The sequence below is a fragment of the Acidobacteriota bacterium genome, from assembly GCA_035471785.1.
Lineage (GTDB): Bacteria > Acidobacteriota > UBA6911 > RPQK01 > DATIPO01 > JANQFM01.
Genome location: DATIPQ010000116.1, coordinates 1 through 90,150 on the forward strand (window position 1 = coordinate 1; position 90,150 = coordinate 90,150).

Consider the following 90,150-nt stretch of genomic DNA (forward strand, 5'->3'; position numbering starts at 1 on the left):
TGTTGTATCCCAGCGAACGCCACGTCATCGAGGACCAGGACAGCCGCCTTCGATTACCGCAGGCGGGTGGAGGCCTTCTTCCGCCTCCGCCTCATCGGGAAAAAGCGCAACGGAAGCCGATGATCTCGCTGCGGGGGGCGGGGACGGCCAGCAAGCGGCGCTGGTAGGTCACCATCTCTCTCGCCAGCTCATTGAAGGCGCCTCCTCGAACCACCCGGTGGGCGACTCCCCGGAAGTTGGCGATGCTGGAGGTCCATTCGGCCACATTGCCGCCCATGTCGTAGACTTGGTAGGGAGAGACGTCGCCGGGACGGTTGCCCACCGGCTCGGGACGCTCAAGGTTGCCCCAGGCGGCGGTGTCCTTGTCGGGGCCCTTGTCGCCCCAGGGGAAGTAGAGGCCCTCGGGTCCCCGCGCCGCTTTTTCCCATTCCTCTTCGCTGGGGAGCCGGGCTCCACGCCAGGCGCAGAAAGCCTCAGCGTCTTCCACCGAGACCCACACCACGGGGAAGGTCAGCGCCCACTCGGGGGGACTACTCGTCCCTTCCCAATGCTTGAGAAAGTCCTGGGGGTCCTGGGGACGGTAGCCGGTCTGCTGCAGGAACTCCAGGAACTGCTCGTTAGTGGTCTCGAAGGGATCGATCCAAAAAGCTTCCGTCACCTTTTCCTGTTGGGGCATGACCAGTCGTTCACGCAGGCGATCCTCCATGCCCGGATAGCGAAGACGCGACTGGCGCAGGTAGAAGAGGAACTGTTCCTGGCTGCTTCCGAAGAGGAAGGGGCCGGCTTCCACGGGCATCATTTCTTCGCTGGGGTCCAATGGCTGCTTGGGAGCTTGGGCTGCTTCGTCCTGCGCCGGGGCCGGCTGGGACGGCGGCGACCCTGCCGAAGAGGCGTCGCCGCACCCTGCGATGACGAGGGTCACAAGCCCGTAGAAAGACCAAGTCCACATCTGCATCCTCACCAAACTTGTCGCTTTTCCCATACTCCACCTCATCTTAGCGCGTAGTGGCCTCAAGCCGCTCTTCCATCTGCTCGGCGATGCGCCGGTAGCGCGCGGCCTCGCCGGGCTTGCGGTTGTTGTCGTAGCCCTGGGCCAGGATGTCGGCCTTGCGGGCCGCTTCGCGGGCGGTCCAGCGCTCCAGTTGGGGAGTCAGTTGGCCGCTTTGCAGGCGCTCTCTCATGGCCTGCAGGCGGAAACGGTCCATCCCCCACATGCTGCGCGAGAGCTGGTCGTCATGGCCGCCGTACTTGACCGTCAGCGGTTCCTCCAGGAGGCGGACGGGATAGCGGCAGGCGATGCGCAGCCACAGCTCGTAGTCCTCGCAGACGGGAAAATCCTGGCGGAACTCGCCCACCTTTTCAAGCACCTGGCGGTGGAGGATGACGGCGCTGGGCGAGATTACGCACAAGGGCAGGCAACGCTGGTAGATCCATCCGTCGTACTTGCGGTGGATTTTCCTGGGATTGACGCGGCGTCCCTTGCGGTACCAGATTTCCTCGCTCTGCAGCACGCGGGTTTCTGGAAAGCGGTGCAGGAAATCGAGCTGCTGGCGCAGCTTTTCGGGATGCCATCGGTCGTCGCTGTCCAGAAAGGCGATCCAAGGACGCGAAGCCTGCTTCAGGCCGGCGTTGCGGGCCGCGCTGACGCCGTGGTTGGCTTGGCGCAGACAGCGGATGCGCGCGTCCTTGAGGGAATCGGCCCAGTCGGCGCTGCCGTCCTCCGATCCGTCGTCCACCACCAGCAACTCCCAGTCCTGGTAGGTCTGGCGGCGCACCGAAGCAACCGCCTCGGTCAAAAAGGCTCGCCGGTTGTAGGTGGGGATGATGACGCTCACCATGGCTACTGAAAATGCTGCCGATATTGATCGCAAAGCCGGCTGTGAGTGCTGCACAGAGGTTGGAAGGTCTCCTGGGCCTCTTGGCGGCGGCCCAGGCGCAGCAGGGCGAAGGCGAGATTGAGACGGGCCTGTCCATATTCGGGGCGGAGCTGCAAGGCCTCCCGGTATGAGTCGACGGCCTCCTGTCGGCGTCCGCTGTTGTCGAGGGCGATGCCGCGGAAGTTGGCCACCAGGGCGTCAGGCGGACGGGCCTCGAGATAGCGGTCGAAATGGCTCAAAGCTTCCTCGAACTGCTGCATCTCGGCCAGATTGACCGCCAGCAGCTTGACGGCCAGCCAGTCCTGAGGACGCTCCTGCAAGATATCGCGGTAGACCTGGGCGGCCTGGGCTGGACGCCCCATGCGGCGAAGCAGCGTCCCCATCTGGTGGCGGGCGCTGGGAAAGTAGGGATTCCTTTCCAGCAACTCGCGCAGGGTCTCAAGCGCCTCCTCCAGGCGCCCCAGCGAGGCCAGCGCGCGGGCCCGGTTGAGATCGATGGAATCGTAGCCGGGATTGAGGCGTCGGGCTTGGTCGAGCGCTTCCAGAGCCATCTCCGGACGCCCCGTCTTGAGGGCGTTGACCCCGATGGAGTAGTGGACGATGAAGAGGTCGGGATGCTGGCCGGCCACTTGCTGAAAGATCTCCACCGCCCGCTCGGGATGTCCGGCCTCGGCTGCGTCCATGGCCTTCACCACTTGACGGTAGACGGGCAACATGTCCTTGGGATCGTCCAGCTCGCTGCGGGCCGCCTCCGATATCGGCACGGGACGGCTGAGGGCGGCGTAGCCCAGCGCTTGCAGGCGCTCGACCGTTTCGGGATCGACTGGGGCCTGGGCGGACTCCTCGCCTGCGGCGGCCTGCAGCGTCCCCAGGCGGCTGCGCAGCTTGCTCAGCAACTGCTGGCCCAAGGCGCTCTCCTGCTGGAAGAGGTTGGACTGCTCGGCCGGATCGTCCTGGATGTCGTAGAGCTCAGGCCGGGGCGCGTCGATCAGCTTGTAGCGGCCCTCCCGCAGGGCATAGAGGGGCGCCCATCCGAAGGTGTTGAGGGGATAGAGCGTCTCGGCGTAGGCGGAAGTGCGGCGCTCGTCCTTGTCCAGCATGGCGCCCAGCCGTCCCCGGCCTTCCATCTCCCCCTGCTCGCGCCTGGGGACGCGCAGAATCTGCAATGCGGTGGGAGCGATGTCGACGCTCTCCACCACCGTTTCCACACGGCGTCCCCGCACCTGGTAGGACTGTGGCAGCTTGAAGATGAGGGGAATGCGGGTGGTGGTTTCGTAAAGCAGCAATCCGTGGTTGGGCTCGCCGTGCTCTCCCAGCGATTCGCCATGATCGCTGGTGACGACGATCAGGCTGTGGCCGTACTCGCCCCGCTTTTTGAGAGCCGAGATGAGCCGTCCGATCTGGGCGTCCACGTAAGCCACTTCACCCGCGTAAAGGTCAGAGGCGAAGCGGCTGCGGAAGGGTTCAGGGGGAGCGTAGTCGTGGTGCGGATCGAAATAGTGCACCCACAAGAAGTAGGGCTGGCCGGTTGCTTTCGAGCTCAGCCACCGCAGCACTTCGTCGGTGGTTTCTTGGGCCTTGCGCTGTACGTTTCCAGGACTGGTCTCGCCTCCCTCCCGGGGAGCGAAGTCGGCTGCGTAGAGGTCGAAACCGCGGTCCAGCCCCCACACCCGGTCCAGCACCAGGGCGCTGACAAAGGCCGCTGTCTGGTAGCCGCGTCCCTTCAGTATGGCGGCCAGGGTGGGGACGCGGGAATTCAGGGGGCCCGAAGTGAAATCCCTCACCCCGTGAGTGGGGGGATAGGTCCCGGTCAGGATGGAGGCGTGAGAAGGCGGCGTCAGCGGCACCTGGCAGTAGGCCGTTTCAAACCAGGCTCCCTCATCGGCCAGGGCGTCCAGGGCGGGCGTGGGGACCTTGTCGGAAGCCTTGCCCCAATAATCGGCCCGCCAGGTGTCGATGGTGATCAGCACGACTGGAGGCGCTTGCGGCGAGTCCTGCGCCGCCGGCATGGCCCGGAGGACAGTGCCCGGCGCCGACCCAGGCAGCGCCATGCACCCCACGCCGAGCAAGGTCAGGCACAGCCTTGAAATGGCCCCGAAACAGCCCATCGCTTCATTATACGTGGCCCCCGCCCCCCGGGTTGCGTCCGCTCCCGAGTCGGGCCCGCGCCTACCCGGAACCGGTTTCGTCGATGACCCACTGCAGGTAGTCGGAAAGTCCGCCCTCGACGCTCAAGGACACGCCTTCGGGGACGTCGTAGGGATGCAGCTCCTGAAGGCGGTCCAGCAGCCTGTGAAGGCGGTTGTCGGCCGTCTTGATGATCATCAGCCATTCTTCGTCATTGTGGATTTCGCCTTCCCACTGGTAAACTGAAAGCACCTTGGGAACAATGTTGACGCAGGCGGCCAGCCTTTCTTCAACCAGCCGCCCGGCCACTTGGCGGGCTTTATCGGCCCCGTCGATGGTTGAAAGAACGATTCGCACTCGGGTCATATCCGGGCTCCTTGGAGGTTGTTCATGGCTCTGAGCAAACGCGCCCGCCGCCACCTCTCCTGGATCGTCATGATCCTGGTCGGACTGGGATCAGCCGTCTTCATGGTTTTTGCCGACGGCGGACTGCTGAGCCTCCGCGAGACCCAGTCCGATATGGAGTCCCTGCAGCAGGAAAACCAGGACTTGCAGCGGCGCCGTCAAGAATACCTGGACCGCATCGAGGCCCTCAAGAACGATCCCAAAGAGAAAGAGCGGGTGATCAGGGGCCAGAAGTACGCCAAGCCCAACGAGATCATCATCAACATACCCGAGAAGGAACAGCAGCACGATCCTCCGCCTGAGCCGTAGGCCGCATTTCGCGCGGGTTGTCGTGGCCGATGGATGCGGCTGCGCAGCAGACAACCCATGAGAATGCCGGCTAGCCGGGCTGGACTTGCCGACGCCGTCAATCGAAGGAACGAGCAGCCCGGGCCGGCTGGTTAATGCTCAGTCCCCGGTCGAGAAAGTCGATGAAGAGGCTCTTGTCGCGGGTCAGTCCGGGGAATTCCGCCAGCACTTCGTCCTGGGGACTCATGATGGCGTAGTAGGGGAGCGCAATGGTGCCGAAGCGCTCCCGCTCGAACTGCTGGTTGCGGTCATGTTGGGGCTTGCCGCCGTCGGTGTAAAGGCGCACCAACACCATCTCCTGAAAGCGTTCCTGCACGGCCCGCAGCGGAAAGACGTTGGCTTCCATCCAACGGCAGTTGGTGCAGGTATAGCCGGTGAAGTCGATGAAGATGGGTTTGTTCTCGAGCTTGGCGGTCTGCAAGGCCTGTTGGTAGTCGCTCAGCCACACTTCCCGGTGGGCCGCCTCTGCTCCCGGCGCCGAACTGAAGGCAATCTGACTGGCCCCGCCATAGTCGCGGGGCGGCAGGAAGGAATCCAACTCACCCAGCGAGAAGCCGAACAAGCCCCGCAGAAGGTAAAACGAAATGGAAAGGAAGAAAATGGCCGAGAGCACACGGAAGGCCCCCACGCTCTGCTCGCTCTCCATTTCGTGGGGAAAGCGGAACCAACCCAGCAGGTAGGCCACCGTGACCAGCGCAATGGCCAGCCAGACGGTGATGAAGACGGGACGGGTCAGCACCTCGAGCTGCCAGACCAGGTCGATGTTGCTGAGGAATTTCAGGGCCGCCGCCAGCTCCACGAATCCCATCACGATCTTCATCGAGTTCATCCAGTTGCCGCTCTTGGGCAGGGCCTGAAGGAAATTGGGGAAGATCGCCAGCAGAAAGAAGGGCGAGGCGAAAGCCACGGCGAAAGCGGCGATGCCCAGCAAAGACCACAGCCAGTCTCCCCGCAGGGCCGCCACCATGACCGTCCCTACGAAGGGAACGGTGCAAGTGAAGGAAGTCAGGGCAAAGGTCAAGGCCATGAATCCGATGCCCAGATAGGTCGACGTGCCCGCCTTCTTGTCCAGACGGTTGATGAGTCCCGATGGCATCTTGATCTCCACCACGCCGAACAGGTTGAGCGCAAAAAACAGGAAAACGGCGGCGATGAAGAGGTTGATGGTGGGCGAAGTGGCGATTTGTTGAATGCCGCCGGCCCCCAGAAGCATCGTCAAGCCGAATCCCAGCCCGGTGAAGGTGAAGATGATGCCCACCGCGTACATGGCGCCTTCCTTGATGGCCTGCCCGCGCGTCTGCGCCTCCCGCTTGGTGAAGTAGGAGACTGTGATGGGGATCATGGGGAAAACGCAGGGCGTCAGAAGCGCGAGGAATCCCATTCCCAGCGAGAAAGCGATGTAGGCGAAGAAGCCCTCGGGTATCTGGCGTCCCGCCAGAGGACGTCGGGCCTCCTCGGACCGGGCGTCGGACGCTGCCTGCGCAGCCGCTCCGGCACCCTGCTGCTGAGGCGGCAGGCTGAGGCTGATCCCGGCGGCCGAGACCGGTACGCTGGTTTCATAGGTTTCCGTCTGCGGAGGCAGGCACTGGGTATCGCTGCACACCATGTAGCGAATGGCCACCGCCAGGCGGTGAGCCCCTTCCGGCATGTCCTCGGAGGCCTGGAAGGGAATCACGAAACTGCCGCCGTCGATGAACTCGGCGTCCATGTCGAAGTTGGGATCGTAAACGGTGCGGATGGGGGGCTGCTCAATGGCCCCGGTCTCTTGAAAACCTTGACTGTCGGCCAGGCTGATGGTGGTGGGAATCGGGCCGCCCTCAGGCTGGGTCATGGAATAGAGATGCCAGCCTTCGGCCACGTCGGTGTGCAGATGGACTCGGGAAATGCCTCCCGGGCGCACCGGCTCTTCCTGGTAAGCCAGCTCGAAGCGAATCTTGTCGGCCCGCTCGCCGGGCAGGCGCAAATCGAGTCCCAGCGGCTCAACACCCCGAGGCTCTTGTCCCGAAGCCTCTGGTGAGGCTCCGGCGGCCCCGATCTGGAAGGTCAGCGAAGCCCTCTTGGTCTGGGGCGGAAGGCACTGGCGGTCGCTGCACACCATGTAACGCACTTCGACCGTCAGCTCGGCCTCTCCCGGCGAGGCTGAAGGGCTGACTCTCACGGGGATGATGAATTCGCTCTCGCCCTCGATGTACTCGGTGTCGATTTCGAAGTTGGGATCGAAGACTTTGCGCACCGGAGGCTGAATCACCTCGCCGGCCAGTTGAAAGACGGAACTCTCAGCCAGGCGGACGGTGGTGGGGATTGGACCGCCTTCAGGCTGGGTCATGGAGTAGAGATGCCACCCCTCGACCACCTGGGTCTGCAGCAGCGCTTCGAACTCCTGCCCCGGAGTCAGGGTGCCCGCTTCGGCAGCCAGGGAAAAGCGGACCCGGTCCTCCAGTCCGGCTTGAGCCCCTGAGGCCCATGGCATCAGGTTCCCCAACATGGCAGCCCACAGGACTGCCGGGAAAACGGCCCGGAAGCTTGTCAATGCGCGTCCCATCTGATCACCTTCAAGTAAAATTATGGCGTGCGCTCGATTCGCCCAAGCGCTGTCATTCCCCCTCGACACCTGTATAGGACGAATAGTAGAGATTGAAGTTTCCCTCGACAAGTCGGATTGCGGACAGTCTTCGCGCTATAATGAACGCATGCCGATATTCGAATATGTGTGCAAAGAGTGCGGTCAGCGCTTCGAAAAAATCGTGCTGGGCGGTCAGACGTCTGTTGAATGCCCCCAGTGCAGCGGAGCCGAAACCGAGAAGATGATTTCCAGCTTCGCCGTCTCTGCCGGCAACGGCAAGTCGGCCGCCGCCGAGCCCGGACCTTGCGCCTGCGGCGCTCCTCAAAAAGGCATGTGCCAGTCGTAGCCGGGGCAGTCGAGAGGCGATCACTTCTTTGTGCCATATTAAACTTTCCCGCACTTTCAAGCGTCTATAGTACAGAGGTTCTGTTGTGGAGCCTGTCAATCAACTGCCGGGGGAGGCCAGTGAAGGAGGAGATGCTATGGCACAGCCGGTTTTCAGCCTGAGTCGCCATACTCGTCACGAAGTCTTCGAGGCCATCATCCGCAGCCTCAACGCCATGCCCGAGAACATGCGCAAGGTCTTCGTGCTCAGCCACTACCATGACTGTCCCGCCGAGGAAATCGCGGCCAAGCTGCGATTAGGTGCCGAGGACGTGGCTCAGCTCTTAGGCGAGGCCAACATCCGCTTTTTCGAGGGTGTGCGCAGTCTGCGCCTTCAATAGGTCAGCCCCGGTCTTTTCCGCGTGGAAGTGTTTTTTCGGTTCTGGGACAAGGCTTTCCCGGAAGCGAACACCGTCCCCCGCCGAAGGGCCTTGCAAGCCGCCTTTCACCGCTCAGAGTTTTGGCACGCCCCTTGCTCTACTAATAGGCGAATAGCAAATCAGTCCAAAACGGACCTCCCTGGCGAGCGGGGGGAGCAACACGGTGTTGCTCCCCCTTTCTCTTTTGTCCGAACTTCGCAATTCGCCGTTCGCACTTACCTCGCTACTCCTCTTCCACCACATAAGAGCAATACTGGTCCTTTTGCAGGATATGGTGGCGCCGCCACACCTTGGCTCCCAGCAGTTCCTGCAGAAAGCGCTCTTCGAAGATGCAGACCTGGGGGAAGCGTTTGGCGACTTTGGCCACGGCGCAGTTCATCTCGCGGATCAGGTAGCGCTTCGGCCCCAGGCGTTCCCAGCGCGCCATGTACCCGTGCCCGCTCAGCCACTGGCAAACTTCGTGGACCCGTGTCTCCAGGGTATTGCCCCGCACGCGGTTGCGCGCCTCCTCCAGCAGGCGCCGGTTACGGCCCTCGAAGAGTTCGTTGATCTGTTCCTTTCCCACCAGGTTGCGGGTGGAGATGAGCAGGTCGACCGTCAGGCTCGAGTAGTCGCGCTCAAATTCCTCGTGTCCGGCTTCGGTCAGGAAATAGAGCTGGGCGGGACGTCCCGTCTTCTGCTTCTCGCGGCGGCGGAAAATCAGGTCGCGGCCCTCCAGGACCGCCAGTTGACGGCGAACCGCCATGGAGGAGAGATCGAGTTCCTGGCACAGGTCCTTGACGGTCAGTCCCCCACCCGACTCCTTGAGGACGTTGAGTACTCTGCCGCTGGCCGAACCCGTGCCTTGCTGCATACTGCTTATTATAGAGACTGGCGCAAAGAGCGGCCAACGAGGTCAGCCGGGAGAGGAGTCACAAGCCCCCCTTCGAGGTTTGCGATTCTTGAAACTTTTCGGGGTCTGGCGCGTCCCATCAATGTAAGGGCTAGAAGACGGCAAATTCCGAAGATCTTGACTTAGTCTTCGGTAGCGGCGGAAAAGGTAGGCCGAAACCGGCACGGTCTTGTCCGCTCGGCGCCCCAGGGCACCTTCACACCGATTGGGGCGGAACCTGTCGAAAAAGTCCTTTACATCTGAAGCGGATGACGTATAATACTGAGTTTTTTGACCGCTCCGCGATCAAGACTCCTGAGTGAGTTGAGCATAGACAGAGACAGAAGAGGCATAGAGACGAAAATGAAGGCTTATGCGCTTGAAAGCGACGGGTTGTACCCGCAGACAAAGAAACCGGACAGCTCCCTGCGCAACTTGGCGTTGGGTATTCTGCTCCAGGCCTTGCGCGACATCGTAGCTCCCAAAAAGGCCTCCAACAAGGAGTGGGAAGTGTGGCGCCAGGACGCCCTGGAGTGGTTTTTCTCCGAGGAAATGCATCCGGGCAGCTTCAACTGGGTCTGCGAGGTCCTGGAGATGAAGCCCAAGGACCTGCGCCAGTGGCTGCACCTCTACAAGAAAAGCGGCCAGGAGCGCAAGAAGGAAATGGCCAAGAAGCTGATCCGCTTCCAGATCCGCCACTAGCCGCTTACCCGTTTCGGCATTCCGAACCGCCGGGGGGCGAGGCCCCCCGGCTTTTTTTTGCCCCGTCAGCCAGCCGCGACTCTGGCGCCGGGGCCGCATCTAATAGGTTCGGCCAACAAGTCAGTCAGCGGCGCCCTGGGGATCTGGATGTTCTTCAAATACTTCGTATTCGCCATTTTCGCCTTCTACCTGGTGCTGCTGACGGCACTGCTGGGGCGCAAGTTTCTGGGCGGACGGGGCAAGTCGCGGGGAGACAAGATCTTCGGCAGCAAGCACGCCAAGAAGCGAAGCGGCGCTTTCCTGGAGATCATCGATCTCCACAAGTCCTTCGATTATCCCGTCTTGCAGGGAATCGAGCTTTCCATCAAGGAAGGAGAAACGCTGGGGGTGCTGGGCATGAGCGGCACCGGCAAGAGCGTGCTGCTCAAGCTGGTGTCCGGACTGCTCAAGCCCGACAAGGGCTACATCGTCTACCACGGGCGCGACATCACCCGCATGAACGAGGCTGACCTGCTGGAATACCGTAAGCGGGTCACCTACGTCTTCCAGATGGGGGCCGTCTTCGATTTTCTCAACGTGCGCGAGAACATCGCCTATCCTTTGCGCGAACAAGGGATCACCGACGAGGACTTCATCCGCCAGAGGGTCGACTACCTGCTCGATGCGGTCGAGCTGGAGGGGCAGGGCGATCTGCACGTCTCGGAGTTAAGCCTGGGATCGAAGAAACAAGTCGCCATCGCCCGCGCCATCGCCGAGGAGCCGGAGGCGATCCTCTATGACGAGCCCACCACCGGGGTCGACCCCCTCATCGGCAAGTCGCTGAGCCGGCTCATCCGCAAGCTCAACAAGCAGGAAAACCTGACTTCCATCGTGGTCACCCACGACATGCGCTGCCTGCGCATTGTTTCAGACCGCATCATCCTGCTCAAGGACGGCGGCATCCATTTCGAAGGCACGCCCGACGCTTTCTACACCTCAGACGACCCCTTTGTGCAGGCCTTTATCGCAGGCAAACGTCTGGACGAAAAAATCGCCGAAACTGCCTGATTGATGTGGTCTAGGGCCATCAGGTGGCCAGCAAGTTCACACAAGTGTCAAGTTTCGGTGACCGGGGCGAAGGTTCTATTGCTCTCGGCGGTATGCGGCTGCTCGCTGCGTCTAGGTGGCGGAGCGCCGTTGCAGGATCTTGACGGCGCCGGGACAGCCCGGGTTGGCGGGAAGGGCGGCCAAGGGGCCCTGGTAGGTTTCCAGCCGGGGAAGTTCAGCGGTGACCACGACGACGTGCGAGCCGTATTCCAGCGCCCGCTCCAGTTCGATGTCTGCCCGCACCCGGACATCCTTCAACTCCTCCAAGAAGACCAGGTTGACCTTCTTGACGGTCCGCAGGCAATCCAGCTTCTCTCTCAGGCGGGCTTCTTCCATTCTCTCGAGTTCGATGTTGGCCAGAGGCTCAATGCTGAAGCCGTCGTTCAAGCGCCACTCATCAAAGGTCGGCGAGGACGTTTGCTCATCACGAGAGGAGGTTGCAGCAGCGGCAGAAAGCAGGGGAGAGGACCAGGAGGATGCTCCCAGCGCCCAGGAGTTGCCCAGCCAGGAGTTCCATCCGCCGGCCACCTGCTGGACGCTTTCCAATCCGGATGCCAGCGAGTGGAAGGTGCCGCCGCATCCGCAGATGCTGACGTGTTGGCTGATCAGTCCCAGCCCTAGAAGGTAGCTGAGCGCGAGGGCGGCGATGGCTGCTGTTTTGCTTTTTCCTCTCATCTGGGCTCTCTCCTCATTCCTTCTATAAGACGCATAAGGAGCCCGAATGGTTGGCTTTATCTTGTAAAGGCCTTGTAAAAATCCTAGCCGGCGGAGGGACCTACATCAGGCTCTTCATGACTTCGTCGAGCACTTCAGGACCGGGCCGCAGCTCTTCTTCCCCCAACTGAGCCAGAGGCCTGTCGCCCAGGTTGAGGAGGTCGAAGAAGTTGTCGGCCTGGGGATCGACGTAGATAAGGCCGGTCAGCAGTTCGCCCTTGCCGCGGGTGTCCTCCAGGATGCGCATGGCCGATCGGCGGTCGGAAGGATCATGGCCGCGTTCCAGCTTGCGCAGGCGGATGACCGATCCGTCGGGCATTTCCACGTCCTTGGACTCGCCCTCTTCGTATTCGACTTCTTCGATGGGCTCGAAGTGGGGGACGAAGTCGATCTGGTGCAGCAGTTCCTCGTGCTCCTTGGCCCAGGGATAGCTCTTGGTGGAGTCCTCCCGGTTGTTGAAGGTGACGCAGGGGCTGACCACGTCGATGACGGCGGTGCCTTGATGGGAGAGCGCGCCCTGGATCAAGGGCACCAGTTGCTTGGGGTCCCCCGAGAAGGAGCGGGCCACGTAAGAGCAGCCCATCTCGATGGCCAGCGTACAGCAGTCGATGGGCGGGAGATCGTTGATGGCGCCCGTCTTGAGCGCGGCTCCTTTGTCTGCCGTGGCCGAGAACTGACCCTTGGTCAACCCGTATACGCCGTTGTTCTCGATGATGTAGATCATGGGGACGTTGCGGCGCAGCAGGTGGCAGAACTGCCCCAGTCCGATGGAAGCCGTGTCGCCGTCGCCGCTGACTCCGATGGTGACCAGCGAGCGGTTGCCCAGCACGGCCCCTGTGGCCACCGAAGGCATGCGTCCGTGGACGGCGTTGAATCCGTGAGCAGTGCTGAGGAAGTAGGCCGGCGTCTTGCTGGAACAGCCGATGCCGCTCATCTTGGCCACGCGGTGAGGCTCGATGGCGCTTTCATAGAAGGCCTTGACGATCTGGCTGGTAATGGCGTCATGGCCGCAGCCCTTGCAAAGGGTCGAGGGCAGCCCTTTGTACTCGGTCATGGGCAGGCCCAGGCGGTTGACTTTTTGGGATGGGGGCTTGCGCGTCATTTCGGCGTATCCTCGTCAGTTGCCAACGGACTTTTCCCGCTCCAGGATGGCGTCGCTGATGAAGCGGGCATCGATGGGCAGTCCGTTGAAGTGCACGATCTTGTGGACCTTGGGCGAATTCTCTCCCACTTCCAAGCGGATGATGTCGGCCATTTGTCCGTCCCGGTTCTGCTCGACCACGTAGATGTCGCGATAGCGCTCCACGAAGTCTCTCAGATCGTCGCACAGGGGCAGGGCACGAATGCGGTAGTAGGCCGTTTCGACGCCCGCCTCCTGGCGCAACTGATCGCGGCACTCGGGCATGGCGACGTCGGTCGATCCGTAGGCGATGATTCCGATCTGGGCGCCTTCCGGCTCTTCCAACAGCGGTTGGGGGACGTATTTGCGGGCCGTGCGGTGCTTGCGGGCCAGGCGCTCCAGTTGATTGATGTAGTCCTCGGGACGCTCCGAGTAGCGGGCCTGCTCGTTGCGCCCGCTGCCCCGGGTGAAGAAGGCGCCCCGGGGATTGTCGTTTCCGGGCAGGGTGCGGTAGGCAATGCCGTCCCCGTCCACGTCCCTGTAGCGGGCGAACTGCTCCACCTTGTCCAGGTCTTCAGCCGTCAGCACCTTGCCGCGGTCATAAGGCTTGTCGGGATAGTCGAAGGGATCGGCCATCCAGTTGTTCATGCCCAGGTCGAGGTCGGAGGCCACGAAGACGGGCTGCTGGAAGCGCTCGGCCAAGTCGAAGGAACGTCCGGCGAAATCGAAGCACTCGGCCATGGAAGCCGGGAAGAGCACCAGGTGCTTGGTATCGCCGTGCGAAAGGTAGTAGAGCGAAGAGACGTCGCCCTGCGAGGTGCGGGTGGGCAAACCGGTGGAAGGCCCCACGCGCTGCACGTCGAAGATCACGCAGGGCACCTCGGCGAAGTAAGCCAGTCCCACGAACTCGCTCATCAGCGAAATGCCGGGTCCCGAGGTGGAGGTCATGGAGCGGGCGCCCGCCCATCCGGCGCCGATGGCCATTCCCACCGCCGCCAGTTCGTCCTCGGCCTGAATGACGGCGAAGGTGGCCTTGCCGTCCTTGTCCAGACGATATTTGTTGAGGTAGTCGATCAGCGTCTCGCACAAGCTGCTGGAGGGAGTGATGGGATACCAGGTCATCACCGTGGCTCCGGCGAACAGGCAGCCCAGCGCTGCGGCGGCGTTGCCGTCAATGATGATCTTGCCCTGGGTGGCGTTCATGCTCTTGACCTGGTAGGGATCGCGCTTCTCCAGGTTGTCGCGTACGTATTCAGCCCCCAGGCGCGCCGCCTTGACGTTGAAATCGACGGCCTTGGGCTTGCCCTCGAACCACTTGCCGATAGCGGCTTCGACCTGCTCCATGTCGATGCCGAAAAGCTCGGCGGCGCTGCCCACGTAGACCATGTTGGCCACCAGCTTCTTGAGCTTGACGTTGCTGATGACCTGGCCTGCCAGGTCGGTGAAGGGGACGGGGTAGAAGGTCAAGTCGTCGCGGATCTTGGCGAGCTTGAGGGGCTCGTCGTAGATCACGACCTGATTCGGTTCGAGGTTCTCGACGTCCTCGCGCGCGGTCTGCGGGTTCATGGCGATGAGGATGTCGATTTCCTTCTTGCGGCCCACGTAGCCGTCCTTGGAGACCCGGATGGTGAACCACGTCGGCAGTCCCTGAATGTTGGAAGGGAAGAGGTTCTTGCCGCTGACGGGAATCCCCATCTGGAAGATGGAGCGCATCAGCACGTTGTTGGAGGACTGGCTTCCCGACCCGTTCGGGGTTGCGACCTGGATGCTGAAGTCGTTGACGATGGTCTGGCGACGCTCCCGCTGACTTTCCTCGGCCACGGGCTGGCTCGGCGTAGTGCTCACGAATGGCTCCTTGCGTGAAGTCTTGAAGGCCGGTTCGGACACGGACCTTGAAGGCATTCGAAGGCTATTCTGACATTCAGCCACATCTTAACAAACACGGGTGCGCCGCTGTAGCGAAGCCCTCCATAGCTTCAGCGACGGAGGGCCGCCTCACTTTTTGCAACCCTTAGCCCGTCAGGCGTCCTTGAGGCGTGCGATCGACTTGGCCTGGGTGAAAAGGAGCAGGTAGTCGGGTCCTCCCGCCTTGGAGTCGGTTCCGCTCATGTTGAAGCCCCCGAAGGGATGAATCCCCACCAGCGCGCCCGTGCAACCCCGGTTGAGGTAGAGGTTGCCGACGTGGAACTCGCGCTTGGCCCGTTGCAGCTTCTCCGGATTCTTGCTGTAGACTGCACCGGTCAGCCCGAAAACGGTGTTGTTGGCGATCTCCAGGGCATGGTCGTAATCGCGGGCCCGGATAACGGACAGCACGGGACCAAAAATCTCCTCCTGGGCCAGACGCGCCTTGGGATCGATGTCGGCGAAAATGGTGGGACGGATAAAGTATCCCTTGGGATCTCCCTTGTCTCCGCCCGCCAACAGGCGGCCTTCCTGCTTGCCGATCTCGATGTATTCGGAAATCTTCTTGAAGGCCTGGGAGTTGACGACCGGACCGAAATTGACGTCGGGGTCCTGCGGGTCGCCCTCCTTGATGATCTCCTTGGTCTTGCGCGTCAGCTTTTCCAGAAAGAGGTCGTAGATGGAATCGGCCACGATGGCCCGCGAGCAGGCCGAACATTTTTGGCCCTGGTAGCCGTAGGACGACCGCACCACGCCTTCCACCGCCGCATCGAGATCGGCCTCCTCGTCGACCACGATGGAGTCCTTGCCGCCCATTTCCGCCACTACCCGTTTGATCCAGATCTGGTCGGGACGGGGCTTGGCGGCCAACTCGTTGATGCGCAGCCCCACTTCTTTCGATCCCGTGAAGGAAATGAAGCGGACGCGGGGATGCACCACCAACGGCTCGCCCACCTCGGGGCCGCGGCCGGTGAGAAGATTGAAGACGCCGTCAGGCAGACCCGCCGCCTGGGCGATTTCCATCAACTTGGAGGCGATCACGGCCGAGTCGTGGGCCGGCTTGCAGATCACCGTGTTGCCGGCCACGATGCCGGCGAAGGTCATTCCCGTAAGGATGGCCAGAGGAAAGTTCCAGGGAGAGATGACGGCCCCCACGCCCAGCGGGATATAGACCAGTTCGTTCTCCTCGGGCGGATAGTCGACCAGCGGCTGGGGCTTGGCCAGGTCCAGCATCTGATGGGAATAGTAATTGAGGAAGTCCACCGCCTCGGCCACGTCGGCGTCGGCCTCGACCCAGCTCTTGCCCACTTCCAGCACCATCCAGGAGGCCAGTTCGTAGCGCCTCTCGGTCATGATGTCGGCCATCTTGAAGACGATCTCGGTGCGCTCTTGGGCGCTGGTCCGGCTCCAGCTTTGAAAGGCCTTCTCGGCGGCCCGGACGGCCTCTTCCACCAGTTCGCTGCCGCCCTCCTGCATCACCCCGATCACCTCCGCGGTGTTGGCGGGATTGCACGACTTGAACTTGTTTTCGCTGCGAATGCGCCGTCCGCCGATGATGATGTCGTATTCGCGTCCCAGTTGGCCGCGCACCTTGGCCAGGGCGGCCTCCATTTGGGCGCGCTTGTCGGGACGGCTGAAATCCGTAAAGGATAGATTCTTGAATTCTTTGACTTGCATGCCTCGCTCCTTAACTCCTTCCAAGGGCGCTCAGCCTATCATATTGGCCAATGGACGATAATAGGCGCATGAGCCGCCGCCACATCACTTTCATTTTAGTCCGCACTCAGTTCGCGTCCAACCTGGGAACCTCGGTCAGGGCCATGAAGAATATGGGTTTTGAAAAGCTGGTGTTGATCGAACCGGAATGCGAGGTGGGGGTAGAGGCCCGGGCCCGGGCCATGAAGGGAGACACCATCCTCGACCAGGCCCGTTTCTATCCTTCCTTGCAGGATGCTCAAAGGGAGATTCCGCTGCTGGCGGGACTGACGGCACGCTATGCCAGGGGACAGCGCCGGGAGGATTCCCGCCTGCGCGGCTTCGCGCACCGCCTCCTGCCCGGCCTTTCCGAGGTTCCCCTGGGGCTGGTCTTCGGCCCCGAGGACAACGGCCTGCGGCGAGAGGAACTGAATCTTTGCCAGTACCGGGTGAGCATTCCGGGAGGTTCCGACTTCCCCGTCATGAACCTGTCTCAGGCGGTGGCCGTGGTGGCCTACGAGCTTCATCTGGCCTTGTCCGGCGTGGAAGGGGATGAAAGGGCCCAACCTGAGGAAGGCGCGGCCTCGGCTCAAGAAATAGGCGTGTTGATGAAGGCGTTGGAAGAGAAGCTGGGCGGCCGCAGGCTGCCTCACTACTGGTCGCGTCGGCGCCTGATGCACCGCCTGAGGGGACTGGCGGCCCGCACGGCGCTGCAGAGCGAAGACGTCAACATGCTGCTCTCGCTTCTGAAGGAGCCGGATCGGGAGCGCTCCGAATGACGTCCATGAAGGAAGACACCGAGAAGACGGCGTTACCGATGCCCGGCTTGCCGTAACCGGGAGGGGCCGGCAGCCCGTACTTTTCGTGAATGTCGCGCCAGGCGCGGGTGAGGCGGACGTGGTACTCCAGCGGCGCTCCTCCGGGGTTGGCGCGTCCCAGCACGCTGGTGGGTTCCGGGCACCAGGTGGTGAAGCGGGGAGCGATGCCCCTGGACATGAAGAACTCCAGTCCCTGGCTGGTCGACTCGATGGCCTCCTCCACTTCCCGGAACCCGTGAGGACGCGACATTTCAATGCCCGCCACGAAGTTGGGGATGACGTTGGAGGTTCCGAAGACCTGACCCGCGTCCAAGATGCGCCGGATCCACTGGTCGCGTCCGATGTAGTCGGCTTTGCCCGCGCACAGCGTCTCGAAGAGGCGGCGGTCCCAGACTTCGTAGTTGGGATGGTAGATCTGCACCCCCGCCTCCTTGAAGCGCTGCACGCCTTCCTTGGGCTGAGCCTGCACCACCACTTTGCTGATCCAGCGTCCCGGGAAGCGCTTTTCGATGGCCTTCGGATACTGCAGGTAAAACCCCACCTCGTCCTTTCCCTGCAGGGAATGGGTGATGCTGCCTCCGGTGACGGTGTAGGCGCGGGAATCGGAATCGGTGTCGGCGATGATGGAGAGGGCCTCCAAGACCTCCTCCACGCTCTTCACGCCGGTGTATGAACGTCCGCTCTTCTTCTGCTGGCGGTAGTTCTCGTTGATGTCGCAGAACTGGCATTCCACCTTGCGTCCGAAGTACTGGCACTTGCGGAAGACGGTCAGGTAGAGCAGGTACCCCCACTCGATGGTGGGACAGATGTCGGTCACCGGCTTGCCCGAGGAAAGCTCGCGCCGGTAGTACTCGGGATAGCTCTGAAACTCCACCCCGCACACCTCGCGTCCCTCCAGGGAAAGGATGAGGCGTCCCTCGCCGTCCAGTTCCACGCAATAAGGAGAGCGGGGATTGATGCGCACCGACACGATGGTGCGGCGGAAGTCCCTGGCGCCTCCCCGCAGGCAGATTTCCTCAGGCACGCGGAAGTTCTCGCGGTTTTCCATCTCGGCGATGGGCACCATGTCGAAGGAGAAGATAAAGTAGGCCTTGGGCTTGTATCCGGAAGCGATGCGCAGGGCGTCCTCGGAAAAGCGCACCCCTCCCCGCAACAAGTCTTCCTTGTAGATCGCCTCGGGGGGAAGGTCGGGGAAGCGTTGCAGCAGCGATTCGACCAGTTCCGATCTTTCAGCCATGACGGAAGTCTATCAGAATCGGGCGCCGCCGCGCCTCAGGTCATTTCCTGACGCAGCTTGCGCAGCACCTGCTTGGCCACGTCGCGGAACGTCTCCTGCACGCCCTTGCCGTGTACCGCCACCGCCTGGTAAACGGGCTCGCTGCCGATGCGCAGTTCCTTGGCCAGGAAGTCGACGTCGAAAATGTCTTCCAGATCGCGCTTGTTGATCTGCAAGGCGTAGGGAATCTTGACCGGGTCGAGCTTGTTCTCTTCAAGGTTGACCCGCAGGTCGCGGATGGCTTCGTGGTTGGCGTCCAGGCGCTCTTTCTGAGAATCGGCCACGAAAACCACCGCGTCGGCCCCCTTGAGGATAAGGCGCCGGCTGGCTTCGTAGAAGACTTGTCCGGGAACGGTGTAGAGATGAAAACGGGCGTTGAAACCGGCTATTTTGCCCACTTCCAGGGGCAGGAAGTCGAAAAAGAGCGTGCGGTCGAGTTCGGTATTAAGCGTGACCAGCTTGCCTCGCAGGGAAGGATTGACCGATTTGTAGAGTTCGGTGATGTTGGTGGTCTTGCCCGACAGACCGGGACCGTAATAGACGATCTTGCAATTGATTTCCCGGTTGGCGTAGTTGATGAAAGTCAAGCTTTCTCTCCTTCCGCTGCCCTCATTGGTTGCCGCACTTTCGGAGGATGTCCTCCAAGATGAGAGAGGCCTGCCCCAAACTTCTCCAGTCCCGCTCCTCTTTGACATCGGCCGGGACGATGACCAGAATCAGTGCCAGGTTACTCACCGGGGTGATGACAATGCTGTGATCCCGGCCACGATGGTAAATGCGATGAAACTCGTTTTCTCCGATCAAGGTGGCCAGTCCGAAGGTGGCGGCCAGGTTGCTGGCGGCCAACGAGGCCAAGGCCTGGATATCGAGTCCGTCCAGTTGCCCCGTATGGGCCACGTCCTGCCCGTTGCGGTTGATCAGGCAGACCGATCTGGCGCGTGTGCGGTTGAGGACGTTGGAGAGGATCAGGACGATTTTCTGATACTCGTTGGCCTCGATTTTGAAATTCGGTACTTCCATAACCTCTTTCATTTTTGCCCCGCTGGGCCGCACGCTTCCTTGACTGCCTGCGAGCGGCATCTATAATAGTATCCTTTTACCGGACCTGCTTTGGCAGGTTTTTTTGTCCCTCTCCGAGAGGCAGGGGGAAGCAAGGATATCAGCGAGGAGCTATGGCTGCTAAGAGCAAGAAGAAGGCGGGAAATCCCCTCACCGCACTAGAAGAATCAGTGAAATTGGTCTACGACGGCAAGTACGAAAAAGCCCGAGCGGCCTTGCAGAAGCTGATCGACGACGGTCAGGTCGAGCAGCAGGCGATTGCAACCGCCCGCACCTATCTGCGCATCTGCCAGAACCAGTTAAGCTCCAAAGGCGAGCCTGAAGGGGACACGGCGGAGGCGCTCTACGACTGGGCTGTGGTGCTGCACAACTCGGGAGAGCGGGAGCAGGCCCTCAAGTACTTCGAGAAGGCCCTCAAGAAGGCCAAGGACGACAAGGACCATATCTACTACGGCATGGCCGCGGCCGAAGCCGCTTCCAAGAATGCCGACAAGGCTGTCGAGTACCTTGCCAAGGCTGCTGGAGCTCGCCCCGAAAGGACTTTCCAGGCCACCAACGATCCCGATTTTCGCGAGATCTCGTCCAATCAGGGCTTTAAAGACCTGATCAAAGAGCATTCTCAACTCAAGGAGTCGGCCTAAACGCCGCTAGCAGGCGCAGCGGCCCAGCATCATGCCGCCCTCCCACCCTCCTCTGCAGCGCAGTGCCGTGGTCCTGGCCGCCGGCCAAGGCACACGCTTCAAGAGCCGCCGCAGCAAAGTGCTGCACGAACTGTGCGGAAAGCCCATTCTGCTGCACATTCTTGACAAGCTGAGGCGGCTGGAGATGCGTCGGGTTGTGGTGGTGGTGGGTCATGACGCCGATGCCGTGCGGGCCAGGTCCGGAGACTACGGCGTCGAATTCGCCCTCCAGGAGGAGCAGAGGGGAACCGGCCACGCTTTGCAGACGGCGGCTCCGCTGCTGCCCGACGAGGGCAGTGTGCTGGTGCTGTCCGGCGACGTGCCGCTGATCACCCTGGAAACGCTGGGCAAGTTGTTGGAAGCCGTCGAGGCCGAAGGAGCCGACGAGTCCTTGCTGACCGCCCTGCTGGCAGATCCCTCGGGCTATGGACGCATCCTGCGCGACGGGGCGGGCGAGCCGGTGGCCATTCGGGAAGAGAAGGACGCTACCGATTCGCAGCGCCAGATCAAAGAGATCAACGCGGGCTTTTACTGTTTCAAGGCCTCGGCCCTCAAGCCGGCCCTCTCCAAGCTGGAAAGCGCCAATGCGGCCGGGGAGTACTACCTGACCGATCTGCTCGACATCCTCCGCTCTCAGGGAAAGCGCATCATAACCATCTCTACCTCCGACCCCTCCGAAGCCTGGGGGATCAACGACCGGCGTCAACTGGCTCAGACCGAGCGTCTGCTGCGGGAACGGATCAACCGCTTCTGGATGGAGGAGGGCGTCACCATGCTCGATCCTTCCCGCGTGCTGATCGACGCCGAGGTCGAGCTGGCTTGCGACGTGACTCTCTATCCCGGCGTCATCCTGCAAGGACGCACGCGCATCGGCCCGGGAACCGAAGTGCGCGCCAATTGCCACCTGCGCGACGCCCGCGTGGGCCAGGACTGCCTGCTCGATCAGGGCAGCATCATCCGCGACTCGGAGGTCGGCAACGAAACCCGCATCGGACCCTTTGCCCATCTTCGGAGTCAGGCCCAGGTGGGCAATCGCGTGCGCATCGGGAACTTCGTCGAGGTCAAGAAGTCGGTGCTGGAGGAGGGAGCCAAGGCGGCTCACCTGACCTATCTGGGCGACGCCCGCCTGGGACGCGACGTCAACATCGGGGCGGGCACCATCACCTGCAATTACGACGGCAAACGCAAGAACCGTACCGTCATCGAAGACGGTGCCTTCATCGGCTCCAACAGCCAGCTTGTGGCTCCCGTCACCATCGGACGCGGAGCCTACGTTGCCGCCGGGTCCACCATCACCGAGGACGTCCCGGCCGGAGCCCTGGCGGTGGCCCGCTCGCGTCAGGTCGTCAAGCCCGACTGGTCCCCGGACGAAGACTGAGGTCTTCGCAACCCCCAACTTCCAAGGACCAACTCCCAAGTCCGCACTGTCCGCACTCGGGAATTGGTGTTTGGGCGTTGGGGGTTGCGTAGCTGCACCGTGCCTGCAACTTCGGTTAGACTAGGGACTTATGAAGCATGCCTCGCGCACCGTTTTCCTTTCCCTGCTCGCCCTCTTCATCGTTCTGCCCTCACACGCCAGCGACAAGGCCGTGGAGGTTGACTGGGCCACGCTCCAGGAACTCGACTACCACACCGGAGAAATGAGCGACAAGCTGACCAAGCTCAACGGCAAGACGGTGCGGATTCCCGGCTTCATGGTTCCTTTGGACGATGACGACGAGGCGGTCAACGAGTTTCTTCTGGTGCCCTATGTAGGAGCCTGCATCCACACGCCGCCGCCGCCGCCCAACCAGCTCGTGCACGTCAAGATGCAGGGGCGCAAGAGGGCCGAGGTGCTGTGGTGGGTGCCCATTTGGGTGGAAGGCAAGCTCGACATCGCTTCCATGATGAGCGCCTACGGAGAGGTCGGGTTTCAGGTGCAAGGCTTCAGCGCCGAGCCTTATTCCGACTGACTGCTGCACTTCCTGTTCCCCCCTTCGCCTTCTGCCGCCATGCAATACGCCGTCCAAGTCGAGAACGTCCGCTTCGCCTACAAGCCGCCTCAGGACATCCTGCGCATCCGCGACTTCCGCGTCCTCAGCGGCGAGAAGCTCTTTATTTTCGGTCCTTCGGGCAGCGGAAAGACGACCCTGCTGGGTTTGCTGGCCGGAGTCCTGAAGGCGGATGAGGGAGAGGTCAGGGTGCTGCAGCGCGATCTCGGCGCTCTTTCCAGCCACCAGCGCGACGCCTTCCGGGGCGGCCACATCGGCTACATCTTCCAGATGTTCAACCTCATCCCCTACCTCAACGTGCGCGAGAACATCACTTTGCCCTGCCGCATGAGCCGGCAGCGGGCCGCCCGCATGCAAGGCAGCTCGCTGGACGAGGCGGCTCGCGGCATTGCCCGGGCCCTGGGCATCGAACCGCTGCTGGAAGAGCCCGTGACCGAACTCAGCGTAGGACAGCAGCAACGGGTGGCCGCCGCCCGCTCCCTGGTGGGGCGTCCTGAGATCGTTATCGCCGACGAGCCCACCTCGTCGCTCGATGCCGACCACCGCGAACGCTTTCTGCAATTGCTCTTCGGATGCTGCCAGGAAGCCGGATCGACGCTGATTTTCGTCAGCCACGACGGCTCGCTGCGTCCTCTCTTCGATCGGGCCGTCTCGCTTCCCGAAATCAACCAGGTCACCCTCCCTTCGTCGACCCCGCAAGAGGAGGCGAACTGAAACGATGCTCCTCCTGACCTTGGCCTACAAGTCGCTGGGAAACCGCAAGCTGACCACCTTTCTCACCCTGGGCTCAGTGGCCCTGAGCGTGGCACTGCTCATCGGCGTGGAGAAGGTGCGAACCGGAGTGCGCGAAAGCTTTTCCAACACCATCTCACAAACCGACCTGATCGTAGGCGCCCGGGGAGGCGCCATCCAGACCATTCTCTACACCGTCTTCGGGATGGGATCGGCCAGCAACAACATCTCCTGGGAGACTTACCAGCATTTCAAGAACCATCCCGCCGTGGGTTGGACCATTCCTTACTCGCTGGGCGACAACCACCGGGGATTCAGGGTGGTGGGCACCGATGAGAATTTCTACAACCACTACCGCTATCGGGGAGACCGCCGAGTTCGCTTTCGTGAAGGCCGTCCGGCGCAAGAGGTCTTCGAGGTGGCGGTCGGATTGGCCGTGGCCGGCGAGCTGGGCTACTCGATGGGGGACAAAGTGGCCGTCAATCACGGCATCACGCCCGGTTTCCTGGGTCACGACGACAAGCCTTTCACGGTAGTGGGCATCCTGGAGCAGACCAACACCCCCATCGACCGTTCCCTCTACGTCACCCTGGAGGGCATCAGCGCCGTCCACATCGACTGGCAGGACGGCGCCCCTCCGCGTCCCGGCGAAGCCATCCCCGCCGAGCACATCCACGATCACGACCTGGAAGCCGAGCAGATCACGGCCTTCTTCCTGGGGACCCGGTCGCGCATCGACACCCTGCGCCTGCAGAGGGAAATCAATACTTATGAGGGGGAGGCGGTGATGGCCGTCATCCCCGCCGTGGCCCTCAACGAGCTGTGGCGCGGCATCGGCTACGCCGAGGACGGACTGCAGGTGATCACCATCTTCGTGGTGGTGGTGGGCTTGCTGGGAATGCTGGTGTCGATCTACACCACTCTCAACGAGCGCCGCCGCGAGATGGCCATCCTGCGGGCCGTGGGTTCGGGTCCCGCACGCATCGTCGGTCTGCTGGTACTGGAATCAGGACTGCTGGCCAGCGCCGGCTCCCTGGCGGGGACGGCCCTGGCCTATCTGCTGCTGACCGTCTTTCAGCCCGTGGTGGAGCGCCGCTTCGGCCTCTACGTCCCCGTCGAGGCCCTCTCGCCGCTGGAATACGCCTACATCGGAGCGGTGCTGGCCGCCGGCTTCCTGATCGGACTGGTCCCCGCCTTCAAGGCCTACCGCAACACCCTCTCCGACGGCCTCAGCATGCGCCTTTAGCTGACGCAACTGGCAACTCCCAATAACCAACTCACAAGCCTCGGCGAATGTGTCATCTGGCGGCGGTCCGGGCGGCGATGCGCTGGTTGAAGGGGGAGGAGTCGAGGAATTCCCATTCCACCCGGCGGGGCAGGCTGCGCTTCAGCCAGCGCTCGACATGAAAGTCCCAGAAACGGCCCGTGCCTCCGCTGCGGTTTTGGGGGTCCTGGGCCCGGAAGTCGACTCGGGCCCGGCCAATCAACTGGAGAATGCTGCTTTCTTCAAAGTCGACAAAAGCCAGTCCGGCTTTGGGGTGTTCCACCAGGTTGCCCAGGGTATTGAAGAGGCTGTTGCCCGAATAATCGGGTACGCGCAAGCGGCCGTCCCCCATCACCTCCACGAAGCCGCGCGGCCCGCCGCGGTGCGAGACGTCCAGTCCTCCGCCGGGATAGGCACTGGCCACGAAGAAGGTGTCGGAGCGGGCGATCAGTTCCTTGCTCGGCTCCCCCAGACGGCTCCCTGTCCGCCAGTTGGTGGGTGGGGCTGCCGGCTCTCCCAGCTTGAAACGGCGCCGCTCGATGTACTTGGGACAGTTGGGATAGGCTTCCTCCACCTCCATCTCCAACTTTCTGGCTGAAAGGCGCTTCAGGCGTCCGTTGGCGCGCAGGCGCCGGCGGGTGGAAAGGTCGATGATGAGCAGCCCCATGCGGGGGTCGCTCTCGAGGTTGGCGAAGAATGCATCGTCTCGCGCCAGCGGTCCCGCGCTCAGGTCGATCCGTACTTGGCCAGGGGCGGGAGCGCTGATGAAGCCGGCCGGTCCAAGCAGCAGCGATGCCCAGGGATAACCCGCCTCATCCAGCGTGGCCGCGGCGGCCAGCGACTGCTGCTCGATAAAGCCCAGCGCGCCCGCCATGATCTGATCCGAGATGACGCCCCCGTTGCGCTCGGCCTGGGCACCCTCTCCGGTCAACTGCTGAACCTTGCGTTCACCCTTGTGGTAGGGATTTTTGATCTGCATCTTGTCACTCCTTGATGATCCTCTCTGGAGCGGGGACCAGCGCCGGCAAGGACGCTCCTTCGCGGCGTTCTTGCACGCGGTCTACCGAACGTTCGGTTTAAACACCGCCAAAAAAGAGATGCCCCCTTTCACTCCTCGGATTCTGAACCGGTGAGGAGCTTGGGCAGGATCTCGATCACCTCCTGGAAGGGGCGCCGGTCCCCGGTTGCCCGGGCCAGAACCAGCGCACCCTCGATTCGGATGACGGCCTGCTCGGAAAGGTTTCGGGCTTGCGCCGAGGAGAGGCCGGCCTCCAGCGCCACCTCGGTCATGGCCTGGATCCAGCCGCGAGCAGCCGTGGCGGTCAGGCGGCGTAAGGGGGCCAGATTTTCCAGTGAGAGGGTATCGAGAAGGCAGGATCGGCGCCCTTGCCGGTAAAAGGCGTCCAAGCGCCGCGCCATCTCGCGCACCCTCTCGGCCGGCTCGCCCGAGCCTCTCAGAGGCTCCAGCAAATCGCGGCCGAAGCGCTCCTGGGCGTGGCGCAGGACCGCTTGGGCCATCTCTTCTTTGCCCCCTGGAAAGCGATGGTAGAGGCTGGCCCGCTTGAGTCCGGTGGCTTGGCTGATGAGGCTCAGGCTGGCGCCTTCGAATCCATGTTCTTGAAAGACCCGTGTCAGTCGCTCCAGCAGGTCTTTTTCTTGGACTTTCTGCACTGTCATGCGTGTTCTTCCGCCTCCTTAGAGCCTATACCAGACGTTGGGAAGGCGCACCGCCCAGCTTGCGTCCCGGGCCTAAGAGTTGGCTGCCAGACTTCAGGATAGCCTATGCTGAGTGCGTGAAGGATGTGGAAGCGGTCATCGTCAACTGGAACAGCGGAGAATTGCTGGGACAAGCCGTCCACAGCCTGCGGCAGCAGGGTTGTCGAGTAATCCGCATCGTGGACAACGCTTCTGTCCCCGCTCCAGCGCTCGAGCATGCCGAGGTCGAATGGGTGCGCCTGACTGAGAACCGTGGTTTCGCGGCGGGCGCCAACGCCGGGATCGAACCGGCCCGAAGCCGCTTTGTGCTGCTGCTCAATCCCGACGTGCGCGTTGTGCAGGGCAGCGTCGAGCGCTTGCTCGAACAGGCCCGCACCCATCCCCGGGCGGCCATTCTCTGCGGCCCCCTTTTGGGAGAGGACGGCACCCCCCAGACCGCTTTCCAATTGCGCCGCCTGCCGACAGTCTGGACGGTTCTCAGCGACGTTCTTTTTGTGGACGAAGTGAGTGGCCTGATCGGCCGCCCGGCACCCCCTCCCTCCGGCCTCACCCGGATCGAGCAGCCGGCTGCCGCCTATTGGCTCATGCGCCGCCGCGCCTGGCAGGAGCTGGGCGGCTTCGACGAGGACTTCGCCCCCGCCTGGTTCGAGGACGTCGACTTCTGCAAGCGCCTGGGGCAGGCCGGCTGGGAGATTCTCTTCCTGCCTCAGGCCCCCGCCCGCCACCGGGGAGGCTACTCTTTGCAAAGAGTGGGACGGGCGCGGTTCCTGCGCACTTTCTACTCCAACCTGCTGCTCTATTTGAGCAAACACCATCCCCGCGCCCTGCCCTGGCTCAAGCCGGCCGTCAAGCTGGGATTGACCTTGCGACTGCTCGGGCTGCGCGTTTGGGGTTGACGGTTGCCGCCTCCTGCCCTCCGGCACGCTACAATGAAGCGCATCGCGACGGGGAGCCCATGAAAATCGTCTGCAGTATCGTCGCCTTCAACAGCGCGTCCGACTTGCCGCCCTGTCTGGAGGCGGTGGCCAACCAGACCGTCGCAGTTGAAACAGTGGTGCTTGACAACGCCTCCCACGATGGGAGTGCCGAGATCGCCCGCCGCTTCGGCGTGGAAACCCTGTTCAGCGGACGCAATTTGGGATTCTCGGAGGGCCACAACCGCATCCTGATTGGACGCCCTTTCGACTATGCCTGGGTTTTGAATCCCGACTGCCGCCCTCACAGCGACTACCTGGAGCGCCTGCTGCAGGCCATGCAGGAAAGCGGCGCAGACATGGCCCAGGGCAAGCTGCTGCGCATGGATGAGCGGGGCCAGCCGGTCGAGAGTGCCCCGGGCCCTGTCCTCGACAGTGCCGGCATGTACTTCACTCCTGCTCAGAGGCATTTCGACCGCGGCAGCGGCCAAGCCGATCGGGGACAGTACGACAAGCGCCAGGAGGTCTTCGGCGTGACGGCGGCAGCCGCTCTCTACTCGCGCCGCCTGCTGGACGCGGTCCGCTTTGAGGACGAGTACTTCGATGCCGACTTCTTCGCCTACCGCGAGGACGCTGACCTGTGCTGGAGGGCCCGTCTGCTGGGCTTCCGCGCCCTTTACGAACCGGCGGCGCGCGCCCTCCACCGGCGCCACGTGCTGCCCCGGCGCCGCCGCCGCATCGAGGACGCTCTCAACCTCCATTCCCTCAAGAACCGCTTCCTGATGCGCATCAAGAACATGGACGCCCCCGTGGCCCGCCGCTGCTTTCCCTGGATGCAGATGCGCGACGCCGGCATCCGCGCCTACGTACTCTTTGGCGAGCGCTCCTCGCGGGAGGCCTACCGGGAAGTGCGGCGCCTGAGGGGGCGCATGCTGGACAAGCGGACGGTCCTGGAGGAGAAAGGAAGCTGGGCCGACCTCTCCCCCTGGTTCGACTTCCGCCCTCAAGCCTTCGATCTGTAGCGAGCGACCTCATACCGCCGGGAGCAATTGGGCCTTCACAGCGGTCGCCTGAAACTTGACCCGTGTGTGAACTTGTTGGCCGCCTGGTGGCCCTAGCCTCTCCTCCCGAACGGCGGTCCGGCAGGTTGTTTGCCGCGCATTGCCGGTGGTAAAGTCTTTGCAGCCATGAACTTGCCCAACATCCTCACCACCACGCGCATCGTTCTCGTGCCTTTGCTGGTCACGGTCCTGCTCACCTCGCAGGCGCCGGGACGGGAGTTGTTCGGGCTCATCGTATTCATCGCCGCCGCCCTGACCGATTTCTTCGACGGTTATCTGGCCCGCCGCCGCAAGCAGATCACTTCGGTGGGGATACTGCTCGATCCCATCGCCGACAAACTGCTCATCTCTTCCGCTTTTATCTCGCTGGTGGAGATCGGGCTGGTGCAGGCCTGGATGGTGGTGGTCATCGTAGGTCGCGAGTTCGCGGTCACTGGATTGCGCAGTGTGGCCGCGCTCAAGGGAGTGGCTGTTTCCGCCAAGCGGCTGGGCAAGTACAAGATGGTGTCCCAGGTCTTCTGCGTCGGATTCCTGATCGGCGGAAGGCTGGTTACCAGCGAAGTTTACTTCATCGAGATCGGACGCGTCCTGCTGTGGATCGTCGTGCTCCTCTCGCTGGCCTCGATGATCCAGTACTTCAAGCACTTCTGGGGCGTCATCGAGACCAAGGAGCGCTCCCAGGAGGAGTCGGAAGCCGACAACGTGGTGCGCCTGGGACGCAAGAAGATCAGCTAAACCGGTTCCCTTCCGATCAATGCCGCCCATTTGCCTCACCTTGAGCGTCCCCGATGCTGCCCAACTGCAACGGCGCATCGAGAAACACGCCGGAGCCGTCCGCTGGATCGAGGTTCGCCTCGACGCTTTAGACCGGCCTCGATTACCCCGCTTGCCCCAGAAGACCTCCAGCGGATTCATCGCCACCTGCCGCCCCCGGCGCGAAGGAGGAGGCTGGAAGGGAAGCGAACGCGAGCGTTTGCAGCTCTTGCAGCAGGCGGCCCGCCGCGGCTTTGCCTGGATCGACCTGGAACACGACGTCGAGCAGGGGCTCGATCTGCCCTCCGGAGTGTCCTTGCTTCGATCGCTGCACGACTTCGAGGGAATGCCCGATTCGCTGGACAGCGTGTTTCAGTCCCTGCGCGGGCGGGGGCATGCCGTCAAGATGGCGCTGACCGTCAACCGTTCCGATCAGCTCGTGCGCCTGCTGGACTGGATGAGCGGACTGCCCCGGCAAGAGCGCCGGGTGGTCCTGGGAATGGGCCGGATCGGACAGCCCTCGCGCCTCCTGGGCGCCTTCTTGGGCAATCTCTGGACCTACCTGGCCGAAGAGGACGACAATCCCGCGGCGCCCGCCCAGTTCAGCCTGCGCCAGGCCCGCCTCTACCGCCTGCAGTCATGGACCCGAACGCCCTCCTTCTATGGCGTCATGGGCCGTCCCGTGGCCCACTCCCTCTCGCCTCTGCTGCACAACCGCCTGTTGGCCCGCTACAACCTCGAGGGAGTCTATCTGCCCGTCCATCTGGACGATCTGGAGCCCTGGATGGGTTGGCTCCAGCGCACCTCGCTTTCCTTTCAAGGTTTCAGCGTGACACTGCCTTTTAAGCGGGAGATCATGGACTACCTGGCCCAAAACGACTCTCCCATCGGCTCCGTCAACACGCTCAGCCGCATTCCCTCAGGCGGGTGGAGAGGTTCCAACACCGACTACCAGGGATTCATCGGGCCCCTGCGGGCGCGCGGCTCTCTGCGGGGCGGACGGGCCCTGGTGCTGGGAAACGGAGGCGTGGCCCGCACCGTTGTCCGCGCCCTGCTCGATGAAGGTATGGAGGTGACCGTGGTGGGACGCGACCAGGCCCGCGCCCAGGCCCTGGCCCAGCAAATGGGCTGCGGCCACGCCACCTTCAAGGACTTGCCCATCAGCGCCCAGGTCTGCGTCAATACCACTCCCGTCGGGCAACATCCCCACACCGAGTCCTCTCCCTTGCAGGCTTCCCAAGTCGATTTCGAGGTGGTTTACGACCTCATTTACAATCCGCGCCGGACGCGCCTGCTGCGGGAAGCCGAATCCAGGGGCTGCCAGATCATCTCGGGACTTGAAATGTTCATCGAACAGGCAGCCCTCCAGTTCCGCATGTGGACGGGAATCGATCCCGACAGGCGCTTTATGAAGGATGTCCTGGACCGGGATGCGCCCCCAGGAGACGCTTGACACGAAAACGTCGAAGCTGCTAATTTAGCCGCAGCCGGGCGGTGTGAGCCGCCACGCGGCGACCGGGGGCCTAGGATGGTTTCAGTGAAAAAGCGTTTGGTCTGGACGAGTTGCCTCTTGGCCTGCGTCTGGCCGGCCTACTTGTCCGCCCAACAGGATCCCGTACACGTTTTTCCCTTCATCGCGGACGGTGCCGGGGTGCGCGCCGAAGTCGCCCTCACCAATCCCGGATCTGAAGCTCAGCAAGGAACCATCTTCTTCTGGGACGACGACGGTCGTCCCCTGCCCCTGGCCGTTGAGGGGGAAGAGGTGACCCGATGGGACTTCCAGGTTGCCGCGGCGGGAGCCTTCAAGCTTTCGACGGACGGCTCGGGAGACTTGAAGAGCGGTTATGTCACCATTACGACCGTCGATCCGCGCAGCACTCTCAGCGGCACCATTTTCTATTCCATCGCCGGCTCGCAGCTTTCCGTTCCGGCCTCGCCTCTCAGCACCGAGTACCATGTATTCGCGGAACGAAGCGAGGACGCCAATTCGGGTCTGGCCTTCGCCAATCCCTTGGACCAGCCCTCGACACTTTATCTCTCCCTCCACGATTCCCAGGGCATTCCCCAGGCCGCTCGCGAACTGAGGCTGGAGGCGGGAGCCAAGAGGGCCCGCTTCATCGATGAGATTTTCGTCGGCTATTTCGATTCGCCCGGCCAACAGTTCGAAGGCACCGTGCAGGCCATCTCCGAAGAGCCCTTTGCCATGATGGGCCTGCGCCAGCGCCAGGACGGCTCGCTGGCTACCTTGAGCGGGGCGCCGACCGCCTTCAACAGCGGCAGCGCCCAGTTGTTGCTGAGCATAGACGCCGGCATCGATCCCTCCCAGTCCGAGTTCAGCGGCGACCAACTGGCCTCGGCTACAGTGGCCCAACTCCTGGGTGCCGAAGGCCCCGCCGTCACCCAGTTCGTCCATCTCGAAAACCTCAGCGGACAGGAGCCGGTGACGGTCACCGTCCGCTACTTCAATGACCGCTGCGCCGAGGTGCTGAGCTTTTTAAAGGTGCTCGACTGCGGCCAGAGCTGGACCTTTTCGCCCTTCCAGGACGTGATCGAGGGCATCGACCTGGGAGAACGCTTCTTCGGCCCTCCCGGCGCCGAGTCCTCGGGCCTGACCGCCCTCGACTTCGGCGACGGACGCTTTACCCTTTCGGTGACGGTTTCGGGCGCGGGAGACGGGGATTCGGATGAAGCCCTGACTGTGCTGCCCGACGAGCTGGCGGCGCTCTCCTGCTCGCTCCCCTCGGCACGGCAGCAAGAAGGGGATCCGGCCGACCCGCCTCCCTCCCTCACCCTGTGCAACGCTCGCCCACGCTCATTCAACGTCCTCTCGGGATACCTGAGCGGCGATGAAGAAGGGCAGTGCCGGGGACCGATGCTGCGGGCCGACGCCCAGGACCTCTTCGCCAGCCAGTTTACGCGCATGCTGATGCCTCAATCGGGCCTCGACGAGGCATGTCTGCATGTCTCGCAGCCGGCCTCCTGCCTGCTTCCGGCCCGTCTGCAACAAGTCGAAGCGGCCTCTTGCGGAGAGGGCTCTGCAGCGGGACCAGCCTGGCAAATCGGCCTGTCAGGACGTCCCCATCAACTGCTGCCCCTTCAGTAGTCGATGCCCACTTCTCCATCTTCATCTCCCAAGACTTGGCATCCTGATTTAGCATGTGCTCATGGATGAAAGGGAGGGACTAGGGGCACTGAGCCGGTTTTCTTCGCAGAGTCCTCGCCATCCGCGTCTCTGCCGCAAGGCCGCAGAGATGAGCGGAGACGGGCGGATCGTGGCTCTCAGCGGCCCGCGTGACCTGACCGCCCTGAAGGCCGCTTTGCACGAATCCTGGGCCGCTGGATTCGCCACGCCCTGGCTGCGTCCTCTCTCCCTGAAGGGCATGACGGCTCTGGAGATGTCGCTTCAAGGCACGGCTTTTCCGCGGCTGGAGAAACGCCTGGCTCCCTTGCGCCAAGAGGGACTCGACCTTTCCTTGCAGCCGGGACGCCTGGGACCCCAGCCGCCGGGCTTGCTGGTCATGGACATGGACTCGACGCTGGTCGAGCAGGAAGGCATCGACGAATTGGCCCGCCAAGTGGGCGTCTACGAAAAGGTCGCTGCGGTGACCGAGAGAGCCATGCGCGGCGAGATGGACTTCGACGAATCGCTGCGCCAAAGGGTGGACTGCCTGCGGGGAGCCTCGGAGCAGATCTTGGGCCGCGTCCGCTCCCGCATCCGCCTGACGCCGGGAGCGCGGCGCCTTGTCCAGGAGATGCGTCGGCGCGGCACCCGCCTGGGACTTCTCTCGGGCGGGTTCCGCCAACTGGGCAGCGGCCTGGCCGCTGAACTGGGCTTTGATCACTTCCACGCCAATGTCCTCGAAGTCGAGGGAGGAAGGCTGACCGGTCGGGTTCAAGGTCCGATCGTCAACGCCCGGCGCAAGGCTCAATTGCTGCAAGAGCTGTCCGCCCTGCACGGGCTGGCCCCCTCCCAAACCGCGGCGGTGGGCGATGGAGCCAACGATTTGCCCATGCTTCTCGACAGCGGCCTGGGCATCGCCTTCTGCGCCAAGCCCGAGGTGAGGCGTCAAGCTCTTCACAGCATTGATCAGCGGCGCCTCGATGCCGCCCTTTACTTGATGGGCCTTTCCGACGATGAAATTTCCATGAATCCGGACTGATTTCGAATCGCCCGCTGCCTGAGCACGTCTAAGAGACAGGGAGTTGACAGGAGGAGTTTTCCAAATGCAGGACTTGAAGCGACTGAACCGGGCCCTCCGGTTGGCGCTTTGCTTTCTTCCGGCCTTGCTCTTTCTCTTCATTGTGCCTTCAGGCGGCTTGGCCGCTCCTGGAGCGCTCGATACCAGCTTGAGTCAGAGCGGAACTTGGCCGGGTCCCGCAGAGCCGCTGCCTTTTCAGACCCACAGCCAGGTGCTGGAGTTCTTGCGTCAGGCCGAGGTGGTTTCGGCCCGCGAGATCGAATCGGGCACCAACAAGACGCAACGGCTGAAGCTCAAGGACGGGGAGCTGGAATCCCACGCCGTCTTCCGCACGGTGGACATAAACGTCCGCCAGGCCACCCAGATCAATGGACGCTTCCATATGGGCTACCGGGACAGCTACATCTTCGAGGTGGCGGCCTACCGGCTCAGCCGCATGCTGGGCATTGACCAGGTGCCTCCCACCGTGCTGCGCGAGTACCGCTCCCAGAGGGGATCGTTTCAACTGTGGATCTACGGAGCCATAAGCGAAACTCAGCGCCGCCGGGAAAACCGCCAGCCGCCCGATGACAGGCGCTGGACCCAGCAGATCCAGACCAAGCTGCTCTTCGACCGCCTGATCGACAACTTCGACCGCAACCTGGGCAATCAGTTGATCGACCGCAACTGGAAGCTTTGGCTGATCGACCACACCCGCAGCTTCGGGACCGCCAGCGAGCTGCGCACGCCTCAGGCCGTCTACTGGTGTTCCCGCACCGTCTACCAGGCCCTCAAGAACCTCGACCGCCAGGAAGTGGAGGAGGAACTTGCGGACGTGCTGCAGAGCGATGAGCTGCGAGCCCTTTTCGCGCGCTGGGACAAGATGCTGGAACACCTGGATAGCCAGATTGAAAAGCGGGGCGAGGAGGCCGTCCTCTTTTAAGCCGGCCCCGGCGCCTTCAGGTGGAGACTTGCAGGGCCGCTTTGAGGTGTTCCCTGAGCTGATGATGGAGGCGTCCGTTGCTGGCCAGGATCTGACGTCCGTAGACCGAGAAGCTGTCGTCGTTGATGGCGCTGACCTGGCCTCCCGCTTCGCTCACGATGAGCTGTCCCGCGGCCACGTCCCAGGCCCGCAGGCCCTTTTCCCAAAAGGCGTCCAGGCGCCCTGCCGCCACGTAGCACAGGTCCAGGGCCGCCGATCCGTCGCGGCGTACGGCGCGGGACTGGAAAAGCATGCGGCGGAACATCTCCAGGCCGGCGTTCATGAGGTCTTCTTCGTAAGGGAATCCCGTGCACAACAGGGCGTCCTTGAGTTCCTGGGTGCGTGAAACTTCGAGCTCGGCCCCGTTGAGCTGAGATCCTTGGCCCCGTCGAGCTGTGTAGAGTTCGTCCGTGACCGGATCGAAGACAACGCCCAGTTCGACCTGCCCCTCCAGCTCGAAGGCGATGGAGACGCAGAAGAAGCGGTAGCCGTGGGCATAGTTGGTGGTGCCGTCCAGAGGATCGATGATCCAGCGCCGCCGCTCGTCGCCCTGGCGGCGGCCCCGCTCCTCGGCCAGCACGTCGTCGTCGGGAAAGGACTTTCCGATCTCTTCCACGATCTGCTTCTCGGCGGCCAGATCCATTTCGGTGACCAGGTCGATGGGGCCCTTCTTGGAGACTTTGAAATCGCCGCGCAGGTTGTCGTAGAGCAGTTTTCCGGCTTTGCGGGCCGCTTCCTGGGCGACCTGCATGCGCTCGTGCAGAGAGTCGTTCATGTTGTCTTTCCGGGTTTTTCTTTCCGGGGTCGGCTCAGGCTGCAGTCAACAGCACCACGGCCATCACGGCGATTCCTTCTCGGCGGCCGACGGCGCCGGCTCCCTCCATGGTGGTGGCTTTCACCCCGACCTGCTCGGGCTTGATGTGCAGCGTTCGGCAGAGGTTGGCCTCGATAGCCTCGACGTGAGGTTTGATCTTGGGCTCTTCCGCGATCACCGTCAAGTCGAGATTGGCCACTTTCCATCCCTTGCCCCGTACCAGCCGCTGCACTTTTTCAAGCAGTATGAGGCTGGAGATGTCTTTGTAGGCCGGATCATCGTCAGGGAAATAGCTGCCGATATCGCGCATCCCGGCCGCCCCCAGCAGTGCGTCGCAGACGGCATGCAGCAGCGCGTCCGCATCGGAGTGTCCCTTGAGTCCGGCGCGGTGAGGGATCTCCACGCCGCCCAGAAGGAGGCGACGTCCCTCCTGGAAGGGATGAAAATCGAATCCTTGGCCGATACGAAACACTTACAGATCCTCCCTCCAGGTGATCTTGACGTTGGCGGCTTCGCCCTCAACCGTGCGCACGGGACGTCCCAAGCGCTCCACCAGCGAGGCCTCGTCGGTGCCGACGAAGCCGTCCTGGGCTGCTCTACGCACGGCTTCCTCCAGGATCGGGCGCCGGAATCCCTGCGGGGTCTGAACGCGTCGCAGGCGGGAGCGCTCCAGGGTGCGCACCACCTGCCCCTCCTCGACTTCCTTGACGGTGTCGCTCAGGGGCAATACGGGAATGCATCCGCCGTGAAGGCGGGCCGACTCGATGACCCGCTCGATGAGGGCGGAGGAGCAGAAAGGCCGGGCGGCATCGTGCACCAGCACTAAGTCGGCGTCCTCGGGAAGGGCCTCGAGTCCGCGCCTCACCGAGTCCTGACGCTGCTCGCCTCCTGGCCGCACCAGGATCCGCTCTCCTCCCTGCAGGTTTTTGACCTCGCCTTCCGCCTGGTCTACATGATCAGGGGGCACGACCACCACGGCGCATCCGCAATAGGTCAAGAACGTCTCCAGGGAATGAAGATAGAGGGGGCGTCCCCGCAGCTCCAGAAACTGTTTGGGAACCTCGGACCCAAAGCGTCGGCCCGACCCGGCGGCCGCCAACACCAATCCGGTCATTGCAGGTTGCTCACCTTCTGCTGGCGGGAATCGTCGCGCTGCGGGGTCTGACGGCCGTCGCCCGATGACTGGTGCTTGCCGAAGATCATCTTGCCCGCCGTGGTCTGCAACACGCTGGTGACCTGAATGTCGATGGTCTTGCCGATCTTGCGGCGTGCGTTGTCGACCACCACCATGGTGCCGTCATCAAGGTAGGCCACGCCCTGGTTGTACTCTTTGCCTTCCTTGAGGATGAAGACCCGCATGGTTTCGCCGGGCAGCACCACGGGCTTGAGGGCGTTGGCCAATTCGTTGATGTTCAGCACCTGCACGCCCCGCAATTGGGCCACCTTGTTGAGGTTGAAGTCGTTGGTGACGATCTTGGCGCCGGTCTCCTTGGCCAGTTCGATCAGCTTCATGTCGACTTCGCGGACGCTGGGATAGTCATGATCGACGATCTTGACCTTGACTCCCGGTTTCTTCTGGATCTTCTGCAGGATGTCCAAGCCCCGCCGTCCTCTGTTGCGCTTAACCGAATCGGACGAGTCAGCCACCATTTGCAGCTCTCTGAGCACGAACTCGGGCAGCAAGAGTTCTCCCTCGATGAAGCCGGTCTCCAGCACGTCGGCCACCCGTCCGTCGATGATCACGCTGGTGTCGAGGACTTTCGGCGATCGCCGCTGACCGCGGTCGACCAGTCCGAAGATGTCGAGGTTGAGCGAGTCGCCCTTGGTGACGCCCGCCAGCATGCCGACGTAGGTCATGGCGGCCAATGTCAGAATCTGCAGAAAGGTGGCCGTGTTGGCGGGGAGAAAAGTCATGTTGTCGATGATGAGGCTGATCAGGGTGGCGCCGGTGATGCCCAGAAGCGCGCCCAGGCCCGCTCCGATCAAGGACTTGAGCGAACTTGAGCGGATCGCCATCTCGAAAGTGACGATGGCGACGGAGATCAAAAAGCCCGTCAGAAGGGCGTTAAGTCCGCTGAGTCCAAAGGGCCGTAGAAAATAGGTGGCCAGCGTGAACGCCAGCGTAAACAGGCCTCTTATCATCCAAATTCGCATACTTATCTCTGCGACGCTCCATTGTAGCATGCTCTCCGCAAAGGCTTAGGAATCAGTCCATTCCAAGAAGTCCAGAATGGACCTGACGCCCTCCAGGGCGATTCCCTTGACGGGCTCCGAAAGGGGCACATTGGAAGCCGGTAACACTACTGTGGAGAATCCCATGGCTTTGGCCTCTCGGACCCGGACGTGAGCCGAGGACACCGCGCGCACTTCGCCGGCCAGGCCCAGTTCCCCGAAGACTGCACTCTTAGCCTCTAAAGGCCGGTTGCGGAAGCTCGAGATCACGGCCGCCGCCACCGCCAGGTCGCAGGCCGGCTCGTTTAAGACCAGTCCACCGGCCACGTTGAGAAAGACGTCTGAACCCAAGAGGTGCATTCCGACACGTCTTTCCAACATGGCCAGCAGCAGGGAGAGGCGGTTGCGGTCCAATCCGTTGGCCTCTCGCCGGGCCGTGCTGTAGTTGCTCTGGCTGACCAGCGCCTGCACCTCGACCAGCACCGGGCGCGAACCCTCCATGGCGGCGAAGACCGCCGATCCGGGCACGTGAGGCGCCCGTTCAGTGAGGAAGAGTTCTGAGGGATTCTCCACTTCACGCAGGCCCAGCCCCGTCATTTCGAAGACTCCCAGTTCGTTGGCGGGCCCGAAGCGGTTCTTGACGGCTCTGACGATACGGTGATTGTGCTGCTGCTCGCCCTCGAAATAAAGCACCGTGTCGACGATGTGCTCCAAGGCCTTGGGTCCGGCCAAAGCGCCGTCCTTGGTGATGTGGCCTACCAGGAAGGTCGGCACCTGCTGCTCCTTGGCGAAGCGCAGCAACGCCGCCGCGCACTCGCGCACCTGAGAGATGCTGCCCGGAATCGAGTCCAGCTTCTCGCTGAACACGGTCTGAATGGAATCGACGATGAGCACGTTGGGACGCAGCCGGCGTGCCTCCTCGAAGATGGCTTCTAATGCGGTCTGGCCGATGAAGTACAAGTGTTTTCCCTGGATCTCCAGGCGGTCGCCGCGCATCTTGATCTGCTGAGCCGACTCTTCTCCCGCCACATAGAGCGTTTGCAGGCCGCGCCTGGAGAGTTGCTCGGCCGCTTGCAGCACCAGAGTCGATTTGCCCACTCCCGGCTCGCCTCCCAGCAGCACCACGGAGCCGGGCACGATGCCTCCGCCCAAGACCCGGTCGAATTCCCCGATCCCGCTTTCGATCCGCCACCTGGCGTCCCTCTCGATGTCGGGATAAGCGACGGCGGGAGAAGCCGCCGCCCTGCCCGAAATAGAGCGGCTGCTCTCTTCGGCCAGAGTATTCCACTCCTGGCAGCCGGGGCAGCGTCCCAACCACTTGGGGCTGCGGGTGCCGCAGCTTTGACAGACGAAAACCGTGAGGCTCTTGGCCATGGAAAGATTGTAGGATACCCCTCCGGCAAGAAATCTTCCCAAGCAACTCGTCTTGGTCTAGACTGGCGGCACCCGCACCGCGAGTCGGTCCGGCCACGCCACGAGAGTGCCTGTCCAGCAATCTCCTAATTCCATAACAGTTAGGCTTATTTGCCGTCTAGTATGAATATTGGCTCTCTTGCGTATAATAGAGAACTGGCCGATGCCTGAACGAACCGCCTGTGAAGAGGAGGCTACCTTATGTTCCGCTCCGCATCGGTTCTGTTTTGGCTGATCGTGCTCGTGCTGGCGAGTAACTCTGGAGAAAGGCTACTGGATCTGCCTGTTGGCGAGACTTGCGTCTGGCTGGAGGAGTCCAAGCCCCCGCCTCAGGAACCCCCTGAGTGCCAAGTCATCCCGCGTCCTCCCGACTGCCCGCCGCCCCCGCCGGCTCCTTAGGAGAGAAGCGCTGTCCAACAAGGGGCCGGGCACGCGCGCCCGGCCCCTTGATTTGCACCCCGATCAGGAACCGCAGCGCCCGATCTCACCTCCGCCGTACTGCTACGATAGCGAATATCCATTGACGACTTTGCGTACGTTCTATGGTAACATCCGTGCCCATGTGGGTGGACTGGGACCTCATCGACATCTTGATCGGGCTCATTCATGTGATCATTCCCTGCTGGTTGCTGTGGTCCGGCTACCGGCAAAAGGTCCTGTCCCGCATGCCTCTCTTCTACGTTTTTGTCGCCGTATGCCTGATTCAGGAAGCGGTCCTGCGCTTGTATGAGAGATTGGGCGAAGGCGATTTCCAGTGGTTTGTCACTTATAGCTGGCTCTACTACACTTCGGAGTACGTGATCTGGATTTTGCAGATCTGCATCCTCATCTGGTTCTACCGCATGTTCCGCGGACACAGGGACGGGATGCTCTGGTTGGTCCTGGGGACCTTCGCGATGTTGATGAACATCTTCTATGCGCTCCCCCATGACCTGAGCAGAATCGGCAGCCTGTGGGTGGTGCTCAAGGCCTGGTTGCTCAACACCCAGGCGGTGCTGCTGGCCTTGGTGCTCTACCATGTCAGCGTCAATCGGCGCATGCGCATCGGCCTGACCCACCTCTACATTCTCATCGGCCTGAGCATGAAGACCACGCTGGAGTACATTCCTTGGGGCCTTTACGTCAGCCAGATCTTTCCTTATCACAAGCTGGTCATGTGGTTGACGGTGTTGCCGGTCTTCACCTGGATCTTCTGGTTTTGGACGCTGAGAAGCTATTCGCCTTCGGTAGCCGTGCCTGAGATGTCCGTGGACGAGCGGATGCGCCGAAGCGAGAAATTTGAAAAGGCGGTGAAGTCATTATTACGCAAGTCCTCCTCGTAATCGGTCTCGTCGGCACCTTTTTGGCTGTCATCAGTTTGGCGGCCTTGGTAGGGTTCGCCCGTCTGATCGCCGCCCGGGCGCCCCATCGGGAGCAGGGGCAGGAAGCCTCCTACACCGATGTGATCCTGCAGGAGATGAGTTCTCCCGCTCACAAGGCCTTGCAGAGCGATCCCGAGTACCGGCAGCAGCTCTTCAGCCGCTACGTCCCCTTGCTCGAGCAGGAAATGGCCTCCCTCATGAGTCACCGGCTCAGCCTGAGGGCCATGTTCTGGTATGGGGTCTTCCGCTTTTACTTCTGGCTGCTGACGATGCGCAACCTGCCGCGCTGGACAGGACTCGAAAGCGAGGGCATCCGCATCCTGGCCTCCTCCCTGGCCAGCGTCCGCAAGGGCGTCCACGACAACTCGCGCTGATTGGGCCTCGATTCACCGCAGCGGCTCAGGAGCGCAAGGTCATGTCCCGCTGTCCGAAGTGTCATACAGAACCCTCCGTGTGGCGAAACCTCTTCAGTCTTGGAAAGCTTCGCTGCCAGAACTGCCACATCCAGCTCCGGCGCGTGCGAAAGATCTCAACCGCTATAATCTTCGTGGTCGCCGGTGTGCTCGGCGTGAACGGCCGAGTCCTGCCTGAGTCCCTTGGGAAACGTCTTGGGATGGGCCTTCTACGATGGATGGGCCGTGGAGCTGGCTGACCAGCAGCGGCTTGGGCTTTGGAGGGATTCCAAATGGCTGATACCTTCGTCACGGACTTGAGCCACTTCCTCGACGAGTTAGGGCGTGCTCAAGCTTGCGGGCCCCAGTCGGTCTTGCGGCGATTCGTTTCGTTGTGGTACGTTGTACTACATGAAGACTGGAGCCGTTACCATCCGCCTCGATCCGGGCCTTGAAGACATGCTTGATCGCGTCTGCCGTGACACCGGCCGCTCGCGGAGCGAGATGGTCCGTGAGGCGCTGCGCCGCCAGTTGAAGCTTGAACTCCTGGAGGAAGCCCGGCGGCAACTGATCCCCTTCGCTGAAGCTCAGGGTATCTACACCGACGAGGACGTCTTCAAACTGGTCTCGTGACGCGCATTTGCTTGGATTCCAACGTGCTGGTCGCTGCCTTCGTTGCTCGGGGCCTCTGCGCTGACCTGCTGAGACTTGTGCTTTCCGAATACGAGTTGGTTGTTCCTGAGAGGGTTGCGCAAGAGGTCCGCCGAGTCCTGACCGAGAAGCTAAGGGCGAGTCCAGAGGCGCTCTCCGCGGTTGAGGCCGTCTTTGAGCGGTGCGACATCGTTCCGCGGGGCGATGCGCCTTCTCCGATCGCGGTGCGGGATCCGGACGACGAAAGGGTCTTGGCCGATGCCATTTCGGCTGGTGCGGAGGTCCTCGTGAGCGGGGACCAGGATCTCTTGTGTGTAGCCGAAGCGTCGCCGATCCGCATCCTCTCGCCCAGGGCCTTTATGATCCTTGCCCGCGGCGGTACACTCTAGTGCGGTGCGTCAGAAGTTTTGAGCCACCCTGTGGCGTTATCCCACGCTTTCAGCGTTCAGACCTTTGCCGTCTGAAACCCAGGGTGGCGCCGCCGTCTCGCTAACGCTCGCCGGGGCTGACCCTGGGCTGACGAATCGCTCGCCTTCAGCGAGCCCGGACTTGACTTCTAACACAGTCGCTTGGGCTGGCGAATCGCTCGCCTTCAGCGAGCCCGGACTTGACTTCTAACACGCTGGGCCGGCGAATCTGTCCCTGTCAGGGACAAAAAACGGCGGCCCCGGCTCAGAACTTATGACCGGCGGCACTAGCAGCCGCGTAATTGCTTCCCGGGGCCGCGCGCACACGCAGGCCGTGGACCGCTTCCAGGAGGACATAGTGCGACCCCTTCGGTCTTCCATCAGTAGCGTTCCGGACACCAGGATCTTTCCAAAGGTTTTGCTGCAAGTCGAGACGAGGAGTCCTTGCTAATCCGCGCGCAGGGTGGTGAGGGGATTGATGCGGGAGGCCCGGTGGGCGGGGAGGGAGGCGGCCAGGAGGGCGACGGCGAGGAGGAGCAGGGGGACGCCTAGCCAGGTGAGGAAGTCGTGGGCCGGGGGGCCGAAGAGGTGGGTGCGCAGGTAGAGGGCGGCCAGAATGGCGGCGGGGAGGCCGAGGAGGAGGCCCAGGGCGGTCTGGCGGGCAGCCGAGAAGAGGACGGCCCGCTGGATGCGTCCGCGTCCGGCGCCCAGGGCCATGCGCACGCCGATTTCGCGTCGGCGCTGCGAAACCAGGTAAGACTCCACGCCGTAGAGTCCGACGGCAGCCAGGGTCAGGGCCAACACGGCAAAGAGGGTCACGGCGGCGGCCGAAGTTCGGTATTGGGCGGTTTCGTTGTCGACCACCTCCTGCAAGGTCGAAACCTGCTGCAGGGCCAGCGACGGGTCCACTTCAAGCACGCGGCGGCGCAGGTCTTGGACCAGTTGTGCCGAGAGCGGGCCCGTGTGCAGCAGCAGGCTGAAAGAGGGCTGGTAGCGCTGCGACAAAGGCCAGTAGACCTGATGTTGAGTTTCGCCTTGCAGGCTGTAGTAGCGGGCGTTACGGGCCACCCCGACGACGGTGGCGGGAGGTTCGTTGCGCTCGTAGTAGAGGCTCTGCCCCAGGGCCTCAGCGTCCGGCCATACGTGCTTGGCGAAAGCTTCGTTGACGATCACGACCGCCGGGCTCTCAGGAGTGTCGCGGGCGGTGAAAGAGCGTCCCCTTACCGCGATGCCCATCGTCTCGAAGTATCGGTACGCCACTGCGTTGGTGCCGGGGGCCATGGGGTCGGCTGAGAGCTTCCCGCTGTTCCCCGGTGATTCTTGGCGGCGCGGATCCTGGGGCACCACGTCCTCGGTCCATACGCCTCTGAAGGGCACCATCACGGTGGCCGTGGCCGCTTTGACGGCGGGATGCCGATTGAGCCGTTCCAAGACTTGATCGACGAAGGCGCGGCCCTGCTGCGGACTGTAGCCGTGAAAGCGCAGGTTGACCTGCAGCAGGAGGCGGTCGGCGCTCTCGAATCCCAAATCGACGCTGCGGGCGGCGTAGAGAGAGCGCGCCAGCAGCACCGCCGAGCAGACCAGCACCAGCGAGAGCGCCACCTGAGCGACCACCAGTCCCTGGCGCAGGCGTCCTCGGCTGTCTAATCCCTGCTGTCCGCGCAGGGTGGAAAAGGGGTCCAGACGCGAGGTTTGCAGGGCCGGAGCCAATCCGGCGGCCAGTGCAGTGGCCGCGGCCAGCGCCATCGAGGCGCCCAGCACGGTCAAGCCAGGTCCGCTGAAGGACGGGATGGGGTAAGGCAGCAAGGTCCGGGTGAGGCCCGAAGCCAAATCGGCGATGAGGACGCCCAAAAGTCCTCCTCCCAAAGCCAGCAGCAGGCTTTCCGTGAGCGAGAGGCGCAGGACTCTCCAGCGCCCTGCTCCCAGAGCCAGGCGGATGCCCACATCGCGGGTGCGCGCGGAGGAGCGGGCCAGCAGCAGTACGGCAATGTTGACGCAGGCGATAAGCAGCAGCAGCCCCACGGCCGCGGCCATCAGGCGCGAAAGCGAGACGATCGAGTCGTGGGTGCCGGGGATGTAGCGGTAGGACTCGAACAGGCGCGCCCCCATCTCCTCGTTCCAATCGGGGTAGTTCTCGGCCAGATAAGCCGCCATGGCATCCAGGTTTGCCTGAGCCGCCTGGGCCGTGACGCCGTCCTTGAGGCGCCCGATCACGTTAAGCCAGTTCCAGGAATGATGGGGGACTCGCTGCAGCGTCCAATCGCCGCCTGCCGGAGCCAGAAGGGGTTGCATCATGAGGGGAACCCACAGGTCGGGAGGGGGTTCCAGGGGACTGGCTCCTGCAAAGCCGGCAGGAGCCGCGCCTACTGCCGTGAAGGGATGTCCGTTGAGCGTCAATGAGGCCGGCAAGGCTTCGGGGCGTCCTCCCAACAAGCGCTGGAAGAGGCTGTGGGAAATGACCGCCACGGGATGCGTTCCCGGGGTCTGCCCCTCTTCAGGCAGGAACCAGCGCCCGGCCTGCGGACGCGCTCCCAGCACCTGAAAGTACTCTCGCGAGACCATCATCCCCTGAGCCGGAAAGAACTCATCCCCGAAGCCCACCGTCAGCGCCAGTCCCGAGGAATCGAATCCCGTCAGCGACTCAAAGGCCTCGCAGTGATCGCGGTAATGGGCGAAGTCGGGGTAGGAGAGAGACGTCCGCACCTCGCCTCGCTGGGTGCGTACGATCCGCACCAGCCGCTCCGGCTCGTGCAGGTGGGCCGGCGTTTTGAAGAAAAGCTCATGCACCACTGAAAAAACCGCCGCATTGGCTCCGATGCCCAGGGCCAGAGTGAGGATGGCGACGGCGGTGAATGCCGGAGTGCGCCCCAGGGCGCGCAGGGCATAGCGGAAGTCTTGGAAGATACGGCTCATGGCGGTGCTCTGCCTCCATGTGCTGCTGGACGGTCGAGATCGGGCGCCCAGCCTTTCCAGCAGCATCTGCGATTGGACGGCCACGGCCGTCAGCAAGAGGTCGAGGAGAAGGCGCGTCCACAATCGGAGGCTGCGGATCAAGGACGGAAGGGCGTTTCCGCCCGCGTTGCGGCTGGCGGCGTACTCGGCGCGGAAGACCTCCAGCAACTCCCTTTGGGCTTCCTGGCGGAAGCGCTTGGGGAGGATCTTGAGCAGCTTTCGATATCGCTTTTCGGCACTTACCATCCCACTTAACATATGAGGCTCCAGCCGGCTCCTCCTAGGGCTGCAAGAGGCGCTCGACACGGGCTTGCTCGACCAAATCCGACATGCGGCGGGCCTCCTCTCGGGCGACCCGGCGGCCCAGGTCGGTGATGCCGTAGTACTGGCGCCGGGCATCCTTGCCCGAGGGAGAGGCGCAAGGCTCGATCAGGCCTTGTTCCCGCAACTCCTTGAGGGTGCGGTAAAGGGTCCCCGGGCCGACGATGGCGCGGTGACTGAGCCGCTCATTGGCGTCCTGCATGATGGCATAGCCGTGCCGTTCGCCCTGGCCCAGCCCCAGCAGAATGGCGAATATCAGGGGCCGCAGGGGAAGGAACTCTTCAACCGATTTGTCCGACGACATGGCTTGACCTGCCTCCTCGATTTGCCTTCATCATCGAATATATCCATCCACGAAGACAATGTCAACACTCGAAGCGCCGCTTTCGGCTTCCCGAAACCAGAGAGCGGGACGAGCGTGTATATTGTCATCTCCCCCAACCGAGGAAGGAGTTTTCGGCGCATGAGAAACGACGGGAGCAGGACTCATAGGTTCGTGTTTGCAGGTGTGGTCTCAAGGACCGCCGTGGCTGGACTTGGGCTGATCGCGCTGACCGCGGCGCTTTGGGCGGCCGGTGAGGACGACGAGGCGTGGCCGCAGTTCCGAGGGCCGGAAGGGAATGGGCTGGCGGTGACCGAGAGCGAGTCGCTGCCCTCGGATTGGAACAAGGAAGAGAACGTGCTCTGGGACGTCGAGGTGCCGGGACGCGGTTGGTCTTCTCCCATCGTCTGGGGCGAGCGGATTTTTCTCACCTCGGCCATCAGCGAGGGCGACTTCAAAGAGCCTTCTCCGGGCATCTACGGAAACGACTACATTGCCGAACTGAGGGCCCAGGGTCTGCCCATGGAAGAGATCCTGCGGCGAGTCCGCGAGCGCGACAACGAGATTCCGGAGGAATCCAAGAAGGTGCAGTGGATGCTCTACTGCCTGGACGCCTCCGACGGCAGCAGGCTGTGGAGCAAGCAGGTTCACGAGGGACTCCCCCAGGGCGGACGCCACCGCAAGAACACCTACGCCTCCGAGACCCCGGTCACCGACGGCGAACGCGTCTACGTCTACTTCGGCAACGTGGGGTTGTGGGCCTACAGTCTGGAAGGCGAGAAGCTGTGGGAGGTCCATTGGGAACCCGGGCAGATCTACCTCGACTTCGGCACTTCGGCATCGCCGGTGCTGCACGACGGCAGGGTCTACATTCTCCACGACACCCAGGACGGGGGATTCCTGGCGGCGGTGGAGGCCGAGACCGGCAAGGTGGCCTGGCAGGTCGAACGCACGATCGAGCATCCCATGATCCGCTCGGGATGGTCGACGCCTTTCATCTGGGAGAACAGCCGGCGCACCGAGATCGTGACGCTGGGGACGCAGGTGATCATCAGCTACGACCTGAAGGGCAATGAACTGTGGCGCATGAAAGGCAGCAGCGTGGTGGCCGCGCCCACCCCCATCGCCGACGGCGACCTGCTCTTCGTGGGCTCGGGTTCGCCCAGCGAGAACATCCGTCCGCTCTTCGCCATCCGGGCCGGGGCCTCGGGCGACATCACGCTCCAGGGTGAAGAGACCAGCAGCGAGTTCGTGGCCTGGGCCGACCCCCGCGGCGGATCCTACATCACCTCGCCCATCGCCTATAAGGGACGCGTCTTCGTCCTTTACGACAAGGGATTCTTCGCCGCCTACGACCAGAAGAGCGGAGAGCAGATCTACAAGGCCCGCATCGGACGCGGAGGCAACACCTTCTCGGCTTCCCCCTGGGCTTACGACGGCAAGATCTTTTGCCTCAGCGAGGGAGGGAAAACTTTCGTCATCGATGCCGCAGCCGATGAGTTCAGCATCCTGAAAGAGAATGACCTGGAAGAAATGAGCCTGGCGACTCCTGCCATTGCTCACGAGAGTCTCTTTTTGCGGACCAACAAGCGGCTTTACCGCTTGAGGGACCAGTAGCGGGCTCTTCGCCTCCCCAGCACTGATGGGATCGCCGCAAGGATGCGCCTCCCCGTGTGCTGAGGGCGTGTCGATAGTGCTGCCGGTCATAAGTTCTGAGCCAGGGCCTTGCCAAGTTCGAGGTGCGATATGCGAAGTTCGAAAGAACCCCGAAGGTGTGCAATTCGCCAGCCCAGGGCCAGCCCCGGCGAACGCAAGCGAGACGGCGGCGCCACCCTGGGTTCCAGACGGCAAAGGTGCGAACGCTGAAAAGCGTGGAATAACGCGACAGGGTGGCTCAAAGCTTCTGGCGCACTGCACTAGTCCCGCCGTTCCAGGATGACGACGGCTACAGCGTTGTGTTCGGAGTGGGTGATGGTGACGTGAGCGGAGTTGGCGCCCGAGGCCTGGTAGATCTCCTTGGCTTTGCCGTGGAGGACGATTTGGGGCTTGCCGCGGTCGTCGGGAAGAGTTTCGACGTCGGTCCAGCGGATGCCCACGCTCCAGCCCGTCCCCAGCGCCTTGAGGACGGCTTCCTTGGCGGCGAAGCGTCCGGCGAAGTTCTGATTCTGGGTCTTGCGCTCGCCGCAGTAGCGGATCTCGTTCTCAGTGAAGACTTTTTCCCTGAGAGGAGCGCTGTTGGCCATAGCTTTGCGCATGCGCTCGACTTCAACGATGTCGACTCCGATTCCGATGATCATAGGCCGCAACCTGTGTGCTAATCTCGCCCCTGATGTTCAGGCAGAGGGTCAGCCGAGGTGTTCCGTTTCACGTTTTCTCCGAGCTGGAGGCGATAGCCGGACTGGTGCATGCGTTTTCCACCCGTCATAGCGACGCCCCTCATGAAGATGCAGAGCGCCCCGCCCGAGTCGCAGGTGAAAAGTCCTCCTTGTGGAAAGCGTTGGGGATCGAGGCTCCGGCGGGAGTCCGCTGCATTCACTCCGCCCGTATTGTAGAAGCCGCCGAGTGCCACCCGGGAAAGCGGGCCGATGGCATCCTGACCGCTCCGGGACAGGTGGCCGCCGTCCGCACGGCGGACTGCCTGGGAGTGATCATCGTCGATCCGCGGAGGCGCCGTTGCGCGGTGCTGCACGCCGGCTGGCGGGGTACGCTGGGTCGCATCGCGGCTCGAGGAGCCGAGCGGCTCAGGCAGGCTACCGGCAGCCATCCCTCGGGATTCACGGCCGCCCTCGGCCCCTCCATCAGGGCCTGCTGCTACGAAGTCGGCGGTGAAGTGCGTGAAGCCTTCGCCGGCCAGGGCCATCCGGTGGAGCGCATCTTCACGGGACGCCGCCTCGACCTGGTGGAATGCAACCGCCTGCAACTGCGCCAGGCGGGCGTCGGCACCATCCTGGACAGCCGGCAGTGCACGTCCTGCCGTCCCGACCTCTACTACTCCTGGCGCCGCAACCGCGATGCCAGCCGCCTGGTTACCGTGGCCGGTTTTCTTGAGGGTGGCGGGTAGCCTGGGACAACCGTTATTCCACCCTTTCAGGGTTTGTTTTTACGATGATTATAGACCCAGGGTTACGCCCTCGCTGCGCTTCGCTTGCAGCGGGCTTCACCCTGGGCTGACGAATCGCTCGCCTTCAGCGAGCCCGGACTGGGCTTTCAACATGTAGCCTTGCCTGCCCTTAGTAGCCCTAGTGCGGTGCATCAGAAGTTTTGAGCCACCCTGTCGCGTTATCCCACGCTTTCAGCGTTCAGACCTTTGCCGTCTGAAACCCAGGGTGGCGCCGCCGTCTCGCTAGCGCTCGCCGCGGCTGACCCTGGGCTGACGAATCGCTCGCCTTCAGCGAGCCCGGACTTGACTTCCAACACAGTCGCTGGGCTGGCGAATCTGTCCCTGTCAGGGACAAGAACGGAGGGCCCTGGCTCAGAACTTATGACCGGCAGCACTAGGCGGAGGAGGGGCGTCACTTGTCCTCGTCCTTCTCCCAGGCCGGCAGGCCCTTCTCCATCCACTCGGGCATGGGGGCGCCTTTCAGGTGGTGGTCGAAGAACTCGGCCATGCGGCGCGTCCAGTGCTCTTGGTTGACGCGTTTGCGCAGGCCGTGATCTTCCTTGTTGTAGTTGAACATGTAGGCTTCTTTGCCCAGCCGGCGCATGGCCATGATCAGCTCGATGCCCTGGTACCAGGGCACCGCCCCGTCGTCGTCGTTATGCAGGATGAGCAGGGGGGTGTCGATGCGGTCGGCGAAGAACAGAGGCGAGTTGTTGATGTAGCGCATGGGGACGTCCCACAAGGTGTCTCCCAGGCGGCTCTGGGTGCGCTCGTACTGGAACTGACGCACCATGCCCGATCCCCAGCGGATGCCGCCGTAGGCGCTGGTCATGTTGGACACCGGCGCTCCCGCCTCGGCGGCCGCGAAGATATCGGTCTGGGTGATCATGTAGGCGATTTGGTATCCGCCCCAGGAGTGCCCCTGAATGCCGATGGCATCGCGGTCGACCCAGCCCTCCCCCAGCAGCATATGGATGCCCGGGAGCACGCACTTGAGGGCGTCCTTGCCCGGGTATCCGGTGCCGTACTCGATATCCGGCATCCACAGCACATAGCCGTTGCTGACGTAGTAGGAGGGATTGATGGAGGTGCCGGGACCGGGATGGCGGAAGGAGTGCAGCCGCGGGTGCAGGGTCTCGTAAATGTAGACCATGAGCGGGTACTCCTGGGCGGGATCGAAGTCCTCGGGCTTGATGAGGATGCCCTTGAGCGGCTGGCCGTCCGAGGAGTAGAAGTCGCGCAGTTCGGCGCTTCCCCATTTGAAGGCGTCCATCTGGGAGCCCAGATCAGTGATGCGGCGGGGCGGGGCGTCGAAATCGAGGGTGGCCGTCCACAGGTCGGGATACTCGTCGAAGGAGGTGCGGGTGAAAAGCAGGCGGTCGCTCTCTTCGGCCTTCTCGGGGAGGGAGTAGTTGTACTCGCCGAAGGTCAGCTCCTGAGGCGGCGAGTCGCCTCTGACGCTGTCGCGGAAGTATCCGCTGGAGATGGTGTCCTGGTTGGTGCCCTCGAGCAGCAGGGGTTGATCGAGGGGAATGGTGTCAAGGTCGTCGTCCAACCGACGGTAGCGGAAGGCGATCTTCTTCTCCCGCCCCACGCCTTCGGTGATGCGGCGGGCGCCGCTTCCGTCCGGCATCAGTTCCCAGATGTCGTACTGGTCGTAGACCAGCAGGGAGTGGTCGTCGTCGGTCCATCCGGCCGCTCCGTAGGGACCGGGCGGATTGGGGCGGTCCCAGTCCAACCGGTGAAAAGCCACCCCCAGGTCGGCGGTCAGGTTGCGGGTTTCTCCCGAGGCCAGGTCGCGGACGAAGTAATCGCCGTCGTCATACCAGGCCACGTACTTGCCGTGGGGCGACAGCCCGCCCATGGAGGAAACTTTCTCGGCCACCTTGCTGCGCTCTCCGCTGCGGGGATCGACCACGTAGAGATCGCGGAAGAAGCCTTCATAGGCCATCAGTTGGCGATAGGGAAGGTTGCTGCTGCCGAAGAGCCGGTGTCCGAAATCGGCGAATTCGACGTCGGCGAGTTCCTCGTCGGCAATCTTGAGGAAGCTTCCGCTCTCGATGTCGTAGACCGATTCCCAGGTCTCGTTGCGGTATTGGGAGGCCAGCCGCTTCTGCTGGGGCTGAGGATAGGGATCGTTCCAGTGCCAGAGATCGAATTTGGCCTCTTCTTCCTCGTCTTCGGCCTCCTCGTCCTCGTCACCTTCGGCCGGCTCGCCCTCTTCTTCGCCGGACGCTTCCTCCTCCATCTCGGCTTCCTCCTCCTGATCCAGATCGGCTTTGGCGACGCCTACAAGAAGCAGCTTACCGTCGCGGCTGAAGGAAAGGCCTTCCTTGTCGCTGACCGCCATGCCTTCGGGAAAACCGGGAGTGGTGTCGTGAGCCACCCAGAGCTGGGCTTCAGACGATTCCAGATCCCAGCCGTAGAGTTTGAAGACGGGCTCTTCCCAGTGGTTGGTGTCGCGGTCAGAGACGAAGGCCAGGCGGGTCTGTTCTTCATCCATGGTCCAGCGCTTGTAGTTGCCTTCGCCGGTCAGCAGGGCCAGCGGCTCATCGCTGCCGGGACGGATGGCGTAGAGGCCGTCGTTCTCGTAGTCCTTCTTGCTGGCGGTGGTCCACATCAGCCACTGGCCGTTGTCGGTGAACCGGTACTGGGTGGCCCACTCGAAGGTCGTTTCGCTGCCGTCCTCGAGCCGGCGCAGCGCCAGGCGGGTGCCCTCTTTCTTTTTCTTGCGCCGTTGGGCGGCGTGATCCTTCTTCTCTTCGCCCTCTTCTTCGGCTTTCGTCTCTTCTTCGGATTGCTTCTCGCCCTCGGGCTTCTTCTCTTCGGGTTCGGCTTTGGACTCCGCTTCGGGCTTCTCCTCGCCTTCCGCTTCTTTGTCCTTGTCTTTATCCTCGTCTTTTTTCTTTTTTTCTTTCTCCATCAGGTAGGCGACCCAGCCGCCGGCTTCTTCCGGCATTTTGAAGCTCTTGACCTTCTCCACCGTCTCCACCTGGCCGTCGCTGAGTCTGAGCAGTCCCAGGGTGGCGGTGGGCTTGTCGTCGTCCTTGGCCTTTTCTTTCTTGGCCTTCTTGTGCTCCTCCATGGAGGGCTGGATGAGGAAGGCCACGAACTTGGAATCGGCGCTGAAGGCGGCCTCAGGATTGGCGCTGCGGCCGAAGTCGTTGCGGGCGTGATAGCCGATGCCATGGCGGTACTCGGTGTCGCTCTCGAGGTCTTTGACCACCAGTTCGGCGTCGCCTTCGCCCGGCATTTCGCTGTAGAGGACCCACTGCCCGTCGCGCGACAGGCTATCGCCGGTGATGCGCTTCCAGGCGTCGTAGTCGTCGTGGCTGAGGGGGCGTTTGGTTTGGGCGTCGGTTCCTTCCTCGGCCCCCAGCGCCGAACCTGCGGCCAGGGCCGCCAAGGCCAGAAAGACGGTAAGGAGAAGTGTGCGTGAGAGAGACATGCGGCGGATCATTCGATTCCTCCCGAAGGTTCCTTGTGAGTAGCGACCAGTTTAGCGTGACAGCGGGTAACCTTCCAGCAGAAGGTCTTGGCCCAGGCGTCGCGTCCGTATCTTCTTGAGACGATAGGACTCGGCCATTCGGTTGACGTTCATGGGACCGATGCCCGGCCGGGCGTCCCCTCCCAGGATCTGCGGACCGTAGAAAAGAAGCAGTTTGTCGGCCAGGTCGAGTTTGAGCAGCGAAGCGGCCACCAGTCCTCCTCCTTCCACCAGCAGGCTCTGCAGTCCGCGGCGGCCGGCTTCGGCCAGGATGGCCTGCCAGTCCAGACCCTGAGGGGAGCGGGGGACGGGCAGGCAGCGTACGTGGGGGGGATAGGAGGCTGTGGGCTGCACGTCTTCGGCATGAAAGAGCAGCACCGGGTCGCCGGACTGGAAGAGGCGGGCTTGCGGCGGCGTCGCCAGGCGGGTGTCGAGCAGGCACTTGGTGATGCGGTTGCGCCGCCGCCAGCGCACGTCCAGCGAAGGATCGTCGTCGGTGACCGTGCGCGATCCGACCAGAATGCCGTCCGCCGCGTAGCGCAGGAAGTGGGTGTAGTCGCGGGCTTTCTCTCCCGTGATCCAGCGCGAGTCGCCGCTGCCGGTGGCGATGCGTCCGTCCAGGGTCATGGCCAGCTTGAGGATGACGAAGGGGAGTCCGCTGCGGACGGCCTTGAAGAAGGTCTCGTTGAGCTTGGCCGCCTCCTCGGAAAGGGGCCCCAGGTGAACCTCGACTCCCGCCTCCCGCAGCCGCTGAATGCCCCGTCCGCCCACCAGCGGATTGGGGTCGGCGACGGCGGCATAGACGCGGGCCACTCCTTTTTCGATGATCAAGTCGCTGCAGGGAGGCGTGCGTCCCTGGTGGCAGCAAGGCTCCAGCGTCACGTAGAGGTCGGCGCCGCGGGCCTGCTCGCCGGCCTGGCGCAAGGCCTGCACCTCGGCGTGGTGCTGCTTCTCGAAGAGGTGATATCCCTCCCCCACCACCTTGCCGTCCTTGACCGCCACGGCGCCCACCATGGGATTGGGGCTGGTGCGTCCAATGCCCCGGCGGGCCAGCCGCAGGGCCCGGCGCATGTGCTTTCGCTGAGGATCAGGTCGCTTCGACATGTACAGATTCCATCGACCCGCTCGGGGGTTGGTGGTTGGAGATTGGAAGTTGCGCGCAGCCCTAGGCAGAAGCCGGTTCGGCCGGTCCGGCGTTCTCTTCGCGGCCCCCCACGACCCGGACTCTCATCCAGTTGATGCGGCGGGGGTCGGCGTCGGTCACGGTGATTTCCAGAGTGGAGTTGATGTCGACCCGCTCGCCCTTTTGCGGCACGCGGCCCAATTGGCTCACCACCAGGCCCGAGACGGTCGTGACGTCGAGGTGTCCCAGGTCGAGGTTGAGGGCGTCTTCCAGGTCCTCGATCTCCACTCCGCCCCGCACCAGGTAGTCATTGTTCTCGGTCAGTTCGATATCGGTCTCGCGTTGCTCGTCCTCGTCGTGGATCTCTCCCACCAACTCCTCGACCAGATCTTCGGTGGTCACCAGTCCGGTCACCGCGCCGTACTCGTTGATGACGATGGCCATGTTGCCGTTGGCCTGCTGCAGCTCCTTGAGCAGGTCCGAGACCTTCTTGGTTTCGGGGACGAACTTGGCTTCGTCGATGATGGGCGCGATGGGAGAATCGTCCTTCAAGGTGTCCCAGTGGGCCAAGAACTTGCGGATGTAGATGAGGCCTACGATCTGATCCATCCCCTCGCGGTAGACGGGCAGCCGGGAGTGCTTGCTGGAGACGAACATCTCACGCAACTGGCCCACCGTGGCCGACTCTTCAACGCACACCATTTCAGTGCGGGGAGTCATGATTTCGTGAACCAGGGTGTTGCCGAACTCCAGCGCCGACTGGATCAATTCGCTGTCGCCCTTCTCGATGATGCCTTCTTCGGTGCCCACTCCGATGTAGGCCTGAATGGCCTCTTCGGCGGTTTCCTCTTCGGGCTCCTCGGGCACTGGACGCCGGTCCTGGTTCTCCTTGCTGCGCTTGAGCGGCAGCCACAGCGGCGCGCTCAGCCAGCGCAGCGGAATATAGATGGGGGCCAGCAGCTTGAGGGTGAGCAGCAGTACGCCCTCGGGATTGCGCTGAGTCATCAGCTTGGGCAGAAGCTGGTAGAAAACCCCTGTCACCAGGACCATGCTGCCCAGAGCCCACCAGACCGGGTAGGCCAGTCCCAGTTGGGAGAAGATGATGTACGTCAGAAGGCTCAGCCCCACCAGCAGGGCGTGGCCCGCCACCTCCAGGGGCACCAGGAAGGCGCCTCGGTCCCGGGCGATTTGTGCCAGCAAACGGGGAGGAGATTCCAGCTTCTCGCTCATGGTGCGCAAAGCGACACGGGTCAGCCGCCATCCGGCGTTGACGATCAGCGAGACGAAAAAGAGCGCGCCCAGCAAGAGCAGGGCGCCCGCGATATCCACCTGAAGCCAAGTGCTGCTGCTACTCAAATAAGGTCGAACTCCTTTCTGAGGCGGACTTCCAACTGCTCCATCTCTCCATTGTCCCTTTCATGATCGTAGCCCATGAGATGGAGCAGCCCATGAAGGCAAAGCCTGCGCACTTCCCGCTGCAGGTCGTTTCCCGGCATGCGGCGGCGGGCTGTCTCCAGGGAGATGACCACATCGCCCAGGTAAGGCTCTTCAGCCCCCTCCCAGGGTTCGCGCCGGTCGGGGAAGGAGAGAACGTCGGTAGGCCCCTCTTTTCCCCGGTGGCGCTGATTGTAGTCGGCCATCACCCGGTCGCTCACCAGGACCAGCGAGAAGCCGCCCGCAACATGCAGCCGCTGCGCCAGTTGGCCGGCGAAAGCTTGCAGTTCACGCTGGTCGATGCTCAGGCCGCGCTGCTTATTGAACACGTGGACTGGCCAGCGGAGGCTGCTTGCCGGAGTCTTTGCTGAACTCATATCCAGGATACTCGATTCTCTGATGATGCATCCTCAAGATGACACGCTCGTAGGCCGAGGCTACCCGGCTCAGCTCGCGCACGGTGATGTCGCATTCGTCGAACTGCCCGTCCTCGATGTCTGAGCGGATGATGCGGCGGATCATGCCGCGCACCTGTCCGCCTGAGGGGTCCTGCAAGGTGCGGGCGGCGGCTTCCACCTGGTCGGCCGTCATCAGGATGGCGGCCTCTTTGCTCTGGGGTTTGGGTCCGGGATAACGAAAGGTCTCTTCCGTCACCTGAGTCTCGTCTCCGCCCGCTTCTTCCACAGCCTTGCGGTAGAAAAACGACATCAGGCGGGTGCCGTGATGCTGGGGGATGAGGTCGCGCACCTCGCCGGCCAGTTTGATTTCATCAGCCAGGGCCAGCCCTTCCTTGACGTGGTTTGCCAGGATCAGGCTCGACATCGAGGGCGTCAGCGACTCGTGCTTGTTGCCGCAGTAGATCTGGTTCTCGACGTAGTACTCGGGCTTGGAGAGCTTGCCGATGTCGTGATAGTAGGCGCCCACCCGGGTGAGGAGGGAATTGGCGTCCACGGCTTCAGCCGCTTCTTCGGCCAATGTGCCGACGATGATGCTGTGGTGATAGGTCCCCGGCGCCTCCACGGCCAGGCGCCGCAGAATGGGGGTGTTCAGATTCGACAGCTCCAGCAGGCGGATGTCGGTGGTGATGCCGAACAGTTGCTCCAGCAGGGGCAGCAGCAGGGAAGCCGCCGTGGCCGCCAGCAGTCCTCCCGCCAGGCCCAGTCCGGCGGCCCACAGCAAGGTGGTGCCGTCGAGTGTCCCGACGTAGAGCTGCAGGGCCACGGCCGTCAGGGCGTTGACGCATCCGATGACGAATCCCGCCTTCACCAGCGCCGCCCGCTGGCGGTAGTTGTGAAGGACGTAGGCCGCGGCCAGGCATCCGGCCAGCGAATAGACGAAAGTGCGCGGGTCGCCCGTCATCAACGCCACCAGCACCGAGAAGATCATGGAGTAGATAAGGGTGATGTTGACGCTCACCAGCAACACCAGCAGGAAAGCTCCCAGCGCGAAAGGCACCAGCAGGTGCAGCATGACCGGATCTTGCAGTTGGGGCAGGCGGATTCCCGCCGCAACCAGGTCGGCCACTCCCAGCATCACCTTGGTGAGCAGGGCTGTTCCGGCCATCACTAGGTTGACCAGCAAGAAGTAGCCGACTTGCGGCTTGAGGCGGCGTTCCGGCATCTCCAGATAGCGCCACAGGGCCATCTGGAAAAAGGCCACCAGAATGAAGATCCCGATCACTCGAGCCGCTTGTCTGAGCGGGTCCTTGCTTTGTTGCAAAGCCGATAAGAGCATTCCGGCCTGGGGCGTGACCTCGTCGCCGGCCCGCACGATGGCGCGGCCCTTCTTGACCTGCATGAGGACGGGAGCCACCTCCATCTGGGCCGCTGTTTCGGCCAGGCGGGTGGCGGTCTCGTTGAAGATCAGGTTGGGCACCAGCCAGGAGCGCAGCAAGTCGAGCAACTCGCCGCGCTGCCGCGGATCGAGTCCTTTCAGACCGGATTGCTGCTGCCCAAGGGCCTTCCGCGCCTCTTGCAGGTCTTGCACCTGGGCCAGGTCCTTGAGGGGGCGGGTCTGGCTGGTGACCGAGTTCATGAGCAGAATGCCGCGGTCCTGATAGCGCTGCAGAAGGTCGCGCGTCAGTACCACCCCAGGGTAAGCCAGGGCCTCTTTAAGCAGGGCGGCCATGGCTTGCTGCAGGTCCGGATCAAAGCCGTGGGTCATCAGCACTTCGATGGCTGCGCCCTGGTCGAAGGCCGGAAGCTCGCGCTTGAGCCGTTGAAGAAGCAGGCGCTTTTGGGCGGGGACGGAGGAACGTTCCTCCTCTGCTTTGCGCAGAATCTCGCGGCCGCGCTGAAAGCCGTTTCGCAGTTCCTCAGCCAGACGCTCGTTGACTCGAAGGTCCAGGTCGAAGACGACGGAAACGTTGCGGGCCGCCCTTTGGCGCTTTTCAGCCGTGGCCAAGGTGTCCTCGACGGTGAAGTCATGGAGGGCCTTGATGGTGCGGTCGGCGATGTCCCCGGCTTGATAGTCGGGCAGCCGCTGAAATTCGAAGCCGGCCAGCAGGAAGGTCAAGAAGGCGGCGGTGGCCAGTCCCAGCGCCAGATCGCGGGCTGAGAGCGGACGGAATCGGATCCGCAGGCGCCGCAGCCATCCTTCCTTGCTTCCGGCCCTCTTGCGGGCGCTGCTTGATTGGGGAGTCTTCTTAGACATGCGAGTGGTTGCCGTTCATTTTAGCACAGGCGGGGGAATGCCCCGGCCGTGAAATGCGTCCTTGCGGTGTGGGGAAAGACTACTCTTCGTAACGCTTGAAGAGCAGCGAGGCGTTGGTGCCTCCGAATCCGAAGGAGTTGGAGAGAGCGTAGCGGACTTCGGCTTTGCGGGCCTCGTTGGCCACGTAGTCGAGGTCGCACTCGGGGTCGGGAATCTCTTGGTTGACGGTGGGCGGCAGCGTCTGGTCGCGGATGGCCAGTACGGTGATGCCTCCCTCCAGTCCGCCGGCGGCCCCCAGCAGGTGTCCCGTCATCGATTTGGTGGAGCTGACGGGCACGTCATAAGCTCTGGCGCCCAGCAGATCTTTGATGGCCCGTGTCTCGATGCGGTCATTGGGCGGCGTGCTGGTGCCGTGGGCATTGATGTAGTCGACTACCGAGGGGTCCAGCCCGGCGTCTTCCAGCGCATTGCTCATGACGCGGAGGGCGCCTGATCCGTCCTCGGGCGGAGCGGTTATGTGGTGGGCGTCGCCGCTCATACCGTAGCCCACGATCTCGGCCAGAATGCGGGCTCCCCGGGCTTGGGCGTGCTCCAGGGCCTCCAGTATGAGGATGCCGGAGCCCTCGCCCACCACGAAGCCGTCGCGTCCGCCGTCGAAGGGACGGCTGGCCTTTTCGGGTTCTTCGTTGCGGGTGGAAAGCGCCTTCATGGCGGCGAAGCCTCCCACGCCCATGGGCGTGATGGCGGCTTCGGCTCCCCCCGCGATCATGACGTCGGCGGCTCCCCTCTGGATCAGCTTGAAGGAATCGCCCACGGCATGAGAGGAGGCCGAGCAGGCAGTGGCGGTGGCCGAATTGGGTCCGCGGGCTCCGAAAATGATGGAAACCTGTCCGGCGGCCAGATTGATGATGGCGGCCGGGATGAAGAAGGGCGATATGCGCCGGGGGCCCATCTTGATGAACTTCTCGTGCTCTTTCTCGATGGTGCCGAATCCGCCGATGCCGGAGGCGATGTAGGTCCCCACGCGGTCGGCGTTCTCGTCGCTGATCTCCAACCCCGCACACTTGAGAGCCTGGCTGGAAGCGGCTACCGCGTAGAGGATGAAGGGGTCCATCTTCTTGACGTTCTTGCGGTCGACGTAGAGGAGAGGGTCGAAGCCCTTGACCTCGGCGGCGATGCGGGTGGGAAAGTCGGAAGCGTCGAAATGGCTGATGGTCGCCACTCCGCTGCGGCCTTGCAACAGGCCCTGCCAGGTCGACTCGGTATCCACACCTACGGCTGATACCAGTCCGACCCCCGTTACCACTACACGTCTGCTCAAAGTGCTACACCTCGGCTAATGCCTGCCTCCAGGGGCTGGATTCCCCGCTCCCGCTGCCCGGCGAGAGCGCGGCAGGGAGGGGGAAGAGCCCCTTCACGGAACGGCAATATAGATGCCGAAACGTCCAAAACGTTTCCCCGGCCCGCTTTTTTGGGCCGAGTCCCGATTGGGCGTCAGGCCCGAGCTAATCTTTCTGGTGTTCCTTAATGTAGTCGACGGCGTCCTTGACGGTTTGGATCTTCTCGGCGTCCTCGTCGGGGATTTCGATGTCGAAGTCCTCTTCGAACTTCATCACCAACTCGACCGTGTCCAGCGAGTCCGCGCCCAAGTCATCCACGAAGCTGGCTTCGGGCTTGACGTCGCCGTCGGAGACGCCTAACTGCTCGACAATGATCTCTTTGACTTTATCTTCAACAGAAGCCATGGTTCCTCCACCTTCTACATGTACAATCCGCCGTTAATGTTTAGCACATGGCCCGTGATATATCCAGCCGCGTCAGAGACTAGAAATCTCACTCCCGAGGAGACGTCCTCCACGGTGCCGATCCGCCCCAGCGGGATCTGTTTCTTCAATTCCTGGGCGGCCTTTTCGTTGACCTCCGCCGTCATGTCAGTTGCGATGAAGCCGGGCGCCACGGCGTTGACGGTGATGCCGCGGGAGGCTACTTCGCGCGCCAGCGCCTTGGTGAAGCCGATGACTCCAGCCTTGCTGGACACGTAGTTGGCCTGGCCCGGATTGCCCATCTGACCCACCACCGAAGTGATGTTGACGATGCGTCCGGCCCGCTTGCGCAGCATGGCGGCCAGCACTTCCCGGGTCACCGCAAAGGCGCCGGTCAGATTGGTGGCCAAAACTGCATCCCAGTCGGCGTCCTTCATCCTCAGCATCAGTCCGTCACGGGTGATCCCGGCGTTGTTGACCAGGATATCGACGGCGCCGTGCTCCTTGAGAACCGTTGAAAGTGCGCTTTTTACCTGTTCACGGTCACTGACGTCAAGCGCAACTCCCGCGGCCCGGCCTCCCTGAGAGGCGATTTCCTCGGCCAGCGCGTCCACGTCGGCTTGCTTGCGGCTGGCTGCCAGGACCATGGCGCCATCGGCCGCCAAGTCCTGCGCAATGCGGCGTCCGATACCGCGGGAAGCGCCAGTCACCAGCGCGATCCGTCCTCCCAAATCACTCATAGCTTTGCACCTGCTCCCATCCTGAGACATTGGACAACACGGCCTCGGTGCCGATGCGCCGCATCATTCCCGTCAGCACCTTGCCGGGCCCCACTTCGGTCACCCGGGTGACGCCTTGGGCATTGAGCGTCTCCATCGAGTCGGTCCAGCGCACCGCTGAGGAGACCTGTTCGACCAGCCCCCGGCGGGCTTCCCGGCCGCTGCGCACGATGCGGGCCTGCACGTTGTTGATGAGGGGGATCTCCAGGTCGTCCATGGGCGTCTCCTGCAGCACCCGTGCCAGCCGTTCCTGTGCCGGCTTCATGAGGCGGCAGTGAAAGGGCGCGCTGACGGGCAGTTTCAAAGCCCGGCGTGCCCCCCGCTCGGCGGCCAGGGAACAGGCGCGATCTACGGCCTCGCTGTGGCCGGCGATGACGATCTGATCGGGGGTGTTGAGGTTGGCCGGCTCCACCACCTGGCCTTGAGCCGCCTCCCGGCACACTTCCCGCAGCGCCTCCAGTTCCAGGTTGAGGACGGCGGCCATGGCACCCACGCCCACCGGAACGGCCTCCTGCATGAACTGTCCACGTCGCCGCACCACCCCTACGGCATCGGCGAAGGAGAGCGAACCGGCGGCCACCAGCGCGCTGTACTCGCCCAGGCTGTGGCCGGCCACGATGTCGGGACGATGTCCGCGTTCGTGCAGCATGCGCAGCAGGGCTACCGATACAGTGAGAATGGCGGGCTGGGCGTTCTCGGTCAGACGCAACTGGTCCTCGGGTCCCTCAAAGCAGAGGCGGCTGAGCGCCATGCCCAGGGCCTCGTCGGCCTCTTGGAAGGTCCGGCGGGCAGTAGCGTCCTCCTGGAACACATCTCGGCCCATGCCCGGCGACTGCGAGCCCTGGCCCGGAAATAAGAAAGCAAGCATGGGCCTCGTTTAGATCTCCTCGACTTCGATGACCTGACGGCCCTTGTAGTAGCCGCACTCCATGCAAACCCGGTGAGGGAGGGTGGGCTGGCCGCAGTTGCTGCACACCGACAGGCTGGGCGGCGTGAGAAAGTCGTGGGCCCGCCTCTTGCCGCGGCGGGAACGGGAATGTCGTCGTTTAGGATTCGCCATCTCTTTATCCTTTGCTAACCATCAGCGCCCTCCAGCTCGGCGCCGCTGGCGGCGCCGTCAAGGCCGAGGCATTTACTTCATGCGTTCCTTGAGTTTGGCCAGAACGGCCAGGCGGGGATCCAGCGACTCCTGGCTGCACTCGCAACTCTCCTCGTTCCAGTTGGCCCCGCATTGGGGGCACAACCCCTTGCAGTCAGGACGGCAGATCGGCTTCATGGGCACCTCCAGCAAGAGCTGTTCGTTGACCAATCCGGCCAGGTCGATCTTGTCGCCTCGGTAGAACCCCGTCTCCAAGTCTTCGTACTCCAACTCGAACTCTTCGCCCTCTTCCGCCAATTCCGGATCTGGACAGTACTCCACCTGGAAGGATTTGTCGACTTCCAGAGGAACCGGCTCCAGGCAACGGCAGCAGGGAAGATTCAGTCGGCCCTCGACGCGGCCCTTGATGCGGGCGATGTCGTCGAGCAGGCGGACCGTGGCTTCTACAACAGCCGGCTGGCTCAGGGTGCACTCCGAGGGATCGAGATCGAGGTCCGGCCCCGTGAGTTCGCGCCGCAAATGCAGCGGCTTGCCCGTCTCCCTGATTTCAGCCAGTTCGATCCACATGCCAATTCTTGATTCCCTCTCCGCGCGGGTCCGCAAATGGGCCGCAAGTTAAACGGCTAAGGATATAGAGCAGGCATTTCTGTGTCAAGCGCCTGTTGCGGCCGGAGAATCGGGGTGAGGGGTTGGCCGAGCCGAGGTTCCTGAGGGATTTGCCCCAGCGGGAGTCTTGCTGCTCCGCGGCATTTCGCCCCAATCGCCCGCCGTACCGCCAGGACACGCCTTTCCAGGCTCAGCGAGCCTTTGCGGGCGGCTTCGAGAAAAGTCTGAAAGTCCCCCAAAAAACCGCTTTAGCGGCAGTGAAATTCGGCCTTACCGATTACCTTTAGCCGAAAACAATTGACCCGTCATCTAACTGCGGCGGATCACCCAGGAATGAGCGAAAGCGCTGCGGTTGGACTTGGTTTGGCCAAACGATTGGACGCCGAAACCTGCACAAATACGCATTTTTCAAGTTTTGGCCCGCTTGTTGCTACAGGGGGAGGCGTCTTCCAAGCGCGTATCCAAAAAGTACACGCAAGATTTAAGTAGCAAACATACTGGACAAATCGGCTGAAGGGATGACTCGATCAGAGCTGTAATCCAGTCTCTAGCGAAACAACGATAAGGTTGGAACAAAATGAATATACGAGCTGGTCAACCGATTGTCTGCTTACTGACCTGGTGGGTGCTGCTGACGGTTCTCGGCCTGCATGCCCTCGCTCAGCAGGCGCCTGAAAGGCAAGGCAGCGAAGCCGCTGAAGAGTCTGAGCCGGTTCCTGGAGCCCCCGTCTACCGGGGCGGATTCGAAAGCGAAGGCATCGCGGTCGACTTCACCATGCGCAATCTGGTGGCCTCAAAGGCCGCCCAAGGCGTGTTCCAGGAAGGCGATCCGGTGGAAGTCAGCTTCCAGATCCGCGACACCGCCACCTCAACGCCGCTCTCGTCCGTTTATCCAGCCGCCTGGATGGATCGGAGGGCCGCCGGGGAGACGGTCGATGACGAGGCCTGCCGCACCAAGATCGAAGCCTTCATCAGCGGCAGCCTGCTGACTCCTCCCGAATTGGACATGAACGTCTACCACGTGCTGGCCATGAACAACGACGGGACCATTTCAGTGGTGGATCCTCTCTTCGGATTCGGCACCACCAAGCTGTTGAGCATGATCTTCCTGCCGGGTCCGGCCAAGGACTGGGCCTTGACCGAAGATCAGACGCGTCTCTTCGTGTCCGTTCCCAACACCAGTCAGGTGGCGCTGGCCTCCACCGCCAATTGGAAGGTGGAGCGCCTGATCGACGTCGGCTCGCAGCCGGGGCGCATCGTCTTGCAGCCGGACGAGCGTTATCTATGGGTAGGCTACAGCAGCGGACGCAAGGGCGGCATCAACATCATCGACACCGAGACGCTCGAGGTGGTGGCCGACATCCCGGCGGGAGTCGGAGCCAAGCAGATCGTCTTCGACCGCGACAGCCGCCACGCCTTCATCACGGCTCGTGATGAGGGGCTGCTGACGGTGATCGACGTGCGCCAGTTGAAGAAGGCCACCGACCTGGAACTGGGCGGCAAGGCGGTTTCGATGGCCTATTCGCCGGTGGCCGAGGCGCTCTTCGTGAGCCTGACCGACCGCGGTCAGGTGGTTTCGGTGGGAGCCCGCGACTTCAAGATTCGGGCCCGCATGCAGGCTGATCCCGGTTTGGGGCAGATCCTGGCAGGACCCGGGGGACGGCTGGTCTTTACCGTCAATCCCTTGGCCAACACCTTGCATGTCATCGACAGCGCCTCCAACCGCATCGTGCAGACGGGGGACATGCTGGCCGGGCCGGAGCAGTTGGCGGTTACCGACGAGCTGCTTTACGTGCGTCACCGCGACAGCGAACTGGTCTTCATGATTCCGCTGGCCGAACTGGGACGGGAAGGCGAGTTGGTACCGGCCATTGACTTTCCTGGAGGGCAAAGGCCGTTCGGCAGCTTGGCCAATCCCACTCCCGCCCCCAGCATCGTGCAAGCGCCGGGCGCCTCGGCGGTGCTGGTGGCCAATCCCGCCGACAAGATGATCTACTTCTACATGGAGGGCATGGCTGCTCCCATGGGAAGTTTCAAGAACTACGGACGCAGCCCCCGCGCGGTCATGGTGGTCGACCGCAGCCTGCAGGAACGCCGTCCGGGAGTCTACAAGACTTCGGCCATGCTGCGCCGTCCGGGAACCTACGACGTGGCCTTCTTTCTCGATTCGCCCCGCATCTTCCACTGCTTCCAGGTCAAGGTGGATGAGAACCCCGAGCTTGATGAGCGGCGGCGCGAGGAGCGTGGTGTCGACATCGAGCCGCTGCTGGTGGCCAAGGCCTACCGGGTGGGCGAAGAAGTCGATCTGCGCTTCCGCATCACTGATTCGATTACCGGCCAAGCCAGAGAAGGCCTGACCGACCTGCAAGTGCTCAGCTTCCTGGCGCCCGGAACATGGCAGAACCGCGTTTTGGCCCAAGAAGCCGGTGACGGCGTTTACCGCGCCAGGCTGACGCCGCCCCAGGCCGGAGCCTACTACGTCTTTCTGTCCAGCCCGCAACTGGGCCTGACCTACAAGGAATCTCCTTTCGCCATCGTCTCGGTGGTGGAGGAAGCCGTCCAGGCCCCGCCGGCGGACCTGGCCAATCGATAGAGAAAACGAATCCAAATCCGCTCCGGCTCAAGCGAGCCGGGAGTCGAGGGGGAATTGGCTATGACTATCTTGAAACGAACCCTGCCGGTCCTGTTGGCCCTGATGACGGCGGCTCTGCCGCTGGCGGCACAGGACAAGCACTGTCACCAGGCTTCCGCGCCCAAAGCGGTAGCGGGAGGTACGGCCCAGCAGGTCTCGGGACTCGACATTCCCGATCTGCGCATCTACGACCAGGACGGCAAATCGCGCCGCTTCTACAGCGAATTGGTGGAAGGCAAGGTGGTGGTGATGAACTTCATGTTCACGACCTGCACCACCATCTGTCCGCCCATGGGCGCCAACTTCGGCAAGCTGCAGCAGCGCCTGGGAGCGCGGCTGGGACACGACGTCTTCCTGCTCTCGGTGTCGGTCGATCCGGCAGTGGACACGCCCCAGCGCATGAAGGCCTGGGGAGCCCAATTCGGACGCCGGCCCGGCTGGACGCTGGTCACCGGTCCCAAGTCGCGCATCGACGAGATTCTCAAGGCCCTCAAGGTCTTCACTCCCGACAAGAACGACCACGCTTCCACCGTGCTGCTGGGCAACGACCCGGCCGGGCGCTGGACGCGCGCCAACGGACTGGCCGCCCCCGAGCAACTGATTGCCATCATCGACGAACTGGCCGCTGAAACGGCCCAGGTGGAGGCGGGACAATGAGATACAGCCGCAAGATTCTGCTCGCGACGCTTGCGCTGCTGTGCCTGTCCCTGTCCCCGGTCATGGCCGCGGGAGAAGGCGACAGCGGCAGCCAGGCCGCGCGCAACTACTTCACCGACGTCGTCCTGATCAACCAGCACGGCGAGCCCATGCGCCTTTACAGCGATCTGCTGCAAGGAAAGGTGGTCATCATCAGCACCTTCTTTACGGCCTGCGACGGGGTCTGCCCGGTGAGCCAGTCCAACCTCAAGAAGATTCAGGACTGGCTGGGCGACCGCATGGGCAGCGAGGTTCATTTCCTCTCGCTGAGCGTGGATCCGCTCAACGACACGACCGAGAAGCTGGCCGAGTTCGCTGCCCGCTACAAGGCGCGTCCGGGTTGGCACTTTCTCAGCGGCGATCCCGAGAACGTCCGCTTCGCCCTGCGCAAAGTGGGGCAGTTCGTGGACGACCGGGAATCGCACCAGTCGATTTTCATTATCGGGAACGAGCCTACCCGGCTGTGGAAGAAGGCCTTCGGGCTGAGCAAGCCGGAAGACTTGATACCGATCGTGGATAGCGTTCTCAACGACAAGCCCGGTTTCTAGGAATGTCTGCGAGAGCCGGCCTTGAGAGATGTCTATATGCCGCCGGTGCGAGACCGGCGGATAGCTCCGCGAGGAGTTTGTTGAACAGCAGAGCGGGCATCAAGCCCCGACTCGCATCGGAGGATAAGAGGATGTCTAAGTCAAAGATCAACGGCCCCTGGCCGCACGCATTCAGATTCGTCATCGGGGTCCTGGTTGTGATGGCGTTAGCGGGTCCCATCTGGGCCCAAATCGCCGAACCCGGCGGACCCGTAGCCGAAGAGCCCAACGCGGGAACCTGTCAGCGCATCCTGACGGCCAAAGTGGTGGCTCTCGATCAACCTTACTTTTGGAACCGTCTGGGAGCGGTGCAGCCGCACGGCATGATGTACGCTCTCCGGCGCGACGTGGAGCCTTTGCCGGGCTATTCCGGACTGCAAGCCGGGAGGGTGCGCCTGCGCCCCGACAAGCGGCCCCGGCCCCTGGTTCTGCGCATGAACGTGGGCGACTGCCTGACAGTCGAGTTCACCAACTTGCTGGATACGCCCGCGCCCAGCGACAACAAGCCGCTCACAACCCACGCTTCCATCCGCGCCATCGGAATGCAGCTCGTGGACTCGATCGATTCCGACGGCTCATGGGTGGGCAAAAACCCCAACAACAGCATGGTTCCCCCCAACGGAACGGCCCACTACACCTGGCATGCCCAGCGTGAGGGAACTCATCTGCTCTACAACGGCGGAGCCATGGTGGGAGGCGAAGGCGACGGCGGATCGATCGGCAACGGACTCTTCGGCGCCATCAACGTCGAACCCCGCAAGGCCGAGTGGTACCGCAGTCAACTGACCGCCCAGGAAATGGCCTGGGCATCGGTCGGACTGAGCGCCACGGGTCATCCCATTCTCAACTACAATGCCGTCTATCCGGCGGGACACCGCTTTGCGGGCGCGCCCATCATCAGGATGACGCAGGCTTCCCTGGGATCGCCCCTGGAGATCATTCATTCCGATCTGACGGCCATCATCACGGGACCCAACCGCGGCAATTTCCCGGCTGGGACCTATCCGCCCAATCCCGTCTATCCGCAGCGTCATCTGCCTTTCCGCGAGTTCACCATCATCTTCCACGATGAGTTGGGCGCCGTTCAGGCCTTTCCGGAGATCTTCGACAAGGACATCAACCCGGTGCTGGCCCACACCACCCATTCCACCCGCGACGCCTTCGCCATCAACTACGGCACCGGCGGCATCGGATCCGAGATCTACGCCAACCGCATCGGCGTAGGCCCCATGCGCGACTGCGTGGAGTGCAAGTACGAGGAGTTCTTCCTCAGTTCCTGGACGGTGGGCGACCCCGCCCAGGTGGTCGACATTCCGGCCAATGCCACCTGCCCCAGCTTCGTCCCGGGAACGCCGGGATGCCAGCCTCGGGCCACCAAGGTGCTCTATCCCGACGACCCCTCCAACGTCTATCACTCCTACCTCAATGAGCACGTCAAGTTCCGAAACGTGCTGGCGGGATCGGATGACCACCACATCTTCCACCTGCACGCGCACCAGTGGCTGCACACGCCCGACAGCGACAAGTCCACCTACCTCGACTCGCAAGCCATCGGGCAGGGCACATCGTTCACCTACGAGATCACCAATGGAGGCAGCGGCAACATCAACCGCACCGCCGGCGACTCCATCTTCCACTGCCACTTCTATCCCCACTTCGCTCAGGGAATGTGGTCGATGTGGCGCGTCCACGACGTCTTCGAGACGGGAACGCCTCTCGACGTCCTGGGACGTCCTCTGTCTGGCGCCAGGGCCTTGCCGGACGCCGAAATCCTGGAAGGGACCCCCATTCCGGCGCTGGTTCCGCTGCCCGGCTATGTGATGGCTCCCATGCCTCAGCGCAAAGCCAGCATCAGCAACGGCCAGATCGTGCTGGGACCGGGAGACGGCAATCCCGGCTATCCCTTCTTCATTCCCGGCGAAGCCGGACACCGTCCGCCCACCCCGCCGCTGGACGTGCTCGACGACGGCGGACTGCCCCGCCACGTCATCACCGACGGCGATTTCTGGGAGGTCCACACCCGTCTCGACTTCACCAAGATTCTGGAGGAGGCCGACGCTTATGCGCTGCCTTCCAGCGGAACCCAGGTTGAGGAAGCGGCCATGAGGTATCACGCCAGCAACCATCCCAGCATCTACCCCACCGGCGTATCCGGCACCTTCGTGACCAACGGCAAGAAGCCTATCGCGGGAGCGCCCTACGCCGACCCCTGCCCCACGTTGGCCCAGGACGTGTCCGACGCGGCCTTCAAAACCTACAAGGCGGCCAACATCGAGATGGACGTCATCCTCAACAAGAAGGGATGGCACTTCCCGCAGCAGCGCTTCATCTCGCTGTGGGAGGACGTCGACTCCTATCTCAACGGCAACAAGCCCCCCGAGCCCCTCTTCTTCAGGGCTCACAGCGGCGACTGCGTGGTTTACCATCACACCAACCTGGTGCCCAACATCTATGAGTTGGACGACTTCCAGGTGCGCACGCCCACCGACATACTGGGACAGCACATCCACCTGGTGAAATTCGACGTCACCGCCTCGGACGGAGGCGCCAACGGATGGAACTATGAGGACGGGACGCTTTCTCCCGACGAGGTGCGCGAGCGCATCCACGCCATCAACCTGCGCGGCGGACTGCGAGCCAGCAAGGGAAGCAACCTGCGCCAGATTCTGACGGCCCAGCCCCATCCCTTCTTCGGATCGGGCCACAACGGCAAATGGCTGGGGGCTCAGACCACCATCCAGCGCTGGTGGGCCGACCCGGTTCTGGACAACGACAACAACGACCGCACCCTGCGCACCGTCTTCACCCACGACCACTTCGGTCCTTCGACCCACCAGCAAGTCGGCCTCTACGCCGGATTGGTGGTGGAGCCGGCCGGCACCGACTGGTTCCACAGCGAAACGGGAGTGCCGCTTTACACCCGCACCGACGGCGGACCTACCACCTGGCAGGCTGCCATCGAGAATCCCGACGATCCTGAAGCCAGCTTCCGCGAGTTCATGTTCGAGTTCTCGGACTTCCAGTTGGCTTACTGGCCCAACGAGAAGGAGCCGCTGCTGCCTTATCCGCATCGGGCCCGCCAGCCCGGCGAAGGATTCGACGATCCCGACAACGCCGTCAATCCGCCGGCCCGCAAGCAGATCGGACTGCCCTTCCTCTACGAGCGTCCCCGCGAATGCCCGGGAGGAGTCAAGCCTCCTTGTCCCGAGCTGATCTCGGCCGACGATCCGGGCACCTTCTCGGTCAACTACCGCAACGAGCCGGTGGCCTTGCGCGTCCGCGACCCGCAAAGCAACACTCAGGCCCCGGGCCTACAGGGAGACCTCTCCTACGCCTACGCCTCCATGCACAGAGCTGACCAGGATCTCAACACTCAGCCTAACTTCTATGACAGGCTGACCAAGGACCAGCGTCCCACCGACCCCTTCACTCCCCTGCTGCGGGCCTTTGAAGAGGACCCGGTGATCGTCAAGATCCTGGTGGGCGGACAGGAAGAAGAGCACAACTTCTCGGTCCACGGACTGAAGTGGCTCTTCGAACCCGCCGACGACAACTCGGGCTTCCGCAACTCGCAGATGATGGGCATCTCAGAGCAGTTCAACCTCGAGATCCCGGCTCTGCCGGCCGGCACCGGCCAAGGCCGCGAACGTTTCACCGATTTTCTCTACAAGACGAGTTCTTCAGTGGACGGACAGTGGAACGGCGTCTGGGGCATCATCCGCGGCTATCGCGGAACCGCCGCCGCCGGCGAGGCCACTCCCCTCAAGCCGCTCAACGCCAACCCCAACGGCCGGGCCCCCTCCGACTACAACTTCCTGAGTCCGGACATGCCTTGCCCGGCCGGAGTCCCGGTGCGCAACTACAAGCTGGTTGCCGTTCAGGCGGCCACCGCTCTTCCGGGCGGAAAGCTGGTCTACAACAGCCGAAATACGGTAGTTGACCCCGGCACTCTCGGAGCCAAGCAGGGACCGTTGGTGGATCCCACCGCGATCCTCTTCCTGAGAGCCTCGGACTACAACTTCAACACCAAGAAGATCAAGTCCGGAGTCCCCATCGAACCGCTGATCCTGCGCGCCAACGCGGGAGACTGCATCACGGTGGAATTGCTCAACGAGATGCCTGCCGGCGCGGCGGCGCCCGACCTGGACGGCTTCAACGCCATGCCCAACATCATCGAGCGCTTCAACGCCAATCAGGTCAATCCCTCCAACGAGGTGGGCCTGCATCCTCAACTGGTCTTTTTCGATCCGGCCAACAGCGACGGTCAGAACGTCGGATTCAACGACATTCAGACGGTGGCTCCGACCGGCACCATCACCTATCGCTGGTTTGCGGGGGAGGTGCGATTCGTCAGCGGCCAGGTCGTGACCATTCCCATCGAGTTCGGCGCCACCAACCTGATGTCGTCCGATCCCATCAAGCACTCCAACAAGGGCGCAATCGGAGCTCTCATCATCGAGCCCCAGGGATCGAGGTGGATCGACGACTACCGCATGAGCCAGGTGAGCACCTTGCCTCACCCCGACATGCGTCCCACCCGCGCCGCGGCGACGGTATTTCCGCCCAACGGAAAGCCCTTCCGCGAGTTCGTGACCCTCTTCCAGACCGACCTCAACCTGCGCTACGACCAGGACAACTCGGCCGTCAAGCACCTGGCGGTCAACGAGGACGCCGGCGAGCGCGGGCAGAAGGCCATCAACTACCGCACCGAACCGCTCTGGTTCCGTCTGGGCTACAAGCCCGAAACTCCTCCCACCATCACCCGCACCAAGGACTACACCCGGGTGCTGAGCAACAGCTTGGTGGGCGGCGATCCCGAGACCCCGGTCTTCATCGCCGAACCCGGAAGCGACGTCCGCTTCCGCGTCCTCAGCCCGGGCGGGCACACCCAGAACGGCGCCTTCGAACTTCGCGGGCACATCTGGGAAGAGGAGCCCTACGTCAACGGATCCCATCAGTTGGGCGCCAACCCGCTCTCCGAGTGGCAAGGCAGCATCCACGGCCTCGGACCCAGCAGCCACTACGACGTGCTGGTCAAGAACGGGGCCGGAGGCGCGTTCGAAGTTACGGGAGACTACCTCTTCCGCGACTACGTCTCCTGGATGTTCCACAACGGGTCCTGGGGAATCCTGCGGGTCGATACGGGCGGGATCATCGATCACGCCAAGGAACTGGTCGATGCCAACATCATCTCCAGTTCGGCCACGGCCCCCAGCCTGCCCTAGTGCGGCTGCCCCTTCAGGCCATCAGGCGCCCGAGCCTCTGCCGCGGCAGAGGCTCGGGCCTCTTTTCCGCTAGAGCGACTCCTTTCCGCTAGAACTCCAGGCAGTGGAAGTCCCATCCGCTATTGCAGGTGATGTGGCAGCCGTCTGCGAACCCATAGCCGTTGCAGCTCAAGGCTCCTCCACAAAACCTTAAGTCCTCGCATCCGAAGTTGGAGAAGGACGTGGCGGTGGCGTCCATGGTGTTCACGGCCAGGACAGCCGTCACTCCGACGGCCAGCATCAGGCTCAAGGCTATGACGGCAATGATTCTTCGAAACATGATGGATCTCCTTTGATTGATTTAGCGGTTCTCTGCCCCCCAGCTCGCACTTAACGCCTTCGAGTTTTCATTCGGGCCGGCTTCTGAGAGCCAGGCAGCCAATTGCCGCGGGCTTGCGGCGGGCCGCAGGCGTCCGTTCACTTGGAGGAAAAGCGAACCGTTGAGTGTTCGCACAGAACGGCGCTCCTCCAGATGAGTCCACCCAGCCTGTAATTCTTGGTCAGCGACCGTCACCGCGAAGGGCAATCCGAAGTTCTCGCGCAAGTTGCGGACGTCGTGTTCCTGGAAGGCGCTTGAAAGAACGATCACCACCCCCAGGCGGGGATGGCTTCTCTCCCATTCCCTAAGCTGTTCGATAAGCTGATGGGCTCCGCAGGTGGTGTTGATCTTGGAAAAAAGGGCCACGATGCTTGGGGCCGGGAAGTCCTTGGCGGAATTCAAGGACGCAAGCGTCTGCGACCCGCTTAGCAACGTGGCTAACTCCTGGCGGGCCTCCTGCAGCGGAGAAGTTGGCTGTGAACGGAACAGCAGCATGACCGCCAGCAGGGCGAAAATCACAATATTGGCCGCCAGCAGCATGCGGATAAGCGATTTCATGACAGCGGCTCCTCGCTCTTGGAGTCCGGCGCCAACTCCAACAGCACATGATGGGGTTCTTGTGGGAATGGCGGATTGCGCAGAGCCAAGACCAGAAAAACAGGCTCATGCCGGGCCCCGCCCCGAACATCCAGCCCGTTCAAGTCCAGGAGCTGGAGATTGTCATCCTGCCAGCGATAGCGTGCCTTTTCGCGGCCCTCGAAGTCGAGGCGAAGGATCTCCACGAAGGGAAGGTGCAGCAACACGAAAAGTTCCTTGCCGTCCAGCACCAAGTCGGCTGTGTAACGGGGTGCCAGCAAGGAGCGGCCTTGCCCGCCCGTCAAAGGCCAACGAGCGGCAGCCCGCACTTCCCGAAAGAGCGGATGCTTGATCTGGCGGGCGGCTATTTCCCGGCCCGAACCAGTATCGAATACGCGTAACACCGGCTCGCGTTGCCCCAGCGCCCAGAGCCGGCCGAAGCCGGAGGCCAAAAAGACGTTATCCAGCAAGCCCCGCCAGGCCTCCTGCGAACTGCGCTGTCCCAAGCCGGCTATCTTGCGTCCGCTTGCGTCGAGATGAATCAGCAGGGGCTGGTCCGGACGCGCTCGCGTCCAGCGGGGATTGACCCAAATCGAGCCGTCGGGCAGGACCGTGAAGTCGAAGAGGTTGTAATAGGTGTGGAAGGAGAAGAGCCGCTCCCCCGAGCTCCCAAAGGAATCGATCCGTCCGCTCACGTCCACGTACACCATGCCGCCCTGAATCTCCAGATTGAGAGGATAATCGTCGAGGCGGGGAGTGAAGGGCCGCCAGCCGGAGAGGTCGGGCCGGAAACTGACAACTTGCCGGCGCTCCTGCTCGGCTGCGTGAATGTCTTGAGATGGGCCATAAGCCGGAGCCCCGGCCAGTCGGAGCGAGGCGCCCCCTTCGTTTCCCAGGTCCGGAAAGCTGCCCACAACCCGTAACGGAAGGGCGTGGGATAACTCGACATTCCGCAGCGCTTCCAGCTCGATCGTCAGTTCCTTGGCGAAGCTGATTTCAGGGTGATCCCCGGATTCCGGTGACGGCGGCGCCTGCAATGAACAGGCACCAGCCGAGGCCATGGTCAGCCACACCAACAGGCGCGCCGCCTTGCCGGGCCTCACGCTTCGTGCAACAGCGAGATGCATTTGTAAAAATAGTTATTAGGCTACCGGGACAAGTTGTCTGCTTTTTGCAGTGGTGCTAAGCAGTATACATTTTTAGCAAACATCTCGTCAAGACGAATGAGCCAAGTCGGTTCATTTAAACCAGAGACTTGACAATTGGAATCGACAGACAGCCTTGGCCTCCACAACCTCTGGGGCGGAGCCGCCGCATCCTCGCGGCGACCGCTTGAGTGGACATGAGTGCCTGGTGGCCTTTTTGCTATCTTCTAATGTCATGCGATCCATCCGCGCTCTCGGCCTTTCTCTGGCGGCTGTTCTCCTCTTGTTGTTGGCGGGGGCTCTGGCTCAGCTCGGCCCCGACGCCCAGCGTGGACGGGAGATCTACAAGCGGGGGACGGCTCCAGACAGCGAGGAGATCATCGCCGTCATCTCGGGCAGCGGGACGCGCATTCCGGCCGCCGCCATGCCCTGCGAAAGCTGCCATGGCATCGAGGGGGTAAGCTCCGTCCAGGGATCGCTTTCGCCCAGCGACATCTCCTGGCCGGCCTTGACCCGCCCCATGCAAAGCGAAAAGCGCAGCCGTCCCGCCTACGACGAGGCCAAACTGCGCCGCAGCATCACCTTGGGATACGACTCGGCGGGCAATGAACTGTCGGCTTCAATGCCCCGCTACCTTTTCACCCGCAAAGATCTGGACGACCTGGTGGAATACATGAAGACGCTGGGCACCGGGCAAGAGCCGGGACTCAGCCACGAAGCCATCGCCTTGGCCACGCTGTTGCCGGCCCAAGGCCGTCTGGCCGAGCAGGGCACGGCGGTCGAGGCCGCCCTGCGGGCCGGGCTGCAAGAGATCAACCAGGGCGGGGGCGTTGCGGGACGCCGGCTTAAGCTGCAGGTGGTCGAGGCCCCTCTCGACCCTTCCCAGCGGCTGGAAGCGATGCGCGCCTTGCTGCAAGATGGCTCGGTGTTCGCCCTGGTTTCGCCCTTCTTCATCGGGGCCGAGGAACTGATGAGCGGCTTGGCCGAGGAATTCGGCGTCCCCGTCATCGCTCCCATGACCCTGCGGCCCCGGTTGGGGGATCCGGTCAATCCCTACGTCTTCTACCTGCAGGCGGGACTGCAGGACCAATGCCGGGCCATGATCCGCTTCGCTTCCAGCGCCGCTGGCTCGAACCAGCCCCAGGTCTCGGTGCTGGTCTCTTCCGACGGGCGTTTCGACCGGGCGGCCCAGGCGGTGGAGGCCCAGGCGGCGGCCCTGGGATGGCCCGCGCCGCGCCGCGCGGTGTGTCCGCCCCAGGGCTGCCACCAGGCGATCTTCGAAAGCTTGAGGAAGGCTGAGAGCGACATCCTGGTCGTGCTGCTGCCCGCTCCTCAGGTCAGGCCGACCTTGCGCCAGGCTGATCAGGCGGGGTGGCGTCCGCGGGTGTTCTTGCCCTCGCTGCTTTTCTCGGCCGCTCTCTTCGGGGCTCCCGGGGACTTCACGGGACGTCTTTTTGTCTCCTATCCCGTCCTGCCTCCTGATCTGCCCCCAAAAGGCCGCGACAGAATGCGGCAGATGGCCCTCTCCGAGGACTTGGCGGAGGACTATCGGTTGTTGCAGGCCGGCGTCCTGGGCGCTGTGGAGGTGCTGGCCGAGGGGCTGAGGAGAGCGGGCAGAGAGGTCGGCCAACGCCGTCTAGTGCTTCAGCTTCAAACGCTGCAGGGCTACGCCACCGGATTTACACGGCCTGTCACCTACAGTCCTTACCGGCGTGTCGGGATTCTGGGCGCCCATGTTGTTCCGGTAGACCTGGCGGGTTCCCGGCTGGAGCTACCCGGGGTGTGGGTGGAGTTGAATTAGGGGCTGGCGGGCTGGAGCGCCAGCCGGGCCAGTTCGCCGAGTTGAGGCATTGCCTGAAGGGCCGCGGGGATGCGGCTTGCGCCTACCTCAGGCCAACTTGGCGAACTCTTCCAGGAAGTGGGCGGCGGCGCGCAGGCCTCCGTAGAAATTGTCGAGGTTGAGGTGTTCGTTGGGGGCGTGAGCGTTTTCGTCGGGCAGTCCGATCCCCAGCAACACGGTGGGGACGTTGAGGGCCTCGGCGAAGGTGGCCACCACCGGAATCGATCCGCCCTCGCGCTGGAAGACCGGACGCTTGCCGAATCCCTGCTCGATGGCGTTGGCGGCGGCTTTCAGGGCCGGGTGATCGAGGGGGGCTACCCAGGGCTGGCCGCCGTGCAGACGGGTGACTTTGACGTTCACATAGTCGGGAGCCAGCGACAGCACGTGCTTCTCGAAGAGGTCTTCGATCTTGTGCGGGTCCTGATCGGGAGCCAGACGCATGGAGACCTTGGCCATGGCTTTCTCGGGCAGGACGGTCTTGGCCCCTTCTCCCGTGAATCCGCTCAGCAGTCCGTTGACCTCCAGGGTAGGACGCGCCCACACCTGCTCCAGCGGCGTGAAGCCCTTTTCTCCCGCCAGCCCTTTCAGTCCCAGCGACTTCTTGAATTCCTCTTTGTCGAAGGGCAGCGAGGCGAACTCGTCGCGTTCGGCCTGAGTCAGCTCGCGCACGTCGTCGTAGAAGCCGGGGATGGTGATGCGGTCATCTTCGTCCTTGAGAGCCGCGATGATTTGGGCCAGCACGAAAGCCGGGTTGGGGACCGGTCCACCGAAGGACCCCGAGTGCAGGTCGGTGTTGGCTCCCTGTACGTCGACCTGGCAGTAAGCCAGTCCCCGCAGCCCGTAGCAGATGGAGGGCACGCCCTTGGCGAACATGGCGGTGTCGGAGATGAGCACGCAGTCGGCCTTGAGCTTTTCAGCGTTCTTCTCGATGAAGGGATCGAGGTGGCTGCTGCCGATTTCCTCCTCGCCCTCGATCAGGAACTTGACGTTGACCGGCAGTTGCTTGCCCAGCTTGTGGTAGGCTTCGCAGCTCTTGAAATGGATGATCACCTGCCCCTTGTCGTCGGCCGATCCGCGGGCGTAGAGGTTGCCGTCGCGCACGGTGGGCTCGAAGGGGCCGCTCTTCCACAGCTCGATGGGGTCCACCGGCTGCACGTCGTAGTGGCCGTAGACCAGCACGGTGGGTTTGGAGGGATCGGCGATCTTCTCGCCGTAGACCAGGGGATGGCCGGGAGTCTTGATGACCTCCACTTGCTCCATGCCGGCTGCGGTCAACTGGTCGGCCACGAAGCGCGCCGCCCGGGCCACATCGTCCTTGTGGGCTGGGTCAGTGGAGACGCTGGGGATCTTCAGGAACTGGCCCAGTTCTTCCAGGTAGCGTTCACGGTTTTTGTCGATGTAGTTAATGACGTCCTGCATGATGGTGTTCCTTATGCACGGTGGGTGCGGCCGAGCCGCCTCGCTGTGCTATTTCACGCTTTCAGCGTTTCTCTTTGTTTGTATCCCGAACCCAGGGTGCCGCTCGGTCGCTGCGCTCCATCGCTCTACCCTGGGTAGCCGATGGCTCGCCTGCAGCGAGCCGGACTCGACTTTTCCCTTTGATCTGCCTGGGACACGGTCTGGCCGCATCACTCAGTGTGCGCCGAAGACGCGCTCGAAGACGGCGTCGACGTGCTTGATCTTATCTTCCAGGCTGAAAGCCTGTTCGATGTCGGCTTCCGAGAGATGGGAGCGGATGTCGGAGTCGTTGAGGATGAGGGTCTTGAAGTCGGCGCCCTCGTCCCAAACCTTCATGGCGTTGCGCTGGACCCATCCGTAGGCCACCTCGCGCAAGACCCCGCGCCGGGCCAGTTCGAGGAGCAGTCTCCCCGAATAAACCAGGCCTCCCGTCAATTCGATATTCTCTCGCATCCGCCCTTCGTCCACAACCAATCCCTCCAGGACACGGCGCAGCCGGATGGTGAGGAAATGGGCCAGAGTGGTGCTGTCGGGCAGGATAACCCGTTCGGCCGAAGAGTGGGAGATGTCGCGCTCGTGCCACAGGGGCACGTTGTCCAGCGCCACTTGGGCATTGGCGCGCAGGACGCGCGAGAGTCCGCTGATGTTTTCGCAGTTGATGGGATTGCGCTTGTGGGGCATGGACGAGCTGCCTTTCTGGCTCTTGGCGAAGGGCTCGCGGGCCTCCCGCACCTCGGTGCGCTGCAAGTGGCGGACTTCGACGGCCATCTTGTCGTAGCTGGCTCCCAGAATGGCCAGGGTGCAGAGGTATTCAGCGTGACGGTCGCGCTGAAGGGTCTGGGTGGAGGCGGCGGCGAATCCGATGCCGAGCTTGGCGCAGACGGCCTCTTCCACCTCCGGCGGAAGGTGGGAGAAGGACCCCACCGGGCCGCTGATCTTACCCACTTCAAGCGTCTTGCGGGCCCGGCGGAAGCGCTCCCGGTTGCGTTCCATCTCCGAGAACCACACCGCCAGCTTGAGTCCCAGCGTGGTGGGCTCGGCGTGGACGCCGTGAGTGCGTCCCATCATCGGGAGGTGTTTGTAGCGTTGGGCCTGTTGGCGCAACACCTGCAAGAGCTGCAGGATCTCCTCTTCGATCAGTTCCGAAGCTTCCCGCACCCGCAGAGCTTGAGCCGTATCGACCACGTCGGTGGAGGTCAGCCCCAGGTGGATGAAGCGCGATTCCGGGCCTACGTGCTCGGCCAGCGCGGTCGTGAAGGCGATGACGTCATGGCGGGTCTCACGTTCGATTTCGTGGATGCGCTCCACCTCGAAGCGGGCCTTCTGGCGGATCACCTCCACGGCCTCCGAGGGAATCTCGTCCCGCTCGGCCAGGACTTCGCAGACGGCGATCTCGACGTCCAGCCACTTTTGAAACTTGTTGCGTTCGCTCCAGACCCGCGCCATCTCAGGCCGGGTGTATCGATCGATCATAAAGGCAATATGTCGCGTCCTTCCTCACGGGTCAAGTCTCGCGCCTTGCCGCCGCGCTCTCTACCTTGAAGTCAGCCGGCCTCGCTGGAGGCCAGCCCAAGCTGGTCCGGGCCTGTACTGAAGGTCTTCCCCTGTCCTGGCACTATGATTTAGAGCGCGAGGCTTGCTCCATCAGCTTCTGATAGACCTCGCGGGTCTGACGCAGGGCCGACTCGCGATCTCCGGAATTGTCGATGACGAAATCGGCGAAGTCGCGCTTGTGCTGGACCGGCATCTGGCTGCGGACCCGCCGCAACGCCTCTTGACGGGTGAGCTGGTCACGCTGCATGAGCCGCTTGACCTGCTGCTCTTGAGGGCAGAAGACCACTACCAGAGCGTCATAACGGCGGTAGGATCCTGTTTCGATCATGAGAGCGGCATCCACGACCGCCAGGGCGGGACGCTCTTCCGGCGGACGCCTCCCCAGGTCCTCCAGCCACTGCTTCTGAAAGCGAAACACCTCCGGATGCACGATGGCGTTGAGCCTCTCCCGTGCTTGGCGGTCGGAGAAAACGATGGCCGCCAGCTTGGCCCGGTCAAGCTGGCCGCGGCGGTCGAAGACCCGGAATCCGAAGGCCCGGGCTATGCGTTTCAGCGCCGGACTGCCGGGCTGGACGGCCTTGCGGGCTAAATCGTCGGCGTCCACCGTGGCCGCTCCCAAACGTTGCAGCTCGCGGCGCACCAAAGATTTTCCGCAGGCGATGCCGCCTGTGAGTCCAACCGTCAGCATGCTTCTCCTGGGGCCGCGGGGTGCAGCCGATGCGTTTCTCACACCGATTCACCCCGGGCCGAGGTCAGGCCCCCGTGTGGCGGTGGCCGAATGAAGTCGCTCAGTCTTAAAACTTGAAGGTCCGCCATTCGCTCCAGCAGCGGGGCTGCGTCTTGGGCGAAACGCGGATCTTGACGGGGTTCCAATCCTTTAAAGTGACCCAGATCTCACTCGGAAAGGGTCCCAACAACTGGTGGTTGCCTTCCACCTCGTGAGTGCCGGCGATGTGGTGATCGCCCGTTCCGATGTCGTATTCCACGAGGTACTCGGTATCCAAGTCGCCGCTCCAGTCGAAGAGCAGCGAACCGGTGTGGGTTTCCCACTTCAGCCTCTCGTCCTCCCCTGGAGTGTAGATGATCGGGCAGGACTCGGCCTTGGCCGAAGTATGCACTTGGGGCCGGGAGGCGAAAATTTCCCCCGCCAACTCGCCCGAGCGCTCCCGCCACTCTTGCAGGCGTCCAGCCAAGGCCTTGACCTTCGCCGGACGCGCCGAAGCCAGGTTCCGGCCCTCGCTGGGATCGTCCTCCAAGTCGTAAAGCTCAGGACCGTCCTCACCCTCGATGTATTTGAAACGGCCGTCGCGCAGGCCGTAGACCCACAGATGCTCCCGCTCCTTAGTGGTCTGGTTGCCGGCGATGACCGACTGAAAAAAGAGCGTCCGCTCATGGGGCGGGGGCGAAAGCAGGTCGTGTCCCTGCACGAAGCTGGGAATCTCCCATCCCATCTGCCTGAGCAGAGTGGGGAAGATGTCGACTTGGCTGGCCAGGCGCCGGTCTCGTTTGCCTTGGGGCAGTTGCCCGGGCCAAGCCACGACCAGCGGAATGTGGATGAACTCCTCGTAGAGGCGGGCGTGCAGCGAAGTGGAGGCGTGCCCCACGAATCCGTGGTCGAGCAGTTCCTCGCCGTGGTCGGCGGTGAGTATGATGAGGGTGTCCTCCAGCCATCCCTTCTCCTCCAGCAGGCTGAGGGCGCGTCCAAAGAGTTCGTCCATGCGGTTCATCTCGGCGTCGTAAAGTCTGCCCAACAGCGGACGGTCGCCCTCCTGGAACTCAGTCGATCCCCGGGGCACGATGGCTCCCGTCATGGCAGCTTTCAGTCCGGGACGCTTCATCAGTTCTTGGCGGGGTGCCGGGAGACGCTCGTCGTCAGGATTGTAAGGCTGGTGGACGATGGTGGAGTGGTACCAGAGAAAGAAAGGCTCCTGGCTCTCGCGCCGGCTCAGCCAGTTGATCAGCTCCTGGCCCTCGCGGCTGCCGAAAAAGCGCCGGTCGACTTTGCCCACTCCCAGATTGGCGTAGTAGGGAGCGAAGGTGAAGAAATTCAGGTTGGGCGCTTCGAAACCCTTGCTCTGGAAGATTTTGCTCAGCGTGAGCAGGTCAGATGACCCCATGCGGTCGCGGTTGTTGACTCCGTGAACGGGAGGCGCCAGTCCGCTGAGGATGGAGACCAGTCCCGGAGCCGTCCAGGCCGAGGTGCTGTAAGCGCGCTCGAAGACGGTGCCCTTTTGGGCCCAGGCGTCGATGTTGGGGGTCGGCGAAGGCTGATTGCCGTAGACCCCGAATCGGTCGGCCCGGCAGGAATCGATCGTGAACAAGAGCACGTGCTTAGGCCGCCGCGAAGGGTTGTCCGCGGAGTCCTCTTGAAAGGTCGCAGCGTGCGCGGCTGAGCTGAACGGGCTGATCGTCCACATGAGGAGCACTCCCGCCCACATCCATCTCCGAAGTCTTCTCATCATCCTAATGTTCTTACGCTCTTTGGGCGCACGCCGTTCTCGATTTGCGGGGCGTTCTCGGCTCGAGGCCAGGTTGGATCGAAGGACGTTCGGCCGAGAATCGCGATGACCAGCCGCCGACCCAAGGATGATAACATCCACACTCATCGATCATGGCGAACGGGTATTTGGCGGTTTATGAGCGGTTCCCCGAGTTCCTCAAGCGGCGCATCAATCCCATGGAATATGCGCTGCGCGACTTTGTGCGCCAAGCCGCTCAAAGCCACCCGGGAGAGACCGTCCTCGACGCCGGTGCGGGTGAAAGCCGCTTCCGCTCCTTCTTCGGACGTCACCGCTACTGGGCCTTCGATCTCGCGGTAGGCGAGCAGGACTGGGACTACAGTCGGCTCGATGCTTGCGTCGACCTCTCCCGCCTGCCCCTGAAAAGCGGATCGGTGGGAGCCGTCCTCAACACCCAGGTGTTAGAGCATGTGCCTGATCCCCAAGCCGTCATCAGCGAGTTTCAGCGGGTGCTGCGTCCCGGCGGGACGCTCTATCTGTCAGCGCCCCAAGGCTGGCATGAACACCAACAGCCCTACGACTTCTTCCGCTTCACCCAGTTCTCGCTGCGCCAGATGATGGAGCGCGCCGGCTTCCAGGGCGTCGAAATCGAGCCCATGGGCGGCTACTTCCACTACTTGGGCCAGCGCTTCACCTACATTCCCAAGATCCTCTTCCAGCACCGCCGCGGACTCCCCAGGGTCCTGCTGTCCCCCCTTGAACTGTTGTCGCTGGGCCTCTTCTGCTTCCTAGTGCCGGTGCTCTGCTCCTACTTGGACGTCTTGGACCGCAAGAAAGAATTCACCCTCCTCTACCGCTGCCGGGCAAGCAAATAGGCGGGCCGGGAGATGGCGCCGCGGCTCCGGTTGGCCGATTTCGACCGTCGGCACTAGACAGTCACATTTGTTCCATGCTACGTTATACCGCGTCACGGTATAACGCTTGAGGGAGTAGCCAGAGGAAACCCTGGAGACAAGGAAGCCGTACAAGGAACACAGAGATGACTGATTTGCACCAGAAGGAACGCCGAGAGGACGTGGAATCGTTGCTGCCGCTGACGGTCCCGGTCTATCAGATTCTACTTTCGCTTGTGGATAACGACCTGCATGGCTATGCCATGATTCAGGACATCCGCGAACGGACTGAAGGCGAGGTCGATTTGACCGCCAGCACCCTTTACGCCGCTCTCAAGCGGCTCTTGCGCGACGGCCTTGTCAAGGAGATCGATGCTCCTCGAGAGGTCCGGGCCGAGGACTCGCGGCGGCGCTACTACCGCGTCACCGGGCAGGGACAAGACGTTCTGCGTGCGGAAGCGCGCAGGCTGGAGCGGGCCCTGCGGCTGGCTCGTGAAAAGGCGGTGTTGGCTTCCGACTGAACCGTGATTTGAAGGCGGCTCGAGGGAATGCGGCCTTCTCTGTGAGGAGGCCCCAAGCCCCTCGATCCCGAAACGGCCATAAATGTCCAGACCACTGACCGAACGTTTTTATGCACTTCTGTTGCGAAGCCGCTTGGCTTCGCACTATCCGGCTGCTTTGCGTCCTGAGATGGAGCGCCTCTTCGGCGATTTGCGCAGCGAGTCGGTTCGCCACAGGGGACGGATAGGGGCGTTGCTGGCGTTAGGCCGCGAGGTGGCTTCCTTGATGCGGGCCTCCTGGCAGGAGCGCCGTTACCGGGAAACGCCGCCCCAACAAGCTCGCCTGAGACGAACTCCAACGAGAAGAGAACGGATTATGGATCAATTGCGTCAAGATATCGCCTTTGCTTTCAGGAGCTACCTGAAGCGTCCCATGGCCGCTGTGGTGGCTGTACTGACCCTGGCGGTGGCTATCGGAGCCGCCACCACCGTCTTCAGCGTCATCTACGGAGTCCTGATCGACGCGCTGCCCTTTCCCGAGCCACAAGAGGTGTATCACGTCTTGGAAGCCGATCCCGAGGGGGGTGCCATCACGGTGCCTTTTGAGAACCTCAGGGACTGGCAGGATCGGGCAAAGAGCTTCGAAGCCTTGGCCGCCTGGGTGGGCAACTCGGTAGCCGTGACCGGAGGCGAACGCCCCGAACGCATTCGGGGAATCTTCGTGTCGGCCGCTTATTTTGACGTGATCGGGGTTGAGCCGGTCATGGGACGGGCCATCGCCGAGGGCGAGGACGTCCCCGGCGGGGAGCGCACCGCGGTCATCTCCCACAGTTTCTGGCAGCGGCGCTTTGGAGGCGATCCCGACGTCCTGGGCAAGTCGGTCTTTCTCAACAACTATGAGCACACCATCGTGGGCGTGATGCCTGCCGACTACCGTCCGCCCTTCGACTCGGCCGAGGCCTGGATTTCGTTGCAGACCGTGCCCCGTCCGCTGGACCGCGATTCCCACTCCCTGCTGGTGATGGGACGGTTGGCGGAAGGCGTCACCGCGGAGGAGGCCCGCCAGGAGATGACGTCCCTGATGAGCGGACTGGCTGAAGCTCACCCGGAACATGACGGCCACGGCATCTGGATGCAATCGGTCCTGGAACGCCGGCGGGAAGGCCAGCAGTCGATGCTGCAAGTCCTGGCCGCGGCTGTGGCCATGGTTCTGCTCTTAGCCTGCGCCAACGTAGCCAACCTGCAACTGGCTCAGGCCGCCGGACGCCGCCGCGAAATGGCCTTGCGGATGGCTCTGGGCGGACGCCGCGGAAGACTCATCCGCCAACTGCTGACCGAGAACTTGATCTTGGCCCTCGTCGGCGGGGCGCTGGGCCTAGCTTTAGCCTACGCAGGCGTCAAGGGCATGGAATCGCTTCACCCCGCCTACGGTACCTATTACAACATCCATCTCAATTCCAGCGTCCTGCTAGTCAGTCTGCTGATCACCATAGCGGCCGGAGTGCTCTTCGGTTTGGCCCCTGCCTGGAAGTCGTCGCGCTGCGATCTCAATCAGGACCTCCACGACGGCGGACGCGGCGAATCAGACTCGCGTTCCAGCGGACGCCTGCGTTCGGCTCTTGTCGTAGCTCAAGTGGGACTGGCCATCATGCTGCTGATCGGCGCCGGACTGCTGGTGCGCACCATCGGCAATCTGGCCGGGGTCAATCCGGGATTCGACACCGAAAACCTGCTTACCATGGAGTTTCGCTTGCCCGACAACAAGTATGAGACCGACGAGCAGATCGTGGCCTTTTACGACCGCATGATTCCCGCGGTCGAGGCCGTCCCGGGTGCGCTCGGCGTGGCTATCGCCCAGGCCCTGCCTTTCAGCGGCAACGGCGGGACCATGCCCTTGATCCGGGAGGGGCAGAGGGTGGATGTGTCGGAGGCGCCCCGCGTTCGCAACACCCCCGTCAATCCCGGCTACTTCCAGGCCATGGGCATCGACGTCTTGCGCGGACGAGTTTTCGAACCTTCTGACCGCGCCGGCTCCCTTCCTGTGGGCGTGATCTCGCAGACCGCGGCCGAGCGCTTCTTTCCTGATGAAGATCCATTGGGACAGCGCGTCTATTACCGGGATGAGAACACGCTGGTCTCTATCGTCGGAGTGGTCGGGGACGTCAAGCTGTCGTTGACCGGCGATCCCGAGGCTCACCTCTACACGAGCTACAGCCAGTTTCCCGCCCGTTTCAGCAGCTTGGCGGTTCGGACGCCCGGAGACCCCATGGCCTTGGCCAACCAGGTGCGCGATGCGGTCTGGAGCGTCGATCCGGACCAGCCGGTGTGGGAGATCATGCCCATTACCGAGCGCATCGCCAACACTCAGGGGCAGCGCTATCTTGTCTTGGTTCTGCTGACTGCTTTCTCTCTGGCGGCTCTGCTGCTGTGCTGCATCGGCATCTATGCCGTCATGGGCTACGCTGTGCACCGCCGCAGCCGCGAAATCGGCATCCGCATGGCACTGGGGGCCGGACGCCGGCAGATCCTGCGGATGGTGCTGCGCCGCGGACTGATCATGACCGTCCTCGGCTTGGTGCTGGGCATCGCGGGAGCCTTGGCGCTGTCGCAGACCATGCAGAGTCTGCTCTTCGGTGTGGAGCCTTCGGATCTTTCGACCTATCTGCTGGCGCCCCTGCTGTTGGCGGCGGTGGCTCTCCTGGCCTGCTACCTCCCGGCCCGCCGCGCCACCCTGCTCGACCCCACCCGCACTCTGCAGCAGGAATGACCTCACTCCTGACCTGAAGGGTCGATGCCCGTGAGTTCGTCGAGGAAGGAGTCGACCCATTTGAAGACGTTGTTGCGGGCCACGCCGCGGCGCAGGGCCCGCATGCGCTTGACGCGTTCGTCCTCGGGCATGTTGAAGGCCTGGTAGATGGCGTCGGCAACCTGTTCCTGGTCATGAGGATTGACGATCAGGGCACCCTTCATCTGGGGCGCCGCTCCCGCGAATTCGCTGAGGATGAGGACGCCGTTCTCGTCCACCGAGCAGGCGGCGTATTCCTTGGCCACCAGATTCATGCCGTCCTTGAGGGAGGTGACCAGGCAAATCTCCGAGGTGCGGTAGTGCCCCAGCAGTTCCTGGAAGGGCAGGGCGCGGTACATGTAGTGCAGCGGCACCCAGCCGCGCGAGGCGAAGCGCCCGTTGATCTCGCCTGAGAGGCGTTCCAGTTGCTCCTTCCAGGCGGCGTAGTCGTCGATCTGCTCGCGGCTGGGCACCAACAATTGGATCATCGACACCTTGCGGTGCAGATCAGGGTACTTTTCCAGAGCCCTTGCGAAGGCCCGGAAGCGGGCCGGAATGCCTTTGGTGTAGTCGAGCCGGTCGGCTCCCAGGATGATTTTCTGCTCGCGGAACCCCTCGTGAATATACCAGCCCGCCTCGCGCACCTCTTCGGAGCGGGCCCGGCGGTCGAAGTCCTCGAAATCGATGGAGATGGGGAAGTAGCCGGCCAGCACCCGGCGTCCATCCATCTCGATGCGGGCCTTCTTGCGTCCGGTGCGTACTCGCTGGGGTTTGAGGAAGCGGCGCAGGCAATGGACGAAGTTGCGCAAGTCGCGCTTGGTCTGAAATCCAACCAGGTCGTAGTGCAACAGAGCTTCCAGCAGTTGGGTCCGCCAAGGCAGCCGCGAGTAGATGTCGGGCGAGGGAAAGGGGATGTGGAGGAAGAAGCCGATGGGATTGCCGATCTCCCGGCGCCGCAGCTCCTCTCCGGTCAGCATCAACTGGTAGTCGTGAATCCACAGGACTTGATCGGGACGGGCCTTTTGGGCGATGGCGTCGGCGAAGATGCCGTTGGCTTCGACGTAATCCTTCCAGGCGTCAAGCTCGAACTTGGCGTGGCCCAGCAGGTCGTGAAAGAGCGGCCACAGGGTTTCGTTGGAAAAGCCGAAGTAGTAGCCCTCTACCAGTTCGCTTGAGAGGCTGACCGGATGGAGCCTGCACCCCAGCTCGCGACCGACTTCTCCCAGCAATGAGTCGACCGGGGCATCGTCGGTCTCGCCGGGCCAGCCGATCCAGCTTCCCCCGTGCTTGGAGAGCACCGGCTTGAGGGCCGTGACCAGCCCCCCGGCCCCGGGCGTGATCTTCCACTCGCCCTCGTCTTTTTTGATGACCACGGGCAAGCGGTTGGAAACGATGAGGAATTCTTGGCTCATGAGGACTCATTCCTTGGCGGAAGCGCTTGAGGAGTGGGGAGCGGAGTCGATCCAACGGTCGAGAAACTGCAACAGGTCACCGGGCATGCCGATGCGCAGGTCGGCTTCGGTAGAGCGGGGCTGGTTGCGCACCAGCACCGACAGGCCCCGGTCGCCCAGCGCCCGGAAGCCGTCCTCGTCGGTCAGGTCGTCGCCCAGAAAGGCAACGGCGCAGGGGAAGCTTCTCAGGGCACCGGCCGGGCGCGGCAGCGGCCCTTCCGGGTACCGGCTTTTGCGCGGTGATGGCTTGGGTCGTTGACCGTCCCCATCAACCTGCGCCTCCGCCTGCGCGGGTTCCAGGCTTTCCAGTACGGTGTTGATGACGTGGCCTTTGCTGCGGCCCGGCACGGCCAGTTCCAGACCGCCGTCGAAAGGGCGCACCTCCATGCCCTGGCGGCGCGCGGTCGACTCGCACAGCGCCCGCAGATCGTCTTCCAGTCGCTGACGCTCATCGTCCTCCAGGCCACGCCAGTGGAAGGCGACGCATCCGGTCTTGACCTCGATTTTCTCAGCGGGGATGATGCTGCGGGCCTGCTCCTCCACCTGCCGCAGCGCTTCTTGCTGGCTCTCGCTGACGCCGATGATGCGCGGCGTCTCGTCGCCTGGATAGAGGTGCTCGCGTCCGTGACAGCCCCACACTTCCACCGGATGTTGGGGACGGCTCAGCTTAAGGACGTCGGCCACGGGACGTCCGCTGACGATGATGACGCGGGTCGATCCTTCCTCCAGCAGGCGGTTCAGCCGTTCCCCCACTCCTGGGGCGGGCACGGCCTCGTGGCGGTTCTCGCGAAAAGGGGCCAGGGTGCCGTCATAGTCGAGGAAAAGCACCCGGCAGGGAGCTTCGGCGACTCGCTGGAAGAACTCGTCCAGGATGCGCTGCTCTTTCTCGGATGCCGACTGCTGACGTTCCTGCTGTTTCAAAAACGGCCTCCTCTCCCAGCTCCTTTATTGTAGCGTGTCGCCCTGATCCCCGAAGCTGAGGAGGAACGGGTCGGCCAGGCTGCTAAGCGTCCTCGGCGCGTGGACGGGGATTCCACACCGCGACCTCGTCCAAGGTCTTGCGTTTGAGGTCGGGGACGGTGGCGTCGTGGGAAGGATAGCCGATAGGGAAGAGGATGTAGGGCTTTTCGTTTTTGGGACGCCCCAGGATATGGGAGAGGAATCCCATGGGACTGGGCGTGTGGGTCAAGGTGGCCAAGCCCATGTGGTGGAGGGCGGCGATGAAGAGTCCGCAGGCGATTCCCACGCTTTCCTGCACGTAGTAGTTCTTGCGCTTGCCGCCGTCACCGTCAAGCCCGTAGCTTTCGGCGAAGACCACCACGATCCAGGGCACGATCTCCAGGAAGGGCTTGCGCCAGTCCGTCCCCAGCGGACGCAGCGCTTCCAGCCACTCGTCGGGCATGCGCTGCTGGTAGGAGAGCTTCTCCTCCTTCTCGGCCGCCAGGCGGATCTGATGCTTGGTTTCGGCATTGCTGACGGCCACGAAACGCCAAGGCTGCCGATGGGCGCCCGAGGGGGCCGTCGAGGCTGTGCGGATGGCGTACTCGATCAGCTCCCGCGGCACATCCCGGTCCGAGAAGAAGCGCACGCTGCGCCTGCCGTCCATCTCGCGATAGAAATCCCGAGCCCGCCGCATCTGCTCTTGGGGCTCGAACTCCTCCATCTCAAAGTCCACATGCGGATACTCATCACCCATCCCGCCATCCTACCACCCTCCTTGCCGCCGATCGACGACCAGTCATTCTGTGGAGTCGGGGCGGAGTTGGCTTTCGGGGAGGCGGTTCCCGGATTCGGCGAACCACTCCATTTGGCTGCAGATGGCGCGCACGATGCGGATGTCGCGGGGCGTGAGGGAATGGCCCAGAAGGCGGCGCAGGGCCTTCATCATGTGGGCTTGGTTGTCGGACTGGAAGAAGCCGATGCGGGCCAGGGTCTGGGAGAGGTGCTGAAACATGGCCTCGCGCTCTTCGTAGGAAGCCAGCGTGACATCCTCCTCGAGATCGGCAGCTTGTGCGCAATGCAGCTCGTAGGCCGTGACCATCACCGCCTGAGCCACGTTAAGTACTGGATGCAGGTCGGCGGTGGGGATGGTGAGCAAGAACTGGCAGCGGGCCAGCGTCTCCTGGTCGAGTCCTGATCGCTCGGGACCGAAGAGCAAAGCCACTCTCTGTTGCCGGGCTTCGGCCAGCAGCCGGGGAGCCAGGTCGCGGGGCGTGTGAAGGGGCCGACGGGCCACCCGGGCGCGGTGGGACGTCGTTCCGACAAGGAGCTGCTCGTCAGCCAGGGCCTCCTCCAAGGTCTCGAAGATGAGGGCCCGCTCGACGATCTCCTGAGCGCCCGCCGCCATGTGCAGGCATTCGTCGGTGACGCCCTGACGCGGAGCCACCAGCTTGAGGCGGGTCAGGCCCATGTTCTTCATGGCCCGGGCCGCCGAGCCGATATTCCCGGACTGGCGGGTTTCCACCAGGATCACGCTGATGCCCGGACCCCTTAGGAGCTTGTCGGCTTTGCTTGAGGAGGCGGACGGTGAAGGATGTCTTGGGGAAGTGTCGGACGGCATGTTCTTAACCTAGCCCAAGGCTGGCGCTCCAGGCAAAGAAGCCGGTCGGAAGCTCGGGCCAGAAAGTGAAAGATGAGACAGGGGACCGCATCTTGAATGAGAAAAGTGAAGAGTCGATGAGTTACACTCAAAACTCCTGACCCTGTCCATTGCTGAGCGATTGAAGCGAGGAGAGATGCATGTCATCCGCCACACGTTTACTAGTCCTGACGCCGCTCCTGCTGTTGCCGGTCTGTGCGCTGCTGACGGCCTATCCTGACGGGCCCGACCCCAAGCTGACAGGCGCTTTCGGTCAGCAGAACTGTCTCAAGTGCCACCAAGGGCAGAGGTTGAACGCCGGGCATCTCCTGGGCGGATCCTTCCAGATTCTGGGAGTGCCCCGCGAGTATGAGCCGGGGAGGAGCTATCCGCTCAAGGTCGTGATCTCCCAACCCGGCCAGTCACGCTGGGGCTTTCAGCTCACTTCGCGCTTCGCCGATTCGGGAGGCCAAGCGGGAGAGTTGGCCGGGATCGACGGCAACACGCTTCTCGATTCCCTGGAGGGGATCACCTACATCAGTCATTCCGAGAAGGGGACGCGGGCCGGCGTCGGAGGCGGGCCGGTGGAGTTCCCCTTTGAGTGGACGGCTCCCCGGAGCGGCGGACTGGTGCTCTTCAACGCTTCGGGCAATGCCGCCGACAACTCGGGCGACGAGGAAGGCGACTACATCTACAGCAGTGGCGCAGCCGCCAGTCCCCCCGGGGCCGCCGGCCAAGCTCCACCCGTGCTGGCCCAAGCCGGCCAGGACGCCCCCAAACCGGTGCGGCGCTCGGAGTCGCCCGCCGTCATCAACGTCCCGGCTCCGCTCGACCGCCGCCGGGGCGATTTCGAATTCCAGGTGCAGCACAGCTTCTTCGGAGACATCGACTCGGGCGCGGGCGGGGCCTTCGGAACCGACCTGGGAGCCAACGTCAACCTGGCACTCAACTACGCTCTCAGCGACCGGCTGAGCGCCGGTGTGACGCGCGCCCGCACCGACAGGATCGTCACCTTGGCAGCCACCTTTGAAATCAAGAACTCCGGCGAGTCGTTCTGGAGCATGGACTTTCGCGGCGGCCTTGAGGGACACGACAATCTCCAGCGCCACTACTCGCCCTTCCTGCAACTGGCCACGGCCTTCGATATGGGACGGGTGCGCCTGTACATAACGCCCAGCATGGTCTTCAACAGCCGCCGTGACGACCGGCTGTTCCTTCCCTCACGTTTCCGGGCTGCGGATGAGAACCACACTTTCTCCCTGGGATTGGGCGCAGATGTGGCGGCGACCGACTGGTTTTCACTGATGGGGGAGGTGATCCCGCGGGTGAAGGGCTTTGGAGGAATCGAGGCCCGCGACGATCCGGCCTTCGGGGGAGGCGTCAAGATCCGTTCCTGGGGGCACGTCTTTTCCGTCTTCGTCACCAACTCCCTGGAGTTCACTCCCGCCACTTACGGCATCAGCGGCAACCGCAGCAACGACAGCGTTTCTTTAGGCTTTAATATCTTCAGACGCATCCGGTAAGCGGGGAAGCCCTTTTTGACGACGAAAGGCAAGACATGACTCACAGGGCGGCGTTTCCAGCTTTTCTCATGCTTGTAGCGACGGCCGCGCTCCTCAACCTGCAGGCCCGCCGCGACGGCAAAGACATCGATGAGAACAAGTCGGTGCTGGCGGGAGGCATGATGTGCGCGTCCTCGGGCTGTCACGATGATGAGTCGCTCAGCACCTTCAACACCGATGGTTCGGTGGTCCTGGAGGGCTTGCCCGCCACTTACGAGCCCGGCCAAGTGTATCAGGACCTGCGGCTAATTATCGAAGACAGTCAGGGGGGAGGAGTCTTCGGGTTTCAGATGGCAGCGCTTTTTGAGGACGGGAGTTCGGCTGGGCAACTCCTTCCCGACTTTCCCAATACAGACTTGTTTCAAATTGATGAAGCGCTCGTCCTGCTCCATACTCCTGTTCCGTTGCAGACTGGCGAGGTGCCTTTCGTCTGGAGAGCGCCCTTCGACTCTCAGGGCGACGTGCTCTTCCGGGTGGCGGCCAATGCCGCCAACGACAACAACGATCCCTCTTTCGACCACATCAACACCCTGGAACAGACGGTTTCGGCTCCCGTGCCTTCGGTGGAAAGTTATTTCGCCCAAGTGGGCGACGGAGTGGCCGGAAACATCCGATTCACCACCTCGCTGATCCTGGTCAACTCCTCCAGTTCGCCGGCTGAGGTTCAAGTCGATCTCTTCGACTCCAACGGCGATCCTCTGGAGGTGGAATTGGGAGAGCTGGGCAGCGGCAGTTCCTTCGCCGTCGAGCTTGAGCCCGAGGGCGGATTCTCAGCAGAAACAGCGGGAGAACAAGATCTGCGGGTCGGATACATGCGGCTCAGCGCCCCGCCCTCGGTGGGCGGCACGGCGGTTTTCCGACGCAGCCAAGTCGAAACGGGAATAGCCCTCTTCGAGACCGGAGTCCCAGCTTCGTCTCCGCTCCAATCCTTCAGCCTCTTCGTCGACCAGCGCGCTCCCCGCAGCACCGGGCTTGCCATCGTCAATACCGGCGATCAGCCAGCTGAAGTCACCCTCAGTGTGTTCAGCCTCCAAGGCGTGGAGCAGAACGGCTCTCCCAACGTCATTGAGTTGCAGCCTGGAAACCACCGCGCTCAATTCGTGGACCAGTTGCTGCCAGATCTGCCCGTGGACTTCGCCCAGGGGACCATGACGGTGGAAAGCACGCAGCCACTGGCCGCCGTCACTTTGCGCCAAGAAGCGGACCCAGCCCCCTTCCCCGCTTCCGTCCCCCTGCTGACCGCCTTCCCGGTCGTGCCTCGGTGACACTGATGCTGAAGATTCACCATCAGACCGTCTGGGATAGGTTGTCGCCTGCTCGGGCCTTCCACCGGTGCTCTGAGCCGCCAGTTTGCGATGGGGAGCCAGGGCGCGGCACCAAAGCACGAGCGCTCCGAAGCGACAAT

Annotated in this window: 79 protein-coding genes; 34 read left to right on the forward strand and 45 right to left on the reverse strand. The window is 62.9% G+C overall.

The features are described 5' to 3' along the window. Positions 1-91 precede the first annotated feature (91 nt). From VLU25_17185 to cutA, 4 genes are all read right to left on the reverse strand, one after another. Positions 92-949 (reverse strand): SUMF1/EgtB/PvdO family nonheme iron enzyme, encoded by an 858-nt coding sequence (locus VLU25_17185; GenBank protein HSR69669.1) that lies wholly within the window; start codon positions 947-949, stop codon positions 92-94. Between the two features lie 46 nt (positions 950-995). Beyond that, positions 996-1,838, reverse strand: a complete 843-nt coding sequence (locus tag VLU25_17190; GenBank protein ID HSR69670.1) for a glycosyltransferase — start codon at positions 1,836-1,838, stop codon at positions 996-998. A gap of 2 nt (positions 1,839-1,840) precedes the next feature. Further along, positions 1,841-3,985, reverse strand: coding sequence for a sulfatase-like hydrolase/transferase (locus VLU25_17195; protein HSR69671.1), 2,145 nt, complete (start codon positions 3,983-3,985; stop codon positions 1,841-1,843). A gap of 61 nt (positions 3,986-4,046) precedes the next feature. Then, positions 4,047-4,370, reverse strand: a complete 324-nt coding sequence (gene cutA / locus VLU25_17200) for a divalent-cation tolerance protein CutA (protein HSR69672.1) — start codon at positions 4,368-4,370, stop codon at positions 4,047-4,049. A 24-nt stretch (positions 4,371-4,394) separates the two neighbouring features. On the opposite strand from cutA, the gene VLU25_17205 reads away from it, so the two are divergent. Then, on the forward strand, positions 4,395-4,718 hold the full coding sequence (locus tag VLU25_17205) for a septum formation initiator family protein (GenBank protein HSR69673.1): 324 nt from the start codon (positions 4,395-4,397) through the stop codon (positions 4,716-4,718). 97 nt (positions 4,719-4,815) lie between these two features. On the opposite strand, the gene VLU25_17210 is transcribed toward VLU25_17205, so the two are convergent. Next, positions 4,816-7,299, reverse strand: a complete 2,484-nt coding sequence (locus tag VLU25_17210; protein HSR69674.1) for a protein-disulfide reductase DsbD domain-containing protein — start codon at positions 7,297-7,299, stop codon at positions 4,816-4,818. A 148-nt stretch (positions 7,300-7,447) separates the two neighbouring features. Here VLU25_17210 and VLU25_17215 point away from each other — a divergent pair, with 148 nt between their 5' ends. After that, positions 7,448-7,666, forward strand: coding sequence for a zinc ribbon domain-containing protein (locus tag VLU25_17215; GenBank protein ID HSR69675.1), 219 nt, complete (start codon positions 7,448-7,450; stop codon positions 7,664-7,666). Between the two features lie 136 nt (positions 7,667-7,802). Then, positions 7,803-8,045, forward strand: a complete 243-nt coding sequence (locus tag VLU25_17220) for a sigma factor-like helix-turn-helix DNA-binding protein (GenBank protein ID HSR69676.1) — start codon at positions 7,803-7,805, stop codon at positions 8,043-8,045. Between the two features lie 262 nt (positions 8,046-8,307). Here the strand turns inward: VLU25_17220 and VLU25_17225 are convergent, their stop codons facing one another. Beyond that, positions 8,308-8,937, reverse strand: coding sequence for a MarR family transcriptional regulator (locus VLU25_17225; GenBank protein HSR69677.1), 630 nt, complete (start codon positions 8,935-8,937; stop codon positions 8,308-8,310). A 381-nt stretch (positions 8,938-9,318) separates the two neighbouring features. Here VLU25_17225 and VLU25_17230 point away from each other — a divergent pair, with 381 nt between their 5' ends. Both VLU25_17230 and VLU25_17235 read left to right on the forward strand, forming a co-directional pair. Beyond that, on the forward strand, positions 9,319-9,657 hold the full coding sequence (locus VLU25_17230; protein ID HSR69678.1) for a hypothetical protein: 339 nt from the start codon (positions 9,319-9,321) through the stop codon (positions 9,655-9,657). Between the two features lie 147 nt (positions 9,658-9,804). Continuing rightward, complete coding sequence (locus VLU25_17235; protein ID HSR69679.1) at positions 9,805-10,704, forward strand: ATP-binding cassette domain-containing protein; 900 nt, start codon at positions 9,805-9,807, stop codon at positions 10,702-10,704. Positions 10,705-10,815: 111 nt separating this feature from the next. Here the strand turns inward: VLU25_17235 and VLU25_17240 are convergent, their stop codons facing one another. From VLU25_17240 to pruA, 4 genes are all read right to left on the reverse strand, one after another. Next, positions 10,816-11,418: a hypothetical protein gene (locus VLU25_17240; GenBank protein ID HSR69680.1), complete on the reverse strand. Its 603-nt coding sequence runs from the start codon at positions 11,416-11,418 to the stop codon at positions 10,816-10,818. A 100-nt stretch (positions 11,419-11,518) separates the two neighbouring features. Continuing rightward, complete coding sequence (locus VLU25_17245) at positions 11,519-12,559, reverse strand: 2-oxoacid:ferredoxin oxidoreductase subunit beta (protein ID HSR69681.1); 1,041 nt, start codon at positions 12,557-12,559, stop codon at positions 11,519-11,521. 15 nt (positions 12,560-12,574) lie between these two features. Beyond that, on the reverse strand, positions 12,575-14,422 hold the full coding sequence (locus VLU25_17250; protein HSR69682.1) for a 2-oxoacid:acceptor oxidoreductase subunit alpha: 1,848 nt from the start codon (positions 14,420-14,422) through the stop codon (positions 12,575-12,577). A 174-nt stretch (positions 14,423-14,596) separates the two neighbouring features. Continuing rightward, positions 14,597-16,156, reverse strand: coding sequence for an L-glutamate gamma-semialdehyde dehydrogenase (pruA, locus tag VLU25_17255; GenBank protein HSR69683.1), 1,560 nt, complete (start codon positions 16,154-16,156; stop codon positions 14,597-14,599). A gap of 50 nt (positions 16,157-16,206) precedes the next feature. On the opposite strand from pruA, the gene VLU25_17260 reads away from it, so the two are divergent. Then, positions 16,207-16,953: a TrmH family RNA methyltransferase gene (locus VLU25_17260; protein HSR69684.1), complete on the forward strand. Its 747-nt coding sequence runs from the start codon at positions 16,207-16,209 to the stop codon at positions 16,951-16,953. On the opposite strand, the gene VLU25_17265 is transcribed toward VLU25_17260, so the two are convergent. From VLU25_17265 to VLU25_17275, 3 genes are read right to left on the reverse strand one after another with little or no spacing between them, the layout of a single operon-like run. Beyond that, positions 16,901-18,229 (reverse strand): radical SAM protein, encoded by a 1,329-nt coding sequence (locus VLU25_17265; protein HSR69685.1) that lies wholly within the window; start codon positions 18,227-18,229, stop codon positions 16,901-16,903. The genes VLU25_17260 and VLU25_17265 overlap by 53 nt on opposite strands. A 35-nt stretch (positions 18,230-18,264) precedes the next feature. Further along, positions 18,265-18,855 carry a GTPase domain-containing protein gene (locus VLU25_17270; GenBank protein HSR69686.1) on the reverse strand — a complete coding sequence of 197 codons (591 nt, stop codon included), beginning with the start codon at positions 18,853-18,855 and terminating at the stop codon, positions 18,265-18,267. Between the two features lie 22 nt (positions 18,856-18,877). Then, positions 18,878-19,288: a roadblock/LC7 domain-containing protein gene (locus tag VLU25_17275; GenBank protein HSR69687.1), complete on the reverse strand. Its 411-nt coding sequence runs from the start codon at positions 19,286-19,288 to the stop codon at positions 18,878-18,880. A gap of 152 nt (positions 19,289-19,440) precedes the next feature. Here VLU25_17275 and VLU25_17280 point away from each other — a divergent pair, with 152 nt between their 5' ends. From VLU25_17280 to VLU25_17300, 5 genes are all read left to right on the forward strand, one after another. After that, complete coding sequence (locus tag VLU25_17280; protein HSR69688.1) at positions 19,441-19,968, forward strand: tetratricopeptide repeat protein; 528 nt, start codon at positions 19,441-19,443, stop codon at positions 19,966-19,968. Between the two features lie 31 nt (positions 19,969-19,999). Continuing rightward, positions 20,000-21,385 carry a bifunctional UDP-N-acetylglucosamine diphosphorylase/glucosamine-1-phosphate N-acetyltransferase GlmU gene (gene glmU, locus VLU25_17285; protein HSR69689.1) on the forward strand — a complete coding sequence of 462 codons (1,386 nt, stop codon included), beginning with the start codon at positions 20,000-20,002 and terminating at the stop codon, positions 21,383-21,385. A gap of 130 nt (positions 21,386-21,515) precedes the next feature. Then, positions 21,516-21,959, forward strand: a complete 444-nt coding sequence (locus VLU25_17290; GenBank protein ID HSR69690.1) for a DUF3299 domain-containing protein — start codon at positions 21,516-21,518, stop codon at positions 21,957-21,959. A gap of 39 nt (positions 21,960-21,998) precedes the next feature. Further along, positions 21,999-22,712 (forward strand): ABC transporter ATP-binding protein, encoded by a 714-nt coding sequence (locus VLU25_17295; GenBank protein HSR69691.1) that lies wholly within the window; start codon positions 21,999-22,001, stop codon positions 22,710-22,712. Positions 22,713-22,716: 4 nt separating this feature from the next. Continuing rightward, positions 22,717-23,976: an FtsX-like permease family protein gene (locus VLU25_17300; GenBank protein HSR69692.1), complete on the forward strand. Its 1,260-nt coding sequence runs from the start codon at positions 22,717-22,719 to the stop codon at positions 23,974-23,976. A 52-nt stretch (positions 23,977-24,028) separates the two neighbouring features. Here VLU25_17300 and VLU25_17305 read toward each other — a convergent pair whose 3' ends face one another. Beyond that, entirely contained in the window at positions 24,029-24,973 is a 945-nt protein-coding gene (locus VLU25_17305) for a pyridoxamine 5'-phosphate oxidase family protein (protein ID HSR69693.1), read from the reverse strand. A 128-nt stretch (positions 24,974-25,101) separates the two neighbouring features. Continuing rightward, a complete protein-coding gene (locus tag VLU25_17310) occupies positions 25,102-25,671 on the reverse strand; it encodes a helix-turn-helix domain-containing protein (protein HSR69694.1) in 570 nt (189 codons plus the stop codon). 116 nt (positions 25,672-25,787) lie between these two features. On the opposite strand from VLU25_17310, the gene VLU25_17315 reads away from it, so the two are divergent. From VLU25_17315 to VLU25_17345, 7 genes are all read left to right on the forward strand, one after another. Further along, a complete protein-coding gene (locus VLU25_17315; protein HSR69695.1) occupies positions 25,788-26,606 on the forward strand; it encodes a glycosyltransferase family 2 protein in 819 nt (272 codons plus the stop codon). 59 nt (positions 26,607-26,665) lie between these two features. Beyond that, positions 26,666-27,646 (forward strand): glycosyltransferase family 2 protein, encoded by a 981-nt coding sequence (locus tag VLU25_17320; GenBank protein ID HSR69696.1) that lies wholly within the window; start codon positions 26,666-26,668, stop codon positions 27,644-27,646. Between the two features lie 165 nt (positions 27,647-27,811). Then, positions 27,812-28,420, forward strand: a complete 609-nt coding sequence (gene pgsA, locus VLU25_17325; GenBank protein HSR69697.1) for a CDP-diacylglycerol--glycerol-3-phosphate 3-phosphatidyltransferase — start codon at positions 27,812-27,814, stop codon at positions 28,418-28,420. Between the two features lie 19 nt (positions 28,421-28,439). After that, on the forward strand, positions 28,440-29,891 hold the full coding sequence (locus VLU25_17330) for a type I 3-dehydroquinate dehydratase (GenBank protein HSR69698.1): 1,452 nt from the start codon (positions 28,440-28,442) through the stop codon (positions 29,889-29,891). 84 nt (positions 29,892-29,975) lie between these two features. Beyond that, the gene (locus VLU25_17335) at positions 29,976-31,541 is read left to right on the forward strand and encodes a hypothetical protein (GenBank protein HSR69699.1); all 1,566 of its coding nucleotides are present in this window, start codon (positions 29,976-29,978) and stop codon (positions 31,539-31,541) included. 61 nt (positions 31,542-31,602) lie between these two features. Beyond that, positions 31,603-32,598: a phosphoserine phosphatase SerB gene (serB, locus tag VLU25_17340; GenBank protein HSR69700.1), complete on the forward strand. Its 996-nt coding sequence runs from the start codon at positions 31,603-31,605 to the stop codon at positions 32,596-32,598. 64 nt (positions 32,599-32,662) lie between these two features. After that, the gene (locus tag VLU25_17345; protein HSR69701.1) at positions 32,663-33,559 is read left to right on the forward strand and encodes a hypothetical protein; all 897 of its coding nucleotides are present in this window, start codon (positions 32,663-32,665) and stop codon (positions 33,557-33,559) included. A 16-nt stretch (positions 33,560-33,575) separates the two neighbouring features. Here the strand turns inward: VLU25_17345 and VLU25_17350 are convergent, their stop codons facing one another. The 5 genes from VLU25_17350 to radA are packed head-to-tail and all read right to left on the reverse strand — an operon-like array spanning position 33,576 to position 37,958. After that, complete coding sequence (locus tag VLU25_17350; GenBank protein HSR69702.1) at positions 33,576-34,373, reverse strand: inositol monophosphatase family protein; 798 nt, start codon at positions 34,371-34,373, stop codon at positions 33,576-33,578. Between the two features lie 34 nt (positions 34,374-34,407). Continuing rightward, a complete protein-coding gene (gene ispF, locus VLU25_17355) occupies positions 34,408-34,884 on the reverse strand; it encodes a 2-C-methyl-D-erythritol 2,4-cyclodiphosphate synthase (GenBank protein HSR69703.1) in 477 nt (158 codons plus the stop codon). Further along, a complete protein-coding gene (gene ispD, locus VLU25_17360) occupies positions 34,885-35,526 on the reverse strand; it encodes a 2-C-methyl-D-erythritol 4-phosphate cytidylyltransferase (GenBank protein ID HSR69704.1) in 642 nt (213 codons plus the stop codon). It abuts the gene before it with no gap. Then, entirely contained in the window at positions 35,523-36,554 is a 1,032-nt protein-coding gene (locus VLU25_17365) for a PIN domain-containing protein (protein ID HSR69705.1), read from the reverse strand. The genes ispD and VLU25_17365 overlap by 4 nt, the downstream gene beginning before the upstream one ends. A gap of 57 nt (positions 36,555-36,611) precedes the next feature. Beyond that, entirely contained in the window at positions 36,612-37,958 is a 1,347-nt protein-coding gene (gene radA / locus VLU25_17370; GenBank protein ID HSR69706.1) for a DNA repair protein RadA, read from the reverse strand. Positions 37,959-38,557: 599 nt separating this feature from the next. Between radA and VLU25_17375 the strand changes: the two genes are divergently transcribed. The 4 genes from VLU25_17375 (at position 38,558) to VLU25_17390 (ending at position 40,790) form a co-directional block, all read left to right on the forward strand. Continuing rightward, positions 38,558-39,319: a hypothetical protein gene (locus VLU25_17375; GenBank protein HSR69707.1), complete on the forward strand. Its 762-nt coding sequence runs from the start codon at positions 38,558-38,560 to the stop codon at positions 39,317-39,319. Between the two features lie 20 nt (positions 39,320-39,339). Further along, positions 39,340-39,732, forward strand: coding sequence for a hypothetical protein (locus VLU25_17380; protein ID HSR69708.1), 393 nt, complete (start codon positions 39,340-39,342; stop codon positions 39,730-39,732). Between the two features lie 429 nt (positions 39,733-40,161). Then, positions 40,162-40,383: a CopG family transcriptional regulator gene (locus VLU25_17385; protein HSR69709.1), complete on the forward strand. Its 222-nt coding sequence runs from the start codon at positions 40,162-40,164 to the stop codon at positions 40,381-40,383. A gap of 11 nt (positions 40,384-40,394) precedes the next feature. Continuing rightward, positions 40,395-40,790 carry a putative toxin-antitoxin system toxin component, PIN family gene (locus tag VLU25_17390; GenBank protein HSR69710.1) on the forward strand — a complete coding sequence of 132 codons (396 nt, stop codon included), beginning with the start codon at positions 40,395-40,397 and terminating at the stop codon, positions 40,788-40,790. Between the two features lie 465 nt (positions 40,791-41,255). Here VLU25_17390 and VLU25_17395 read toward each other — a convergent pair whose 3' ends face one another. Further along, the gene (locus VLU25_17395; GenBank protein HSR69711.1) at positions 41,256-44,006 is read right to left on the reverse strand and encodes an ABC transporter permease; all 2,751 of its coding nucleotides are present in this window, start codon (positions 44,004-44,006) and stop codon (positions 41,256-41,258) included. Between the two features lie 34 nt (positions 44,007-44,040). Then, the gene (locus VLU25_17400; protein ID HSR69712.1) at positions 44,041-44,385 is read right to left on the reverse strand and encodes a PadR family transcriptional regulator; all 345 of its coding nucleotides are present in this window, start codon (positions 44,383-44,385) and stop codon (positions 44,041-44,043) included. Positions 44,386-44,607: 222 nt separating this feature from the next. Here VLU25_17400 and VLU25_17405 point away from each other — a divergent pair, with 222 nt between their 5' ends. Beyond that, complete coding sequence (locus VLU25_17405) at positions 44,608-46,020, forward strand: PQQ-binding-like beta-propeller repeat protein (GenBank protein HSR69713.1); 1,413 nt, start codon at positions 44,608-44,610, stop codon at positions 46,018-46,020. A 299-nt stretch (positions 46,021-46,319) separates the two neighbouring features. On the opposite strand, the gene VLU25_17410 is transcribed toward VLU25_17405, so the two are convergent. Then, positions 46,320-46,700, reverse strand: coding sequence for a holo-ACP synthase (locus VLU25_17410; protein HSR69714.1), 381 nt, complete (start codon positions 46,698-46,700; stop codon positions 46,320-46,322). Positions 46,701-46,732: 32 nt separating this feature from the next. Here VLU25_17410 and VLU25_17415 point away from each other — a divergent pair, with 32 nt between their 5' ends. After that, positions 46,733-47,464, forward strand: a complete 732-nt coding sequence (locus tag VLU25_17415; GenBank protein HSR69715.1) for a polyphenol oxidase family protein — start codon at positions 46,733-46,735, stop codon at positions 47,462-47,464. 451 nt (positions 47,465-47,915) lie between these two features. Here the strand turns inward: VLU25_17415 and VLU25_17420 are convergent, their stop codons facing one another. From VLU25_17420 to VLU25_17470, 11 genes are all read right to left on the reverse strand, one after another. Continuing rightward, positions 47,916-50,951, reverse strand: a complete 3,036-nt coding sequence (locus tag VLU25_17420; GenBank protein ID HSR69716.1) for a prolyl oligopeptidase family serine peptidase — start codon at positions 50,949-50,951, stop codon at positions 47,916-47,918. A gap of 51 nt (positions 50,952-51,002) precedes the next feature. Then, complete coding sequence (ribD, locus tag VLU25_17425; protein HSR69717.1) at positions 51,003-52,094, reverse strand: bifunctional diaminohydroxyphosphoribosylaminopyrimidine deaminase/5-amino-6-(5-phosphoribosylamino)uracil reductase RibD; 1,092 nt, start codon at positions 52,092-52,094, stop codon at positions 51,003-51,005. A 61-nt stretch (positions 52,095-52,155) separates the two neighbouring features. After that, positions 52,156-53,469, reverse strand: coding sequence for a hemolysin family protein (locus VLU25_17430; protein HSR69718.1), 1,314 nt, complete (start codon positions 53,467-53,469; stop codon positions 52,156-52,158). Next, entirely contained in the window at positions 53,466-53,876 is a 411-nt protein-coding gene (ybeY, locus tag VLU25_17435; protein HSR69719.1) for an rRNA maturation RNase YbeY, read from the reverse strand. The genes VLU25_17430 and ybeY overlap by 4 nt, the downstream gene beginning before the upstream one ends. Beyond that, on the reverse strand, positions 53,866-56,199 hold the full coding sequence (locus VLU25_17440; protein ID HSR69720.1) for an HDIG domain-containing protein: 2,334 nt from the start codon (positions 56,197-56,199) through the stop codon (positions 53,866-53,868). The genes ybeY and VLU25_17440 overlap by 11 nt, the downstream gene beginning before the upstream one ends. A gap of 79 nt (positions 56,200-56,278) precedes the next feature. Continuing rightward, positions 56,279-57,520 (reverse strand): beta-ketoacyl-ACP synthase II, encoded by a 1,242-nt coding sequence (gene fabF, locus VLU25_17445; protein HSR69721.1) that lies wholly within the window; start codon positions 57,518-57,520, stop codon positions 56,279-56,281. Positions 57,521-57,704: 184 nt separating this feature from the next. After that, positions 57,705-57,944 carry an acyl carrier protein gene (acpP, locus tag VLU25_17450; protein HSR69722.1) on the reverse strand — a complete coding sequence of 80 codons (240 nt, stop codon included), beginning with the start codon at positions 57,942-57,944 and terminating at the stop codon, positions 57,705-57,707. Positions 57,945-57,958: 14 nt separating this feature from the next. Further along, on the reverse strand, positions 57,959-58,702 hold the full coding sequence (fabG, locus tag VLU25_17455) for a 3-oxoacyl-[acyl-carrier-protein] reductase (GenBank protein ID HSR69723.1): 744 nt from the start codon (positions 58,700-58,702) through the stop codon (positions 57,959-57,961). Continuing rightward, positions 58,695-59,609, reverse strand: coding sequence for an ACP S-malonyltransferase (gene fabD, locus VLU25_17460; GenBank protein ID HSR69724.1), 915 nt, complete (start codon positions 59,607-59,609; stop codon positions 58,695-58,697). Before fabD ends, fabG begins: the two co-directional genes overlap by 8 nt. 9 nt (positions 59,610-59,618) lie before the next feature. After that, positions 59,619-59,801 carry a 50S ribosomal protein L32 gene (gene rpmF / locus VLU25_17465; GenBank protein HSR69725.1) on the reverse strand — a complete coding sequence of 61 codons (183 nt, stop codon included), beginning with the start codon at positions 59,799-59,801 and terminating at the stop codon, positions 59,619-59,621. A gap of 72 nt (positions 59,802-59,873) precedes the next feature. Beyond that, positions 59,874-60,407 (reverse strand): DUF177 domain-containing protein, encoded by a 534-nt coding sequence (locus VLU25_17470; protein ID HSR69726.1) that lies wholly within the window; start codon positions 60,405-60,407, stop codon positions 59,874-59,876. A gap of 616 nt (positions 60,408-61,023) precedes the next feature. Here VLU25_17470 and VLU25_17475 point away from each other — a divergent pair. From VLU25_17475 to VLU25_17490, 4 genes are all read left to right on the forward strand, one after another. Then, the gene (locus VLU25_17475) at positions 61,024-63,039 is read left to right on the forward strand and encodes a cytochrome D1 domain-containing protein (GenBank protein HSR69727.1); all 2,016 of its coding nucleotides are present in this window, start codon (positions 61,024-61,026) and stop codon (positions 63,037-63,039) included. A gap of 60 nt (positions 63,040-63,099) precedes the next feature. Continuing rightward, entirely contained in the window at positions 63,100-63,735 is a 636-nt protein-coding gene (locus VLU25_17480; GenBank protein HSR69728.1) for an SCO family protein, read from the forward strand. Continuing rightward, positions 63,732-64,322, forward strand: a complete 591-nt coding sequence (locus tag VLU25_17485) for an SCO family protein (protein ID HSR69729.1) — start codon at positions 63,732-63,734, stop codon at positions 64,320-64,322. The genes VLU25_17480 and VLU25_17485 overlap by 4 nt, the downstream gene beginning before the upstream one ends. Before the next feature lie 131 nt (positions 64,323-64,453). Next, positions 64,454-69,586 carry a copper oxidase gene (locus VLU25_17490; GenBank protein HSR69730.1) on the forward strand — a complete coding sequence of 1,711 codons (5,133 nt, stop codon included), beginning with the start codon at positions 64,454-64,456 and terminating at the stop codon, positions 69,584-69,586. A gap of 88 nt (positions 69,587-69,674) precedes the next feature. Here VLU25_17490 and VLU25_17495 read toward each other — a convergent pair whose 3' ends face one another. From VLU25_17495 to VLU25_17505, 3 genes are read right to left on the reverse strand one after another with little or no spacing between them, the layout of a single operon-like run. After that, on the reverse strand, positions 69,675-69,905 hold the full coding sequence (locus tag VLU25_17495) for a hypothetical protein (GenBank protein ID HSR69731.1): 231 nt from the start codon (positions 69,903-69,905) through the stop codon (positions 69,675-69,677). Between the two features lie 21 nt (positions 69,906-69,926). After that, the gene (locus VLU25_17500) at positions 69,927-70,484 is read right to left on the reverse strand and encodes a hypothetical protein (protein HSR69732.1); all 558 of its coding nucleotides are present in this window, start codon (positions 70,482-70,484) and stop codon (positions 69,927-69,929) included. A gap of 14 nt (positions 70,485-70,498) precedes the next feature. Next, positions 70,499-71,623 (reverse strand): hypothetical protein, encoded by a 1,125-nt coding sequence (locus VLU25_17505; GenBank protein ID HSR69733.1) that lies wholly within the window; start codon positions 71,621-71,623, stop codon positions 70,499-70,501. Positions 71,624-71,900: 277 nt separating this feature from the next. Here VLU25_17505 and VLU25_17510 point away from each other — a divergent pair, with 277 nt between their 5' ends. Continuing rightward, the gene (locus tag VLU25_17510; GenBank protein HSR69734.1) at positions 71,901-73,466 is read left to right on the forward strand and encodes an ABC transporter substrate-binding protein; all 1,566 of its coding nucleotides are present in this window, start codon (positions 71,901-71,903) and stop codon (positions 73,464-73,466) included. Between the two features lie 87 nt (positions 73,467-73,553). Here the strand turns inward: VLU25_17510 and VLU25_17515 are convergent, their stop codons facing one another. The 4 genes from VLU25_17515 to VLU25_17530 form a co-directional block, all read right to left on the reverse strand. Then, the gene (locus VLU25_17515; GenBank protein ID HSR69735.1) at positions 73,554-74,924 is read right to left on the reverse strand and encodes a dipeptidase; all 1,371 of its coding nucleotides are present in this window, start codon (positions 74,922-74,924) and stop codon (positions 73,554-73,556) included. Between the two features lie 213 nt (positions 74,925-75,137). Beyond that, entirely contained in the window at positions 75,138-76,436 is a 1,299-nt protein-coding gene (purB, locus tag VLU25_17520; GenBank protein ID HSR69736.1) for an adenylosuccinate lyase, read from the reverse strand. 142 nt (positions 76,437-76,578) lie between these two features. Then, positions 76,579-77,205, reverse strand: coding sequence for a dephospho-CoA kinase (gene coaE / locus VLU25_17525; protein ID HSR69737.1), 627 nt, complete (start codon positions 77,203-77,205; stop codon positions 76,579-76,581). Positions 77,206-77,311: 106 nt separating this feature from the next. Continuing rightward, a complete protein-coding gene (locus VLU25_17530; GenBank protein ID HSR69738.1) occupies positions 77,312-78,838 on the reverse strand; it encodes a sulfatase in 1,527 nt (508 codons plus the stop codon). 290 nt (positions 78,839-79,128) lie between these two features. On the opposite strand from VLU25_17530, the gene VLU25_17535 reads away from it, so the two are divergent. From VLU25_17535 to VLU25_17545, 3 genes are all read left to right on the forward strand, one after another. Beyond that, a complete protein-coding gene (locus VLU25_17535) occupies positions 79,129-79,851 on the forward strand; it encodes a methyltransferase domain-containing protein (GenBank protein ID HSR69739.1) in 723 nt (240 codons plus the stop codon). A 164-nt stretch (positions 79,852-80,015) separates the two neighbouring features. Further along, entirely contained in the window at positions 80,016-80,390 is a 375-nt protein-coding gene (locus VLU25_17540; protein HSR69740.1) for a PadR family transcriptional regulator, read from the forward strand. Between the two features lie 82 nt (positions 80,391-80,472). Further along, positions 80,473-83,136, forward strand: a complete 2,664-nt coding sequence (locus tag VLU25_17545) for an ABC transporter permease (GenBank protein HSR69741.1) — start codon at positions 80,473-80,475, stop codon at positions 83,134-83,136. A 2-nt stretch (positions 83,137-83,138) separates the two neighbouring features. On the opposite strand, the gene VLU25_17550 is transcribed toward VLU25_17545, so the two are convergent. From VLU25_17550 to VLU25_17565, 4 genes are all read right to left on the reverse strand, one after another. Then, on the reverse strand, positions 83,139-84,566 hold the full coding sequence (locus tag VLU25_17550) for a trehalose-6-phosphate synthase (GenBank protein ID HSR69742.1): 1,428 nt from the start codon (positions 84,564-84,566) through the stop codon (positions 83,139-83,141). Positions 84,567-84,572: 6 nt separating this feature from the next. Next, positions 84,573-85,526 (reverse strand): trehalose-phosphatase, encoded by a 954-nt coding sequence (gene otsB / locus VLU25_17555; protein HSR69743.1) that lies wholly within the window; start codon positions 85,524-85,526, stop codon positions 84,573-84,575. A gap of 82 nt (positions 85,527-85,608) precedes the next feature. After that, the gene (locus tag VLU25_17560) at positions 85,609-86,301 is read right to left on the reverse strand and encodes a nitroreductase family protein (protein HSR69744.1); all 693 of its coding nucleotides are present in this window, start codon (positions 86,299-86,301) and stop codon (positions 85,609-85,611) included. Positions 86,302-86,343: 42 nt separating this feature from the next. Further along, positions 86,344-87,165: an RNA methyltransferase gene (locus VLU25_17565; protein HSR69745.1), complete on the reverse strand. Its 822-nt coding sequence runs from the start codon at positions 87,163-87,165 to the stop codon at positions 86,344-86,346. 179 nt (positions 87,166-87,344) lie between these two features. Between VLU25_17565 and VLU25_17570 the strand changes: the two genes are divergently transcribed. Together VLU25_17570 and VLU25_17575 are read left to right on the forward strand one after the other, a co-directional pair. Then, positions 87,345-88,706, forward strand: a complete 1,362-nt coding sequence (locus VLU25_17570) for a DUF5777 family beta-barrel protein (GenBank protein HSR69746.1) — start codon at positions 87,345-87,347, stop codon at positions 88,704-88,706. Between the two features lie 68 nt (positions 88,707-88,774). Next, positions 88,775-90,010 carry a choice-of-anchor V domain-containing protein gene (locus tag VLU25_17575; protein HSR69747.1) on the forward strand — a complete coding sequence of 412 codons (1,236 nt, stop codon included), beginning with the start codon at positions 88,775-88,777 and terminating at the stop codon, positions 90,008-90,010. Positions 90,011-90,150 lie beyond the last annotated feature (140 nt).

What these genes read in the sequence shown, in the direction of transcription:
- VLU25_17185 (HSR69669.1), bottom strand. Translation starts at nt 949, where the DNA reads ATGTGGACTTGGTCTTTCTACGGGCTTGTGACCCTCGTCATCGCAGGG.
- VLU25_17190 (HSR69670.1), bottom strand. Translation starts at nt 1,838, where the DNA reads ATGGTGAGCGTCATCATCCCCACCTACAACCGGCGAGCCTTTTTGACC.
- VLU25_17195 (HSR69671.1), bottom strand. Translation starts at nt 3,985, where the DNA reads ATGGGCTGTTTCGGGGCCATTTCAAGGCTGTGCCTGACCTTGCTCGGC.
- cutA (HSR69672.1), bottom strand. Translation starts at nt 4,370, where the DNA reads ATGACCCGAGTGCGAATCGTTCTTTCAACCATCGACGGGGCCGATAAA.
- VLU25_17205 (HSR69673.1), top strand. Translation starts at nt 4,395, where the DNA reads ATGGCTCTGAGCAAACGCGCCCGCCGCCACCTCTCCTGGATCGTCATG.
- VLU25_17210 (HSR69674.1), bottom strand. Translation starts at nt 7,299, where the DNA reads ATGGGACGCGCATTGACAAGCTTCCGGGCCGTTTTCCCGGCAGTCCTG.
- VLU25_17215 (HSR69675.1), top strand. Translation starts at nt 7,448, where the DNA reads ATGCCGATATTCGAATATGTGTGCAAAGAGTGCGGTCAGCGCTTCGAA.
- VLU25_17220 (HSR69676.1), top strand. Translation starts at nt 7,803, where the DNA reads ATGGCACAGCCGGTTTTCAGCCTGAGTCGCCATACTCGTCACGAAGTC.
- VLU25_17225 (HSR69677.1), bottom strand. Translation starts at nt 8,937, where the DNA reads ATGCAGCAAGGCACGGGTTCGGCCAGCGGCAGAGTACTCAACGTCCTC.
- VLU25_17230 (HSR69678.1), top strand. Translation starts at nt 9,319, where the DNA reads ATGAAGGCTTATGCGCTTGAAAGCGACGGGTTGTACCCGCAGACAAAG.
- VLU25_17235 (HSR69679.1), top strand. Translation starts at nt 9,805, where the DNA reads ATGTTCTTCAAATACTTCGTATTCGCCATTTTCGCCTTCTACCTGGTG.
- VLU25_17240 (HSR69680.1), bottom strand. Translation starts at nt 11,418, where the DNA reads ATGAGAGGAAAAAGCAAAACAGCAGCCATCGCCGCCCTCGCGCTCAGC.
- VLU25_17245 (HSR69681.1), bottom strand. Translation starts at nt 12,559, where the DNA reads ATGACGCGCAAGCCCCCATCCCAAAAAGTCAACCGCCTGGGCCTGCCC.
- pruA (HSR69683.1), bottom strand. Translation starts at nt 16,156, where the DNA reads ATGCAAGTCAAAGAATTCAAGAATCTATCCTTTACGGATTTCAGCCGT.
- VLU25_17260 (HSR69684.1), top strand. Translation starts at nt 16,207, where the DNA reads ATGGACGATAATAGGCGCATGAGCCGCCGCCACATCACTTTCATTTTA.
- VLU25_17265 (HSR69685.1), bottom strand. Translation starts at nt 18,229, where the DNA reads ATGGCTGAAAGATCGGAACTGGTCGAATCGCTGCTGCAACGCTTCCCC.
- VLU25_17275 (HSR69687.1), bottom strand. Translation starts at nt 19,288, where the DNA reads ATGGAAGTACCGAATTTCAAAATCGAGGCCAACGAGTATCAGAAAATC.
- VLU25_17280 (HSR69688.1), top strand. Translation starts at nt 19,441, where the DNA reads ATGGCTGCTAAGAGCAAGAAGAAGGCGGGAAATCCCCTCACCGCACTA.
- glmU (HSR69689.1), top strand. Translation starts at nt 20,000, where the DNA reads ATGCCGCCCTCCCACCCTCCTCTGCAGCGCAGTGCCGTGGTCCTGGCC.
- VLU25_17290 (HSR69690.1), top strand. Translation starts at nt 21,516, where the DNA reads ATGAAGCATGCCTCGCGCACCGTTTTCCTTTCCCTGCTCGCCCTCTTC.
- VLU25_17295 (HSR69691.1), top strand. Translation starts at nt 21,999, where the DNA reads ATGCAATACGCCGTCCAAGTCGAGAACGTCCGCTTCGCCTACAAGCCG.
- VLU25_17300 (HSR69692.1), top strand. Translation starts at nt 22,717, where the DNA reads ATGCTCCTCCTGACCTTGGCCTACAAGTCGCTGGGAAACCGCAAGCTG.
- VLU25_17305 (HSR69693.1), bottom strand. Translation starts at nt 24,973, where the DNA reads ATGCAGATCAAAAATCCCTACCACAAGGGTGAACGCAAGGTTCAGCAG.
- VLU25_17310 (HSR69694.1), bottom strand. Translation starts at nt 25,671, where the DNA reads ATGACAGTGCAGAAAGTCCAAGAAAAAGACCTGCTGGAGCGACTGACA.
- VLU25_17320 (HSR69696.1), top strand. Translation starts at nt 26,666, where the DNA reads ATGAAAATCGTCTGCAGTATCGTCGCCTTCAACAGCGCGTCCGACTTG.
- pgsA (HSR69697.1), top strand. Translation starts at nt 27,812, where the DNA reads ATGAACTTGCCCAACATCCTCACCACCACGCGCATCGTTCTCGTGCCT.
- VLU25_17330 (HSR69698.1), top strand. Translation starts at nt 28,440, where the DNA reads ATGCCGCCCATTTGCCTCACCTTGAGCGTCCCCGATGCTGCCCAACTG.
- serB (HSR69700.1), top strand. Translation starts at nt 31,603, where the DNA reads ATGGATGAAAGGGAGGGACTAGGGGCACTGAGCCGGTTTTCTTCGCAG.
- VLU25_17345 (HSR69701.1), top strand. Translation starts at nt 32,663, where the DNA reads ATGCAGGACTTGAAGCGACTGAACCGGGCCCTCCGGTTGGCGCTTTGC.
- VLU25_17350 (HSR69702.1), bottom strand. Translation starts at nt 34,373, where the DNA reads ATGAACGACTCTCTGCACGAGCGCATGCAGGTCGCCCAGGAAGCGGCC.
- ispD (HSR69704.1), bottom strand. Translation starts at nt 35,526, where the DNA reads ATGACCGGATTGGTGTTGGCGGCCGCCGGGTCGGGCCGACGCTTTGGG.
- VLU25_17365 (HSR69705.1), bottom strand. Translation starts at nt 36,554, where the DNA reads ATGATAAGAGGCCTGTTTACGCTGGCGTTCACGCTGGCCACCTATTTT.
- radA (HSR69706.1), bottom strand. Translation starts at nt 37,958, where the DNA reads ATGGCCAAGAGCCTCACGGTTTTCGTCTGTCAAAGCTGCGGCACCCGC.
- VLU25_17375 (HSR69707.1), top strand. Translation starts at nt 38,558, where the DNA reads ATGTGGGTGGACTGGGACCTCATCGACATCTTGATCGGGCTCATTCAT.
- VLU25_17385 (HSR69709.1), top strand. Translation starts at nt 40,162, where the DNA reads ATGAAGACTGGAGCCGTTACCATCCGCCTCGATCCGGGCCTTGAAGAC.
- VLU25_17395 (HSR69711.1), bottom strand. Translation starts at nt 44,006, where the DNA reads ATGGTAAGTGCCGAAAAGCGATATCGAAAGCTGCTCAAGATCCTCCCC.
- VLU25_17400 (HSR69712.1), bottom strand. Translation starts at nt 44,385, where the DNA reads ATGTCGTCGGACAAATCGGTTGAAGAGTTCCTTCCCCTGCGGCCCCTG.
- VLU25_17410 (HSR69714.1), bottom strand. Translation starts at nt 46,700, where the DNA reads ATGATCATCGGAATCGGAGTCGACATCGTTGAAGTCGAGCGCATGCGC.
- VLU25_17415 (HSR69715.1), top strand. Translation starts at nt 46,733, where the DNA reads ATGTTCAGGCAGAGGGTCAGCCGAGGTGTTCCGTTTCACGTTTTCTCC.
- VLU25_17420 (HSR69716.1), bottom strand. Translation starts at nt 50,951, where the DNA reads ATGTCTCTCTCACGCACACTTCTCCTTACCGTCTTTCTGGCCTTGGCG.
- ribD (HSR69717.1), bottom strand. Translation starts at nt 52,094, where the DNA reads ATGTCGAAGCGACCTGATCCTCAGCGAAAGCACATGCGCCGGGCCCTG.
- VLU25_17440 (HSR69720.1), bottom strand. Translation starts at nt 56,199, where the DNA reads ATGTCTAAGAAGACTCCCCAATCAAGCAGCGCCCGCAAGAGGGCCGGA.
- acpP (HSR69722.1), bottom strand. Translation starts at nt 57,944, where the DNA reads ATGGCTTCTGTTGAAGATAAAGTCAAAGAGATCATTGTCGAGCAGTTA.
- fabG (HSR69723.1), bottom strand. Translation starts at nt 58,702, where the DNA reads ATGAGTGATTTGGGAGGACGGATCGCGCTGGTGACTGGCGCTTCCCGC.
- fabD (HSR69724.1), bottom strand. Translation starts at nt 59,609, where the DNA reads ATGCTTGCTTTCTTATTTCCGGGCCAGGGCTCGCAGTCGCCGGGCATG.
- rpmF (HSR69725.1), bottom strand. Translation starts at nt 59,801, where the DNA reads ATGGCGAATCCTAAACGACGACATTCCCGTTCCCGCCGCGGCAAGAGG.
- VLU25_17470 (HSR69726.1), bottom strand. Translation starts at nt 60,407, where the DNA reads ATGTGGATCGAACTGGCTGAAATCAGGGAGACGGGCAAGCCGCTGCAT.
- VLU25_17475 (HSR69727.1), top strand. Translation starts at nt 61,024, where the DNA reads ATGAATATACGAGCTGGTCAACCGATTGTCTGCTTACTGACCTGGTGG.
- VLU25_17480 (HSR69728.1), top strand. Translation starts at nt 63,100, where the DNA reads ATGACTATCTTGAAACGAACCCTGCCGGTCCTGTTGGCCCTGATGACG.
- VLU25_17485 (HSR69729.1), top strand. Translation starts at nt 63,732, where the DNA reads ATGAGATACAGCCGCAAGATTCTGCTCGCGACGCTTGCGCTGCTGTGC.
- VLU25_17490 (HSR69730.1), top strand. Translation starts at nt 64,454, where the DNA reads ATGTCTAAGTCAAAGATCAACGGCCCCTGGCCGCACGCATTCAGATTC.
- VLU25_17495 (HSR69731.1), bottom strand. Translation starts at nt 69,905, where the DNA reads ATGTTTCGAAGAATCATTGCCGTCATAGCCTTGAGCCTGATGCTGGCC.
- VLU25_17500 (HSR69732.1), bottom strand. Translation starts at nt 70,484, where the DNA reads ATGCTGCTGGCGGCCAATATTGTGATTTTCGCCCTGCTGGCGGTCATG.
- VLU25_17510 (HSR69734.1), top strand. Translation starts at nt 71,901, where the DNA reads ATGCGATCCATCCGCGCTCTCGGCCTTTCTCTGGCGGCTGTTCTCCTC.
- VLU25_17515 (HSR69735.1), bottom strand. Translation starts at nt 74,924, where the DNA reads ATGCAGGACGTCATTAACTACATCGACAAAAACCGTGAACGCTACCTG.
- purB (HSR69736.1), bottom strand. Translation starts at nt 76,436, where the DNA reads ATGATCGATCGATACACCCGGCCTGAGATGGCGCGGGTCTGGAGCGAA.
- coaE (HSR69737.1), bottom strand. Translation starts at nt 77,205, where the DNA reads ATGCTGACGGTTGGACTCACAGGCGGCATCGCCTGCGGAAAATCTTTG.
- VLU25_17535 (HSR69739.1), top strand. Translation starts at nt 79,129, where the DNA reads ATGGCGAACGGGTATTTGGCGGTTTATGAGCGGTTCCCCGAGTTCCTC.
- VLU25_17540 (HSR69740.1), top strand. Translation starts at nt 80,016, where the DNA reads ATGACTGATTTGCACCAGAAGGAACGCCGAGAGGACGTGGAATCGTTG.
- VLU25_17545 (HSR69741.1), top strand. Translation starts at nt 80,473, where the DNA reads ATGTCCAGACCACTGACCGAACGTTTTTATGCACTTCTGTTGCGAAGC.
- VLU25_17550 (HSR69742.1), bottom strand. Translation starts at nt 84,566, where the DNA reads ATGAGCCAAGAATTCCTCATCGTTTCCAACCGCTTGCCCGTGGTCATC.
- VLU25_17560 (HSR69744.1), bottom strand. Translation starts at nt 86,301, where the DNA reads ATGGGTGATGAGTATCCGCATGTGGACTTTGAGATGGAGGAGTTCGAG.
- VLU25_17565 (HSR69745.1), bottom strand. Translation starts at nt 87,165, where the DNA reads ATGCCGTCCGACACTTCCCCAAGACATCCTTCACCGTCCGCCTCCTCA.
- VLU25_17570 (HSR69746.1), top strand. Translation starts at nt 87,345, where the DNA reads ATGTCATCCGCCACACGTTTACTAGTCCTGACGCCGCTCCTGCTGTTG.
- VLU25_17575 (HSR69747.1), top strand. Translation starts at nt 88,775, where the DNA reads ATGCTTGTAGCGACGGCCGCGCTCCTCAACCTGCAGGCCCGCCGCGAC.